The 113039-nt window shown below is 63.0% G+C and carries 108 protein-coding genes and 1 pseudogene (2 of these 109 cut by a window edge); 63 read left to right on the forward strand and 46 right to left on the reverse strand.

Annotated features, from left to right (window positions below; translation table 11 throughout):
* From NJ69_RS18475 to NJ69_RS18495, 5 genes are all read left to right on the forward strand, one after another.
* Window positions 1–734, forward strand: the 3' portion of a protein-coding gene (locus tag NJ69_RS18475; RefSeq protein WP_039582013.1) for a DUF5924 family protein. The gene continues 289 nt to the left of window position 1, outside the view; only the last 734 of its 1023 coding nucleotides appear in the window; its start codon lies beyond the left edge, outside the window; it ends in the stop codon at window positions 732–734.
* Window positions 735–875: 141 nt separating this feature from the next.
* Window positions 876–1997, forward strand: coding sequence for an ABC transporter permease (locus NJ69_RS18480; protein WP_039582014.1), 1122 nt, complete (start codon window positions 876–878; stop codon window positions 1995–1997).
* On the forward strand, window positions 1994–2788 hold the full coding sequence (locus tag NJ69_RS18485) for an ABC transporter ATP-binding protein (RefSeq protein ID WP_209435517.1): 795 nt from the start codon (window positions 1994–1996) through the stop codon (window positions 2786–2788). The genes NJ69_RS18480 and NJ69_RS18485 overlap by 4 nt, the downstream gene beginning before the upstream one ends.
* 3 nt (window positions 2789–2791) lie before the next feature.
* Window positions 2792–3730 (forward strand): MlaD family protein, encoded by a 939-nt coding sequence (locus tag NJ69_RS18490; protein WP_039582017.1) that lies wholly within the window; start codon window positions 2792–2794, stop codon window positions 3728–3730.
* A complete protein-coding gene (locus NJ69_RS18495) occupies window positions 3727–4350 on the forward strand; it encodes an ABC-type transport auxiliary lipoprotein family protein (protein WP_039582020.1) in 624 nt (207 codons plus the stop codon). The genes NJ69_RS18490 and NJ69_RS18495 overlap by 4 nt, the downstream gene beginning before the upstream one ends.
* Here NJ69_RS18495 and NJ69_RS18500 read toward each other — a convergent pair.
* The 6 genes from NJ69_RS18500 to NJ69_RS18525 form a co-directional block, all read right to left on the reverse strand.
* Window positions 4332–5561: a nucleoside recognition domain-containing protein gene (locus NJ69_RS18500; RefSeq protein WP_039582022.1), complete on the reverse strand. Its 1230-nt coding sequence runs from the start codon at window positions 5559–5561 to the stop codon at window positions 4332–4334. The two genes, NJ69_RS18495 and NJ69_RS18500, sit on opposite strands and share 19 nt — an antisense overlap.
* A gap of 115 nt (window positions 5562–5676) precedes the next feature.
* Entirely contained in the window at window positions 5677–7011 is a 1335-nt protein-coding gene (gene gltP, locus NJ69_RS18505; protein ID WP_029613190.1) for a glutamate/aspartate:proton symporter GltP, read from the reverse strand.
* A 731-nt stretch (window positions 7012–7742) separates the two neighbouring features.
* Window positions 7743–8213 (reverse strand): inhibitor of vertebrate lysozyme family protein, encoded by a 471-nt coding sequence (locus NJ69_RS18510; RefSeq protein ID WP_039582025.1) that lies wholly within the window; start codon window positions 8211–8213, stop codon window positions 7743–7745.
* Window positions 8210–8371: a DUF1328 domain-containing protein gene (locus tag NJ69_RS22500; RefSeq protein WP_023532363.1), complete on the reverse strand. Its 162-nt coding sequence runs from the start codon at window positions 8369–8371 to the stop codon at window positions 8210–8212. Before NJ69_RS22500 ends, NJ69_RS18510 begins: the two co-directional genes overlap by 4 nt.
* A 52-nt stretch (window positions 8372–8423) precedes the next feature.
* On the reverse strand, window positions 8424–8708 hold the full coding sequence (locus NJ69_RS18520; protein ID WP_039582031.1) for a hypothetical protein: 285 nt from the start codon (window positions 8706–8708) through the stop codon (window positions 8424–8426).
* 175 nt (window positions 8709–8883) lie between these two features.
* A complete protein-coding gene (locus tag NJ69_RS18525; RefSeq protein WP_039582034.1) occupies window positions 8884–9705 on the reverse strand; it encodes a BON domain-containing protein in 822 nt (273 codons plus the stop codon).
* 212 nt (window positions 9706–9917) lie between these two features.
* Here NJ69_RS18525 and algB point away from each other — a divergent pair, with 212 nt between their 5' ends.
* Both algB and NJ69_RS18535 read left to right on the forward strand, forming a co-directional pair.
* Window positions 9918–11264: a sigma-54-dependent response regulator transcription factor AlgB gene (algB, locus tag NJ69_RS18530; protein WP_039582036.1), complete on the forward strand. Its 1347-nt coding sequence runs from the start codon at window positions 9918–9920 to the stop codon at window positions 11262–11264.
* Window positions 11261–13039 carry a KinB sensor domain-containing domain gene (locus NJ69_RS18535; RefSeq protein WP_039582039.1) on the forward strand — a complete coding sequence of 593 codons (1779 nt, stop codon included), beginning with the start codon at window positions 11261–11263 and terminating at the stop codon, window positions 13037–13039. The genes algB and NJ69_RS18535 overlap by 4 nt, the downstream gene beginning before the upstream one ends.
* Window positions 13040–13060: 21 nt before the next feature.
* Here NJ69_RS18535 and NJ69_RS18540 read toward each other — a convergent pair whose 3' ends face one another.
* The 7 genes and pseudogenes from NJ69_RS18540 to NJ69_RS22960 all read right to left on the reverse strand — a co-directional run bounded on the left by NJ69_RS18540 (window position 13061) and on the right by NJ69_RS22960 (window position 20390).
* Window positions 13061–14680, reverse strand: coding sequence for an EAL domain-containing protein (locus NJ69_RS18540; RefSeq protein WP_039582042.1), 1620 nt, complete (start codon window positions 14678–14680; stop codon window positions 13061–13063).
* A gap of 75 nt (window positions 14681–14755) precedes the next feature.
* Window positions 14756–15532 carry an N-acetylmuramoyl-L-alanine amidase gene (locus NJ69_RS18545; protein WP_029615141.1) on the reverse strand — a complete coding sequence of 259 codons (777 nt, stop codon included), beginning with the start codon at window positions 15530–15532 and terminating at the stop codon, window positions 14756–14758.
* Window positions 15533–15619: 87 nt separating this feature from the next.
* Window positions 15620–17674 (reverse strand): GGDEF domain-containing protein, encoded by a 2055-nt coding sequence (locus NJ69_RS18550; protein ID WP_039582044.1) that lies wholly within the window; start codon window positions 17672–17674, stop codon window positions 15620–15622.
* A 78-nt stretch (window positions 17675–17752) separates the two neighbouring features.
* Complete coding sequence (locus tag NJ69_RS18555; protein ID WP_029612508.1) at window positions 17753–18607, reverse strand: endonuclease/exonuclease/phosphatase family protein; 855 nt, start codon at window positions 18605–18607, stop codon at window positions 17753–17755.
* 11 nt (window positions 18608–18618) lie between these two features.
* Window positions 18619–19251, reverse strand: a complete 633-nt coding sequence (gene dsbA, locus NJ69_RS18560; RefSeq protein ID WP_029612507.1) for a thiol:disulfide interchange protein DsbA — start codon at window positions 19249–19251, stop codon at window positions 18619–18621.
* Window positions 19252–19443: 192 nt separating this feature from the next.
* On the reverse strand, window positions 19444–20061 hold the full coding sequence (locus tag NJ69_RS18565; RefSeq protein ID WP_039582047.1) for a c-type cytochrome: 618 nt from the start codon (window positions 20059–20061) through the stop codon (window positions 19444–19446).
* 31 nt (window positions 20062–20092) lie between these two features.
* A pseudogene (locus NJ69_RS22960) lies at window positions 20093–20390 on the reverse strand (c-type cytochrome).
* A gap of 181 nt (window positions 20391–20571) precedes the next feature.
* Here NJ69_RS22960 and yihA point away from each other — a divergent pair.
* Complete coding sequence (gene yihA / locus NJ69_RS18570) at window positions 20572–21204, forward strand: ribosome biogenesis GTP-binding protein YihA/YsxC (RefSeq protein WP_039582049.1); 633 nt, start codon at window positions 20572–20574, stop codon at window positions 21202–21204.
* 298 nt (window positions 21205–21502) lie between these two features.
* Here the strand turns inward: yihA and polA are convergent, their stop codons facing one another.
* Window positions 21503–24250, reverse strand: coding sequence for a DNA polymerase I (gene polA / locus NJ69_RS18575; RefSeq protein ID WP_039582051.1), 2748 nt, complete (start codon window positions 24248–24250; stop codon window positions 21503–21505).
* A gap of 75 nt (window positions 24251–24325) precedes the next feature.
* Between polA and NJ69_RS18580 the strand changes: the two genes are divergently transcribed.
* Together NJ69_RS18580 and NJ69_RS18585 are read left to right on the forward strand one after the other, a co-directional pair.
* Complete coding sequence (locus NJ69_RS18580; RefSeq protein WP_029612500.1) at window positions 24326–24613, forward strand: DUF2782 domain-containing protein; 288 nt, start codon at window positions 24326–24328, stop codon at window positions 24611–24613.
* A 73-nt stretch (window positions 24614–24686) separates the two neighbouring features.
* A complete protein-coding gene (locus tag NJ69_RS18585) occupies window positions 24687–25637 on the forward strand; it encodes a homoserine kinase (RefSeq protein ID WP_039582053.1) in 951 nt (316 codons plus the stop codon).
* A gap of 64 nt (window positions 25638–25701) precedes the next feature.
* Here the strand turns inward: NJ69_RS18585 and NJ69_RS18590 are convergent, their stop codons facing one another.
* Window positions 25702–26607, reverse strand: a complete 906-nt coding sequence (locus NJ69_RS18590) for a zinc ABC transporter substrate-binding protein (protein WP_052192151.1) — start codon at window positions 26605–26607, stop codon at window positions 25702–25704.
* A 66-nt stretch (window positions 26608–26673) separates the two neighbouring features.
* Here NJ69_RS18590 and zur point away from each other — a divergent pair, with 66 nt between their 5' ends.
* The 4 genes from zur to NJ69_RS18610 all read left to right on the forward strand — a co-directional run bounded on the left by zur (window position 26674) and on the right by NJ69_RS18610 (window position 29531).
* Complete coding sequence (gene zur / locus NJ69_RS18595) at window positions 26674–27159, forward strand: zinc uptake transcriptional repressor Zur (RefSeq protein WP_039582055.1); 486 nt, start codon at window positions 26674–26676, stop codon at window positions 27157–27159.
* On the forward strand, window positions 27156–27929 hold the full coding sequence (znuC, locus tag NJ69_RS18600; RefSeq protein WP_039582057.1) for a zinc ABC transporter ATP-binding protein ZnuC: 774 nt from the start codon (window positions 27156–27158) through the stop codon (window positions 27927–27929). Before zur ends, znuC begins: the two co-directional genes overlap by 4 nt.
* Window positions 27922–28704, forward strand: a complete 783-nt coding sequence (gene znuB, locus NJ69_RS18605) for a zinc ABC transporter permease subunit ZnuB (protein WP_039582060.1) — start codon at window positions 27922–27924, stop codon at window positions 28702–28704. The genes znuC and znuB overlap by 8 nt, the downstream gene beginning before the upstream one ends.
* Window positions 28705–28823: 119 nt before the next feature.
* Window positions 28824–29531 carry a PA5502 family lipoprotein gene (locus NJ69_RS18610; RefSeq protein WP_039582061.1) on the forward strand — a complete coding sequence of 236 codons (708 nt, stop codon included), beginning with the start codon at window positions 28824–28826 and terminating at the stop codon, window positions 29529–29531.
* Between the two features lie 53 nt (window positions 29532–29584).
* Here NJ69_RS18610 and katE read toward each other — a convergent pair whose 3' ends face one another.
* A complete protein-coding gene (gene katE, locus NJ69_RS18615) occupies window positions 29585–31729 on the reverse strand; it encodes a catalase HPII (protein WP_039582064.1) in 2145 nt (714 codons plus the stop codon).
* A 225-nt stretch (window positions 31730–31954) separates the two neighbouring features.
* Between katE and NJ69_RS18620 the strand changes: the two genes are divergently transcribed.
* The 3 genes from NJ69_RS18620 to NJ69_RS18630 all read left to right on the forward strand — a co-directional run bounded on the left by NJ69_RS18620 (window position 31955) and on the right by NJ69_RS18630 (window position 34473).
* Entirely contained in the window at window positions 31955–32962 is a 1008-nt protein-coding gene (locus NJ69_RS18620) for a methionine ABC transporter ATP-binding protein (protein ID WP_039582065.1), read from the forward strand.
* Window positions 32962–33633 carry a methionine ABC transporter permease gene (locus NJ69_RS18625; RefSeq protein WP_039582067.1) on the forward strand — a complete coding sequence of 224 codons (672 nt, stop codon included), beginning with the start codon at window positions 32962–32964 and terminating at the stop codon, window positions 33631–33633. Before NJ69_RS18620 ends, NJ69_RS18625 begins: the two co-directional genes overlap by 1 nt.
* 66 nt (window positions 33634–33699) lie before the next feature.
* On the forward strand, window positions 33700–34473 hold the full coding sequence (locus NJ69_RS18630; RefSeq protein WP_029612494.1) for a MetQ/NlpA family ABC transporter substrate-binding protein: 774 nt from the start codon (window positions 33700–33702) through the stop codon (window positions 34471–34473).
* Between the two features lie 79 nt (window positions 34474–34552).
* Here NJ69_RS18630 and NJ69_RS18635 read toward each other — a convergent pair whose 3' ends face one another.
* Entirely contained in the window at window positions 34553–35185 is a 633-nt protein-coding gene (locus NJ69_RS18635) for an SCO family protein (RefSeq protein ID WP_039582069.1), read from the reverse strand.
* A 229-nt stretch (window positions 35186–35414) separates the two neighbouring features.
* Between NJ69_RS18635 and NJ69_RS18640 the strand changes: the two genes are divergently transcribed.
* Entirely contained in the window at window positions 35415–36065 is a 651-nt protein-coding gene (locus tag NJ69_RS18640; protein WP_039582071.1) for a hypothetical protein, read from the forward strand.
* A 103-nt stretch (window positions 36066–36168) separates the two neighbouring features.
* On the opposite strand, the gene NJ69_RS18645 is transcribed toward NJ69_RS18640, so the two are convergent.
* The 5 genes from NJ69_RS18645 to prlC form a co-directional block, all read right to left on the reverse strand.
* Window positions 36169–37698: a SulP family inorganic anion transporter gene (locus NJ69_RS18645; RefSeq protein WP_369811410.1), complete on the reverse strand. Its 1530-nt coding sequence runs from the start codon at window positions 37696–37698 to the stop codon at window positions 36169–36171.
* 187 nt (window positions 37699–37885) lie between these two features.
* On the reverse strand, window positions 37886–38605 hold the full coding sequence (locus tag NJ69_RS18650) for a carbonic anhydrase (RefSeq protein ID WP_029612492.1): 720 nt from the start codon (window positions 38603–38605) through the stop codon (window positions 37886–37888).
* 288 nt (window positions 38606–38893) lie between these two features.
* Window positions 38894–39949, reverse strand: a complete 1056-nt coding sequence (locus NJ69_RS18655; protein WP_167335975.1) for a PA0069 family radical SAM protein — start codon at window positions 39947–39949, stop codon at window positions 38894–38896.
* 83 nt (window positions 39950–40032) lie between these two features.
* A complete protein-coding gene (locus NJ69_RS18660) occupies window positions 40033–40311 on the reverse strand; it encodes a YheV family putative zinc ribbon protein (protein ID WP_039582076.1) in 279 nt (92 codons plus the stop codon).
* Window positions 40308–42359, reverse strand: a complete 2052-nt coding sequence (gene prlC / locus NJ69_RS18665) for an oligopeptidase A (RefSeq protein WP_039582078.1) — start codon at window positions 42357–42359, stop codon at window positions 40308–40310. Before prlC ends, NJ69_RS18660 begins: the two co-directional genes overlap by 4 nt.
* A gap of 102 nt (window positions 42360–42461) precedes the next feature.
* Between prlC and NJ69_RS18670 the strand changes: the two genes are divergently transcribed.
* The gene (locus NJ69_RS18670; RefSeq protein WP_039582081.1) at window positions 42462–43016 is read left to right on the forward strand and encodes a gamma carbonic anhydrase family protein; all 555 of its coding nucleotides are present in this window, start codon (window positions 42462–42464) and stop codon (window positions 43014–43016) included.
* A 3-nt stretch (window positions 43017–43019) separates the two neighbouring features.
* The gene (locus tag NJ69_RS18675; RefSeq protein ID WP_039582084.1) at window positions 43020–43670 is read left to right on the forward strand and encodes an HAD family hydrolase; all 651 of its coding nucleotides are present in this window, start codon (window positions 43020–43022) and stop codon (window positions 43668–43670) included.
* A 32-nt stretch (window positions 43671–43702) separates the two neighbouring features.
* Here the strand turns inward: NJ69_RS18675 and NJ69_RS18680 are convergent, their stop codons facing one another.
* Window positions 43703–44794: an aminopeptidase gene (locus NJ69_RS18680; RefSeq protein ID WP_039582085.1), complete on the reverse strand. Its 1092-nt coding sequence runs from the start codon at window positions 44792–44794 to the stop codon at window positions 43703–43705.
* A 66-nt stretch (window positions 44795–44860) separates the two neighbouring features.
* Between NJ69_RS18680 and NJ69_RS18685 the strand changes: the two genes are divergently transcribed.
* Window positions 44861–45274 carry a hypothetical protein gene (locus tag NJ69_RS18685; RefSeq protein WP_039582094.1) on the forward strand — a complete coding sequence of 138 codons (414 nt, stop codon included), beginning with the start codon at window positions 44861–44863 and terminating at the stop codon, window positions 45272–45274.
* Between the two features lie 45 nt (window positions 45275–45319).
* Window positions 45320–45733, forward strand: coding sequence for a hypothetical protein (locus NJ69_RS18690; protein WP_039582097.1), 414 nt, complete (start codon window positions 45320–45322; stop codon window positions 45731–45733).
* 33 nt (window positions 45734–45766) lie between these two features.
* Here the strand turns inward: NJ69_RS18690 and NJ69_RS18695 are convergent, their stop codons facing one another.
* A complete protein-coding gene (locus NJ69_RS18695; RefSeq protein ID WP_029612486.1) occupies window positions 45767–46000 on the reverse strand; it encodes a DUF1161 domain-containing protein in 234 nt (77 codons plus the stop codon).
* 61 nt (window positions 46001–46061) lie between these two features.
* Window positions 46062–46487 carry an OsmC family protein gene (locus NJ69_RS18700; protein ID WP_039582099.1) on the reverse strand — a complete coding sequence of 142 codons (426 nt, stop codon included), beginning with the start codon at window positions 46485–46487 and terminating at the stop codon, window positions 46062–46064.
* Window positions 46488–46645: 158 nt separating this feature from the next.
* Between NJ69_RS18700 and NJ69_RS18705 the strand changes: the two genes are divergently transcribed.
* On the forward strand, window positions 46646–47647 hold the full coding sequence (locus NJ69_RS18705; RefSeq protein ID WP_039582102.1) for an LLM class flavin-dependent oxidoreductase: 1002 nt from the start codon (window positions 46646–46648) through the stop codon (window positions 47645–47647).
* A gap of 96 nt (window positions 47648–47743) precedes the next feature.
* On the opposite strand, the gene NJ69_RS18710 is transcribed toward NJ69_RS18705, so the two are convergent.
* Both NJ69_RS18710 and NJ69_RS18715 read right to left on the reverse strand, forming a co-directional pair.
* Window positions 47744–47965 carry a DUF1161 domain-containing protein gene (locus NJ69_RS18710; RefSeq protein ID WP_039582104.1) on the reverse strand — a complete coding sequence of 74 codons (222 nt, stop codon included), beginning with the start codon at window positions 47963–47965 and terminating at the stop codon, window positions 47744–47746.
* A gap of 111 nt (window positions 47966–48076) precedes the next feature.
* Window positions 48077–48292, reverse strand: a complete 216-nt coding sequence (locus tag NJ69_RS18715; RefSeq protein WP_029614865.1) for a dodecin — start codon at window positions 48290–48292, stop codon at window positions 48077–48079.
* A gap of 152 nt (window positions 48293–48444) precedes the next feature.
* Between NJ69_RS18715 and NJ69_RS18720 the strand changes: the two genes are divergently transcribed.
* Window positions 48445–48768 (forward strand): DUF883 family protein, encoded by a 324-nt coding sequence (locus NJ69_RS18720; RefSeq protein WP_029614866.1) that lies wholly within the window; start codon window positions 48445–48447, stop codon window positions 48766–48768.
* Window positions 48769–48789: 21 nt separating this feature from the next.
* On the opposite strand, the gene NJ69_RS18725 is transcribed toward NJ69_RS18720, so the two are convergent.
* The gene (locus tag NJ69_RS18725) at window positions 48790–49686 is read right to left on the reverse strand and encodes a LysR family transcriptional regulator (protein ID WP_039582109.1); all 897 of its coding nucleotides are present in this window, start codon (window positions 49684–49686) and stop codon (window positions 48790–48792) included.
* 133 nt (window positions 49687–49819) lie between these two features.
* Between NJ69_RS18725 and trpB the strand changes: the two genes are divergently transcribed.
* Together trpB and trpA are read left to right on the forward strand one after the other, a co-directional pair.
* On the forward strand, window positions 49820–51037 hold the full coding sequence (gene trpB, locus NJ69_RS18730) for a tryptophan synthase subunit beta (protein ID WP_039582111.1): 1218 nt from the start codon (window positions 49820–49822) through the stop codon (window positions 51035–51037).
* On the forward strand, window positions 51034–51843 hold the full coding sequence (gene trpA, locus NJ69_RS18735; RefSeq protein WP_039582114.1) for a tryptophan synthase subunit alpha: 810 nt from the start codon (window positions 51034–51036) through the stop codon (window positions 51841–51843). Before trpB ends, trpA begins: the two co-directional genes overlap by 4 nt.
* A 63-nt stretch (window positions 51844–51906) precedes the next feature.
* Here trpA and NJ69_RS18740 read toward each other — a convergent pair whose 3' ends face one another.
* Window positions 51907–52809: a choline sulfate utilization transcriptional regulator gene (locus tag NJ69_RS18740; RefSeq protein ID WP_039582116.1), complete on the reverse strand. Its 903-nt coding sequence runs from the start codon at window positions 52807–52809 to the stop codon at window positions 51907–51909.
* Window positions 52810–52918: 109 nt separating this feature from the next.
* Between NJ69_RS18740 and betC the strand changes: the two genes are divergently transcribed.
* The 3 genes from betC to NJ69_RS18755 are packed head-to-tail and all read left to right on the forward strand — an operon-like array spanning window position 52919 to window position 56997.
* Complete coding sequence (gene betC, locus NJ69_RS18745; RefSeq protein WP_039582118.1) at window positions 52919–54436, forward strand: choline-sulfatase; 1518 nt, start codon at window positions 52919–52921, stop codon at window positions 54434–54436.
* 14 nt (window positions 54437–54450) lie between these two features.
* Complete coding sequence (gene choX, locus NJ69_RS18750) at window positions 54451–55383, forward strand: choline ABC transporter substrate-binding protein (protein ID WP_039582119.1); 933 nt, start codon at window positions 54451–54453, stop codon at window positions 55381–55383.
* 48 nt (window positions 55384–55431) lie between these two features.
* Window positions 55432–56997, forward strand: a complete 1566-nt coding sequence (locus NJ69_RS18755) for a SulP family inorganic anion transporter (RefSeq protein WP_039582122.1) — start codon at window positions 55432–55434, stop codon at window positions 56995–56997.
* Window positions 56998–57012: 15 nt separating this feature from the next.
* Here the strand turns inward: NJ69_RS18755 and aroE are convergent, their stop codons facing one another.
* Window positions 57013–57837, reverse strand: coding sequence for a shikimate dehydrogenase (gene aroE, locus NJ69_RS18760; protein ID WP_039582124.1), 825 nt, complete (start codon window positions 57835–57837; stop codon window positions 57013–57015).
* 13 nt (window positions 57838–57850) lie between these two features.
* The gene (gene hemF / locus NJ69_RS18765; protein ID WP_039582125.1) at window positions 57851–58774 is read right to left on the reverse strand and encodes an oxygen-dependent coproporphyrinogen oxidase; all 924 of its coding nucleotides are present in this window, start codon (window positions 58772–58774) and stop codon (window positions 57851–57853) included.
* 134 nt (window positions 58775–58908) lie between these two features.
* Between hemF and NJ69_RS18770 the strand changes: the two genes are divergently transcribed.
* On the forward strand, window positions 58909–59886 hold the full coding sequence (locus NJ69_RS18770) for an NADPH:quinone reductase (RefSeq protein ID WP_039582128.1): 978 nt from the start codon (window positions 58909–58911) through the stop codon (window positions 59884–59886).
* A gap of 276 nt (window positions 59887–60162) precedes the next feature.
* Here the strand turns inward: NJ69_RS18770 and NJ69_RS18780 are convergent, their stop codons facing one another.
* The 3 genes from NJ69_RS18780 to dprA all read right to left on the reverse strand — a co-directional run bounded on the left by NJ69_RS18780 (window position 60163) and on the right by dprA (window position 62504).
* Complete coding sequence (locus NJ69_RS18780) at window positions 60163–60468, reverse strand: DUF3077 domain-containing protein (RefSeq protein ID WP_039582132.1); 306 nt, start codon at window positions 60466–60468, stop codon at window positions 60163–60165.
* A gap of 342 nt (window positions 60469–60810) precedes the next feature.
* On the reverse strand, window positions 60811–61368 hold the full coding sequence (locus NJ69_RS18785; RefSeq protein ID WP_039582134.1) for an L-threonylcarbamoyladenylate synthase: 558 nt from the start codon (window positions 61366–61368) through the stop codon (window positions 60811–60813).
* A 38-nt stretch (window positions 61369–61406) separates the two neighbouring features.
* A complete protein-coding gene (gene dprA, locus NJ69_RS18790) occupies window positions 61407–62504 on the reverse strand; it encodes a DNA-processing protein DprA (protein ID WP_039582137.1) in 1098 nt (365 codons plus the stop codon).
* A 243-nt stretch (window positions 62505–62747) separates the two neighbouring features.
* On the opposite strand from dprA, the gene def reads away from it, so the two are divergent.
* Genes def through NJ69_RS18815 form a run of 5 tightly spaced genes read left to right on the forward strand, consistent with a single transcriptional unit; the run spans window position 62748 to window position 67274 of the window.
* Window positions 62748–63254 carry a peptide deformylase gene (gene def / locus NJ69_RS18795; RefSeq protein ID WP_039582140.1) on the forward strand — a complete coding sequence of 169 codons (507 nt, stop codon included), beginning with the start codon at window positions 62748–62750 and terminating at the stop codon, window positions 63252–63254.
* A 60-nt stretch (window positions 63255–63314) separates the two neighbouring features.
* Window positions 63315–64247 (forward strand): methionyl-tRNA formyltransferase, encoded by a 933-nt coding sequence (gene fmt, locus NJ69_RS18800; protein WP_039582142.1) that lies wholly within the window; start codon window positions 63315–63317, stop codon window positions 64245–64247.
* Window positions 64244–65554 (forward strand): 16S rRNA (cytosine(967)-C(5))-methyltransferase RsmB, encoded by a 1311-nt coding sequence (gene rsmB, locus NJ69_RS18805; protein ID WP_039582145.1) that lies wholly within the window; start codon window positions 64244–64246, stop codon window positions 65552–65554. The genes fmt and rsmB overlap by 4 nt, the downstream gene beginning before the upstream one ends.
* A gap of 23 nt (window positions 65555–65577) precedes the next feature.
* Window positions 65578–66951, forward strand: coding sequence for a Trk system potassium transporter TrkA (gene trkA / locus NJ69_RS18810; protein ID WP_039582147.1), 1374 nt, complete (start codon window positions 65578–65580; stop codon window positions 66949–66951).
* Window positions 66952–66965: 14 nt separating this feature from the next.
* Window positions 66966–67274, forward strand: a complete 309-nt coding sequence (locus NJ69_RS18815; protein ID WP_039582151.1) for a tetratricopeptide repeat protein — start codon at window positions 66966–66968, stop codon at window positions 67272–67274.
* 31 nt (window positions 67275–67305) lie between these two features.
* Here NJ69_RS18815 and NJ69_RS18820 read toward each other — a convergent pair whose 3' ends face one another.
* Together NJ69_RS18820 and NJ69_RS18825 are read right to left on the reverse strand one after the other, a co-directional pair.
* Window positions 67306–68193 (reverse strand): lysophospholipid acyltransferase, encoded by an 888-nt coding sequence (locus NJ69_RS18820; protein WP_039582152.1) that lies wholly within the window; start codon window positions 68191–68193, stop codon window positions 67306–67308.
* A 40-nt stretch (window positions 68194–68233) separates the two neighbouring features.
* Complete coding sequence (locus NJ69_RS18825; RefSeq protein WP_029615042.1) at window positions 68234–68785, reverse strand: DNA-3-methyladenine glycosylase I; 552 nt, start codon at window positions 68783–68785, stop codon at window positions 68234–68236.
* 84 nt (window positions 68786–68869) lie between these two features.
* Here NJ69_RS18825 and glyQ point away from each other — a divergent pair, with 84 nt between their 5' ends.
* Genes glyQ through NJ69_RS18845 form a run of 4 tightly spaced genes read left to right on the forward strand, consistent with a single transcriptional unit; the run spans window position 68870 to window position 73230 of the window.
* The gene (gene glyQ, locus NJ69_RS18830) at window positions 68870–69817 is read left to right on the forward strand and encodes a glycine--tRNA ligase subunit alpha (RefSeq protein WP_029615043.1); all 948 of its coding nucleotides are present in this window, start codon (window positions 68870–68872) and stop codon (window positions 69815–69817) included.
* Window positions 69814–71868, forward strand: a complete 2055-nt coding sequence (gene glyS / locus NJ69_RS18835; RefSeq protein WP_039582155.1) for a glycine--tRNA ligase subunit beta — start codon at window positions 69814–69816, stop codon at window positions 71866–71868. The genes glyQ and glyS overlap by 4 nt, the downstream gene beginning before the upstream one ends.
* Before the next feature lie 3 nt (window positions 71869–71871).
* Window positions 71872–72399 (forward strand): D-glycero-beta-D-manno-heptose 1,7-bisphosphate 7-phosphatase, encoded by a 528-nt coding sequence (gene gmhB, locus NJ69_RS18840; protein WP_039582156.1) that lies wholly within the window; start codon window positions 71872–71874, stop codon window positions 72397–72399.
* A gap of 60 nt (window positions 72400–72459) precedes the next feature.
* Complete coding sequence (locus tag NJ69_RS18845; RefSeq protein ID WP_039582158.1) at window positions 72460–73230, forward strand: lysophospholipid acyltransferase family protein; 771 nt, start codon at window positions 72460–72462, stop codon at window positions 73228–73230.
* A 176-nt stretch (window positions 73231–73406) separates the two neighbouring features.
* On the opposite strand, the gene NJ69_RS18850 is transcribed toward NJ69_RS18845, so the two are convergent.
* Entirely contained in the window at window positions 73407–75023 is a 1617-nt protein-coding gene (locus tag NJ69_RS18850) for an MFS transporter (RefSeq protein WP_039582160.1), read from the reverse strand.
* A 99-nt stretch (window positions 75024–75122) separates the two neighbouring features.
* Window positions 75123–76772 (reverse strand): GMC family oxidoreductase, encoded by a 1650-nt coding sequence (locus NJ69_RS18855; protein ID WP_039582162.1) that lies wholly within the window; start codon window positions 76770–76772, stop codon window positions 75123–75125.
* A 183-nt stretch (window positions 76773–76955) separates the two neighbouring features.
* On the opposite strand from NJ69_RS18855, the gene NJ69_RS18860 reads away from it, so the two are divergent.
* On the forward strand, window positions 76956–77843 hold the full coding sequence (locus NJ69_RS18860; RefSeq protein ID WP_029614309.1) for a LysR family transcriptional regulator: 888 nt from the start codon (window positions 76956–76958) through the stop codon (window positions 77841–77843).
* Here NJ69_RS18860 and NJ69_RS18865 read toward each other — a convergent pair.
* Genes NJ69_RS18865 through NJ69_RS18875 form a run of 3 tightly spaced genes read right to left on the reverse strand, consistent with a single transcriptional unit; the run spans window position 77832 to window position 80844 of the window.
* Window positions 77832–78650, reverse strand: a complete 819-nt coding sequence (locus NJ69_RS18865; RefSeq protein WP_039582168.1) for a sulfite exporter TauE/SafE family protein — start codon at window positions 78648–78650, stop codon at window positions 77832–77834. The two genes, NJ69_RS18860 and NJ69_RS18865, sit on opposite strands and share 12 nt — an antisense overlap.
* The gene (locus NJ69_RS18870; protein WP_039582170.1) at window positions 78647–79921 is read right to left on the reverse strand and encodes an NAD(P)/FAD-dependent oxidoreductase; all 1275 of its coding nucleotides are present in this window, start codon (window positions 79919–79921) and stop codon (window positions 78647–78649) included. Before NJ69_RS18870 ends, NJ69_RS18865 begins: the two co-directional genes overlap by 4 nt.
* 38 nt (window positions 79922–79959) lie before the next feature.
* Complete coding sequence (locus tag NJ69_RS18875) at window positions 79960–80844, reverse strand: MBL fold metallo-hydrolase (RefSeq protein ID WP_039582172.1); 885 nt, start codon at window positions 80842–80844, stop codon at window positions 79960–79962.
* Window positions 80845–81067: 223 nt separating this feature from the next.
* On the opposite strand from NJ69_RS18875, the gene NJ69_RS18880 reads away from it, so the two are divergent.
* Window positions 81068–82372 carry a sigma-54 interaction domain-containing protein gene (locus tag NJ69_RS18880; protein WP_039582174.1) on the forward strand — a complete coding sequence of 435 codons (1305 nt, stop codon included), beginning with the start codon at window positions 81068–81070 and terminating at the stop codon, window positions 82370–82372.
* A gap of 103 nt (window positions 82373–82475) precedes the next feature.
* Here NJ69_RS18880 and gyrB read toward each other — a convergent pair whose 3' ends face one another.
* Genes gyrB through dnaA form a run of 4 tightly spaced genes read right to left on the reverse strand, consistent with a single transcriptional unit; the run spans window position 82476 to window position 88698 of the window.
* Window positions 82476–84896, reverse strand: a complete 2421-nt coding sequence (gene gyrB / locus NJ69_RS18885) for a DNA topoisomerase (ATP-hydrolyzing) subunit B (protein ID WP_039582175.1) — start codon at window positions 84894–84896, stop codon at window positions 82476–82478.
* 4 nt (window positions 84897–84900) lie between these two features.
* Window positions 84901–86004: a DNA replication/repair protein RecF gene (recF, locus tag NJ69_RS18890; protein ID WP_039582178.1), complete on the reverse strand. Its 1104-nt coding sequence runs from the start codon at window positions 86002–86004 to the stop codon at window positions 84901–84903.
* 14 nt (window positions 86005–86018) lie between these two features.
* Entirely contained in the window at window positions 86019–87122 is a 1104-nt protein-coding gene (gene dnaN / locus NJ69_RS18895) for a DNA polymerase III subunit beta (protein ID WP_029614323.1), read from the reverse strand.
* Window positions 87123–87162: 40 nt separating this feature from the next.
* Window positions 87163–88698 (reverse strand): chromosomal replication initiator protein DnaA, encoded by a 1536-nt coding sequence (gene dnaA / locus NJ69_RS18900; protein ID WP_039582181.1) that lies wholly within the window; start codon window positions 88696–88698, stop codon window positions 87163–87165.
* Window positions 88699–89284: 586 nt separating this feature from the next.
* Between dnaA and rpmH the strand changes: the two genes are divergently transcribed.
* From rpmH to NJ69_RS19005, 22 genes are all read left to right on the forward strand, one after another.
* Window positions 89285–89419, forward strand: coding sequence for a 50S ribosomal protein L34 (rpmH, locus tag NJ69_RS18905; RefSeq protein ID WP_003253163.1), 135 nt, complete (start codon window positions 89285–89287; stop codon window positions 89417–89419).
* 13 nt (window positions 89420–89432) lie between these two features.
* A complete protein-coding gene (gene rnpA, locus NJ69_RS18910; protein ID WP_037028324.1) occupies window positions 89433–89837 on the forward strand; it encodes a ribonuclease P protein component in 405 nt (134 codons plus the stop codon).
* On the forward strand, window positions 89830–90075 hold the full coding sequence (yidD, locus tag NJ69_RS22510) for a membrane protein insertion efficiency factor YidD (protein WP_011536514.1): 246 nt from the start codon (window positions 89830–89832) through the stop codon (window positions 90073–90075). The genes rnpA and yidD overlap by 8 nt, the downstream gene beginning before the upstream one ends.
* Before the next feature lie 2 nt (window positions 90076–90077).
* Entirely contained in the window at window positions 90078–91760 is a 1683-nt protein-coding gene (yidC, locus tag NJ69_RS18915; protein ID WP_029614325.1) for a membrane protein insertase YidC, read from the forward strand.
* An 86-nt stretch (window positions 91761–91846) separates the two neighbouring features.
* A complete protein-coding gene (gene mnmE, locus NJ69_RS18920; RefSeq protein WP_039582201.1) occupies window positions 91847–93217 on the forward strand; it encodes a tRNA uridine-5-carboxymethylaminomethyl(34) synthesis GTPase MnmE in 1371 nt (456 codons plus the stop codon).
* 496 nt (window positions 93218–93713) lie between these two features.
* Window positions 93714–95606 carry a tRNA uridine-5-carboxymethylaminomethyl(34) synthesis enzyme MnmG gene (gene mnmG / locus NJ69_RS18925; protein WP_039582204.1) on the forward strand — a complete coding sequence of 631 codons (1893 nt, stop codon included), beginning with the start codon at window positions 93714–93716 and terminating at the stop codon, window positions 95604–95606.
* Window positions 95603–96253 (forward strand): 16S rRNA (guanine(527)-N(7))-methyltransferase RsmG, encoded by a 651-nt coding sequence (gene rsmG, locus NJ69_RS18930; RefSeq protein WP_039582206.1) that lies wholly within the window; start codon window positions 95603–95605, stop codon window positions 96251–96253. The genes mnmG and rsmG overlap by 4 nt, the downstream gene beginning before the upstream one ends.
* Before the next feature lie 18 nt (window positions 96254–96271).
* On the forward strand, window positions 96272–97063 hold the full coding sequence (locus tag NJ69_RS18935; protein ID WP_039582208.1) for a ParA family protein: 792 nt from the start codon (window positions 96272–96274) through the stop codon (window positions 97061–97063).
* Window positions 97064–97072: 9 nt separating this feature from the next.
* A complete protein-coding gene (locus NJ69_RS18940) occupies window positions 97073–97945 on the forward strand; it encodes a ParB/RepB/Spo0J family partition protein (RefSeq protein WP_039582210.1) in 873 nt (290 codons plus the stop codon).
* A 149-nt stretch (window positions 97946–98094) separates the two neighbouring features.
* Complete coding sequence (locus NJ69_RS18945) at window positions 98095–98502, forward strand: F0F1 ATP synthase subunit I (protein ID WP_029612170.1); 408 nt, start codon at window positions 98095–98097, stop codon at window positions 98500–98502.
* A 16-nt stretch (window positions 98503–98518) separates the two neighbouring features.
* On the forward strand, window positions 98519–99388 hold the full coding sequence (gene atpB, locus NJ69_RS18950; RefSeq protein WP_029612171.1) for a F0F1 ATP synthase subunit A: 870 nt from the start codon (window positions 98519–98521) through the stop codon (window positions 99386–99388).
* A gap of 142 nt (window positions 99389–99530) precedes the next feature.
* On the forward strand, window positions 99531–99788 hold the full coding sequence (atpE, locus tag NJ69_RS18955; protein WP_003097235.1) for a F0F1 ATP synthase subunit C: 258 nt from the start codon (window positions 99531–99533) through the stop codon (window positions 99786–99788).
* A gap of 57 nt (window positions 99789–99845) precedes the next feature.
* On the forward strand, window positions 99846–100316 hold the full coding sequence (locus tag NJ69_RS18960) for a F0F1 ATP synthase subunit B (RefSeq protein WP_029612173.1): 471 nt from the start codon (window positions 99846–99848) through the stop codon (window positions 100314–100316).
* A gap of 12 nt (window positions 100317–100328) precedes the next feature.
* Window positions 100329–100865, forward strand: coding sequence for a F0F1 ATP synthase subunit delta (locus tag NJ69_RS18965; protein ID WP_029612174.1), 537 nt, complete (start codon window positions 100329–100331; stop codon window positions 100863–100865).
* Between the two features lie 21 nt (window positions 100866–100886).
* The gene (gene atpA / locus NJ69_RS18970) at window positions 100887–102431 is read left to right on the forward strand and encodes a F0F1 ATP synthase subunit alpha (RefSeq protein ID WP_029612176.1); all 1545 of its coding nucleotides are present in this window, start codon (window positions 100887–100889) and stop codon (window positions 102429–102431) included.
* 49 nt (window positions 102432–102480) lie between these two features.
* On the forward strand, window positions 102481–103341 hold the full coding sequence (atpG, locus tag NJ69_RS18975) for a F0F1 ATP synthase subunit gamma (RefSeq protein ID WP_029612178.1): 861 nt from the start codon (window positions 102481–102483) through the stop codon (window positions 103339–103341).
* A gap of 27 nt (window positions 103342–103368) precedes the next feature.
* Complete coding sequence (gene atpD, locus NJ69_RS18980; protein ID WP_039582300.1) at window positions 103369–104745, forward strand: F0F1 ATP synthase subunit beta; 1377 nt, start codon at window positions 103369–103371, stop codon at window positions 104743–104745.
* Window positions 104746–104789: 44 nt separating this feature from the next.
* On the forward strand, window positions 104790–105209 hold the full coding sequence (locus tag NJ69_RS18985) for a F0F1 ATP synthase subunit epsilon (protein ID WP_023532701.1): 420 nt from the start codon (window positions 104790–104792) through the stop codon (window positions 105207–105209).
* A gap of 122 nt (window positions 105210–105331) precedes the next feature.
* On the forward strand, window positions 105332–106699 hold the full coding sequence (gene glmU, locus NJ69_RS18990) for a bifunctional UDP-N-acetylglucosamine diphosphorylase/glucosamine-1-phosphate N-acetyltransferase GlmU (RefSeq protein WP_039582304.1): 1368 nt from the start codon (window positions 105332–105334) through the stop codon (window positions 106697–106699).
* 161 nt (window positions 106700–106860) lie between these two features.
* The gene (locus NJ69_RS18995; protein WP_039582305.1) at window positions 106861–107637 is read left to right on the forward strand and encodes a DeoR/GlpR family DNA-binding transcription regulator; all 777 of its coding nucleotides are present in this window, start codon (window positions 106861–106863) and stop codon (window positions 107635–107637) included.
* A 2-nt stretch (window positions 107638–107639) separates the two neighbouring features.
* Window positions 107640–109475, forward strand: coding sequence for a glutamine--fructose-6-phosphate transaminase (isomerizing) (glmS, locus tag NJ69_RS19000; RefSeq protein WP_039582306.1), 1836 nt, complete (start codon window positions 107640–107642; stop codon window positions 109473–109475).
* Between the two features lie 159 nt (window positions 109476–109634).
* Window positions 109635–110780 (forward strand): TniQ family protein, encoded by a 1146-nt coding sequence (locus NJ69_RS19005; RefSeq protein ID WP_039582307.1) that lies wholly within the window; start codon window positions 109635–109637, stop codon window positions 110778–110780.
* Between the two features lie 50 nt (window positions 110781–110830).
* On the opposite strand, the gene iteS is transcribed toward NJ69_RS19005, so the two are convergent.
* Window positions 110831–113039, reverse strand: partial view of a S8 family anti-phage peptidase IteS gene (gene iteS / locus NJ69_RS19010; protein ID WP_039582308.1) — the 3' portion only. The gene runs 71 nt beyond the window's last position; 2209 of the gene's 2280 nt are visible here — the last part of the coding sequence; the start codon falls outside the window, past its right edge; the stop codon is at window positions 110831–110833.

Here is a 113039-nt window from a genome sequence, read left to right on the forward strand (position 1 = left end):
TGCCGTTCTTCTTCATCACTACCACCTGGAACAGCGGGCAACTGGTGTTCACCGGTCTGCTCGGCGCAGCGGGGCTGATTTCCATCGTCGACCCACTGTACTACCGCTGGCTCGCCCCGCGCCGCTGGCTGTTCCTGGCCCTGCACACGCTCACCCTGTTCGCCGCGTTGCTCACCGCACTGCCGATCATCCTGCACCTGACCACCGCGCAGAGCTTCAAGCTGGCGCTGATCGCCGCCATGGTGCTGTCGTTCCCGAGCCTGGCCAGCAGCTTCCCGATCAACACCTGGCGACGCGGCGTGATGCTGGTGGTGCTGACCCTGGCGATCGGCGGCGGCGGCTGGTTGCTGCGCTCCTGGGTGCCGCCGGCGACCCTGTGGATGACCGAAGTGGCGGTGACCACGCAGATGCAGGACCGAGAGCCGGGCGAGTCGCTGGAGCAGATCGACGCCAGCCGCATCCGCAGCGCCGGGCTGTACGCCTACACCTCGATCAACGCCCCACGCGGCCTGAACGAGCGGATCTTCCACGTGTGGCAGCAGGACGGCAAGGAAGTGGACCGCATTGCCCTGGACATCCATGGCGGGCGCAAAGAGGGCTATCGGGCCTGGACCCACAAGCAGAATTTCCCGCCCAACCCGGTGGGCAAGTGGCAAGTGCGGGTGCTGACCGAGGACGGTCAGGTCATCGGCGTGCTGCGCTTCAAGGTGGTCGAGGATGGGACGGCGGGGTGAGGTTCGATCACTGCATTGTCTTCATCGCGGGACGAGCCCGCTCCCACAGGGAGTTGTGGAAGTGGGCTTGTCCGGCGATGCAGCCACCACCGCTGCAACAGGCTATGATCTGCCCCACCGCCGTCGTGCAGAGCCAAAGACATGGAGCCCAGCGTCACCCTCGACACGCGCCAGCACCCTACGCGACTCGCCATCACCGGTGACTGGACCCTGGAGCATTACGCTCGCCTGCGGCGCGACAGCGAGCGCCTGCGCGACCAGTACGGCGCCGAGGCTCAGGTCGATCTCACCCAGCTTGGCCGCCTCGACACGGCGGGCGCCTCGCTGCTGGCCGAGCTGCTGGGCGCCGAACGCCTGGCGCACTGCACCCACGAGCTGCCCGCCGCCAGCCGCGCCTTGCTGCAGACGGTCTATCGCTCGCTGCAGGACTACTGCATCCCGCTCAAGGAACCCGAGCAGCCCGTGCTGCTGCAACTGCTCGCGCGCATTGGCTGCGCTGTCGACACACTGTGGCAGGACACCCGGCAACTGCTGGGCTTCGTCGGCCTGATCCTGGCCACGCTCGCCACCCGCCTGTTCCAGCCTCACCGCTGGCGCCTCACCCCGGTGGTGGCACACATCGAGCAGACCGGCCTGGACGCTGCCCCCATCGTCGCCCTGCTGACCTTCCTGGTCGGCGCCGTGGTCGCCTTCCTAGGGGCCACCGTGCTGGCCGACTTCGGCGCCACGGTGTTCACCGTCGACCTGGTGGCGTTCTCCTTCCTGCGCGAATTCGCCGTGCTGCTCACCGCCATCCTCATGGCCGGGCGCACCGCCAGCGCCTTCACCGCGCAGATCGGCTCGATGAAAGCCAACGAGGAAATCGACGCCATCCGCACCCTGGGCCTGAACCCGATCGAGCTGCTGGTGGTGCCTCGGGTGCTGGCGTTGCTGATCGCCCTGCCGCTGCTGACCTTCGTCGCCATGCTCTGCGGCATGGTCGGCGGTGCGGTGGTCTGCGCGCTGTCGCTGGACATCCCGCCGGCGATGTTCCTGTCGCTGCTGCAGAGCGATATCGGTGTGCAGCATTTCCTGGTCGGCCTGCTCAAGGCGCCGTTCTTCGCCTTCCTGATCGCCGCCATCGGCTGCCTGGAGGGGTTCAAGGTCAGTGGCAGCGCCGAGTCGGTCGGCGCCCACACCACCTCGGCGGTGGTGCAGTCGATCTTCGTGGTGATCGTACTGGACGCCGTCGCGGCGTTGTTTTTCATGGAGATGGGCTGGTGATCGGCAAGGGCGAACCGGTGATCCAGGCGCGCGGCCTGTGCAACCGCTTTGGCAGTCAGGTGGTGCACCAAGGGCTGGACCTGGACCTGTATCGCGGCGAAATCCTCGCCGTGGTCGGCGGGTCGGGTAGCGGTAAATCGGTGCTGCTGCGCAGCCTCGTCGGCCTGCGTCGACCCAACGAGGGCCAGGTGACGGTATTTGGCCAGGACCTCGACGCACTGAATGACGACCAGCGCTCGAGCCTGGAACGGCGTTTTGGCGTGCTGTTCCAGAAGGGCGCGCTGTTCTCCTCGCTGACCATTACCGAAAACGTCGCACTGCCCTTGATCGAGCACGCCGGCCTGTCGCGCGCCGACGCCGAGCACCTGGCCGGGGTCAAGCTGGCGCTGGCCGGGCTGCCCATCAGCGCGGCGGACAAATACCCGGCTGCGCTGTCCGGCGGCATGATCAAGCGCGCCGCCCTGGCCCGCGCCCTGGCGCTGGACCCCGACATCCTGTTTCTCGACGAACCCACGGCCGGGCTGGACCCGATCGGTGCGGCGGCCTTCGATCAGCTGATTCTGACGCTGCGTGACGCCTTGGGCCTGTCGGTGTTGCTCATCACCCACGACCTCGACACCCTGTACACCATCACTGACCGCGTCGCCGTGCTGGCGCAGAAGAAGGTGCTGGTGGCCGGCCCCCTGGCCGACGTCGAACAGGCTGACGATCCCTGGATTCACCATTACTTTCACGGCCCGCGCGGGCGGGCGGCGGCACAGGCCGCTGCCGGCGCGGCACAGGAGCACTGAAGCATGGAAACCCGCGCGCATCACGTTCTCATCGGGCTGGTCGCCGTGCTGGTGGTGGCCGGTGCCATGCTGTTCGGCCTGTGGCTGGCCAAGTCCAGCGTCGACGACGCGTTCAAGGACTACGAAGTGGTCTTCAGCGAGGCGGTGTCGGGCCTGTCGCGTGGCAGCCCGGTGCAGTACAACGGCATCAAGGTCGGCGACGTCAGCAGCTTGCGCCTGGACCCGCAGGACCCGCGCCGCGTGCTGGCCCGGATCCGCCTGAGCGCCGACACGCCGGTCAAGCAGGACACCCAGGCCAAGCTGACCCTGGCCGGCGTGACCGGCAACACCTTCATCCAGCTCAGCGGCGGCACGCCACAGAGTCCGGCGCTCAAAGGCAAGGACGGCCAGCTGCCCGTGATCGTCGCCTCGCCCTCGCCGATTTCGCGCTTGCTCGACGACAGCAGCGACCTGGTGACCAACGTTAACCTGCTGCTGCACAACGCCAACCAGATGTTCTCTGACACCAACATCGAGCGCCTGAGCAACACCCTGGCCAACCTCGAACAGACCACCGGGGCCTTCGCCAGCCAGAAGGGCGGTATCGCCCAGGCCATCGAGCAATTGGCCCAGGTGGGCAAGCAGGCCAATGCCACGCTGGCCGAGACCCAAGCCTTGATGCGCAGCGCCAACGGCCTGCTTGGCAGCGAGGGCAAGCAGGCCATCGGCAGCGCCGAGCAGGCCATGCAGTCGTTGGCGCAGAGCACCGCGACCATCAACGAACTGCTCTCGCACAACCGCGAAGCCTTGGACGACGGTGCCCAAGGCTTGAACCAACTGGCGCCCGCCATCCGCGAGCTGCGTGAGACGCTCAACGCCCTCAAGGGCATTTCGCGGCGCCTGGAAGCCGACCCCAGCGGCTACCTGCTGGGCCGCGAGCCGAACAAGGAGTTCCAGCCGTGAAATCGCCTCTACACCTGCTCGTCGTGGCCGGCCTGCTGAACCTGGCCGCCTGCTCGATCCTGCCGCAAGGCGAGCCGAGCGATGTCTATCGCCTGCCGGTGCATCAGGCCAGCCACACCGCCACGCCCGTGAACTGGTCGCTGCGCCTGAACAAGCCATTGGCCAGTGAAGCGCTGTCGGGGTCGCGCATCGCGGTGATTCCCGCAGGCGACGTGATCAGCAGCTACAAGGGCGCGCGCTGGAGCGATCCGGTGCCATTGCTGGTGCGCAACCGGCTGCTCGATGCCTTCCAGCGCGATGGCCGGGTGCAGCGCCTGAGCGCCGATGACAGCAACCTGCAGGCCGACTACGAACTGGTCGGCGAACTGCAGGCATTTCAGAGCGAGTACGGCTCGCCCGGGGTAGACGTGGTGATCCGCTATGACGCCCGACTGGTGCAGGGACGAAGCCAGCGCATTCTCGCCAGCCAGCGCTTCGAAGTGCGCCAGCCGCTGAGCGAGAAGCAGGTGCCGGCGGTGGTCAGTGGCTTCGGCGCCGCGGGCGACACCCTGGCGCGCCAGGTGGTGGACTGGACCGTGACCCAGGCTTCAGGGTTTCAGGCTCAGGCGAAGAACCAGTAGCACACGCAGATCGCCGCGATCACCCCGGACAGCTCGGCCAGCAGCGCGCAGCCCACGGCGTGGCGCACACGCTGGATGCCGACCGCGCCGAAGTACACCGCCAGCACGTAGAAGGTGGTTTCGGTACTGCCCTGGATCGTGGCTGCCACCAGCGCCGGGAAGCTGTCGACGCCTTGGGTCTGCATGGTCTCGATCAGCATCGCCCGCGCGGCGCTGCCGGAGAACGGCTTGACCAGCGCCGTGGGCAAGCCTTCGACGAAACGACTGTCCATCCCCAGCCATTCGACGCCGTGGCGAATGCCATCGAGCGCCAACTCCAGCGCCCCGGAGGCGCGCAGCACACCCACCGCCACCAGCATCGCCACCAGGTACGGCAGCAGGCTCTTGGCGACGTCGAAGCCCTCTTTGGCGCCCTCGACGAACGCCTCGTAGACCTTCACCCGGCGTAGCGCGCCGATCACCACGAACAGCATGATCACGCCGAACAGCGTGAGGTTGCCGAGTATCGACGACAGGCTGGCCAGTGCCGCCGCCGACAGCGTGCCGAGAAACGCCATGAAACCGCCCAGCAGCAGCGCGCCGGGAATGAAGTAGGCCAGCACCACCGGATCCCACAGGCGCAGGCGCTGCATCACCGCCACCGACAGCAGACCGACCAGCGTCGAGACGCTGGTGGCCAGCAGGATCGGCAGGAACACCAGGGTCGGGTCGGTGGCGCCCTGCTGGGCGCGGTACATGAAGATGGTCACCGGCAGCAGGGTCAGGGATGAGGCATTGAGCACCAGGAACAGGATCTGCGCATTGCTCGCCGTGGTGCTGCTGGGATTGAGCTCCTGCAAGGCACGCATGGCCTTCAGGCCGATGGGTGTGGCGGCGTTGTCCAGGCCCAGGCCGTTGGCGGCGAAGTTCATGGTAATCAGGCCCAGGGCAGGGTGGCCAGGCGGCACCTCGGGCATCAGGCGGGCGAACAGCGGGCCGAGTACCTTGGCCAGCCATTCGACGATGCCGGCCTTCTCGGCGATCTTGAGAAAACCCAGCCACAGGGTGAGGGTGCCGAACAGCAGCACCATGACCTCGACCGACAGCTTGGCCATGGCAAAGATGCTCTCGACCATGGCAGCGAAGATCCCGGCGTTGCCGCCCACCAGCCACTGGGCCAGGGCGGAGATGGCCGCTACCACGAAGAAGCCGAGCCAAAGGCCGTTGAGCATGCGCCTGTTCCCCTGTGAAAAATGCCGGAATGATAGCGCAAACGGGGGCGACCCGACCCCTCCGCACCATGCAAAAAGCCCCGACAGGTCGGGGCTCTTGGGTGCAACGCCAGGTTTACTGGTTGACGGTCTTGCCCGTCGCCACGGCGTGTGGCTTGGCGCCGGCCTGGAACAGCGAGTTGTAGTACGCCTCGCCCTTGGCGCTGTCGTACATCCCCTGCCACTTGGCGATCACCACCGCGGCCAGGGCGTTGCCCACCACGTTCAGGGCGGTACGGGCCATGTCCATGATGCGGTCGACACCAGCGATGAACGCCAGGCCTTCCAGCGGAATACCCACGCTGCCCAAGGTCGCCAGCAACACCACGAAGGACACGCCCGGCACACCGGCGATGCCTTTGGAGGTGACCATCAGGGTCAGCACCAGCATCAGTTGCTGGCCGATGGACAGGTCGATGCCATACAGCTGGGCGATGAAGATTGCCGCGATGCTCTGGTACAGGGTCGAGCCGTCGAGGTTGAACGAGTAGCCGGTGGGCACCACGAACGAGCAGATCGACTTCGGCGCGCCGTACTTCTCCATCTTCTCGATCACCCGTGGCAGCACGGTCTCGGAGCTGGACGTGGAGTAGGCGAGGATCAGCTCGTCTTTCATGATGCGCATGATCTTGATGATCGAGAAGCCGAACACCCGCGCCACCAGACCCAGCACCATGAAGGCGAAGAAGGCGATGGCGAAGTATACCAGCAGCACCAGCTTGGCCAGCGGCAGCAGCGAGGCGAAGCCGAAGTTGGCGACCGTGGCGGCGATCAGGGCGAACACACCGATCGGCGCGTAGTTCATGATCATGTGGGTGACCTTGAACATGGTCTCCGACACGCCCTGGAAGGTCCGCACCAGCGGCTCGCGCAGCTCGGCATTGAGCGACGACAGCCCCATGCCGAACATCACCGAGAAGAAGATGATCGGCAGCATTTCACCACGCATCAGCGCGGCGAAGATGTTCGACGGGATCAGGTTGAGCAGGGTTTCGATGAACGCATGCTCATGCTGCACCTCGGCCGCCGTGGCCTGGTATTTGGAAATATCGACGGTACCGAGGGTGCTCATGTCGATGCCGGCACCCGGATGGAACACGTTGGCCATGACCAGGCCCACCACGATTGCGATCGTGGTCACCACTTCGAAGTAGAGGATGGTCTTCAGGCCGATGCTGCCCAGTTTCTTCGCATCGCCAACCCCGGCGATACCCACGATCAGCGACGAGATCACGATCGGGACGACGATCATCTTGATCAGGCGAATGAAGATGTCGCCGGCGGGCTGAAGGACGTTGCTGATCCACCATGCCTTTTCTGCACTGAAATGATTCAGTAGCGCGCCGACTGCAACGCCCAGTACCAGACCGATCACGATCTGCCAGGCGAGGCTCAGTTTTGCCTTCTTCATGTCATTACCTTTGTTGTAGTGGTCTTGGGTTGCCCGACTATAAAGCGCGTCCCAGAGCCTTCGGCAATGAAACGGCCAGCGATGGGCTTCCGTCCGGCGACCCGCTTGGAAGGCCGCCGCCAGCGAGCGAAAGAACGCTCGGGCTTGCGAAAAAGGCGCAACTATTGCGACGAGGGCCGGGCCAGTCTAATGCCGTAAACGACTACCCCATGCCGAATCGGCATAACAGAAGCGGCTATTTCGGCCAATACAGCCACTGAAAAATCCCCGTATTCGGTTTTCCGAACACGACCGACGTGCCATTTCACGGCCGAAATGACCAGAGGCGCAGAGCGCTAAAAGGAGGGTGTTCGACAATCCGAATGGGCACTTTCACGGTCCACTGGCAGAACCGAAGCGCAGGTTTTTTTTCGACATACGGTTGAGACAAAATGTGTCTCGGCGGGAAATTGCGTAAAGCAGCGTTTCAAACGATCAGTGGACGCTCCGGAAGCCAGGTCAGCGTTGCGGGTCTGCATGTGCCCGCACTGACCTGGATCTTCCGATGCTGTCGCTCCTGACCCGGCCCTCATCGGGGGTACTCCCTGTACCCCTAGGCCACTCCGACCCTGAATCGATCAAAGCGGCCCGGCCCCCTGGTCATGTGCAGCCCCTCATCGGCGCCGCGCATCATGGAAGCCGCAAGCTTGAAGGCTGCAAGCTTCCATCTGATTACAAACGACGACCGCTGGTCAGTACCAGTTCGGGTCACTCTTGAGCTGCTCCTTGAGCAACTGCTGCATGCCTTCGTTCGGTTTACCCAGCCAGCGGTAATCAGCATGCCGCGTTGGCGACTTGTCCGAAGGCAGGCCTTCGGGCACTTCGACCAACATTGCGTAGGCATCGTCCTTGTCCCAGCTGAACGCCACGATCAAACGCTTGTACTTGCAGTTGGTCTCGGACTCGCAGAGCGGCCCGACCATGTACTTGTCACCGTCCTCGGTGACGGCGGACATCTGCTCATTCGAGCTGCCGCTGAGGTTGATCACCCATTCGGGCAACCGCTCCTCTCCTTTGATCGCCTTCTGCCAAGCCTGCCGATACTGCTCGTCAGACCCTAGCAGCTGGCCCACTCGCATCTGACCGTCATTACCTGCCAGCGCCCCGGTCGCACCGCCCAGCAGCAGGGCGGTGGCCAGAACATTGCGGAGCATCTGTTTCATCGACGTCCGCGTCCGAAGAAGAAGGAAGCGACGAACAGCACCAGGAACACGATGAACAGGATCTTGGCGATACCGGTCGCGGCGCCGGCGATACCACCGAAGCCCAGCACTGCGGCGACGATAGCGATGATCAGGAATGTGATAGCCCAGCTCAGCATGGTGTTTCTCCTTTCTTTTCGGGATTCTTTCCAGGGTTGAATCGGTGTGCCGTCAGAACACCCAGCGCTCTTGTGGAACGATGCGCTCGACCGTGGCCGGCGAGGCATTGGTCGCCGGCAGCGGTTGAGCGGCTCGAACCAAGGTGTTGGCGTGGGTGGTGCGAAGTTGCGCCAGCAGCGCTGTTTGCGCAGCCACCTGATCGGCCAGACGTGCGGTCTGCACGCTGTGGTAGAACAGGCCGGCAGCCAGGGTCAGTACCAGAGCCACAACCAGATACACCATCGGGTGTACGGACAACGCGGCGACCTGCGAACGATTGACGGATTGGCGATTCATGCCGGCGACTCCTGCAAATGTTGTTATCCAACTCTTGCAGTAGGTATTGCAGCCTGCATGCCAGGTTTTTAATCAAATAAAAAACCTTATTAATCAATGACTTAACAAATAAATCAAAACCACTGGGGAACGTATCCTGCACGATGACGTCGTGCAGCCCGTGCGTTTTGCACGATCACCCCTCGACCTTGCTGGCGACCTTCAAGAGATCGGCGTCGACCCCACGAACGCCCAGGATCTGCCCGGCGATCTGCACCGCGATGGACTTCTGTTCATTACTCACCACTTCACCGGACAAGCGCACCATGCCGTCCTGGCTCGCCACCTTTATATTCGGGCCGTCCAGGTTGCGACTGAAGCGCAAGCTGCTTTGCACCTTGTCGATGATCCAGGCATCGCTGGGCTGCGGCCCGCTCGGCGCGGTCACTGGCTTGTCGCGGGCCAGCGCCATCGCGGCCGAGTCCAGGCTGATCAGGTTATTGACCAGATACACACCCTCGGTCGTTCGGGCGATCACCCCGGCCTGTTCCTTGGCCTCGACGTTGTCCACTCGCCCACGCATGGTCACCACGCCCTCGCGGCTCTCGACCTCGATCGACGCCTTCTCGGTTACCCGGCTCCACAACAGCCGAGCGCGAATGACGGAGGTGAGGGTGGCGTCTTCCAGGCGCTGGGCATAGGCCCGCAATTCCAGCGGTCGCTCGGCCAGTTGCGGATTGACCTGTAGCTGGTTGTCCACCCGCTCGATACCCCGGGTAGCCAGGGCCACGCGCTCTGCCAGATCACGCTCGACCGGGTTTTCCACTTCGCCACTAAGGCGGGCCTGGGCGCCCTCGACCTGGACTTCGATGCGGAACGGGTTGAGCAGTTTGTTAAGGGACACCGCTGTCTGCACCGCGCCCTCCAGGCGAGCGTCCTGTACGGAATCGGCAAAGGCGGGGACCGCTGCCAACAACAGGCTGGCGGCCAGGACGGTATGACGCGAGAACAAAGACATTGGGCTACTCCTTTATTCGTGACAAATCCCACGCTCATCGCAACCTGCATGCCAGGCTGAAAAAGCGTAAAAAACCTAACTATTTCAATTGGTTAACCAATAACCTAGGCAACAGCTAGCATGCATAGGGCGTAATCCTTCAGAATCGACCATGCAACTTGCCCGATTTTTCCGACACTAACCCAGATCATTCCCACAGGAGCGCAGGAAAAATGGAATCAGCCCAGGATAACCAAGGCCGCATTCTGCTGGTGGACGACGAGTCCGCGATCCTGCGTACCTTCCGTTACTGCCTCGAAGACGAGGGCTACAACGTCGCCACGGCCAACAGTGCTGCCCAGGCAGAGACACTGCTGCAGCGCCAGGTGTTCGATCTGTGCTTCCTCGACCTGCGCCTGGGTGAAGACAATGGCCTGGATGTGCTGGCGCAAATGCGTATCCAGGCGCCATGGATGCGGGTCGTCATCGTCACCGCACACTCGGCGATCGACACCGCGGTGGACGCCATCCAGGCTGGCGCCGCCGATTACCTGGTCAAGCCCTGCAGCCCCGATCAACTGCGCTTGGCCACCGCCAAGCAGTTGGAGGTGCGGCAGTTGTCGGCTCGACTGGAAGCGCTCGAAGGCGAAGTGCGCAAACCCAAGGACGGCCTGGATTCGCACAGTCCACAAATGATGGCGGTGCTGGAAACCGCACGGCAGGTGGCCACCACTGATGCCAACATTCTTATCCTCGGCGAGTCGGGTACCGGCAAGGGCGAGTTGGCCCGCGCCATCCACGGCTGGAGCAAACGCGCACGCAAGGCCTGCGTCACCATCAACTGCCCGTCGCTCAACGCCGAGCTGATGGAGAGCGAACTGTTCGGTCACACCCGCGGGGCCTTTACCGGCGCCAGCGAGAGCACCCTTGGACGGGTCAACCAGGCCGATGGCGGCACCTTGTTCCTGGACGAGATCGGCGACTTCCCGCTGACCCTGCAACCCAAGCTGCTGCGCTTCATTCAGGACAAGGAATACGAGCGGGTGGGCGATCCGGTCACCCGTCGCGCCGATGTGCGCATCCTGGCGGCAACCAACCTCAACCTCGAGGAAATGGTGCGCGAGAGTCGCTTCCGCGAAGACCTGCTGTACCGCCTCAACGTCATCACGTTGCACCTGCCGCCCCTGCGCGAGCGCAGCGAAGACATCCTCACCCTGGCCGACCGTTTCCTGGCGCGCTTCGTCAAGGAATACTCGCGTCCGGCCCGCGGCTTCAGCGACGAAGCCCGCTCGGCACTGCTCAATTACCGCTGGCCCGGCAACATCCGCGAACTGCGCAACGTGATCGAACGCGCCAGCATCATCTGCCCGCAGGAGCGCGTGGAAATCACCCACCTGGGCATGGGCGAGCAACCCACCGGCAACGCCCCACGGGTCGGCGCAGCCCTGAGCCTGGACGAGCTGGAACGCGCGCACATCGGTGCAGTGCTGGCCGCCAGCGACACCCTCGACCAAGCCGCCAAGACGCTCGGCATCGACGCCTCGACGCTGTACCGCAAACGCAAGCAGTACAACCTGTGAAGTGGCACATGAAGCTGCGCACGCGGCTGTTCCTCAGCCTTTCGGCGCTGGTGACCGTCGCGCTGCTGGGCCTGGCACTGGGGCTGATCAGCGTGCTGCAGATGGCCTCGGTGCAGCAGCAGATGGTGCGCGAGACCAATCACACCCTGGAAATCGGCCTGAAGCTGCGGCAGAACCTGGGTGAGCAGCTAACGCTGATCCTTGACCCGCAGACCGATCCGAAAAGCCTGACCCACCTGCAGGACAGCTTCAGCACGCTGTTGGCGAACGGTCTGGAGCAGGGCGGCGAGCGCACGGGCTTTGGCAAGGCGCAGAGCCACTACCCAAGCTTTCTCCGGGCCTACCGCGACAGCCCAGAGCCGTGGCGCAGCATGGGCCTGGATAACCCACTGGGCGCCGCCTTCAACCAGGTGCGCAACGACCTGATCGACTCGCATCGCCAGGCACTGGAGCAGATCGCCCGCAGTGAAGAGCACACCCGCGAGCGCGCATTGCTGGTCAGCGGAGTGCTCGGCCTGATGGGGCTGACGGTGGTGGTGCTGGGCTTCGTCACCGCGCACAACCTGGCGCGTCGCTTCGGCCAGCCGATCGAGGCGCTGGCCAAGGCCGCCGACCAGGTCGGCCAGGGCAACTTCGAGGTGACCCTGCCGATCACTCAAGCCAATGAGCTCAGCCTGCTGACACGCCGCTTCGGCCTGATGGCCGACGCCCTGCGCAAGCACCAGGCCACTAATGTCGACGAACTGCTGGCCGGGCAGCAGCGCTTGCAGGCAGTGCTCGACAGCATCGACGACGGCCTGCTGATCATCGATCGCCAGGGCCGTCTGGAGCACCTCAACCCGGTCGCTCAGCGCCAGTTGGGCTGGGACGCTTCGCGGGTCGGCAGCAGCCTGGCCGAAGCACTCAATCGACCTGAGCTGGAGCAGCAGATACGCCAGGTCCTGCGCGGCGGCAGCCTGGACCGTGCGCCGGAAGACCTGAGCATCGAGATCGACGAAGAAACCCGGCTGCTGACCTTCAGCCTGACCCCGGTCAGCCACCCTCAAGGACCGATCCTGGGCGCAGTGATGGTGCTGCACGACGTCACCGAGCAGCGCGCCTTCGAGCGCGTGCGCAGCGAGTTCGTCCTGCGCGCCTCACATGAGTTGCGCACACCGGTTACCGGCATGCACATGGCCTTCGGCCTGTTGCGCGAGCGGGTCAAGTTCCCACCCGAGGCCCGCGAGCACGACCTGCTCGACACCATCGGCGAAGAAATGCAGCGCCTGACCCAACTGATCAACGACCTGCTCAACTTCTCCCGCTACCAGAACGGCTTGCAGAAGCTGGAGCTGGCGCCCTGCGCCATCGACGAACTGCTCGAGCGGGCGCAGGCGCGCTTCGCCGAATCGGCCGCGGACAAACAGATCGAGCTGGTCAGCGAGCTCGAGCAACCCTTGCCGCGCATCCAGGCCGACGCCGCGCAACTGGACCGGGTGCTGGACAACCTATTGCACAACGCCATCCGCCACACCGCCAGCGGCGGTCACATCCGCCTGCATGCACGGCGACATGCCGAGCGCGTCATCGTCAGTGTCGAGGACGATGGCGAGGGCATCGCCTACGGCCAACAGGGACGGATTTTCGAACCGTTCGTGCAGGTCGGGCGCAAGAAAGGTGGCGCCGGCCTGGGCCTGGCGCTGTGCAAAGAGATCGTGCAACTGCATGGCGGGCGCATGGGCGTGTTCTCACGGCCAGGGCAGGGCACGCAGTTCTACATGGCGCTGCCGGTCTGAGGACGAGCGCAGGCTGGCCGTTCAGGGCTTGGCCTTGCGCCAGCGCGGCTGCACTCGACGCCCGAGGCCGATCGAGTCGATCAGCTCCCGGGCGCTCAGCGGATGGGCGAACAACCATCCTTGTCCATGCTTGACCCCCTCCAGGGCCAGCAACGCCGCCTGCGCTTCCGACTCGATCCCTTCGGCGATCACCCGCAAGTGCAGGTCATGGGCCATGCGGATGATGTGCGGAGCGATGGCACCACTGCTCGTGTCCTGGCCGAGCCCCTCGATGAAGGCCTTGTCGATCTTCAGGCCATCCACCGGCAGGGTCTGCAAGTACGACAGGCTGCAATAGCCGGTGCCGAAGTCGTCGATCAGGATCTGGTGACCCGCTGCGCGCAGGGCCTGCAAGGTATCGCGCGCAGCGACCACATCGACCAGGCTGCGCTCGGTGACTTCGAACGCGAGTTGCTGCGCGGGTACACGGTGCTGGGCCAGTAGCCGCGCGGCGACATGACCGATGCGCGGCAGCATGACGTCGCAGGCGGCGAGGTTGATCGAAATGTACAAATGACGATGAGCCCGCAGCAGCGGGCTCAGTTGCTCCAGCACACGCTGCAGCACGAAGTCGGTGATCTGCTGGATCTGCCCGGTGTCCTCGGCCAGCGGAATGAACAGCTCGGGGCTGGTCAGGCTGCCGTCCGCACGCCGCCAGCGCACCAGCGCTTCGGCGCCCACACAGCGGCGGCTGTCGAGCTCGAAGATCGGCTGGTACAGCACTTGTAACTCACCGCGCCGCAAGGCCTTGCGCAGCTTCGCGCCCAATGAGCGGCGGCGACGAATCAGGCGCAGCGTCAGCCATCCCAGCAGGCTGGCCAACAGCAGGCTGGCGCCGATCATCAGCCACAGCAACGTGTCGCCCGGCAGGGGCAGGCTCTGCCGGGGCACGATGAGCACGAGTTGATAGTCGGGAAACTGGGTGGGCATGCGGTAAATCAGGCGATCACTCAGTTCGAGCAGGGCCTTGGGCGAGGGCGGTGGCCAGTCGGGCGTCGGGGGCCAGGGCTGCGGCGGGCCCAGGACCGGGATGGCGCGCCGGCCGCCATCGAGCACCACCAGCAGGCTGCCGCCCTGCGGCAGGTCCACCGCGTCAGCCAGGTGTCCGCGCGAGGTCGAGACCAGAAACGAACCTCGCCCCAGTACCAGCGCGGCGAGGTTGTCGTTGGGTTCGGCGGAGGTATTGAGCCAGTAACTGTAGGTGGGGCCATGGATATCCGGAGCGCGATCAGGTCGGATGACCTGGCCGCCACCTCGGCTCGAGCACGCGACGGCTCCGTCGAGATAGACCGCCTCGTAGACGAAGCGATAGTTCAACCCCACCTCACGCAGGGCCTGGCGCATGGGCGCATCGCATTGGCGGCTGGCGACCGCCTGCAAATGATCGACGCCCTCGCGCAACTGCCCGAAGATTTGCTCGAGGCGCTCCAGGAAGCGCTCGCCGCGCGCGTTCATCTGCGCGCTTTCATGCTGCCTGGCTTGTTGCACCGACACGCCGACGCTGGCCGCCAGCAGCACGCTGGCGCTGGCCAGCGCCACCAGTACCGCCTGCAACCAGGGACTGCAGATAATTTGACGCACGGTGGCGATGAACAAGGGCATGCGCGGCATCCAGTTGAATAACCAAGGTATAGCAACTGGATGGTGAGTTGGCTCGTGACGATTTAGCCTGCCGGCTCAACGCTGGGTATTGAGCACCTGCAGCATCGCGGCTGTCTGCGCATCGGGCGTGCCGTCGAACAACTGCGGGCGGAAACGCATCTGGAAGGCGCCGATCACGTGGCGGGTGGCGACATCCAGCTCGCCGGTCTGCTCGATGGCGTAGCCAAACCGTGCCAACTGCTGCTGATACCACAGCGCACTGGGCGGGTTGGCTTCGAAATACACTTGCTGACGTGCCACCGCATTGGCATTCGGCCAGATGCCGAGCCCGGCATCGGCCAGGCGCTTCCAAGGGAACATCGGCCCTGGATCGAGCTTGCGCAGCGGCGCGATGTCGCTGTGACCGATGATGTTGCGCGGTGCGATGCCATTGCGCTGAACGATGTCCTTGACCAGGGCGATCACGGCCTGGATCTGCGCTTCGCTGTACGGGTGCCAGACACGCCCGGTCGGCGTGTCGGTGTAGCCAGGGTTGACGATCTCGATGCCGATGGAGCTGGAGTTGAGCCAAGTGCGGCCCTGCCACTGGCTTTCGCCGGCATGCCAGGCGCGGCGGTTTTCATCCACCAACTGATAGACCGTGGCATTGCCATCGCCAACCAGGTAATGACTGCTGACCTCACCGTGGGTGAGCAGCGCCAGAGAGCGCTCCAGCGAAGCATTGGTGTAATGCAGGACGACGAACTGGATGCGGCTGTCCTGGTTGGCCGAGGGGTGGCTGCGGTCGATGCGCAGGCCACTGGAGCAGCCGGTGAGGAGCACGAGGAACAGGGTGGTGATCAGGGTTTTCATTGGCGGGGCACGTCATGAGGGCAGTCAGCGATACAGTATAACGAGCTGCTGGCGATTACCCAGTCAGGAAAACCTTGGATCTGACGGTCAGCCCAGCTCGATCCGATTGCGGCCCTGGCTCTTGGCCCGGTACAGCGCCTCGTCCGCACGCTTGAGTGCCTGCTCGCCGCGTTCGCCCGAGCGCAGCGCAGTAAGGCCGATGGAGGTGGTGACCACAACGCGCTCGCCCTTGAAATGGAACGGGCAGGCCGCGACCGCCGCACGCAAGCCCTCGACCACCTGCAACGCCGCCTCCGGCGCGCTCTGCGGCAGCAGCAGAACGAACTCCTCGCCGCCGAAGCGGGCGATGAAGTCACGCCCGCGCAGGCGTTTGCGCAGTTGATCGGCGACGATCTTCAGTACCTTGTCGCCTGCCAAGTGGCCGTAGCCATCGTTGATGCGCTTGAAGTGGTCGAGATCGAGGATGGCCATGGCCAGGTGCCCGCCCTCGGACTGCCAGTGGCCGACTTCGCGCTCGACCTGTTCGGCCCAGGCGGCGCGGTTGGGCAATCCGGTGAGCGGATCGAGCAGGGCCTTCTGCCGCTGCTCTTCGAGGTGCTCGCGATAGCCGAGCGCCTCCTGCTCCATGCTGCTGACGCGCTCGGCCAAGCCCTGCAAGCGCACGGCCAGGGCCTGCTCGCGGCGGTCGCGTTCGTGCTGGTGCTGATCGAGGGTGACCAGCAGGCCCTCCAGGCGGCTGTCCAGCAACTGCTTGAGGCTGTCCATGTCGACTGCACCCTGCACGCTGCTTTGCAGGCCGTCGACCTGCTCGCGCAGTTGGTCGTCCAGTTGGCGCGCGGCGCTGCTGTTGTCGGCGTGCCCTGCGCTAGCCTCCTGCAAATGGCTCTGGAAGCTTTCCAGGCGCTCGTTGATCTGTTGCAGATAGCGCTCGAACTCGTGCTGGCCGCTGTCGTTGATCGCCAGCATCAGCACCGCCAGATCGTCCAGCACGGGAATCAGCTCGTACCAGTTCAGCCCGCGGGCAACCCGCTCGCGCATCTCCAGGGCTTGGGCCTGATGCCGCTCCGGCAGGCTGAGGTCGTCGAGCAGGCCAAGCAGGGTGTGCTCGATATGCTCGGCAACCTGGCTGTAGGGCGGCTCCGCGGCATCGGGCAGGGCGTAGGTGGCGTCTTCATCGAGCGCACCTTCGGCCAGCGGGGTGGTGGCGGACGTATCCTCCTCAAGCGGCGTCTCAGGGGTCGCCAGTGTCTCGACAGGCGCCCAGGGCGCAACGACCTCGACGGATTCGGGTTCGCCCTGAGGCTCGGCACTGACAACAGGCTCGGCCGCTGCGACCGACGGCGGCAAAGGCTGATCGGGGTGGAGCACGGCAGGCGCTTGCGCAGGCGATTCGACACGCGCTTCGGCCAAGGACTCAGGCTCGGCACGGGCGGGCTTGGCCTCGACAACAGGCGGCATCGGCTGCGGCGGGACGGGCGCCTCAGGCTCAAGGATGGGTTCGGCAACGGGCTGGCTGGCGGGCTCGGGCTCAGGGTCCGAGCGGGACGCGATCACCGCTTCGGCAGGCGGTCGCAGCGTTTGCGCCTGCGGCTCTACGGGCTCGGCTGCAGCGCTCTCGTCCCGGCCACCGAACAGGCGTTGGAACAGGCCAGGGCGGCTGTCCTCGCCGGCCTTGCGCAGTGACGACAGCGCCTGGGCCTGCAAGCCGCTGAGCTCGCCGAGCAGCGGCGGCAATTCACGCGACTGGCTGACGCCGCCATCGAGCTTCTTGGCCAGCTTTTTCAGCGGCCGGGACACATCGCCGGGGAGTTCCAAGCCCTGCAACTGGGTGACCAGCGAGGTCAGCGCATCGCTGACCTGGTTCATGCGGGTTTCGCGCCGCTGTTCGGACTCCAGTACCGCCGTTTCCAGGCGCGGGATCAGGCCGGCCAGTCCGGCGTCCATGCTGTCGCCGCGGATCACCTCGCGCATTTCCTTCATGCACTGGTCGACCACCTTGTCGCTGCCCTCGGCAGCCAGGGTGCTGCGTACCAGGCCACGGCGCAGCAGGTCGAGGCGGGCTTCCCAGCGCCGCTCCAGCTTCTCCTGCTGCTCGAGGCTCTTGAGGTACTTTTCTTTCCAGCGCTCGGCTTCGTCGGTCATGCCTGGGTCCGCAACGGTGATGGCATCGGGGAAGGGTAACTACTGGATGTCGGCGAGAAGCGCCAAGTCTTGAGCGCTTCAGCGCACCGCCGGCAGGGTATCGGGCGTCAGGGCAGCGGGCAAACGGATCTCCACGGCCACGGGCAGGTGATCGGAGATGGGCTGGGACAGCACCTCGACCCGTTCCAGGGTCAGGCTCGGACTGAGCAGGATGTGGTCCAGGCAGCGTTGCGGGCGCCAGCTGGGGAAGGTGGCCTCGACCTGCGGCGCGATCAGGCCAAGGTCGCGCAGTGGCGAGCGCTCGAGCAGGTCGTTGGCATGGGTGTTCATGTCGCCCATGAGAATCTGGTGGCGATAGCCGCCGATCAGCTCGCGGATGTAGGCCAGTTGCAACGCACGGGTCTTGGCGCCCAGCGCCAGGTGCATCATCACCACGATCAGCGCGTCCTCACCCTCGCCGAAGCGCACCAGAATGGCACCACGACCGGCCGGGCCGGGCAGGGGATGGTCTTCCAGATGCTGGGGGCGCAGGCGGCTGAGTACGCCGTTGCTGTGCTGGGCGAAACGCCCGAGGTTGCGGTTGAGCTGCTGATACCAATAGGGGAATGCCCCGAGCTGGGCCAGGTGCTCGACCTGGTTGATATAGCCCGAGCGCAGGCTGCCACCGTCCGCTTCCTGCAGGGCCACCAGGTCGAAATCGCCGAGCAGCTCGCCGATTTTCTGCAGATTGCCGGCCCGACCGTTGTGCGGCAGCAGGTGCTGCCAACTGCGGGTCAGGTAATGACGGTAGCGCTCGGTGCTGATGCCGACCTGGATGTTGAAGCTCAGCAGCCGCAGGCGACCATCTTCCGGCAGGCCGGGGGCCTGCAGGTGATGCTCGTTGACCCGCGGCTGGTGCAGGCCGACGCTTCGCGTTTGACGCAAACGGGCCATGGTGACGCCGCCTACTTGGCGGCGCGCTCCTTGGCGATCAGCTGGTCAGCAACGTTCAGCACGCCTTCCGGCCCGCCGGCGGTGCCCAGGTCGAAGCGGTACTTGCCATCGACGACCATGCTCGGTACGCCGGTGATTTCGTACTTCTTCGCCAGTTCCTTGGCCTGGTTGACCTGGCCCTTGATGGCGAAGGAGTTGAAGGTGGCGAGGAACTTGTCCTTGTCCACGCCCTGGGTGGCGAGGAAATCGGCCATGTCCTTCGGATCGGTCAGGCGCTTGCGTTGGTTCTGGATGGCGTCGAAGACGGCAGCGTGAACCTTCTGCTCGACGCCCATGGCTTCGAGGGTCAGGAACATCTGGCCGTGGGCGTCCCAAGGGCCGCCGAACATGGCCGGAACACGCTTGAAGTGGACGTCCTTGGGCAGCTTCTCGACCCAGGGATTGAGGGTCGGCTCGAAGTGGTAGCAGTGCGGGCAGCCGTACCAGAACAGCTCGACGACTTCGATCTTGCCAGGCTCGGACACCGGCACCGGTTGGCTCAGCTCGATATATTCCTTGCCTGCCACCGGCTCGGCGGCCTGGACGGCGGTCATACCGAAGACGCTGGCGGCGACCAGCGCAGTGCTGAGAATCAGTTTACGCATGCTTTACTCCTGGGCGATCTGTGGTCGCCTCGACGCGACCTGTGCTCAGACAGGCCACGACGGGCTCGAGTTCTGTAGTGTAACGGCTGAGCGCGCAAAAAAGGCAGCCAGCACTCAGCCTGGCCATCGGTCGGATGTCCGCGCCGACCGATATTCCACGACACCGCATTAACCGAGCGTTAACGCCGTGCCTCAGTGCAGCCCTTGAATGTAGCTGGCCAGCGCCTCGATGTCCTTGTTGCTCAGCTTGCCGGCGATGGTGCGCATGGTCATGGCATCACCGTCGTTGCTGCGGTTGCCTTCGCGGAAGTCGGTGAGCTGCTTGGACACGTACTGGGCATGCTGGCCACTCAGGTGCGGGAAGCCGGCCAGGGCGATGCCTTGGCCATTGGGCGAGTGACAACCGGTGCAGGCTGGCATGCCCTTGTCCAGGTCGCCGCCATTGAACAGCGCGCGGCCGCGCTCGACCAGCTTCGGATCGGCGGCGCCGACGCTGCCTTTCTGGCTGGCGAAATAGGCGGCGATGTCGGCCAGGTCCTGATCGTTCAGGCCGGCGAGCATGCCGGTCATCTCCAGCACCTGGCGTTTACCGGACTGGATATCGTGCAATTGCTTTTCGAGATAGCGCTGGCCCTGGCCGGCCAGTTTCGGGAAGTTCGGCGCCAGGCTGTTGCCGTCGGGGTTGTGGCAGGCACCGCAGACCGCAGTCTTGGCCTGGCCGGCGGCGGCATCGCCCTTGATGGGCTCGGCGGCAACGGCCGCCGCTGCGACGCCCATGGTCAACAGCAGACTCACGACTAGTTTGTTCATCAGCTCATCCAACACGGCTAAGGGTGAAATGTTATGTATCGGGACTGCCGCTCATCCAAAGGATGACCGACCGGTAGTCCTCGGTACTGCAGTCCATGCACAATCCACGCGACGGCATAGCCTTGAAACCCTGAGCAACGTGCGTCAACGGCCCGCTCACAACCTGCGCCAGGCCAGGCTCCCTCGACGCTGTCTGCCCTGCAGAGGGCCGATGACGGCGATGCCGCGTGACCCTGCGCATCGCTGCGGTTGGTCACGCCTCGGGATCCTGTGTAGCCTGTGCGCTGAAAACGGTGGAACCTACCGCTCGCCAGCAGCCGTTTCGCCATGCGCAACGACCTGACAGGGTTGGGGGCCGCGCTGCGTTCTGATGCGCAAGCTGGTGTTCGGCACCCCATGCCCGCTCTCCTACGTTGGGAGAATGAGCACACAAAAACTGGGGCATTATATACGTGCTCCCCGTAAACGGAAATGTGGCCTGGATCAGGCAACACGCACTTCGGATAACCCATGCAACTCAAAAACCCCATCCTCGGCCTCTGCCAGAAGGCCAAATTCGCCCTTAGCGCCGCCAAGGTCGAACAATGCCCGCAAGACCTGGGCTACGAGGTGGCGTTCGCCGGGCGCTCCAACGCCGGCAAGTCCAGCGCCCTCAACACCCTGACCCACGCCAGTCTGGCGCGCACCTCCAAGACGCCAGGGCGCACCCAACTGCTCAACTTCTTCAGCCTCGACGACGAGCGCCGCCTGGTCGACCTGCCGGGCTATGGCTACGCCAAGGTGCCGATTCCGCTCAAGCAGCACTGGCAGCGGCACCTGGAGGCGTATCTGGGCGGGCGCGAGTGCCTGCGTGGGGTGATCCTGTTGATGGATGTGCGCCATCCGATGACCGACTTCGACAAGATGATGCTCGACTGGGCCAAGGCCAGCGGCATGCCCATGCACATCCTGCTGACCAAAGCCGACAAGCTCACCCACGGTGCGGCCAAGAACACCTTGCTCAAGGTCCAGGCGGAGATTCGCAAGGGCTGGGGCGATGCGGCCTCCATCCAGCTGTTTTCGGCGCCCAAGCGCCAGGGCCTGGAAGAGGCATACCGGGTGCTGGCGGACTGGATGGAGCTGGAAGACAAGCCGGCGGCGTGAGGTGCCTGTTTGCCCGCAGTGATCGACGCCGAATGGCAAATTGCGGGCAAAAAAAACCCCGGACTTCATATGGGGAGGGGGAAGTTCGGGGTTCAAGTCCGGACCGCTAGGGCGGGATCCAGATATCTGCCAACACTTAACACAACATAGGAGCATCGAACGGCTTCACCAGCCATTCAGGTACTCTGAGTTGCACTTCACGGGTTTAGTTCCTGAGCCCGGAAAACTAATTGCACAGGTTTCATCTTTCGCACTGTAGCGGCCTGCGCGCTCACGCCGCAGACCGCCAGCGCTCGCCTCAGTGGGCTTCGTCCCAGTTGGCGCCGACACCGACCTCGACCAGCAACGGCACGTCCAGTTGAGCCGCGTTGCTCATGTGCGGACGAATCTCGTTGCGCACCTGCTCCACCAGATCCTCGCGCACCTCCAGCACCAGTTCGTCGTGCACCTGCAGGATCACCCGCGCATCCAGGCCGCTGTCGGCCAGCCAATGATCGACGTTGACCATGGCCCGCTTGATGATGTCGGCGGCGGTCCCTTGCATCGGCGCGTTGATCGCCGTGCGCTCGGCACCACGGCGCAGGGCCGGGTTCTTGGCGTTGATGTCCGGCAGGTACAGACGGCGGCCGAAGAAGGTCTCGACGAACCCCTGCTCGGCCGCCTGGGCGCGGGTGCGCTCCATGTAGGCCAGCACGCCGGGGTACTGGGCGAAATAGCGGTCGATATAGTCTTGCGCCTGCTTGCGATCCACGCCGATCTGCTTGGCCAGACCGAACGCGCTCATGCCGTAGATCAGCCCGAAGTTGATGGCCTTGGCGCTGCGTCGTTGATCGTGAGTGACCGCCTCCAGTGCCACGCCGAACACTTCGGCGGCGGTAGCCCGGTGCACGTCCAGGTCATTGCGGAAGGCGTGCAGCAGACCTTCGTCCTTGGCCAGGTGGGCCATGATACGCAGTTCGATCTGCGAGTAGTCCGCCGCCAGCAGCTTGTAGCCCGGACTGGCGACGAAGGCCTGGCGGATGCGCCGGCCCTCGAGTGTGCGCACCGGGATGTTCTGCAGGTTCGGGTCGCTGGAGGACAGTCGCCCGGTGGCGGCCACGGCCTGCTGGTACGAGGTATGGATGCGTCCGGTGCGCGGGTTGATCTGTTCGGGCAGCTTGTCGGTGTAGGTGCTCTTGAGCTTGCTCAGGGAGCGGTACTCCATCAGCACGGTCGGCAGTGGATAACCTTCGGCGGCCAGGTCGGCGAGCACCGCCTCGGCGGTGGAGGCCTGACCCTTGGCGGTCTTGCTCAGCACCGGCATGCCCAGCTTGTCGTAGAGAATCACCCCCAGTTGCTTGGGCGAGCCGAGGTTGAACGGCTCGCCCGCCAACTCGTAGGCCTGGCGCTCGAGCTCGGCCATCTTCACCCCCAGCTCGCCGCTTTGCACCTTGAGCAAGGCGGCGTCGACCAGCGCGCCTTGGCGCTCGATCTTGGCCAGCACCGGCACCAGCGGCATCTCGATGTCCATGAGTACCGGCTGCAGGCTCGGCGTACGCGCCAGGCGGGCTTGCAGCGCCAGGTGCAGCCGCAGGGTGATGTCAGCGTCCTCGGCCGCGTAGGGGCCTGCCTTGTCCAGGTGGATCTGGTTGAAGGTCAACTGCTTGGCGCCGCGTCCGGCGATGTCCTCGAATGCGATGGTACGGTGGTCGAGGTACTTCTGGGCCAGGCTGTCCATGTCATGGCGAGTGGCGGTGGAGTCCAGCACGTAGGACTCGAGCATGGTGTCGTAGGCCACACCACGCACCTCGATCGGCTGGCTGCAATTGGCCAGGATGTTGATGTCGTACTTGGCGTTCTGCCCGACCTTGGCCTTGGCCGGGTCTTCCAGCAGCGGCTTGAGCGCCAGCAGCACCGCATCACGGTCCAACTGCTGCGGCGCGCCCTCGTAGTCGTGGGCCAGCGGCACATAGGCAGCCTCATGGGGCTCGACCGCGAACGACACGCCGACCAGCTCGGCCCGCTGCGCGTCCAGCCCGGTGGTCTCGGTGTCGAAGGCGAACAGCGGTGCCTGACGCAGCTTGTCGAGCCAGACGTCGAAGCGCGCCTGGTCGAGGACGGTTTCGTACCTGGCCTCGACCTTGGCTGCCGGCGCCTCCACCGGCTCGATCGAAGCGCCTTCGCGGGCGGCGTCGCGCTGCACGTCGGCGATCCAGCTCTTGAACTCCATTTCCGTGTACAGCGCCAGCAAGGCCTCGCGGTCAGGCTCGCCGCAGACCAGCGCGTCCACGGCGATGTCCAGCTCGACATCGATCTTGATGGTGGCCAGTTCGTAAGAGAGGAAGGCCGCATCACGGTGCTCTTCGAGCTTGGCCGGCAAGCTCTTGGCGCCGCGAATGGCCAGGCTCGGCACCTTGTCGAGGTTCTCGTACAGCTCGCGCAGGCCACCACCGATGCCGGTCAGCAAGCCCACCGCGGTTTTTTCGCCAACGCCGGGGACACCGGGGATGTTGTCGACCTTGTCGCCCATCAGGGCGAGGAAGTCGATGATGTGTTCAGGCCCCACGCCGAATTTTTCGTGCACGCCGGCGACATCCAGCACGCTGCCGGTCATGGTGTTGACCAGCGTGATGTGGCCGTCCACCAGTTGCGCCATGTCCTTGTCGCCGGTGGAGATGATCACCGGGCGCCCGGCCGCCGCGCTGCTGCGCGCCAGGGTGCCGATCACGTCGTCGGCCTCGACGCCCTCTACGCACAGCAGTGGGTATCCAAGCGCCCGCACGCTGGCGTGCAGCGGCTCGACCTGCACCCGCAGGTCGTCGGGCATGCTCGGGCGGTTGGCCTTGTATTCGGCGAACATGGCGTCACGGAAGGTGCCGCCCTTGGCGTCGAAGACCACCGCGAACAGCGCGTCGGGGTACTGCCGGCGCAGGCTCTTGAGCATGTTCAGCACGCCCTTGACCGCGCCGGTCGGCATGCCCTTGGAGGTGGTCAGCGGCGGCAGGGCGTGGAAGGCGCGGTAGAGGTAGGACGAACCGTCCACCAGGACGAGGGGCGCTTGGCTCATGAGAGGAATCAACCTTTTCGACGGGTCCGGCGCTAGAATAGCCGGATCAGTGACGACAAAAGGACTTAGGTTATCATGCGCACACCCATTCGCCTGTTACTGCTCAGCCTGCTGGCCATCACCCCGGTCCTGGCACTGGCGGCGGACGAGGCCCCATCGGCCGATCCCGATGTAACCATTCGCACGGAAGGCGATCGCACCATTCAGGAGTACCGTCAAAACGGATTCCTTTATGCGATCAAGGTCACGCCGAAACACGGCAAGCCATATTTCCTGGTACGCGCCGATGGCTCCGACGGCAACTTCATTCGATCCGACCAGCCGGACATGCTGATTCCGTCCTGGAAAATCTTCGAATGGTGAGGTAGTCACCCGTACCGTTCTCATCAACCCGGCACTTCCCAGTTGGAAGTGCCTGCATGGGCAGCTTTTCAACATGTCAGTCTTCACCCCCGTGTCCCGGCCCGAGCTGGAAACCTTTCTGGCGCCGTATGAGCTGGGCCGCCTGCTGGACTTCCAGGGCATCGCCGCCGGAACCGAAAACAGCAACTTCTTCGTCAGCCTGGAAAAGGGGGAGTTCGTCCTGACGCTCATCGAGCGCGGGCCGGCCGAGGACCTGCCGTTCTTCATCGATTTGCTCGATGTGCTGCACGACGCCGACATGCCGGTGCCCTACGCCGTGCGCGACCGCGAGGGCCACGGTCTGCGCCAGTTGTGCGGCAAGCCGGCGCTGCTGCAACCGCGACTGTCGGGCAAGCATGTGAAAGCCCCGAACAACCAACACTGCGCGCAAGTGGGCGAACTGCTAGCGCACATTCACCTGGCCACCCGCGAGCGCATCATCGAACGCCGCACCGACCGGGGGCTGGACTGGATGCTCAGCGCCGGCGCCGAGCTGCTGCCGGGCCTGGACGCCGAGCAGAGTGGGTTGCTGCGTAGCGCCTTGCAGGAAATCGAAGCGCATAAGGCGCAGATTCTCGCACTGCCCAAGGCCAACCTGCACGCCGACCTGTTCCGCGACAACGTGATGTTCGAAGGCACTCACTTGAGCGGCCTGATCGACTTCTACAACGCCTGCTCCGGGCCGATGCTCTATGACATCGCCATTACCCTGAACGACTGGTGCCTGGACGCCAACGGCGGTATCGACCTGCCGCATGCCCAGGCGCTGCTCGGCGCCTACGCTGGGCTACGGCCCTTCACGGCGGCAGAAGCCGAGTTGTGGCCGGTGATGCTGCGCGTGGGCTGCGTGCGGTTCTGGCTGTCGCGGCTGATCGCCGCCCGTGATTTCGCCGGCATGGACGTGACCATCCATGACCCCCGCGAGTTCGAGGTCCGCCTGGCCCAGCGTCAGCATGTGGCCTTGAAGCTGCCCATCGCCTTGTGACAGGCAAGCACCTCGTCGCGGCGATGACCCGCCGCGATGAGGCCGCCCCTTTGGGATCAGAGCGTCAGAGGCTCTCCAAACACCCCGCCAAATCCCCTCCGAGCTTCTCCAGCAAGCGCTCATAGCCCGTGCCGTCCACCGGGTCGGTCCCGCCCAAGGCGTCGAGCTCGGCCAACTTCACCGGCAATCCAGCCACCAAGGTTTCGGCCAGACGCGGACGAATGGGCGGCTCGCTGAACACACAAGTCGGCCCCACCGCCTGCAAACGCGTGCGCATGGCCGCCACATGCTGCGCCCCCGGCTGCACCTCGGCGGCGACGCTGAACACGCCCGTGTGGCGCAGGCCGTACTCGGCCTCGAAATAGTCGAAGGCTTCGTGGAACACGAAGTAAGGCTTGCCCGCGATACCCGCGACCCGCGTCTTGATCCGCTGGTCCAGCGCTTCCAGCCGCTCGGCGAAGGCTTTCTGGTTGGCCTGGTAGCGCGCAGCGTTGGCCGGGTCGGCCGCCGCCAGGTCGCTGGCCATCTTCGCCGCGATCACCCGCGCGTTGATCGACGACAGCCACAGGTGCGCGTCGAGCGAGCCGGGGCGGTGGTCATGGTCGTGATCGTCTTGGTCTTGCTCGTGGGAATGGCTGTCCTCGCCGAAGTGGCGCAGCTTCATGCCCGGCAGCGACTGCACCGCCACGGTAGGCTTGCTGCGGTTCTTCAACACCCGGGGCAGGAAGCTCTCCATGTCCGGTCCGATCCAGTACAGCAGGTCGGCATCGCCGACCTTGCGCACATCGGAGGGGCGCAGCGCGTAGTTGTGCGGCGACGCCCCAGGCGGCAGCAGTACGTCAGGGCGGCCAACGCCATCCTGAACCGCTGCAGCGATCTGCTGCAGGGGTTTGATACTGGTGAGCACCCGCACGTCTGCGTGGGCGGAAAAAGCGATGAAAGCGACAAAAAGGGTAAGGAATCGGGACACGGTGAATACTCGACTCGTCAGAAACAGGTAACATAATAACGTCTCCGCCGATAATCGTCGCCGCCCATGTCTATCACCCCGCTGGCCAACCGTCCCCACGATCATTCCCGTTGCGTGCACAGCGCCTTGAGCGAAGCCGACACGCTGTGCGCGCGCCAGGGGCTGCGCCTCACCGCGCTGCGCCGGCGCGTGCTCGAACTGGTGTGGCAAAGCCACAAGCCGCTGGGTGCCTACGATATCCTCGCCGTGCTCAGCGAGCAGGACGGCCGCCGCGCTGCGCCGCCGACGGTCTACCGCGCGCTGGACTTTCTCCTGGAAAATGGCCTGGTGCACCGCATCGCTTCGCTCAACGCCTTCATCGGCTGCAGCCATCCCGAACACAAGCATCAGGGTCAATTCCTGATCTGCCGCGCCTGCCACGTGGCCATCGAGCTGGAGCAGGACAGCATCAGCGATGCCATCGTCGCCAGCGCCAAGGCGGTGAATTTCACCGTCGAGACGCAGACCGTCGAAGTGGTCGGGCTGTGCGCCAACTGCCGGAGCGCCGCATGAGCGACGCGCTGATCCGCCTGGAGCAGGTCGGCGTGAGCTTTGCCGGCGAAGCGGTGCTCGACAGCATCGACCTGGCGGTCGCACCCGGCCAGATCGTCACCCTGATCGGCCCCAACGGCGCCGGCAAGACCACCCTGGTGCGTGCCGTGCTCGGCCTGCTCAAGCCGCACCGTGGCACGGTCTGGCGCAAGCCGCGCCTGCGTATCGGCTACATGCCGCAGAAAATCCAGGTCGATGCCACGCTGCCGCTGTCAGTGCTGCGCTTCCTGCGCCTGGTACCCGGCGTGGACCGCGCCCGGGCGCTGGCGGCGTTGCGCGAGGTGGGCGCTGAACAGGTCATCGACAGCCCGATCCAGACCGTCTCCGGCGGCGAGATGCAGCGCGTGCTGCTGGCCCGCGCACTGCTGCGCGAGCCCGAGCTGCTGGTGCTCGACGAACCGGTGCAGGGCGTCGATGTGGTCGGCCAGGGCGAGCTGTACAACCTCATCACCCGCCTGCGCGACCGCTACGGCTGCGGTGTGCTGATGGTCTCCCACGACTTGCACCTGGTGATGAGCACCACCGACCAGGTGGTCTGCCTGAATCGCCATGTGTGCTGCTCGGGCCACCCAGAGCAGGTCAGCGGCGACCCGGCGTTCGTCGAGCTGTTCGGCCAGACGGCGCCGAGCCTGGCGGTCTATCACCATCATCACGATCACAGCCACGACCTGCATGGCGCCGTGATCGCCCCCGGCGCCCATGTCCACGGAGAGCACTGCAAGCATGGCTGATTTTCTTCTCTACGCCTTGCTTGCCGGATTGTCCCTGGCGCTGGTCGCCGGCCCGCTGGGCTCCTTCGTGGTCTGGCGGCGCATGGCCTATTTCGGCGACACCCTGTCCCATGCGGCGTTGCTGGGCGTGGCCCTGGGCCTGGCCCTGGACGTCAGCCCGACCCTGGCGGTGACCATCGGCTGCCTGCTGCTGGCGATCCTGCTGGTAACCCTGCAGCAGCGCCAGCCGCTGGCGTCGGACACCCTGCTTGGCATTCTCGCCCCCAGCACCTTGTCGCTGGGTTTGGTGGTCTTGAGCTTCATGCACGATGTGCGCATCGACCTGATGGCCTATCTGTTCGGCGACCTGCTGGCCATCAGCAGCACCGACCTGGCCTGGATCCTCGGCGGCAGTGTGTTGGTGCTGGCCTTGCTGGCCGCGCTCTGGCGCCCCCTGCTGGCGGTCACCGTGCACGAGGAACTGGCGCGGGTCGAAGGCTTGCCAGTGGCGGGGCTGCGCCTGACGCTGATGCTGCTGATCGCGGTGGTGATCGCGGTGGCGATGAAAATCGTCGGTGTACTGCTGATTACCTCGCTGCTGATCATTCCCGCCGCCGCGGCACAACGTCACGCCCGCTCGCCCGAACAGATGGCGTTGGGCGCCAGCCTGCTGGGCGTGGCCGCGGTCTGTGGCGGCCTGGCGATGTCCTGGTTCAAGGACACCCCGGCCGGTCCGTCGATCGTGGTCTGCGCGGCGGTGCTATTCTTGCTGAGCCTGGCACTGCCCAAGCGCTGACACCTGAAGGTCGCACCGTGCAACCTTTACTTGGGTAAAGGGTCAGTAAGACGTGTTTTCGAGCGTGCACACCTGGGTGTAGACTTGCTCGCTTTTTGCGCAAATAGAGAGTCGCAGGAATGAAGCCGTTCGCCTCCCGTTATCTGCTTGTTGCCGTCTTTTCGCTGTTCCTTGCCGCCTGCTCCTCGGCGCCGGTCGAACCGCCCGCTGCCCCGGAACAGCCCGACGCCTGGCAGCAGTTGCAACAGAACATCGCCAGCAACGAGCTGGCCACCGCCGAAGATCAACTCGCCACGCTGCAAGCGCAGTCGCCAGACGACGCCCGCGTCGAGCAGTATCATCGCCAGTTGGCCGAAGCCTACCTGCAACGCAGCCAGATCGTGTTGCAGAAGGGCGACGTCAACGCCGCTGCCACCGCGCTGGCCCGAGCGCGTGCCTTGATGCCACAGGCGCCGGCTCTGACCGGCGGCGAAGCCGTGGCACAGGCCCGCCAGGCCGAGCTGGACAAGGCCGAGGCCGCACTCAAGGCTGCCGAGTCCAAACCCCAGGCTCGGGTCATCGATCCGGCAGCACCGAGCACGGTAATTGCGTTGAAAACCACGGACATCGCGGCCATGCGCCGGCAACTGGACGACATTGCCGCCGACGTGGTGAATTATCACTGCGAAGTGGTTTTCCAAGTGCCGCGCATCCAGGACGCGCCTTGGCTGAAGACGTTGCTGCAAAAGCGCGTCAGCAAGCTCGATGCCAGCTTCCCGCTGAAACAGAAGCATGAAATCCAGCGCGCCTTGCCGGCCCAAGTGGTGCTGGTTCCGCATCAAAACTGAACAAACGAAAAGGGCCGCAATGCGGCCCTTTCGCTACAGCGCGGCGTTAACTGTCAGGCTGGAATGGCCTCGGCCGCCGCTTCTCGCTCCCACACCCGATGAGCCTCGACCGCCTTGACGAAGGCCTCCACGGTCTTCTGGTCGTCGCCCAGCAGCAGCCCCTTGTCGGTCTTCAGACCCAGCGCATCGAGCAGCGCCTTGCCCTGCGGCGCCACGCCGATGGCCTTCAAGTGCTTGTAGCCTTCGAGCAGGAAGTGCTTGGCGACGCCACTGGCGCCCAGGGCATCGAGCGAGGCCTTGCCGTCCGGCACCAGAATGCCGTCGAACATCACCGACGGCATGCCCTCCATCGACGCATCCACCGGCAGCGCCTTGCCGTCGGCGGTTTTCACCGGCGCCGAAGTCGGCCCCAGCAGCATCGGCCGCGCGCTGTGCGCCTCGAGCGCCTTGACCAGCGTGTCGACGCTGGCACCGTCCACACCGTTGGCGATCAGCAGGGCGATCTTGCGGCCCTTGATGCCGACCGTGCCGGGATGGTTCATCTGGCTCAGGGCAGGGGAGGTCTTGAGCTTGGACTGAGGCGCCTTGACGGTGCCCGCCTTGGGCGCCGGCAAGCCCAGGTTCTCGGCCACCGCCGTCGCCAGGTCGAGATCGATGTTGGCCAGAATCTCATTCACCTGCCGCTCGCGGATGTACTCGCGCTCGACCTTGCCCAGCTCGAAGCTATAGGCCTTGATGATGTGCTGCTGTTCGTTCGGGCTCATGCTCTTGAAGAACAGGCGGGCCTGGGAGAAGTGATCGCTGAACGACTCGCTGCGCTCGCGGATCTTGTGCGCGTCGACGCGTTCTTGATAGCTCTCGAAACCGCCATCCTGAGGCCCGGCGGGCGTCTCTTTCGGCCAGCCGCCGTCGATCGAGTTCGGCTCGTAGGACGCGCGCCCTTTGTGGATGGTCTGGCGGTGCATGGCATCGCGCTGATTGTTGTGGTTCGGCGCCACGGGGCGGTTGATCGGGATCTCATGGAAGTTCGGCCCGCCCAGGCGGCTGATCTGGGTATCGGTATACGAGAACAGGCGCCCCTGCAGCAGCGGGTCATTGGTGAAGTCGATGCCCGGCACGATATGCCCTGGGCAGAACGCCACTTGCTCGATCTCGGCGAAATAGTTGTCCGGGTTGCGGTTGAGCACCATCTTGCCCAGCGGCGTCACCGGCACCAGTTCTTCGGGGATGAGCTTGGTCGGATCGAGCAGGTCGAAGTCGAACGTGTGTTCATCGGCCTCCGGCACGATCTGCACGCCCAGTTCCCACTCGGGGTAGTCGCCGGTCTCGATGGCTTCGGACAGGTCGCGGCGGTGGTAATCGGTGTCCTTGCCAGCCAGTTTCTGCGCCTCGTCCCACAATACCGAGTGAACACCCTGACGCGGCTTCCAGTGGAATTTGACGAAGCTGGCCACGCCTTCGGCGTTGATCAGGCGGAAGGTGTGCACACCGAAGCCTTCCATCATCCGCAAGCTGCGCGGAATGGCACGGTCGGACATAGCCCAGATGACCATGTGCGCCGACTCCGGCACCAACGAAACAAAGTCCCAGAAGGTGTCATGGGCCGAGCCACCGGTTGGAATCTCGTTGTGCGGCTCGGGTTTGACCGCATGCACGAAGTCGGGAAACTTGATCGCATCCTGGATGAAGAACACCGGCATGTTGTTGCCGACCAGGTCGAAGTTGCCTTCATCGGTGTAGAACTTCACGGCGAAACCGCGCACATCGCGCACCGTGTCCCCCGAGCCGCGCGGGCCTTGCACGGTGGAGAAGCGCACGAACACCGGGGTGACTTTCTCCGGGTCTTGCAGGAAACCGGCCTTGGTCAGTGCGCTGTGGTTGCCGTAGCTCTGGAAGTAACCGTGGGCGCCGGTGCCGCGGGCGTGCACGATGCGCTCGGGGATGCGCTCATGGTCGAAGTGGGTAATCTTCTCGCGCATGATGAAGTCTTCAAGCAGCGAAGGCCCGCGCGCACCTGCCTTGAGCGTGTTCTGGTTGTCGGCGATGCGTACGCCCTGGTTGGTCCGCAGCGCCTGGCCGGTGGCATCGCTGCGCGCCTGCTCGAGGTTCTGCAGCTTGGTGTTGGTGTTGGCGCGGTCAGGGGTCTGGGTGCCAGCCAGTTCGCTCTGCTTGGGCGCGTCGGTCCTGTTGCTCGACATCTTGGCTCTCCTCATCAGTCTTCAGGCTGCCCATCGGGGGCTTGTTCAGGTAGTGACTGGAGGGGTTGACCATGCGTTCCATCGGGTTTACCGACCGTCGCGTTATGCCCAGGCGATTGGTCGAAGACGAAATAAATGCTAAGAACCGCCAGGGGAAAAGGCTAAAATGCGCGACCCCAGCTCACCGCTGACCCTAAATTCCATGCGCCCCACAAGGTTCGCTACGTGATCGAGTTCCAACATGTGCACAAGACCTACCGCGTCGCCGGTAGGGACATCCCCGCCCTCAACCCGACCAGCCTGAGCATCGAAGATGGCCAGGTGTTCGGCCTTATTGGCCATTCCGGTGCCGGCAAAAGTACCCTGCTGCGCCTGATCAACCGCCTGGAGGCGCCGTCCGGCGGCAAGATCATCGTCGACGGAGAAGACGTCACCGCCTTCGACGCCAACCAACTTCGGCGTTTCCGCCAGCAGGTCGGCATGATCTTCCAGCACTTCAACCTGCTGGCCTCCAAGACCGTCGCCGATAACGTCGCCCTGCCGCTGGTGCTGGCTGGCGAGCTGTCGCGTGCGGCGATCGACCAACGTGTCAGCCAGTTGCTGGCCCGCGTCGGCCTGTCGGACCACGCGAAGAAGTATCCGGCGCAGCTGTCGGGTGGCCAGAAGCAGCGCGTCGGCATCGCCCGGGCGTTGTCGACCAACCCGAAGATCCTGCTGTGCGACGAAGCCACCAGTGCCCTCGACCCGCAGACCACCGCCTCGGTGCTGCAACTGCTGGCCGAGATCAACCGCGAGCTAAAGCTGACCATCGTGTTGATCACCCACGAAATGGACGTGATCCGTCGGGTCTGCGACCGCGTGGCGGTAATGGATGCCGGGGTCATCGTCGAGCAGGGTTCGGTGGCCGACGTGTTCCTGCATCCGCAGCACGCCACCACCAAGCGCTTCGTCCAGGAAGACGAGCAGGTGGACGAGCACGAGCAACGCGACGACTTTGCCCACGTGCCGGGCCGCATCGTGCGCCTGACCTTCCAGGGCGAAGCCACCTATGCGCCGCTGCTGGGCACCGTCGCCCGCGAAACCGGAGTGGACTACAGCATCCTGGCCGGACGCATCGACCGCATCAAGGACGTGCCCTACGGCCAACTCACCCTCGCCGTCACCGGCGGCAACATCGACGCTGCGTTCGCGCGCTTCCAGGCCGCCGACGTCCACATGGAGGTCCTGCGCTGATGGACGCCCTGAATTTCTTCGCCAACGTCGACTGGTCCGAGATCTGGTTGGCCACCGGCGACACCCTGATCATGCTGTTCGGCTCGCTGCTGTTCACCGTGCTGCTCGGCCTGCCGCTGGGCGTGCTGCTGTTCCTCTGCGGCCCGCGGCAGATGTTCGAGCAGAAGGGCGTGTATGCGCTGCTGTCGCTGGTGGTGAACATCCTGCGTTCGCTGCCCTTCATCATCCTGCTGATCGTGATGATTCCGGTCACCGTACTGATCACCGGCACCTCGCTGGGCGTGGCTGGCGCCATCCCGCCCTTGGTGGTCGGTGCCACGCCGTTCTTCGCCCGCCTGGTGGAAACTGCGCTGCGCGAAGTGGACCGCGGCATCATCGAGGCCACTCAGTCGATGGGCGCCACCACCCGGCAGATCATCACCAATGCCCTGCTGCCCGAAGCGCGTCCAGGTATTTTTGCGGCCATTACGGTCACCGCGATCACCTTGGTGTCCTATACCGCGATGGCCGGTGTGGTCGGCGCCGGCGGCCTGGGCGACCTGGCCATCCGCTTCGGCTACCAGCGCTTCCAGACCGACGTGATGATCGTCACCGTGGTGCTGCTGTTGGTGCTGGTGCAGATCCTGCAGAGCGTCGGCGACCGGCTGGTCGTGCATTTTTCCCGTAAGTAACAACCCCAATGGGGTCGGCGTGCCGACCCGTTCGGGGGCCGTCGCGGCCCTCACAAGGAGTGATCGATGAAGAAACTGCTTGCTGTCGTCGCCGCCGTCGCGGCCTTCTCCGCCCAGGCGGCGGAAACCTTGAGCGTGGCCGCCTCCCCGGTGCCGCACGCCGAGATCCTCAACTTCGTCAAGCCGACGCTGGCCAAGGAAGGGGTGGATTTGAAGGTCAAGGAGTTCACTGACTACATCCAGCCCAACGTGCAAGTGGCCGAGAAGCGCCTGGACGCCAACTTCTTCCAGCACCAGCCGTACCTGGACGAATTCAACAAGGCCAAGGGCACCCATCTGGTCAGCGTTGCCGGCGTGCATATCGAACCGCTGGGCATCTATTCGAGCAAGTACAAGACACTCGACGAGCTGCCGTCCGGTGCCACCGTGGTCATCCCCAACGACGCCACCAACGGCGGCCGAGCCTTGCTGCTGCTGGACAAGGCCGGTGTGATCAAGCTCAAGGACAACAGCAACATCCTCGCCACCGTGAAGGACGTCGCCGAGAATCCCAAGAACGTGAAGTTCCGTGAGCTGGAAGCGGCCACCATTCCACGGGTGCTGACCCAGGTGGATGCCGCGCTGATCAACACCAACTACGCCTTGGAAGCCAAGCTCAATCCGGAAAAGGATGCCCTGGCCATCGAAGGTAAGGACTCGCCCTACGTGAACATCCTGGTCACCCGCGAGGACAACAAGGACAGCGACGCGGTCAAGAAGCTGGTTCAGGCCCTGCACTCGCCTGAGGTGAAGCAGTTCATCACCGAGAAGTACAAGGGCGCAGTGGTTCCGGCGTTCTGATTGCGCACGTCCACTTGCCCTGAGCGCCCGATTCGTAGAAACGGCTCCAGCCGTAATCGGGCGCGCGACAGCGCTTGAATCAGTCGCGCTTCACCAGCTTGGGCAACTGCGCCACCAGCTTTTGAGTGTCGAACGGCGCACGGATGAAACCGCGCTGCCGACCATCCGGCCCGACGATTGCCAAGTTGCCACTGTGATCCACGGTGTAGCCAGGCTTGCGCGTGTCCGCCGGGATGAACGGGATGCTCAAGGCATGGGCCAGTGTCTGGGTGTCTTCGATGGAGCCGGCCAGCCCGACGAAATCCTTGTCGAAATACGCCAGATACTGCTTGAGCTGTTGGGGGGTATCGCGGGCCGGATCGACGCTCACCAGTACCACCTGCAAGTGATCGAGCGTCCCTTTGGACAGCTCGCTCTTGACCTGCCGCAACTGGGCCAGCGTGGTCGGGCAGATGTCAGGGCAGTAGGTATAGCCGAAGAACAGCAACGACCACTTGCCCTTGAGCTGGTCCAGTTGCACCGGCTGACCGTTCTGGTCGGTCATGCTCACCGCCGGCACGCTGCGACTCTGTGCCAGCAGAATGATCCCGGCCTCGGTGAGCCCGGCCGAATCGGCTTCGCCCCGGCCGTTGAGCGCTTTGGTAACGGTCAAACCCAGGATCAATGCGGTCAGGGCGAACAGGATCAGGATGGTTTTCTGGGTTCGGGTCATGGCTTGGGCATTCGATTCAGAGGGGCGAAATGGGAATGAAGGATCTCGTCGTAGGCGGCTAGATTACAGTCCTTGACCGGTTAGGGCTAACAGAGCGGCAAAATGATGGCACATTGATATAACCGCATGGAGCAAGTGTCTCGCTGATATAACAAATGCGTCTTAGGCCTATGCGCAACCGAGCTACCTTAGTGTCTTCCGTTTGTAACGCCTTGTCCCTGGAGTTGTCATGAACACCGCAGCTGTACGCGAGCAGATCCATCAAGCCCAACTGTACGAGAGTCGCACTGGCCAATTGCAACAGCGCCTCGAGCAGCAGCTGCCGCACCTGCACCCGCTGATCCAACTACCCGTGCAGGATGCCAAGGGTACCCTGGCACGCTTCGTCAGCGCCTACATCGACCAAGTGCCCGAACTGCTCGAAGCCGCCCATGCAGTGGCCCGCGAGGCGGGTATCGAGTCGCAGATCAAGCCCGTGCTGAAAATCGCCGAGGCTTATTTCCTGCAGCCGCCCAGCGTGGTGGGCTCGCACACCGGGCTGGACTGCCTGCTGGACGAAGCCTACCTGGCGCATCGGCTGGTCGAAGAGGTCAACGACCTGTACATCCGCCACTTCCAGCAGCCACTGATCCCGGTGGACACCACCGTGGCCAACCTCATCGCTCACCAACTGATCGGCGAAACCTTCGCCAATCAACTGGACGAAGTGGTGCATCACTCGGTGGACGAAATGCTCGACGACGAGAGCTTCGCCGTCGAATCGGTGGAGGCCTACCGCGAAACCCTGCGCAGCCCGCAAACCGGCGAAGCGTGGAAGCGCTGGCCATGCCTGTCGCGCCAGTTGAGTGTGGAACTGGACCTGCACCAGACCAGCCACTGAGCCCGAGGGCCGTGGCGGGAGTTGCCCCCAATGACGGCGCAGTGGGGCGGACGCCGTTGCAAGCATGGCTGACGTAGACCAGGCCGAACCGTCCGGACGCGCGTCAGGCCTGGGCCAGGCGCCGTAGCCGGCCCTCCACGCGGCGTTTGAGTCCATGCTGTTCGATACGCAAGTGCGAACCGGCGGCCAGGCTCGAACGCCCCCAGTCCTCCAGCAGCTCCAGCACCGAATGGTCGATGTAGCTCAGGTTGCCCAACGGTACGTGTAGCGTGGTGCCGGGCGGCACGCTTTCCAGCGTCTGGGTCAGTGCTGGCACCTTGAGGAAGGTCGCCGCACCGCTCAAGCGCAGTTCCAGGTGTCCGGGCTCGTCGAGCGGCACCAGGTTGATCTTCAGCCGCGCGGCCTTGAACGCCAGCTTCAGCAAGGTCAGGGCGAAGCCCACCAGCACACCGGTCAGCAAATCGGTGAAGACGATGGCCAAGGCAGTCGCGGCGTAGGTGAACATCGGCATGCGGCCATACCGGCCCAGGTCACGGAACGCTTTGACGTTCACCAGCTTGATGCCGGTGTAGACCAGCACGCCCGCCAGGCTCGCCACTGGAATCTGCTGCAGCACGCTGCCCAGCACCACCACGAAGCCCAGCAGCCACACCCCATGCAGGATCGCCGATGCGCGGGTCTGGGCGCCGGCTTGGACGTTGGCCGAACTGCGCACGATCACCCCGGTCATCGGCAAGGCGCCGAGCAGACCACAGAGCATGTTGCCGATACCCTGGGCTGACAGTTCACGGTCGAAATCCGAACGCTGGCCATTGTGCATGCGGTCTACCGCCGCCGCCGACAGCAGGGTTTCGGCGCTGGCGATGAAGGCCAGGGCGAAAGCCGCCACCAGCAAGCTCGGATCGGCCAGTTGCAGGAGGTCATCAGGACGCAGCCAGTCGATGGCTTCGGAGAGGTCCGCCGGCACCTGCACGCGGTTGACCGGCAGCGCCAGCCACAGGCTGAGCGCAGTCATCGCCGCCACGCCCAGCAACGCACCGGGCATGAAGCGCAGCCGCTGCGGGCGCCAGCGATCCCACCCCCACATCAGGGCGATGGTGCCCAGGCCCAGGGCGCCGGCCTGCCACCCACTGCCGGCGCTCTCCAACGGCAGCGCAGCGGCGAGGGTGGCGGGGAAGCCCAGCAGGTTGTCGACGCCAGAGGGCTGCGGCGCCGCATCGAACATCACATGCACCTGGGACAGCACGATCAGCACGCCGATGCCCGCCAGCATGCCGTACACCACGGCCGGGGCAGTGACGCGGAACCAGCAACCCAGGCGCAGGCGCCCGGCCAGCAATTGCAGCAATCCAGCCAGCAGCAGGATCGGCCCGAGCATGGCTACGCCATGCTGTCGCACCAGCTCGAACACCAGCACGGCCAGGCCCGCCGCCGGGCCGCTGACCTGCAGCGGCGAGCCGGCGAGAAAGCCGACCACGACGCCGCCGATGATGCCGGTGATCAGGCCTTTGGCCGGCGGCATGCCCGAGGCAATCGCGATGCCCATGCACAGCGGCAGGGCCACCAGGAACACCACGACCGAAGCCAGCAATTCGCGCGGCAGTGCCGCTTTAATCTGTGTCATGTTCACCATGTCGCTCCTTTTCTGATTCACGGCCAATCCACTGGCCGATAGCACGCGGATCCCTGAATCGCGCGCAGGCGCAGGCCGCCAGCAGGATTGCCGGCAAGGCGTTCAGGGAAATTCAAGGCAGCCGAAAGCCCTGCCGCGCCAACGGGGCGCAGCCGGCTATCAGGGTTTCTTCAGGTGGTGGGGCGGCTTAGTAGCGGCCTCTCGGAGTCGCGCAGGGCACCGGCTCACCGGCACTGAGCGGAAGGAAGGCGTCGCTGGCCGCGTCGTAGGCTTCGATGCGGCTGGTCTCGATGTCGTAGACCCAACCATGGATGTACAACTGGCCAGCCGCCAGACGCGAAGCCACCGAAGGGTGGGTGCGCAGGTGATGCAATTGGGCGATGACGTTTTCCTTGGTCAACACCTGCATGTTCTCGTGCTCGGTGTCGCAGGTGCAGTTGTTCTCGACCACGGTGCGCGCCACTTCGGCGTGGCGCAGCCAGGCCGAGACGGTGGGCATCTTGGCCAGCGACTGCGGGTTGAGCACGGCACGCATGGCGCCGCAGTCGGAGTGGCCGCAGACGATGATGTGGTGAACGCCCAACGCCATAACCGCGTACTCGATGGCGCTGGAAACACCACCGTTCATCTGCCCATAAGGCGGCACCACGTTACCCACGTTACGGGTTACGAACAGGTCGCCCGGCGAGCTCTGGGTGATCAGTTCGGGAACGATGCGCGAGTCGGCGCAGGTGATGAACATGGCGCGGGGTTTCTGCGCGGTGGCGAGCTTCTTGAACAGCTCCTGCTGCTCGGGGAACACGTCATGGTGAAATTTCAAGAAGCCGTCGACGATGTGCTTCAGGGCGGCATCGGCGTTCTCGGCAGGGGCAGCCGGAACGGGCTTGGATGGGTCCTTGATCGGCATGATTCATCCTCTAGACGGTTTTTCGGTAAGCACGAGTTTACCGGGGAAAGATTCTGGCTATGCGAGGAATTAGATGACGCGCACAGGTAATAAATCACAGCCACCTTTGGCTGAGTCCTTACGCTAGCGGAGAAAACTTAACTGAAACTGAATTCAGAGGCTCTAGAACGGGCGTTCCAGGTTCTGGCGGGGAGTTCTCGATAATAGCAAAAAAGCATCAATCGCCAATACCCTCCAGCGAAATTAATGGCAGGCATGAGTGAGATTGTGGGGTAGCCGGGCATGTGTTCAAAACAACGCCATCTGCGCCCCTGGCACGCAAAACGCCGAGCAGTCCAACGCCAACGCCTCGCGTCCGGCAAAGCCCATCTGCCGAGCGGCCTTGGCAAAGCGCTGGGCCAACAGCTCGGCGAACACGCCTTCGCCACGCATGCGCGTTCCGAAACGACTGTCATACAACTCGCCACCCCGGCTCTGACGCATCAGGCTCAGCACATGCGCCGCCCGTTGCGGGTAATGATCCTGCAGCCATTGCTCGAACAGCGGCGCCACCTCCAGCGGCAGGCGCAGCATCATGTAGGCGGCGCTCTGCGCGCCAGCGTCACGCGCCGCTTCGAGCAGGTGCTCCAGTTCGCAATCGTTGATCATCGGAATGATCGGCGAGCACAGCACCCCCACCGGCACGCCTGCTTCGCGCAACACGCGAATGGCCCGCAACCGAGCCTTCGGCGCCGCTGCACGCGGCTCCAGCGTGCGCTTGAGCTCATCGTCCAGCGTGGTGAGGCTGATCATCACCCGCACCAGGCGCAGGCTGGCCAATTCGCTCAGCAGGTCGAGGTCGCGCAGGATCAGCGAGCCTTTGGTCACGATGGTCACCGGGTGGCGATAGCGCAACAGCACCTCGAGCAGACGGCGACTGAGCTGGTGGTCGCGCTCGATCGGCTGGTAGGGATCGGTGTTGGCACCCAGGTTGATCGGCGCACAGACGTAACCCGGCTTGCTCAACTGCTGTTCGAGCACCTCGGCGGCATTGGTCTTGGCGATCAGCTTGGTTTCGAAATCCAGGCCAGGGGACAGGTCCCAGTAGGCATGGCTCGGCCGGGCATAGCAGTAGATACAGCCATGCTCGCAGCCGCGGTAGGGATTGATCGAACGGTCGAAGGGCAAGTCGGGGGAGGTGTTGCGGGCGATGATGGTCTTGGCGGTCTCGATCCGCACCTCGGTGCCCTGGGTGACCGGCACTTCCTGATGCCAGCCGTCATCTTCCACCACCGAGATGCTCGGGGCGAAGCGGTTGTGAGGATTGCTGGCCGTGCCACGGCCGCGGACGGGAGCTGACTTCATGATGAAAAAACCCGCATTGCTGTATGCGCATACAGTAATGCGGGTTAGTCATTGCCGCCAGCGGCGTCAGCCGGACGGTGCGATCAGTCGGTCTTCTTCAACTTCGGGTTGGGGAAGAACTGCACGGTCTGCACCTGTACCGGCTGCGCCTTGACCGCCTGCTGGTTGACCCGGGTGCCAAGCTCCTTGGGCACCGACAGGCCTTGCTCGTTGAGCGTGTCGGTGAAACCGCAGGCCACGCATTCGCGGTGCGGCACGCCGTCTTCGCTCCACATCATCAGCTTGTCCGGCTCACTGCACGCCGGGCAGACCGCCCCGGCGATGAAGCGTTTCTTGGTCGTGCTGACAGCGCCCTCGCTCATGCCGCGGCCTCTTCGGTCAGGCCACTGTGGCGCAACAGGGCATCGATGGAGGGCTCGCGACCGCGGAAGTCGACGAACAGCACCATCGGTGCCCGCGAGCCGCCACGGGCCAGGATCGCCTCGCGGAACGCACGGCCGGTTTCGGCGTTGAGCACGCCTTCTTCCTCGAAGCGCGAGAAGGCGTCGGCCGACAGCACTTCGGCCCACTTGTAGCTGTAGTAGCCGGCCGCATAACCGCCGGCAAAGATGTGCGCGAAGCTGTTGGGGAACCGGTTGTAGGCCGGCGGACGCATCACCGTGACCTCGTCGCGCACGCCCTCGAGCACCTGCAGCACGCTGCGGCCATCGCCATGGGTGGCGTGCAGTTCGAAGTCGAACAGGGAGAACTCCAACTGGCGCACCATCATCATGCCGGACTGGAAGTTCTTCGCCGCCAGCATCTTGTCCAGCAGGTCCTGGGGCAGCGCTTCGCCGGTTTCATAGTGACCGGAGATCAGCGCCAGGCCTTCCGGCTCCCAGCACCAGTTCTCCATGAACTGGCTCGGCAACTCGACCGCATCCCAGGCCACGCCGTTGATGCCTGAAACACCGGCATGCTCGATGCGGGTGAGCAGGTGATGCAAGCCATGGCCGAACTCGTGGAACAGCGTGGTGACTTCGTCGTGGGTGAGCAACGCCGGCTTGCCGGGCGCTGCCGGGGTGAAGTTACACACCAGGTTGGCCACCGGGCTCTGCAACGCGCCTGCGGCGGTGCGGCGACGGTCGCGGGCGCCGTCCATCCAGGCGCCGCCGCGCTTGTTGGCGCGGGCATAGAGGTCGAAGAAGAAGCGCCCCACGTGCTGGCCGTTTTCCTTGATCTCGAACAGGCGTACGTCCGGGTGCCAGGCGTCGAAGCCCTTGAGCTCAGCGATTTCGATGCCGTACAGGCGCTGGACGATGCTGAACAGACCGCCCAGCACCTTGTCGATCGGGAAGTAGGCGCGCAGGGCTTCCTGGGACACGCTATAGCGCTGCTCGCGCAGTTTTTCCCCATAGTAGCCGGCGTCCCAGCTCGACAGCTCGGCGCAGCCCTGCTCGGCGGCATAGGCCTTGAGCTGCTCGAGGTCCTGGGCGGCGAACGGCTTGGAGCGCTTGGCCAAGTCGCGCAGGAAGCTCAGCACCTGATCGCTGGACTCGGCCATCTTGGTGGCCAGGCTCAGTTCGGCGTAGTTGGCGTAGCCGAGCAACGTGGCCAGTTCCTGGCGCAGATCGAGAATCTCGGCCATGACCGGACCGTTGTCGAACTGACCGGCATTAGGCCCCTGATCGGACGCGCGGGTGCAGTAGGCGGCGTACAGTTCTTCACGCAAGGCGCGGTCGTTGGCGTAGGTCATCACCGCGTAGTAGCTGGGGAACTCCAGGGTGATCAGCCAACCGTCCAGCCCTTTGGCCTGGGCGGCGGCGGCCATCTGCGCCTTGGCCGACTCGGTCAGGCCGTCCAGCGCGGCTTCGTCGGTGACGTGCTTGGTCCAGGCCTGGGTGGCGTCGAGCAGTTGGTTGGAGAAGCGGCTGCCCAGTTCGCTGAGGGTGCTCTGCACATGGGCGTAGCGCTGCTGTTTGTCGGGCGACAGATCGATGCCCGACAGACGGAAGTCGCGCAGGGCGTGTTCCAGAATGGTTTTCTGCGCCACGTCGAAACCGGCGGCTTCCGGGCTGTTGGCCAGGGCCTGGTAGGCGTCGAACAGCGCGCGGTTCTGCCCCAGCTCGGTGGCGTAGGCGCTCAGCGCCGGCAGGCACGATTCGTAGGCCTCGCGCAGCGCCTGGCTGTTGCACACCGCATTGAGATGGCTGACCGGGCTCCAGGCCGCGCCCAGGCGGTCATTGAGTTCATCCATCGCCAGCACCAGGCCAGCCCAGGAGGGGTTCTTGCCCTGCTGCTCGAGGATATCGGCGATGGCCTTGCGGTTGTCGGCCAGGATCTGCTCGATCGCCGGCAGCACGTGTTCGGCACGGATCGCGGAGAAGGGCGGCAGGTCATGGGACTGCAGAAGCGGGTTGTTCGCACTCACGGTTCGGATACCTTGGCAGGAGAAACACTGCACCATCTTAATTACAATCGACGCCGACCGCAGCAGGCAGCCTGCCTATCGGCACTGTAGAGGAATACGATCATGGCCATCCGCACCTTTCGCGACCACACGCCAAGCCTCGGCCCACGTGCCTTCGTCGACCGTTCGGCGGTGGTGATCGGCGACGTGCAGCTCGGCGAGGACAGTTCGGTCTGGCCATTGACGGTGATTCGTGGCGACATGCACCGCATCCGCATCGGTGCGCGCACCAGCGTGCAGGATGGCAGTGTGCTGCACATCACCCATGCCGGGCCGTTCAATCCCGACGGCTTCGCGCTGATCATCGGCGACGAGGTGACCATCGGCCACAAGGTCATGCTGCACGGCTGCACCTTGGGCAACAGGATCCTGGTCGGCATGGGCAGCACGGTGATGGACGGCGCCATCGTCGAGGACGAGGTGATCATCGGCGCCGGCAGTCTGGTACCGCCCGGCAAGCGCCTGGTCAGCGGCTACCTGTATGTCGGCAGTCCGGTGAAGCAGGCCCGACCACTGAGCGAAAACGAACGCGCGTTCTTCGCCTACAGCGCCAACAACTATGTGAAGCTCAAGGACCAGCACCTGGCCGAAGGCTACGATCAACCGGAGCAACCCTGATCCATGCACCAGCAAACCGTTCTTTTCGACCTCGACGGCACCCTCACCGATCCACGCCTGGGCATTACCCGCTCGATCCAGTACGCGCTGGCCAAGCTGGGCATCGACGAGCCGGACCTGACCCGCCTGGAGCACTTCATCGGCCCACCGTTGCTCCAGGCGTTCATGCAGTTCTATGGCTTCGACGAGGCCAAGGCCTGGCAGGCGGTGAATTTCTACCGGGAGCGCTTCAAGGTCACCGGGCTGTACGAGAACCACGTGTTCGAAGGCGTGCCTGCGCTGCTGCAAGCCCTCACCGAGCAGGGCCGCACGCTGTATGTCGCCACCTCCAAGCCCTGGGAGTTCGCCCGCGAGATCGCCCGACACTTCGCCTTCGACCGGCACTTCAAAGTGATCTACGGCAGCGAGCTGGATGGCACGCGCACCAACAAGGTCGAGCTGATTCGCCATCTGCTGGATGAAGAGCGGCTGGATCCGGCGCAGACGCTGATGATCGGTGACCGCAAGCACGACCTGATCGGCGCCCACAGCAACGGCCTGCAGGCGGTCGCCGTGGGGTATGGCTTCGGCAGCCGCGAAGAGCTGGCCGCCGAGACCCCGGCCTTCCATTTCGAGACGGTGGCCGACCTGCACCGGGCCTTCCTGGCCGCTTGACCGCCACAAGGGCCGCCTGGCGGCCCCGAGCGCTACCGGCTTGCGCCCAACCGCTGCAACGCCGCCTGGCGCTCATCGACCGGCAGTCGTCCTACGTCCTCGACCCGCCGATAGAACTTCGTCCAATCCCCGCCGACCTCGCGGTACAGCGCGGCGAAGGCCGGCACCCACTGGTCATACAGCCCGAACGGCAACAGCTTGGCGTTGCTCATCGGTCCATAGACCCAGGCGTCGTAGCGGGTATCACCGCCCCAGTCGCGGTCGCGTATCTGTCGGTAGTCCCGGCGCAGGCGCTGGAACTCGGCTTGCTTGGCCACGCGCTTTTCGCCATCGCTCGATGGCTGCGCGTAGATCGCCTGCAGTCGATCGCGGCTGGCCAGCACCAGGCGCACGAACTGCTCACGCTGGCCCGCGCCATCCCCATGTTCAGCCGGTAGCCCCCGCGCCCGGCGCCATTGGCGGGTGCCCTCCTGCTCGACGAAGGTGGCGAAAGACTCGTTGAATGCGGTGTCGTCCTTCACGTAGAAGCGCTGATGCGCCAACTCGTGGAAGATCAAGGTGGCCAGCCGCTCATCGTCCCAGCGCAGCATCGACGAGAGAAGCGGATCGTCGAACCAGCCCAGTGTGGAATAGGCCTCCACGCCCCCTACATAGACATCCAGCCCTTCCTGGCGCATCACCGCCGCCGCGCCACGCGCCGCGCCCTGATGGTAATAGCCCCGGTAGGCTACGCACCCGGCGATGGGAAAACAGTGGGTGATGGGCTGTAGAGACAGCTCCGGCGTGGCGAAGACGTTCCACACCACATAGGGGCGGCCGAGGTCGGCGTAGACGCGATAGCTGCGGTTATCCGGCAGTTTCAGCCGCTCGCTGGCAAAGACGCGCGCCTGCTCGGCCTGGGTCAGGCGCTGGCGCAGCCGTGGGTCGGTCGCCGGATTGGCCACCACCTGCTCGACCGGCTGGCGCGCCCGAAGCAGTTGCCATTGCCCTTGGGCCAGTTGCCCGTAATAACCCACGGTGGCGCAGCCGCTGATCAGCAGCGCCGCCGCCAGCGGAACAAACACCGTGAAAACGCGGTCCAGAGCCCGGCGGCCTGAGCGCTGTCGTGCAAAACGTCGAACCATAGGGGCTGTTCATCCCGCTCAAGGCCAGTGCGTGCCAAGACTATCTTGCCAAGGGACCTTTTCGCCATGCGTACACTGTTTGCCATCGGCACCTTCGGGCTGCTGGGCGCCTGCTCCACCTTGCCCGACCCGGACCCCAACCAAGCCTGGGTCGATCTCGCCCCGGGCGATGACACCTCGCTGCACGCCGTGCAGGTCGATGAACGCGACTGGAGCGACAACCGCTATTTCGAAGTCCCGCCCGGTCGCCATGAGCTGACCGTGCGCTACCAGTTCCCAGTGTCGCCGAGCAACATCGGCCCGGTCGCAGAACCGCTGTGGCGCGACTGCCAACTCAACCTCACCTTCAAGGACTTCAACGCCGGGCAGCGTTATCGCCTGCAAGCGGGCAGTATCGGTTTGCGGCCTTGGGTGAAGCTTTATGACGGGCAGCAGAAACTCATGGGACAAGGCGAGCCAGCGGGATGCCAGCATGGCTGATCGACGCTATGCTTGTGCCTTGTGACCCGCAAGCGGAGTTTCACCATGCGCCAGCCCATGATGCTGTTCGCCCTCAGTGCACTGGGGGCTTGCGCCAGCCCCTTGCCCCCGAAAGATCCGGCCCAGGCGTGGATCGACCTCTACACCGTCACGCCGGGTCGCGTGATCATGGCCGACAAGCTCGACGGCAAGCGCCTCGATGACGGCCGATACTTCCAGGTCGCCCCCGGCCGTCACGAGCTGGTGGTGCGCTTCGACTACGAACTTACAGCGGGCCTGTTCACCACCAGCCCAACCGAGCGCACGTGTTACCTGACTGTGCGCTTCGACGACTTCAAAGCTGGTGAGCATTACCGCCTGGAGGCGCGGGCACCGGCGATGCAGCCGCAGCTATACCTCTACGATGCCGATCGCCAGGTGCTGGTGGACGAGCCTGCCGAGGTGTTCTGTATTCCTTGAAAGCAGCGGGGCCACTCGGCGTGGCCCCAGGGCTTATTCATCATTCTTCTGGTAGATGATCTTGCGGGTACCGTTATCGCAACTGCCCACGACCATGTTCTGGTCGCTGACTTCGCTGTTGGAGACGATTTCCAGCGTGTAGGAGGGCACTCCAGCGGCCTGGATCTTGGCTTCGATCTCAGCCTTGAGTTCCTCGCAAGGCTTGGGTGCGGCCAATACCGAAGTGGCCACCAGCGAGCCCAGAACGACGGATGCTACGCGGATCATGGAACGGCTCCTGAAGGGGCAGGCAATCTGCCGACCCCTGCAGAGTACAACAAAGCCCGGCTTACGAAAGCAGGGTGGCGTCGAGGGTGATCTTCGCGTTGAGCAGCTTGGACACCGGGCAACCGGCCTTGGCCTTGTTGGCAATGTCATGGAACTGCTGATCGCTGGCGCCCGGCACCTTGGCCTTGAGAATCAGGTGCACGGCCGTGATAGCGAACCCGTCATCCTGCTTTTCGAGGGTGACTTCGGCGGTGGTATCGATACGCTCGGGCGTGAGTTTTTCTTCGCCCAGCATCATCGACAAGGCCATGGAGAAGCAGCCGGCATGCGCCGCACCAATCAGCTCCTCCGGGTTGGTCCCCGGCAACCCCTCGAAACGGGTGTTGAAACCGTAGGGGTTCTGCTTCAGCGAGCCGCTCTCGGTGGACAGCCGGCCCTTGCCATCCTTGAGCCCACCTTCCCAGATCGCCGATGCTGTCTTTTTCATGTTGCCTCCTGGACATACGGTTAAGGTCTACAAGGTTCTGAGGCTCCACCCCACAGCAAGTTCAGACCAATCCACGGTCTGCCATTGAATCGTTCAAGCAGCGCCCATACAGAGAACTGTAAGGCCCATTGGCCAACCCACTGCCTGCGGAGGTTGCGATGACGCAGCTGCATGACCTGAAGATCTCCACCCTCGACCTGGTACCGGTGCGCGCCGACAGCGGCCCGGCCCAGTCCCTGCACAACGCTCTGGACCTGGCCCGGCATGTCGAACGCCTGGGCTACCACCGCTTCTGGGTGGCCGAGCATCACAATATGGATGGCATCGCCAGCTCGGCGACCTCGGTGCTGATCGGCTATCTGGCTGGCGGCACCTCGCGCATCCGCATCGGCTCGGGCGGCGTGATGCTGCCCAACCATGCACCGTTGGTGATCGCCGAGCAGTTCGGCACCCTGGCCAGCCTTTATCCCGGTCGCATCGACCTGGGCCTGGGCCGTGCGCCGGGTTCCGACCAGATGACGGCCCGCGCCCTGCGCCGCGAGCGCTCGGGCAGTGCCGACGATTTCCCCGATGATGTCGAGGAGCTGTCACGCTACCTCGGCCCGCGCACCGACGACCAGAAGGTCATCGCCGTGCCCGGCCACGACACCGAGGTGCCGATGTGGCTGCTCGGTTCGAGTCTGTTCAGCGCCCAGTTGGCCGGTATGCGCGGCATGCCTTACGCCTTCGCTTCGCACTTCGCACCGCGCTACATGCATGAGGCGATTCGCATCTACCGCGATCACTTCAAACCCTCGACCACGCTGGACAAACCCTACGTCATGCTGGGCATTCCGATGGTGGTGGCGGAAACGGACGAGCAGGCCGAGTACCTGGCTACGTCGGTGTACCAGCGCATCCTCGCGCTGATTCGCGGGCAGAGCCTGATGCAGCGCCCGCCGGTGAAGAGCATGGACGGCCTGTGGCTGCCGCACGAACGCGACGCGGTGGGGAGTTTCCTCGGCCTGGCGATGATCGGCAGCCCGGAGAAAGTCAGGGCTAAAGTTGAAGTGCTGCTGGAGCAGACCGGCGCGGATGAGCTGATCTTCACCTGCGACCTTTACGAGCATGCCGATCGCTTGCGCTCCTACGAGTTGCTGGCGCAGGCCTTGAAGGCTTGAGGCATCAGGAACGACAAAGCCGCTACCTTGCAGTAGCGGCTTTGTCATGAAACGTGATCGATTCGCGAGGCGCGATGAGTGGGCGCCCGCATCGCCTCAACCGCGCTTGTAGCTGATTTCCTTGGTATCGCCTTCGCAAGTGCCTACGACCTTGTCCTTGGCGGTACCTTTGTCGACGATATCCAGCGTGTAGCTTTGCACACCCTTGGCATCGAGCTTGCTCGCAATCTCAGCCTTGAGTTCTTCACACGGCTTGCCGGCCGCCATTGCGCTGCCTGCAAGCACCATCAAACCTGCTGCGAGAAACACTTTCTTCATCGTTGTCGTTCCTTGTGCGGATCAAAAAAGCAGAGTAGGGCAGCGGCCCATCCCGGTGCCCCTGGAAACTCATACCCTATAACGCCGATACAGGCCAGCGCGGCGCTGTTTTCAGCTGTTGGCGATACGGAAACCGACCTTCAGCGTGACCTGATAATGGGCCACCTTGGCATTCTCGATATGGCCACGGGTTTCGACCACTTCGAACCACTGCATGTGCTGGATGCTCTGGGAGGCCTCCGACAGCGCATTGTTGATGGCGTCTTCGATGCTGGTGGTCGAGGAACCGACGATTTCGACCTTCTTGTAGGTGTGATGCTCGGACATGGATGCGCTCCTTGGATCAAGTGTCTGACAGGGCCGGACAGCCCAGGCCTGGTTTACCTGCGAGCCTGGAATCGCCTGGAAAGTTCGATCGCACTTTCGCGCCGCAGCGCAGTCGCACCTATATCACCCCTACTCAGCGAAGGAGAGTCCACATGGCCCGTAACGCACTGCGCAAGACCTCACTGGAAAGCATGGAAGCCGAGATCGAAAGCCTGCTCAAGACCCTGGAAGAGCTCAAGGGCGACGCTTCGGAAGAAACCCAGAAAACCATGAAGGCCCTGCGCGGCAACGCTCAGAACGCCCTGAAGCATTCGCGCAACCTGCTGACGGACGCTTACGAGGAAGTGAAGACCCGCACCAAGGAAACCGGCATAGCCACCCGCGACTACGCTCAAGAGCACCCTTGGACCACCGCTGGCGTTGCCGTTGGCGCCCTGGGCCTGCTGGCTGCCTTCCTGCTGTGCCGTCGTAACTAAGCCTTTACCGCTAAGCCGGCCCTACTCAGCCGGCCCTTGCAACTCCTGGCGCAGCCACTGCGCCAGTTGCTCGGCGCGCCCATCTGCGGCGCGTCGAGGCACCCACAACGCCAGCGCCGCCGGTGTCGGGGAGAAGCCCCAAGGTGCTGCCAGGCGTCCAGCCCGCAAATCGTCCGCCACCAATGGTTGCGGGGCGATCGCCACCCCCAGTCCTGCCATTGCCGCTTCCAACAGATAGTACAAATGCTCGAACGCCTGACCGTAGGTCAGCGCGTCAGGGTCGAGCCCGTGGTGTGTGGCCCATGTCGGCCAAGCCTGGGGCCGAGAGGTGGTATGCAATAGCGCTTCGCCTAGCAATGCCGGCGCGGGTGCGTCGCACAACTGGGCGAATCTCGGAAAATGGGGACTGACCACCGGCCCGATACGCTCTTGCGCCAGCACATGCACCTGCATGTCGCTCGGCCACGGTGGTTCGGCGTACACCAGCAACGCGTCGAGTCCCGGACGCCGTGGATCGAGGTCGCCTTCCCCAGCCGACAGGTGCAGTCGCAGGTGCGGTAGGTCGGCCTGCAAACGCCCCAGACGCGGAATGAACCAACGTGCCAGTAGACTGCCAGAACAGCCCAGCACGAAGGGCGCCTGGCTAGGATCGCGACTCAACTCGCTGCAGACGCCACGCAGCCGGTCGAATGCCTCCGCGCTGGCATCACGCAGGCGGATGCCGGCATCTGTGAGTTTGACGCCACGGCCGTCCTTGACGAACAAGGCCACCCCCAAATGCGCTTCGAGCCCCTTGATCTGGCGGCTCACCGCACCATGGGTGACATGCAGCTGTTCTGCCGCTTGGCTGACGCTATTCAGCCGAGCGGTGACCTCAAAGGCCCGCAGGGCATTGAGCGGTGGGAGATCTTGACCCATGACGTGTGAGTTTTCCTGACGTGTTGCTGCAATCTTATCGGTTTTCAGCGCGACCAGGGCTGGGTAGAGTAAAGCCCATCGACCGATGGCATGCCGCACGGTCCTCTCTTTTCGAATCCAGATGGAGCGCCCCATGACCCAGCCCAAATACCGTCCCGGCCCCGACGCCAACGGCCTGTTCGGTTCGTTCGGCGGCCGCTACGTGGCCGAAACCCTGATGCCCCTGGTGCTGGACCTGGCCCGCGAATACGAAGCGGCCAAAGCGGACCCTGAATTCCTCGAGCAACTGGCGTATTTCCAGCGCGACTACATCGGTCGGCCCAACCCGCTGTACTTCGCCGAACGCCTGACCGAACACTGCGGCGGCGCGAAGATCTTCCTCAAGCGCGAAGAGCTCAACCACACGGGCGCGCACAAGGTGAACAACTGCATCGGCCAGGTCCTGCTGGCCAAGCGCATGGGCAAGAAGCGCCTGATCGCCGAGACCGGCGCCGGCATGCACGGCGTGGCCACCGCCACCGTCGCTGCGCGCTTCGGCCTGCCCTGCGTGATCTACATGGGCGCCACCGACATCGAGCGTCAGCAGGCCAACGTGTTCCGCATGAAGCTGCTGGGCGCCGAGATCGTTCCGGTCACTGCCGGCACCGGCACCCTCAAGGACGCCATGAACGAGGCGCTGCGCGACTGGGTCACCAACGTCGATGACACGTTCTACCTGATCGGCACCGTCGCCGGCCCTCACCCGTATCCGGCGATGGTGCGTGACTTCCAGTCGATCATCGGCAAGGAAACCCGCGCCCAGTTGCAAGAGAAGGAAGGTCGCCTGCCCGACAGCCTGGTCGCCTGCGTCGGCGGTGGTTCCAACGCCATGGGCCTGTTCCACGATTTCCTCGAAGATGACAGCGTGCAGATCATCGGCGTCGAAGCCGGCGGACATGGTGTGCACACCGACAAGCACGCAGCCAGCCTCAACGGCGGGGTACCGGGCGTGCTGCACGGCAACCGCACTTACCTGCTGCAGGATGCCGACGGCCAGATCACCGATGCCCACTCCATTTCCGCCGGCCTGGACTATCCCGGCATCGGCCCGGAGCACGCCTACCTGCACGAAGTGAAGCGCGTCGAGTACGTCAGCATCACCGACGACGAGGCCCTGGATGCCTTCCACGCCACCTGCCGCCTGGAAGGCATCATCCCGGCCCTGGAAAGCGCTCACGCCCTGGCCGAAGCGCTCAAGCGCGCGCCGAGCCTGCCCAAGGATCACTTGATGGTCGTGTGCCTGTCCGGCCGCGGCGACAAAGACATGCACACCGTGATGAATCACATGGCAGCCCAGGAGAAACAGGCATGAGCCGTCTTCAACAACGCTTCGCCGAGCTGAAGGCCGAAGGCCGCTCGGCACTGGTCACCTTCGTCACTGCAGGCGATCCGGGCTACGAAGCTTCGCTGGAAATCCTCAAGGGTTTGCCCGATGCCGGTGCCGACGTGATCGAACTGGGCATGCCGTTCACCGACCCCATGGCCGATGGCGTGGCCATCCAGCTCGCCACCCTGCGTGCGCTGGAAGCCGGCCAGACCCTGGCGAAAACCCTGCAGATGGTTCGTGAATTCCGCGTTGGCAACCAGACCACGCCGATCGTGCTGATGGGCTACTACAACCCCATCCATCGCTATGGCGTGCAAGCCTTCGTCGCCCAGGCCCAGGAAGCCGGGGTCGATGGCCTGATCATCGTCGACCTGCCGCCGGAGCACGACGCCGAACTGGCCACCCCGGCCCAGGCTGCCGGCATCGACTTCATTCGCCTGACCACGCCGACTACCGACGATGCACGCCTGCCGCGTGTGCTGGAGCGCAGCTCCGGCTTCGTCTACTACGTGTCGGTGGCAGGTGTGACCGGTGCCGGCTCAGCCACCACCGAACACGTACAGGACGCCATCGCCCGCCTGCGTCGCCACACGGACCTGCCGATCAGCGTCGGCTTCGGCATCCGCACGCCGGAGCAGGCGGCGGCTATCGCCAGACTCTCCGATGGCGTAGTGGTGGGTTCGGCACTGGTCGACAAGATCGCCCAGGCAAAAACGCCCGGCCAGGCGGTCACCGATGTGCTGAGCCTGTGCTCGGCGCTGGCTGAGGGCGTACGCGGCGCTCGTCGCTGATCTAGCGTTACGCTGATCGTGGGTGAATCCGCTCTGCCAGGAGCGGATTCACCCACGATGAGGTCACAAACCGCCACGCTCCTGCTCCAGCCACTCCACGAACCGCCCGATCAATGCCCCGCGTCGCTTGCGCGGCGGCAGCACCACGTAATAGCCACGCGCCGAGCGCAAGCTGCCGTGCAGTGGCCGGCACAACAAGCCTTGCTCGACCAGCCCATCCACCAGATGACGCCAACCGATGGCCACGCCCTGTCCGGCGATTGCTGCCTGGATCAACAAGGTGTAGTTGTCGAAACGCAGCTGCCCCGGCGGCGGCGGGCTGACCAGGCCAAGCCCGCGAAACACGCCGTTCCAGTCGAACCAGCGGCTCGTTTGCTCGCCGCGCAAGTGCAGCAGCGGTAGTCGTTGCAGGGCCTCGGCTGCCAGCGGCCGGTCTGGGGCCAGGGCAGGGCTGCACACCGGGAACACTTCCTCGTCGAACAACCAGCGGCTCTCGCCATGCTGAAAGCGGCCATCGCCGAACAGCACCGCGACGTCGATGTCCGGCCTGAGCATGGCCTGGCTGCGTTCACCGGTCACCAGGCTCACGTCCACCTGTGGATAAGCCTCACGAAAGCGTTGCAAGCGTGGCATCAGCCAGAACGCAGCGAAGGCGAAATCGGTGGCCACCTGCAGCACCTCGTGCTGAGTGCGCCCCGTGGCGTCAGCCACCCCCGCGTCCATCGCCTGCAATGCCCCGTGAACCTGCTCGAACAATGTCTGGCCCGCCTGGGTCAGCTCGATGCCGCGGTAAATGCGGTCGAACAAGCGCGTGGCCAGTTGCAGTTCCAGGCGCTTGATCTGCTGGCTCACTGCCGGCTGGGTAGTACCCAACTCCAGTGCTGCCGGTGTGAAGCCGCGTAGGCGCGCAGCGGCTTCGAAGACGCGCAAGCTCTCCAGCGACAGTCCCGCCAGGTGATCGAACATAAGCTCAGCTAATCCCAGTCATTGCCCGGCCTGGGCTTTACCCACTCTTCCATGGATCCCACTCTTGAACGCAGAGATTACACATAACGTTCAACGATGGAAGGCCCCCATGAAACGACCAAACATCCTCTTCATCATGGCCGATCAGATGGCCGCGCCGCTGCTGCCGATTCATGGCCCGTCCCCCATCAAAATGCCCCACTTGGCGCGCCTGGCCGAGCAGGCGGTGGTCTTCGATTCGGCCTACTGCAACAGCCCGCTGTGCGCGCCATCGCGTTTCACCCTGGTCAGCGGCCAGTTGCCCAGCCGCATCGGCGCCTACGACAACGCCGCCAATTTCCCCGCCGACGTGCCCACCTACGCCCACTACCTGCGCTCGCTGGGTTACCGCACGGCGCTGTCGGGCAAGATGCATTTCTGCGGTCCGGATCAACTGCATGGCTACGAAGAACGCCTGACCAGCGACATTTATCCGGCCGACTACGGCTGGGCGGTGAACTGGGATGCCCCCGACGAGCGCCCGAGCTGGTACCACAACATGTCCTCGGTGCTTCAGGCCGGACCTTGCGTGCGCACCAACCAGCTGGATTTCGACGAAGAAGTGGTGTTCAAGGCGCGGCAGTATCTCTACGACCACGTGCGCGAGGACGCCGACCGTCCCTTCTGCCTGACCGTGTCGCTGACCCACCCGCACGATCCTTACACCATCCCCAAGGCGTACTGGGATCGCTACGAGGCTGTGGATATCCCGCTGCCCCGCGACAGCTACGCCCAGCACGAGCAGGATCCACACGCCCAACGGCTGCTCAAGGTCTATGACTTGTGGGACAAGCCGCTGCCTGTGGACAAGATCCGCGACGCGCGCCGCGCCTACTTCGGCGCCTGCAGCTATGTCGACGACAACATCGGCAAGCTGTTGCATACCTTGGAAGAGTGCGGTCTGGCCGATGACACGATCATCGTGTTCTCCGGCGATCACGGCGACATGCTCGGCGAACGGGGCCTCTGGTACAAAATGCATTGGTTCGAAATGGCTGCGCGAGTGCCGCTGCTGGTGCACGCGCCTCAGCGCTTCGCCGCCGCACGGGTGAGCGCCAGCGTGTCCACCTGCGATCTGCTGCCAACGCTGGTGGAATTGGCCGGCGGCGCTGTGGATAACCAACTGCACCTCGATGGCCGTTCGCTGCTCGGCCATCTGCAAGGGCAGGGCGGGCATGACGAGGTGATTGGCGAATACATGGCCGAAGGCACGGTCGGGCCGCTGATGATGATCCGTCGTGGCGCCTACAAGTTCGTGTACAGCGAAGACGACCCGTGTCTACTCTATGACCTGAGTCACGACCCGTACGAGCGGGAGAACCTCACCGGCAGCCCGGATCATCAGGCGCTGCTGCAGGCATTTGTCGATGAAGCCCATCAGCGCTGGGATATTCCCACCCTGCGCCAGCAGGTGCTGGCCAGTCAGCGCCGCCGCCGCCTGGTGGGCGAAGCACTGGCCATCGGCAAGCTGAACAGCTGGGACCACCAACCGGTGGTGGATGCCAGCCAACAGTACATGCGCAACCACATCGATCTCGACGACCTCGAGCGCAAGGCACGTTATCCACAGCCCGCCCCCCTGGATTGAGAAAAGAGGCCGCCATGCAGATGTTCTCCACCGCCGTACTCGCCATGACCTTGAGCCTGAGCGCCTTGAGCGCCCAGGCCGCCGACGACGACAAGCAGTGCAGCACCGTGAAACTCGCCGACCCCGGCTGGAGCGATATCGCCTCCACCAACGCCATCGCCCGGCTGCTGTTCGAACCGCTGGGTTACCAGGTGAAGATCGAGACGCTCGCGGTGCCGATCATCTACGGCGGCCTGAAGGACGGCAGCGTCGATGCATTTCTCGGCAACTGGATGCCGGCGCAACAGGGTTTCCATGACAAATTCGTCGCCAGCGGCCAAGTGAAACAATGGTCGCGCAACCTGCAAGGCACCGAGTTCACCCTGGCCGTTCCGGATTACGTGTGGAATGCCGGCATCAAGGACTTCGCCGACCTCAACACGCACGCCGAGGCGTTCGGCAAGAAACTCTACGGCATTGGTGCAGGGGCCCCGGCCAACCTGTCGCTCAAGGACATCATCGAGCAGAACGCCTTCGACCTCGGGCAATGGAAGCTGGTGGAGTCCAGTGAACAGGGCATGCTGTCGCAGGTCGATCGGGCGGTGAAGAACGACAAGTACATCGTGTTCCTGGGCTGGACGCCGCACCCGATGAACGTGAAGCTGAAGATGCGTTACCTCACCGGTGGCGAGAAATGGTTCGGTAGCACAGGCGAGGTATTCACCTTGGTGCGCAACGGTTATCCCCAAGCCTGCCCGAATGCAGCCAAGCTGTTGAGCAACCTGACCTTCACCCTCGACATGGAAAACGCGATCATGGCCGAGGTTGTGGATAAAAAGATCAGCTTCGATCAGGCTGCTCAGCAGTGGGTCAAAGCGCACCCTGAGGTGCTCGACGCATGGTTGGCCGGCGTCAGCGGCAAGGATGGCGGTACGGCGCTGGAGGCGGTGAAGGCCGCAATGCGCTAGGGTCTGTTTCGTGTAAGGCCACTGAACCTTCGGAATTGTCGATATGCCATGCGTCGCTTGAACCCCCTGCTGCCCTTTCTGGCCTGGCTGCCCCGCCTGAGCGGGCGTAGCCTGCGCCAGGATCTGCTGGTAGGGCTGAGCGGGGCGATTCTCGCCCTGCCGCAATCCATCGCCTACGCCCTGATCGCCGGGTTGCCCGCTGAATACGGGCTGTATGCGGCCATCGTGCCGGTGCTGGTCGCCTGCCTGTGGGGCTCCTCGTGGCATTTGATCTGTGGCCCCACCGCCGCGATCTCCATTGTGCTGTACGCCAGCGTCAGTCCACTGGCCATCGCCGGCAGCAGCGACTACGTCACCTTGATCCTGCTGCTGACGTTCCTCGGCGGCGTGTTCCAGCTCGTGCTGGGGCTGCTGCGGTTCGGCACGCTGGTGAACTTCGTCTCCCATTCCGTGGTGCTGGGTTTCACCCTCGGCGCCGCGGTGGTCATCGCGCTCGGCCAATTGCCCAACCTGCTGGGCATGCACCTGCCCAGCCAGGCTACCGCGCTGAAAACCGCGCAAGACCTGTTCGAGCACCTGCGCGAGGTGGACCTGCCCTCGCTGGCGCTGGGCCTGGCCACGCTGGCCATCGGGATCGCCCTCAAACTCTGGCGTCCGCGCTGGCCGGCGCTGTTGCTCAGCCTGGTGCTGGTCAGCCTGGTGGCCTGGACACTGCCCGGCTACTTCGGCCATGTGCCCCGCGTGCCGGCCTTCATCGGCCAACTACCGCCGCTCAGCCCGCTGCCGCTGCTGGACCTGGAGCTGATCCTGCGCCTGCTGCCCAGCGCCGTGGCGATCGGCATGCTCGGCCTGGTGACCAGCTTGTCCATTGCCCGCTCGCTGTCGGCGCGTTCGGAACAGTTGATCGATGCCGACCAGGAAATCCGCGCGCAAGGCTTGTCCAACATGGTCGGCGCGTTCTTTTCGGGGTACCTGTCGTCCGGCTCCTTCACCCGCTCGGGACTGAGCTTCGAGGCCGGCGCCCGCTCGCCGATGGCCGGGGTGTTCTCGGCCTTGTGGGTGGCGCTGTTCGCGGTGGTCGGCGCCGGGCTGATCGCCCATCTGCCCATTCCGGCGATGGCCGGCAGCATTCTGCTGATCTGCTGGGGACTGGTGGATCGCCGCGCCATCGCGGCGCTGTTCCGGGTCAGCCGGGCGGAATTCGCGGTCATGGCGCTGACCGCTGCGGCCACGCTGCTGCTGGAGTTGCAGACCGCAATCTATGCCGGGGTGCTGGCCTCGCTGTTCTTCTACCTCAAGCGCACCTCACGCCCGCGCATCCAGCACAGCCGCGAAGAGCAGACGGACGTGCTGCGGGTCGGCGGCTCGATCTTCTTCGGTGCGGCGCACTACCTGCAGGTGCGCTTGCAAGCCTGCCAGGGCCCGCAGGTGGTGATTGACGCGCGGCAGATCAACTTCATCGACTATTCCGGGGTGGACATGCTGCACCGTGAAGCACGGCGGCTGCAGCGCAGCGGCGGCAGCCTGACCTTGCGCGGCGCCAGGCCTCAGGTGGAGGAAGAGTTGCAGAAGCTGGAGGGGGTGCAGGGGTGCCCCATTCTTTTCCAGGAATGAACCACCCCTGACAGGCTAGCCGCGCGCCAACTGTCGGCGCAGTTCGTCCAGCACCGGCCCGGTCTCGGGCCGAACGCCACGCCACACAAAGAACGCCTCGGCGGCCTGCTCGGCGAGCATCCCCAGCCCGTCCAGCACCTGCGCGGCGCCCAGGCGAGTGGCCCACTGGCAGAAGGGCGTAGGCTCCTTGCCATACATCATGTCGTAGCACACCGTGCGCCCGGCCTCGACCAAGGTGTCGGCGATCGGCGGCAACTCACCGGCGAGGCTGGCCGAGGTGGCATTGATGATCACATCGACCGGCTCGTGCAACCAGGCGAAGCCGCTGGCCACCACCGGCCCCAACTCGTCGAATTCGTGGGCCAGTCGCTCGGCCTTTTCCACCGTGCGGTTGGCGATCACCAGTGATTGCGGTCGGTGGGCGAGGATCGGCTCCAGCACACCGCGCACCGCGCCCCCGGCACCGAGCACGAGCACGCGCTTGCCCGCGAGGCTGACGCCAGCATTGACCGTCAGATCGCGTACCAGGCCGGCACCGTCGGTGTTATCGCCCTGCAGGCTGCCGTCAGCCAGCTTGGTCAGGGTGTTCACGGCACCGGCGCGCTGCGCACGTGGGGTGAGGCTGTCGCACAGGCGATAGGCCTCTTCCTTGAAAGGGACGGTGACGTTGGCGCCACTGCCCTGCTTGAAGAAGCCGCGAGCGCAGTCGCTGAAGTCGTCCAATGGCGCCAGCAGCGTGCGGTATTCCAGATCCTGGCCGGTCTGGTCGGCGAACAGCCGGTGGATCAGCGGCGACTTGCTGTGGCCGATGGGGTTGCCGAAAACGACGTACTGGTCCATGCACTCTCCTCGCTTATCCACAGGTGGACTGGCCCAGCCAGTCGCGGTCCTGCAGGAAGTAATCGGTCAGGCGCGCTTCCTCGCTGCCGGGCGCCGGTTTCCAGTCATAGCCCCAGCGCACCTGCGGCGGCAACGACATGAGAATCGACTCGGTGCGCCCGCCGGACTGCAGGCCGAACAGCGTGCCACGGTCGTAGACCAGGTTGAATTCCACGTAGCGACCACGGCGAAACTCCTGGAATTCGCGCTGCTCAGCCGTCCAGGGCATGGCCTTGCGCCGCTGCACGATGGGCAGGTAGGCGTCGATGTAGGCGTCGCCGATGGCGCGGATGAAGGCGAAGCAGGTGTCGAAGTCCCACTCGTTCAGGTCATCGAAGAACAGCCCGCCGATGCCGCGTGGCTCGCCGCGGTGCTTGAGGTGGAAGTAGCGGTCGCACCAGGCCTTGTAGCGCGGATACACCTCGGCGCCGAAGGGCGCGCAGGCCTGTTCGGCCACCCGGTGCCAGTGAATGCAGTCTTCCTCGTTGCCGTAATAGGGCGTCAGGTCGAAACCGCCGCCGAACCACCACACCGGTTCCTCGCCCTCCTTCTCGGCGCTGAAGAAGCGCACGTTGGCGTGGGAGGTGGGCACGTGCGGGTTGTGCGGGTGGATCACCAGCGACACGCCAAGCGCCTCGAAGCCTCGCCCGGCCAGCTCCGGGCGGTGCGCACTGGCCGACGGTGGCAGGCCAGCGCCGAACACGTGGGAGAAGTTCACGCCGCCTTTCTCGATCACCTGGCCCTCGCCGATCACCCGCGTGCGCCCCCCGCCACCGGCTTCGCGCACCCAGGCGTCCTCGACGAAGCGGGCGCCACCGTCCTCGGCTTCGAGGGCGGCGCAGATGCGGTCTTGCAGGTCGAGCAGGTAGGCCTTCACGGCCTCGGTACGGCGGGTCATCGGATCACCTGGGAGGGACAGGGTGGAATGGGCGGCGTAGCATACCATCGGCCAAGGCTACGTCGCAGTTGACGGCCGTCAAGCAAAGGCGTCCGATGGAAGGCCTTTTGCGACGATGACGACAGGAGAGTGCGATGGCCAAGCGAATCGAGTTCAGCCAGCATGGCGGCCCGGAAGTCCTGCGGTGGGTCGAGTTCGACCCCGCCCCACCGGGACCGCAGCAGGTGCGCGTACGCAACCAGGCGGTCGGCCTGAACTTCATCGACACCTATTTCCGTGGCGGGCTGTACGCGCCGCCGTCCCTGCCGTCCGGGCTGGGCACCGAAGGCGCCGGGGTGGTCGAGGCAGTGGGCGAGGGGGTCAGCCGGCTGCAGGCCGGCGACCGGGTGGCCTATGCGGGCGGTCCGCTGGGCGCCTACAGCGAAGTGCACACCCTGCCGGAAGCGAACCTGGTCAAGCTGCCGGAGAGCATCAGCTTCGAACAGGCCGCCGCGGTCATGCTCAAGGGCCTGACCACCCAGTACCTGCTCAAGCAGACTTACGCGGTGCAGCCGGGCGACATCATCCTGTTCCATGCCGCCGCCGGTGGGGTCGGTTCGCTGGCCTGCCAGTGGGCCAAGGCGCTGGGCGCCAAACTGATCGGCACTGTCGGCTCGGCCGAGAAAGCCGAGCGGGCCAAAGCCTTGGGCGCCTGGGCGACCATCGACTACAGCCACGAAGACGTGGCCCAGCGTGTGCTCGAACTGACCGACGGCAAGAAGTGCCCGGTGGTGTACGACGGTGTGGGTGCCGACACCTGGCTGACGTCCCTCGACTGCCTGCGCCCGCGCGGCCTGATGGTCAGTTTCGGCAACGCCTCTGGCGCCGTCACCGGCGTCAACCTGGGCATCCTGTCGCAGAAGGGCTCGCTGTACGTCACCCGCCCGACACTGGCCACCTACGCCAACACGGCCGAAAACACCCAGGCCATGGCCGACGACCTGTTCGCGATGATCGCCAGCGGCAAGCTGGTGGTGGACATTCAGCAACGCTATCCGTTGAGCGAAGCGGCCAAGGCGCAGGAGGCGTTGTCGGGGAGGCGCACGGTGGGGTCGACGGTGTTGGTGCCGTGAGGCGCATATGCCCCCAACTCAAATAGCTTTGAGGCTAGCGCCTCAAAGCATACTCATCTGATTCAATCTCGGATCTTGGGCATCGCTCTGATGAAGACGTTGACAGTGAGCTTCTCACATACTGTGAACGCCTTCTGTGAGACCCATACAGCGCTTATCGTGCGTAGTCGGATCTGCTCCACGGAAGCTCTCAGCCGGTCAGCATTGCATTCACTGGCAAGCAGATATTGAGTTTCATCGTAATCGGTGGCTGCGTTATCAGAGTGCCGCTTCATTTCAAGGTCCGTCGCGCAATACTGCCGATGATTCGATAGCGTCCAGCATCGCTTCCACCAGTCCTTCGGCCATTTCCAGTGAGTGCAGGCTCGCCCAGAACAGGCCTCGACCGTCGTCGCGCAGATGGTCGAGGGCCTTGATACCGGCGTCGTAGGCGCAACGCAGGTACAGCGCGACGTGGACGAGTGCGTCGTGGGGGGCGATGTCGGGGTTTACGCTGAAGAGCGGAGGGTGGCCGGCGTCGCAGCGGCCGAAGGGGTGGGGAGCCGTTGAAGGTAGCGGCGGGTCAGGTACGATTTTCTTCATGAGGCGCTCCTGAACGTGGAGCTGTCACCTGTCCGTTACCACACGGGTTGGGTGGCAGCTGTACGCGGGGTGGTAAACCGGGCAGGAGGCTTATTCCCGGCAGGCACAAGGCCTCCCGCGCACAGCCGCCATGGCTGTGAACCACCTGAAACATCCGGGTTACCACACCCGATCGCCAACATGTTCGGCGACGATCAGGAGCCTAGAGAGGGACGTTTCCACTGTGAAGGTAATGGCGGCCGACACGCTGCGTAGGATATTTCCCTAAATCAACAATGTCTGACCTGACCATCAGAATCAGAAAGATCGCACCGCTGCGACCTGACCCAACATCGCGCTCAGTCAGCCCGCCCGCACCACCTCGCCCGTCACCAGATCGCGAATCACACTGGGGTTCTTGCGCCCACCCAGCGCGCCACCGAGCACCAGGTCCAGCTCGTTGTGGAAATACTGCTCCACCCGCAACCGGCTCTTGGCCGCCGGGCGACCGGCCGGGTTGGCGGAGGTGGAAATCAGCGGGCCGACCAACGCGCACAGTTCGCCGACCTGAGGATGATCGCTGACCCGCAGCGCCACGGTGTCATGTTGCCCGGTAACCCATTCGGGCAACAGGTCCTGGTGCGGCACCAGCCAGGTGTTCGGCCCCGGCCAGGTCGCGGCCATGCGGTCGATCCAGTCTTCGGGGAAATCCTCGAACAGAAAGTCGAACTGGCGAATGTTGTCGGCAACCAGGATCAGGCCTTTATCCACAGGCCGCGACTTGAGCGCGAGCAGCCGATACACCGCGTCTTCGTTCCACGGGTCGCAGCCCAGGCCCCAGACCGCTTCCGTCGGGTAGGCGATCACCGCCCCCGCGCGAATCTCACGTGCGGCTTGTTGCACACGCCAACTGCTCACCATTGCTGTCTCTCCGCTTCGATCCCGATGCGGCAGTGTACTTAGCCGCAGCGGGCAAACCAACGTCCGGCTTCGTTGCTGACCCGCCCGATCAGCTCCAGCTCGGTCAGGCGGGCCAGCACCTGGGCCAACGCCAGGCCACTGCTCAGGGCCAATGCCTCGCTGGTCTGCGGGGCGGCGATCAGCAGCGCGAGCAGCGGATCGACAGGTTCGTCCACAGGCGCCGGCGGCAGGTTCTGCCATCCGCGCAGGCTGTCGACGATCTGCTCGACACTCTCCACCAGCAGCGCGCCGTCGCGGATCAGCTGATGACAGCCCTTGGCGCCGGGATGATGGATGGACCCTGGGATGGCATACACCTCGCGTCCTTGCTCGGCCGCCAGGCGCGCGGTGATGAGTGACCCGCTGGCCAGGCTCGCCTCGACCACCAGCACCCCCAGGGACAGGCCGCTGATGATGCGATTGCGCCGGGGAAAGTTGCCCGGCTGTGGAACCGCGTCCAGCGCGAACTCCGAAACCAGCGCGCCACCGCGCTCCAGGATGTCTCGGGCGAGTACCGCGTGGCGCTGTGGATAAAGTTTTTGCAGGCCCGAACCCAGCACCGCGATGGTGCTCCCCTGCGCGTCCAGCGCGCCGCGATGAGCGGCGCCGTCGATGCCCAACGCCAGGCCGCTGGTGATGGTGAATCCGCCGCGCGCCAGGTGCCGGGAAAAGGCCCTTGCCGTGTCCAACGCCGGTGGTGTGGCACGGCGGCTACCGATCACCGCCAGTTGCGCACGCTCCAGCAGGGCAGGGTCGCCCGCGACGTACAACAGCGGTGGCGCGTCGTCGGTTTCCTTCAACAGCGCCGGGTAGCCAGGGTCGTCCCACATCAGCAAATGCTGGCCCGGACGCTCTAGCCAGGCCATCGTAGCGCTGACGGCGGTGCGCACCTCAGGGCTGCGACGGGCGTCGGCGCAGGCCTGTGCAACGCCCAGCGCCACCCAGGCACGCGCCGGCGCGCTGAGCGCCGAACAGGCACTGCCGAAGGCCTGGATGAGGGTACGAAAGCGCCGCGAGCCGATGTCGGGAAGCAGGTGCAGGCGCAGCCGTGCTTCCAGTTCGGCAGGGGAACAGGGTGCAGCAAACAGGGTATTCATGGCAGATCGTCCTTGATCGGCAGACCGTCATCCACGCCATACAACCTGTGGATAACTGTGTTGATAATAGTTTGAAAAGCTGTCTATCGATTGCCGCCGATACCCCTCCGAGCTGGAGCGGCGCAGACCCCTGCAGACACTGCCTAAAACCCTAGCCGAGCTTTGCCAGGTGCCGAACGCGCCAATACCCTTTATTATGTGTGCTCAGTTTTCAACCAAACGCACAGTGACTGCCTGACCCCTATGGCCATCTTGAACATCCTCGAATTCCCGGACCCGCGCCTGCGCACCCTCGCCAAACCGGTGACGGCGTTCGACGACGCCCTGAGCCAGCTGATCGACGACATGTTTGAAACCATGTACGAAGCGCCCGGCATCGGGCTGGCCGCTACCCAGGTCAATGTGCACCAGCAGGTCGTGGTCATGGACCTGTCCGAAGACCGCAGCGAACCGCGGATCTTCATCAACCCCAGCGTCGAAGAACTCACCGACGACATGGGGCAGTACCAGGAAGGCTGCCTGTCGGTACCGGGCTTCTACGAGAACGTCGACCGGCCGCTGCGCGTGCGGGTCAAGGCCCAGGGCCGCGACGGCACGCCCTTCGAGCTCGAAGCCGAGGGCCTGCTGGCGGTGTGCATCCAGCACGAGTTCGATCACCTCAACGGCAAGCTGTTCGTCGACTACCTGTCCCAGCTCAAACGCGACCGGATCAAGAAGAAGCTGGAAAAGCAGCACCGCCAGCAAGCCTGATCCTCACCTTGCAGAAGGCTTGCTCCGGCAAGCCTTCTTCTTTTCTGAAGCGAGAACTCCATGCGCATCGTCTTCGCAGGCACCCCAGAGTTTGCCGCCGAACACCTCAAGGCCCTGCTCGACAGCCCGTACCAGATCGTGGCCGTCTACACCCAGCCTGATCGCCCCGCCGGTCGCGGCCAGAAGCTCATGCCCAGCCCGGTCAAACAATTGGCCGCGGCCCACGACATTCCGGTGCTGCAACCGCCAACCCTGCGCAACGCCGAGGCCCAGGCCGAACTGGCGGCACTGGCGCCGGACCTGATGGTGGTGGTGGCCTACGGCCTGATCCTGCCCCAGGTGGTGCTCGACATCCCGCGCCTGGGCTGCATCAACAGCCATGCCTCGCTGCTCCCGCGCTGGCGCGGTGCGGCGCCGATCCAGCGCGCCGTCGAGGCCGGTGATGCCGAGAGCGGCGTAACCGTGATGCGCATGGAAGCCGGCCTGGACACCGGCCCGATGCTGCTCAAGGTCACCACGCCGATCAGCGCCGACGACACTGGCGGCAGCCTGCACGATCGCCTCGCCCAGATGGGCCCTGGCGCCGTGGTGCATGCCATCGCCGGCCTGGCCGACGGTAGCCTGCACGGCGACGTGCAGGATGACGCCCTGGCCACCTATGCCCACAAGCTGAACAAAGACGAAGCGCGCCTCGACTGGAACCGTCCTGCCCAGGAACTGGAGCGCCTGATCCGGGCGTTCAACCCCTGGCCGGTGTGCCACAGCACCCTGGACGGCGAAACCGTCAAGGTGCTGGGCGCAACGTTATCCACAGGGCAGGGCGCACCCGGCGAAATACTCTCGGCCAGCAAGGACGGCCTGGTCGTCGCCTGCGCCGATGGCGCCTTGAGCCTGTCTCGCCTGCAACTGCCTGGCGGCAAGGCCCTGGCCTTCAGCGACCTGTTCAACAGCCGCCGCGAGAAGTTCGCCAGCGGCAAGGTGCTGGGCCAATGAATCCACGCCTGGCCGCCGCCCGTGCCCTGGCCGCCGTGCTCAGCGGCAAGGCCTCGCTGAACAGCTCGCTGCCGGCGCAACTGGACAAGGTCGAGGACCGCGACCGCGGCCTCACCCAGGACCTGGCCTTTGGCACCGCTCGCTGGCAGCCGCGCTTGGACCTGCTGGCCGCGCAGTTGCTGCAAAAGCCGTTCAAGGCCGCTGACGCCGACGTCCAGGCGCTGCTGCTGGTGGGCCTGTATCAACTGTTCTACACACGCATTCCGGCCCACGCCGCCATCGGCGAAACGGTCGGCTGCGCCGACAAGCTGAAGAAGCCGTGGGCCAAAGGGTTGCTCAACGCCGTGCTGCGCCGCGCCCAGCGCGAGGGCGAAGCGCTGCTGGCCGATCTGGAGCGCGATCCGGTGGTGCGCACTGCCCATCCGCGCTGGCTGCAGAAGGCGCTCAAGGCCTTCTGGCCGCAGCAGTGGGAAGCCATCTGCGCCGCCAACAACGCCCACCCGCCGATGATCCTGCGGGTCAACCGTCGTCATCACAGCCGTGATGCCTACCTAGCCTTGCTCGAGGCCGCCGGTATCGGCGCCAGCGCTTGCCGCTACAGCCGCGACGGCATCGTGCTCGACGCCGCCTGCGACGTGCGCGACTTGCCTGGATTCGCCGAGGGCTGGGTGAGCGTGCAGGACGAAGCCGCGCAACTGTCGGCCGACCTGCTGGAACTGGCGCCCGGTCAGCGGGTGCTCGACGCCTGCTGCGCCCCCGGTGGCAAGACCTGCCACCTGCTGGAGGCCGAACCCGGTCTGGCGCAGATGGTTGCCATCGACCTGGAAGCCAAGCGCCTGGCACGGGTGCGCGACAACCTCGAGCGCCTGCAACTGGACGCCGAGCTGATCGCCTGCGATGCCCGCGACACGGCCAGTTGGTGGGACGGCCAGCCGTTCCAGCGCATCCTGCTCGATGCCCCCTGCTCGGCCACCGGCGTGATCCGCCGCCACCCAGACATCAAGCTGACCCGCCAGGCCGACGACATCGCCGCCCTGGCCGCGCTGCAAGGCGAACTGCTCGATGCCCTGTGGCCCACGCTCGAGGTCGGCGGCATGCTGCTCTACGCCACCTGCTCGAGCCTGCCGACCGAGAATACCGACGTGATCGACGCCTTCCTCGCCCGCACCCCGGGTGCCCGCGAGCTGGACCTGGCGACCGAAGCCGGTGTGCGCCAGCCCCACGGCCGCCAGTTGCTGGCCCAGGAAGGCGGTCACGATGGTTTCTACTATGCCAAGCTGATCAAGATCGCCGCTTCGCGCGGATAAGCACCTGAGGTAGGGAGTAGCCGATGAAGATCATCATCCTCGGCGCAGGGCAGGTGGGCGGCACGCTGGCCGAGCACCTGGCCAGCGAAGCCAACGACATCACCGTGGTCGATACCGACGGCGAGCGCCTGCGCGACCTGGGCGATCGCCTGGACATCCGCACCGTACAGGGCCGCGCCTCGCTGCCCACGGTGCTGCGCCAGGCCGGCGCCGACGACGCCGACCTGCTGGTGGCGGTGACCAACAGCGACGAGACCAACATGGTCGCGTGCCAGGTCGCCTATTCGCTGTTCCACACGCCGACCAAGATCGCCCGAGTCCGCGAATCGTCCTACCTCTCGCGGGAAGAACTGTTCGATAACGACCACATCCCCGTCGACGTGCTGATCAGCCCCGAACAGGTGGTGACCAACTACATCAAGCGCCTGATCGAGCATCCCGGCGCCTTGCAGGTCATCGACTTCGCCGACGGCAAGGCGCAACTGGTCGCGGTCAAGGCCTACTACGGCGGGCCGTTGGTGGGCCAGCAACTGCGCCAGATCCGCGCCCACATGCCCAATGTCGATACCCGGGTGGCAGCGATCTTCCGCCGCGACCGCCCCATCAAGCCCCATGGCGACACCGTGATCGAGGCCGACGACGAAGTGTTCTTCATCGCCGCGAAGAAAGACATCCGCGCGGTGATGGGCGAGCTGCGGCGCATCGACGAGACCAACAAGCGCGTGGTCATCGCCGGCGGTGGACAGATCGGCGAGCGCCTGGCCGAGGCCATCGAAAGCCGCTACCAGGTGAAGATCATCGAGATGAATCCGGCACGTTGCCGGTATCTGTCCGACACCCTGGAAAGCAGCGTGGTGTTGCAGGGTAGCGCCTCGGACAAAGACCTCATGCTCGAGGAGAACATCGCTGAAGCCGACATCTTCCTGGCGCTGACCAACGATGACGAGGCCAACATCATGTCGTCGCTGCTGGCCAAGCGCCTGGGCGCACGCAAGGTCATGACCCTGATCAACAACCCCGCCTACGTCGATCTGGTGCAGGGCGGCGACATCGACATCGCCATCAGCCCGCAACTGGCGACCATCGGCACGCTGCTGGCACACGTGCGCCGTGGCGACATCGTCAGCGTGCATTCCCTGCGCCGAGGCGCTGCCGAAGCCATCGAGGCGGTGGCCCACGGTGACGCCAAGTCGAGCAAGGTGGTCGGCAGGACCATCGCTGACATCAACCTGCCGCCAGGCACCACCATCGGTGCGATCATCCGTTTCGACCAGGTGCTGATCGCCCATGATGATCGGGTGATCGAGTCAGGCGACCATGTGATCCTGTTCGTTGTGGATAAAAAACACATCCGCGACGTGGAGAAGCTGTTCCACGTCGGCCTGAGTTTCTTCTAGCCGGAGGCCCACACATGCGCGAATCATTGGAAAAGATGCTGGCCAAGGGTGTGGATAACCCGCTGCTGCGGTTCGGCCTGGGCAAAGCGTGGCTGGACGAGGGCAACGGCGCCGAAGCCGCCTTGCACCTGGCCCAGTGCGTGGCGCAGGACCCGAAGTACTCGGCGGCGTGGAAGCTGCTGGGCAAGGCTCATCAACGCGAGGGCAACCTGACAGCGGCGCGCCAGGCCTGGGAGGAGGGCATCGCCGCGGCGCAGATCCACGGCGACAAGCAGGCCGAGAAGGAAATGACGGTGTTTCTGAGAAAGCTCGACAAGGCGTGATCTAGCGGGGGGCCTGTACGGGCCCCCTGGATCAATACCAACGCGCCTCGCCGGCCGGGCGCTTCTTGAAGCGCTTCATGCTCCACATGTACTGGCTGGGGTACTCACGCACATAACGCTCCACCACCTGGCTCATCGCCGCCGCCGCCACGTTCACATCGGCGCTGTACATGTCGTCTGGCGCCGCCTCCAGGAACACCTTGAACCCGGAACCATCGGGCAGGCGCAGCGCATGCAGGAACACCCCCACGGCCTTGCCTCCGGCCAGCATGTTCGGCACGAACTTGCTGGTCAGCGCCTGGGTGCCCAGGAAAGGCACGAATACCCCGGCCGACTCGGCCGGCTCAGGGTCGGCGGGAATGCCCACCTGGCCGCCGCGACGCACTTCCTTGATCACGCTGAGGATGCCTTCCTTGGTGGACGGCGCCACGCGGTTGCCCATCTGCACCCGCTGTTCGCGCAGCAGGTCGTCCACCGCCTTGAGCTTGGGCGGACGGTAAAAGATGATCGGTTTGCACTGGTTGCAATAGAAGTGGTTCAGCACTTCCCAGTTGCCCAGGTGGCTGGTGATGCCGACCACGCCCTTGCCGGTGGCCAGCGCCTGCTCCAGCACCTCCAGGCCGTGCACTTCCTTGACCAGCGCCAGCGATTGCTGCGGCGGGCGAATCCACGCCCAGGCGCTCTCGACGAACGACTTGCCGATGTCCTTCAGGGCCAGGCCGACCAGTTGCTCACGCTCGACTTCCGGCATGCTCGGGAAACACTTGGCCAGGTTGATGCGCACCACGTTGCGCGAGCCGTTGGGGACCTTCCACATCAGCCAGCCGATACCGGCGCCCACGCGCTGCACGGCGCTCCAGGGCAATTTGGCGAACAGGCGCAGCACCCCGACCATCAGGGCGCCCTTGAACTTTTCCACAGGCGATTCCTTATTTCTGCAAGGCGGGCATTGTAACGCCTCAGTGCGCCAGCGCGGGGTAGCGATCGCAGTCGGTGGTGTGGTCCATGACCATGCCGGTGGCCTGCATGAAGGCGTAGCAGATGGTCGGTCCGACGAAGGTGAAGCCCTTTTTCTGCAGGGCCTTGCTCATGGCCTTGGCCTCGTCGGTGACGCTGGGGATATCGCCGCGGCCCTGGGGATGGTTGATCTTCGGCTCGCCGCCGACGAACGACCACAGCCACTGGCCGGGGTCTTCCAGCGCCAGCCAGGCGCGGGCATTGCGGCGCACCGCATTGAGCTTGAGGCGGTTGCGGATGATGCCCGGGTCGAGCATCAGTTCCTCGATGCGCGCATCGCTCATCTCGGCCAACCGATGGGGGTCAAAGCCCTCCAGCACCTGTCGATAGCGCTCGCGTTTCTTCAGCACCGTGATCCACGAAAGGCCCGCCTGGAACCCTTCGAGCAAAAGCATCTCGAAGAGCAACGCCGGGTCGCGCTGCGGGGTTCCCCATTCCTGGTCGTGGTAGGCCTGGTACAGGGGATCGTCGGTACACCAGAAGCAGCGTGGCATAAGGCTCCAATTACGTAGAGGGCGAGGCGAATCGGGTTATACTCCCGCTCTTTACATCCGCATCCCCAGATACAGGTGAATTTCGTGAGCCAGCCTACGCCAGCCGTGCGTACCTTCCAAGACCTGATCCTCGCCCTGCAGAACTACTGGGCCGAGCAAGGTTGTGTGGTACTTCAGCCCTACGATATGGAAGTAGGCGCCGGCACTTTCCACACCGCCACCTTCCTGCGCGCCGTGGGCCCGGAGACCTGGAACGCCGCCTACGTGCAACCCAGCCGTCGCCCTGCCGACGGACGGTACGGCGAGAACCCCAACCGCCTGCAGCACTACTACCAGTTCCAGGTCGTCCTCAAGCCGAACCCGGCCAATTTCCAGGAACTGTACCTGGGCTCGCTCAAGGCCATCGGTCTGGATCCGCTGGTCCACGACATCCGCTTCGTCGAAGACAACTGGGAATCGCCGACCCTCGGCGCCTGGGGTCTGGGCTGGGAAATCTGGCTCAACGGCATGGAAGTCACCCAGTTCACCTACTTCCAGCAGGTCGGCGGTATCGAGTGCTATCCGGTCACCGGCGAAATCACCTATGGCCTGGAACGCCTGGCCATGTACATCCAGGGCGTCGACTCGGTGTATGACCTGGTCTGGGCCGACGGTCCGTTCGGCAAGGTCAGCTATGGCGACGTGTTCCACCAGAACGAAGTGGAACAGTCGACCTACAACTTCGAGCACGCCAACGTCGAGAAGCTGTTCGAGCTGTTCGACTTCTACGAAAGCGAAGCCAACCGCCTGATCAAGCTGGAGCTGCCGCTGCCGACCTACGAAATGGTCCTGAAGGCGTCGCACACCTTCAACCTGCTCGACGCCCGCCGCGCCATCTCGGTGACCGAGCGCCAGCGCTACATCCTGCGCGTGCGCACCCTGGCCCGCGACGTGGCGCAAAGCTATCTGCAAGCCCGCGCACGCCTGGGCTTCCCGATGGCCACCCCCGAACTGCGTGATGAAGTACTGGCCAAGCTGGAGGCTGCACAATGAGTGCGCAAGATTTCCTGGTTGAACTGGGCACCGAAGAGCTGCCACCCAAAGCCCTTGCCACCCTCGGCGACGCCTTCCTGGCCGGCATCGAGAAAGGCCTGCAGGCCGCCGGCCTGAACTACACCGGCAAGTCGGTGTACGCCGCGCCCCGTCGCCTGGCCGTGCTGATCCGCCAGCTCGACGTGCAGCAGCCCGACCGCAGCATCAACATCGACGGCCCGCCCCGCCAGGCCGCATTCGACGCCGACGGCAACCCCACCCAGGCCGCCCTGGGTTTCGCCAAGAAATGTGGCGTGGAGCTCGCGGAAATCGACCAGAGCGGCCCCAAGCTGCGCTTCTCCCAGCACATTCCGGGCAAGGCCACCGCCAGCCTGCTGCCGACCATCGTCGAGGACTCGCTCAACGACCTGCCAATTCCCAAGCGCATGCGCTGGGCCGCCAGCCGCGAAGAGTTCGTGCGTCCGACCCAATGGCTGGTAATGCTGCTGGGCGACCAGGTCGTCGATTGCACCCTGCTGTCGCAGAAAGCCGGCCGCGATTCGCGCGGTCACCGCTTCCACCACCCTGAAAACGTGACCATCAGCGCCCCGGCCAACTACGTCGAGGACCTGCGCAAGGCCTATGTGCTGGCTGATTTCTCCGAGCGCCGCGCGCTGATCGCCAAGCGCACCGAAGAACTGGCCCGTCAGCAGGAAGGCACGGCCATCGTGCCGCCCGCCCTGCTGGATGAAGTGACCGCGCTGGTGGAATGGCCGGTGCCGCTGGTGTGCTCGTTCGAGGAACGCTTCCTCGACGTGCCCCAGGAAGCGCTGATCACCACCATGCAGGACAACCAGAAGTACTTCTGCCTGCTCGACAGCGAAGGCAAGCTGCTGCCGCGCTTCATCACCGTGGCCAACGTCGAGAGCCGCGACCCGCAGCAGATCGTGCACGGCAACGAGAAGGTGGTACGTCCACGCCTGACCGACGCCGAGTTCTTCTTCAAGCAAGACAAGAAGCAAAAGCTGGAAACCTTCAACGAACGCCTGAAGAACGTCGTGTTCCAGGCGCAGTTGGGCACCGTCTTCGACAAAGCCGAGCGAGTGTCCAAGCTGGCGGCCTATATCGCGCCGTTCATCGGTGGCAGTGCCATCAATGCCGGGCGCGCGGGCCTGCTGTCCAAGTGCGACCTGGCCACCGAAATGGTCGGTGAATTCCCTGAAATGCAAGGCATCGCCGGCTACTACTACGCCGTCAACGATGGCGAAGCGCAGGACGTCGCCCTGGCCTTGAACGAGCAGTACATGCCGCGCGGTGCCGGCGCCGAGTTGCCCGAGACCCTCACCGGGGCCGCCGTGGCCATCGCCGACAAGCTCGACACCCTGGTCGGCATCTTCGGCATCGGCATGCTGCCCACCGGCAGCAAAGACCCCTACGCCCTGCGGCGTGCCGCGCTGGGTGTGCTGCGCATCCTGATCGAGAAGCAGCTCGACCTGGACCTGACCGCAGCGGTCGAGTTCGCAGTGAAGCAGTACGGCGCCAAGGTCAAGGCTGCGGGCCTGGCCGAACAGGTGCTCGAATTCATCTTCGATCGCCTGCGTGCGCGCTACGAAGACGAAGGCGTGGACGTGGCCACCTACCTCTCGGTGCGCGCCCTGAAACCGTCGTCGGCCCTGGACTTCGACCAGCGCGTGCAAGCCGTGCAGGCCTTCCGCAAGCTGCCCGAGGCCGATGCCCTGGCCGCCGTGAACAAGCGCGTGTCGAACCTGCTGAGCAAGGCCGAAGGCGCCATCGCCGAGCAGGTGGAGCCGAAGTACTTCGACAACGCCAACGAGTTCTCGCTGTACTCGGCGATCCAGCAAGCCGACCAGGCCGTTCAGCCCATGGCTGCAGCCCGTCAGTACCGCGAGTCGCTGGCGCGCCTGGCCGCGCTGCGCGACCCGGTCGATGCCTTCTTCGAGGCAGTGATGGTCAATGCCGAGGACGCCAAGGTGCGCGCCAACCGCTATGCCTTGCTCAGCCGCCTGCGCGGTCTGTTCCTGGGCGTCGCCGACATCTCGCTGCTGGGGTAAGCCTTGAAACTGCTGATACTCGATCGCGACGGTGTGATCAACCATGACTCCGACGCCTACATCAAGTCGCTGGACGAGTGGATCCCCATTCCCGGTGCGATCGAAGCCATCGCGCAGTTGAGTCAGGCGGGCTGGACGGTGGCCGTGGCCACCAACCAGTCCGGCATTGCCCGCGGTTACTACTCGCTCGAGACGCTCGAAGCCATGCACGCGCGGCTGCGCGCGCTGGTCGCCGAGCAGGGTGGCGAGCTGGGGCAGATCGTCTATTGCCCGCATGGTCCGGACGAAGGCTGCGATTGCCGCAAGCCCAAGCCGGGCATGCTGCGGGCAATCGCCGAGCATTATCAAGCGCCGTTGGCCGGTGTATGGTTCGTCGGCGACAGTGCGGGTGACCTGCAAGCGGCCGTGGCCGTCGCAGCACAACCGGTGCTGGTGAAAACCGGCAAGGGTCTGCGGACCCTGGACAAGGGTGTCCCATCCGGCACCTTGATTTACGACGATCTGGCAGCCATTGCCAGAGCACTCATTTAAAGCACGCGCCGGTTGGCGCGCTTTCTCAGGCGGGCATGTCCCGCAACGGTACATGCCACTATGTCGATCCTGCAGGCGATCAGAATCTTTCTTTTTTACCTGCTGCTGGGCACCAGTTCGCTGCTGTGGTGCTCACTGAGCTTCTTCATCGCGCCGTTCCTGTCGTTCCCACGGCGCTACCGTTTCATCAATGTCTATTGGTGCCGCTGCGCCTTGTTCCTGACGCGCACGATCCTCGGTATCGACTACAAGATCACCGGCGCCGAGCACGTACCGCAGCAGCCATGCGTGATTCTGGCCAACCACCAGAGCACGTGGGAGACGTTCTTCCTGTCGGCCTACTTCTCGCCGCTGAGCCAAGTGCTCAAGCGTGAGCTGCTGTATGTGCCTTTCTTCGGCTGGGCGATGGCCATGCTGCGGCCCATCGCCATCGACCGCAACAATCCCAAGGAAGCCCTGCGTCATGTGGCCAGCAAGGGCGACGAACTGCTCAAGCAGGGCGTGTGGGTACTGATCTTCCCGGAAGGCACGCGCGTGCCGTTCGGCCAGGTGGGTAAATTCTCCCGTGGCGGCACGGCGCTGGCCGTGAACGCCGGCCTGCCGGTACTGCCCATCGCCCACAACGCCGGCAAATTCTGGCCCAAGACCGGCTGGGGCAAACGCTCGGGCACCATCGAGGTCATCATCGGTGAGCCAATGTACGCCACCGGTACCGGACCGCGCGCCATCGCCGAGCTCAACGACCGCGCCCAGGCCTGGAACGAAGCCCGCCAACGGGAAATGGGCTCGCTGCCTGCAACGCAGGAAAGCGACGCAACGCCGGTCGCTTGAGAACTGTGGATAAGTTGTTAGCAATTTGGCGATGAGTCGTCAGGGATTAGATATAAGTGTTTGAATTAAAAGCTTATTTCCCTGTATGACGATTTCTTGAAAATCGTGCATAAGTTTTTTGCGGCATAAAAAAACCGGCTCTTACAGCCGGTTTTTTCATGGCTTCCAGTCAGTTTTCAGACCTTGTCGATATCCACATCCCGGGTCTCTTTCAGGCAGAAGATCCCCACCACCAGGCTGACACCGGTGATCAACACCGGATACCACAGCCCATAGAAGATATCACCCGTGTACACCACCAGCGCGAACGACACGGTGGGCAGGAACCCGCCGAACCAGCCATTGCCGATGTGATAGGGCAATGACATCGAGGTGTAGCGAATACGCGTGGGGAACAGCTCCACCATCACCGCCGCCAGCGGGCCGTAGGTCATGGTTGCGATGAGGATCATCGCCACGATCAGCACCACCACCATCACCTGGTTGACCTGGGCGGGATCGGCCTTGGCAGGATAGCCGGCCTGCTCGACGGCTGCCCGCATCGCCGCCTCATCGAAACCGTTGATGGTCTTGTCACCGATGCTCACCGACACCTCGCTGCCGGTCGCGGCCACTGAGCTGTACGGCAGGCCCTGCTTGACCAGGAACGTCTTGACCTTGTCGCAGGGGCTGTCGAAACGGGCCTTGCCCACGGGATCGAACTGGAAGGTACAGCCCTGCGGATCGGCACTGACCACGATCGGCGACTGACGGCTGGCCGCGTCGATCTGCGGGTTGGCGTAGTGGCTGAGGGCTTTGAACATAGGGAAATAACACAGCGTGGCCAGCAGCAGACCGATCATCAGGATCGGCTTGCGGCCCACGCGGTCCGACAGCCAGCCGAAGAAGACGAAGAACGGCGCACCGATCACCACGCTGATGATCAGCAGGGTGTTGGCCTGGGCGGGGTCCATCTTGAGCATCTGGGTGAGGAAGAACAGCACGTAGAACTGCGCCGTGTAGAAGGTCACGGCCTGCCCAGCGTTGATGCTGAACAGCGCGGTGAGCACCACCTTCAGGTTCGGCCAGGAGGTGAACGACTCGCGAATCGGCGATTTGCTGACCTTGCCCTGCGCCTTCATTTTCACGAAGGCCGGGGACTCATGCATGCTCATCCGTATCCAGGTGGAAATGCCCAGCAGCACGATGGACAGCAGGAAGGGCAGGCGCCAGCCCCAGGTTTCGAACTGATCGCCACTGATGTAGCGGCTGCCCAGCACCACCACCAGCGACAGCAGCAGCCCCAAGGTGGCGGTGGACTGAATGAAACCGGTGTGGAAACCGCGCTTGCCCGGTGGCGCATGTTCGGCGACGTAAGTGGCCGCACCGCCGTATTCACCCCCCAGGGCCAAGCCCTGAAGCATGCGCAGGATCACCAGGATGATCGGCGCGGCAATGCCGATGCTGGCATAGGTGGGCAGCAGGCCCACTGCGAAGGTCGACAGGCCCATGAGTACGATGGTGATCAGGAAAGTGTACTTGCGTCCGATCATGTCGCCCAGACGCCCGAACACCAGGGCGCCGAAGGGCCTCACCAGGAAGCCTGCGGCGAAGGCCATCAGGGCGAAGATGAACGCCGTGGTGTCGTTGACCCCCGCGAAGAACTGCTTGCTGATCACCGCCGCCAGCGCGCCATAAAGGAAGAAGTCATACCACTCGAACACCGTGCCCAGGGATGAAGCGAAAATGATCTTGCGTTCCTCGCGGCGGCTGCTGGAAGCGGCGGCGCCCTGTTGCTGGATGTAGTCCGACATCGTTGCTGTCCTCGGCCCGCAGGCCACAGTGATTATTGTTCTTGTTCCACTGTCGGCAGCCCTCGACTCCAAGGCTGCCGGTGTGTTGCACGCGCCCGGTCAGGGCGTCGGTATCGCGTTGCTGTCGCTGAGCATGAGGTGGCTGGGGGTGCCCTTGAGAATCAGCTGCGCCGCCTTCTCGGCAATCATCAAGGTGGGGGAGCAGGTATTGCCGGAAACGATCTGCGGCATGATCGAGGCATCGGCCACCCGCAGGCCGGGGATGCCGTGAACGCGTAACTGGTTATCCACAACGTCCAGCGTGCCGCTGCCCATGCGGCAGGTCCCGACCGGATGGAAGATGGTGGTGCCGATCTTGCCGGCCGCCTCGTACAGCTGTTCTTCGGTGTCCAAGGCGGCGCCCGGCAAATACTCCTTGGGATCGAAGATCGCCAGGGCAGGGGCCTGGACGATGCGCCGGGTGAGGCGAATGCTGTCGGCGGCGACTTTCAGGTCCTGGGCATCGCTGAGGTAGTTGGGGTCGATCAGCGGCGCCGCGTTCATGTCGGCCGAGCGGATGTCGATCCGTCCCCGGCTGGCCGGACGCAGGTTGCACACCGAGGCGGTGAACGCCGGGAAACGGTGCAGGGGTTCGCCGAAGCGCTCGAGCGACAGCGGCTGCACGTGATACTGCACATTGGCCGACGCCTGCTCAGGCCCCGAACGCACGAACGCACCCAACTGACTCGGCGCCATGGCCAGCGGACCGCTGCGGTCATAGAGGTAGCGCAGGCCCATGCCCAACTTGCCCCACAGGCTGTTGGCCATCTGGTTGAGGGTATGGGTGTTGCGAATCTGATAGATCAGGCGCAGTTGCAGGTGATCCTGCAGGTTGCCGCCGACACCTGGCAGTTCGTGGCGAACGGTGATCCCCAAGTCATTGAGCAAGGCACGTGGGCCGATGCCAGAGCGTTGCAGGATGCCCGGCGAGCCAACCGAGCCTGCGCACAGGATGATCTCCCGGCGCGCGCCGAATTCATGCCAGGCGCCTTGCCAGCGCGCCTTCACGGCCGTGGCGCGGCTCTGGCTGAGCAGCACGTGATCCACCTGAACGTCGGTCAGAACGGTGAGATTGGGCCGTGCCGCGATCGGCCGCAGGAATGCCTTGGCGGCGTTCCAGCGCACACCGCTGCGCTGGTTGACCTGAAAGTATCCACAGCCTTCGTTGTCGCCGGTGTTGAAGTCGGCCACCTTGGCCACACCGCTCTGCTCGGCGGCGTCGCGGAAGGCATCGAGGATGGGCCAACTGTAGCGTTGCTGCTCGACCCGCCATTCACCCGCAGCGCCATGACTCTCACTGGCGCCGGCGAAGTGGTTTTCGCTGGCCTTGAACAGCGGCAGCACGTCCTTCCAGGCCCAACCGGCATTGCCCAGTTCGGCCCAGCGATCATAGTCGGCCGCCTGACCGCGCATGTAGATCATGCCGTTGATGGACGAGCAGCCACCCAGTACCTTGCCGCGCGGGTAACCCAGGCTGCGACCGTCCAGCCCAGGCTGGGCTTCGGTCTTGAAGCACCAGTCGGTGCGTGGATTACCGATGCAGTAGAGGTAACCGACAGGGACGTGAATCCAGGGGTAGTTGTCGCGGCCGCCCGCTTCGAGCAGCAGTACGCGACAGGCAGGATCGGCGGACAATCGATTGGCCAGTAGACATCCGGCGGGACCGGCGCCTACCACGACGTAATCGTAGAGAGAATCGGCTGATGGCATGGGGCAACCTCGGGCCTGATTTTTTATTCTTGTCCCGATTCATCTTAGTGAGTAATTTCGCGGATGAAACACGAGTTTTCGCGCAGCCGTTGTGCGTTTTAGCACAGCGTTATCTTCTTAGGCGTCCGCATCCTCCGTTGTGACGGCGGTGTGCCGGCCCATGGAACCGAGACAGTGATCGGCATGTTCGACTGGAACGACCTGCGATTTTTCCTGGAGCTGCAGCGCAGTGGTCGCCTGCTCACCGCAGCCAAGCGCCTTAACACCACCCACAGCACCGTGGCCCGGCATATCGAGAACATCGAGCAGAGCCTGGGCACCGCGCTGTTCGTCCAGCACGCCCAGGGCTACGAACTGACACCCTCCGGCCAGGCCTTGCTCAAGCACGCCGAGGCCATGGAAAACGTGGCCTTGCTGGCGCAGGAGGAAATCACCCAGGCAATCACCCCGCTGGGCAAGATCCGTCTGGGCGTGACCGAAGGCATCGGTATCATGTTCTTCACCCCACGGCTGGGCGTGTTGTTCGAGCGCTATCCGGGGCTGGAGGTGGAACTGGTGGCGGTGCCACGTTTCGTCAGCATCCTCAATCGCGAGGCGGAAATCAGCATCCACTTGGAACGGCCCAATGCCGATCTGTTGATCACCCGCAAACTCACCGACTACCGCCTGGCGCTCTACGCCAGCCAAGCCTACCTGGACCGTGCCGCGCCGCTGCAAAGCCGCGAGGACCTGGCCCGTCACAGCTGGATCGGCTACGTCGACGACCTGATCTTCAGCCAGGAACTGCTGTTCCTCAACAGCTTCTGCAGAGCCCCGAGCGTGGTCTTTCGCAGCACCAGCGTGATCGCCCAGCAGCAGGCGGCCCGCGCGGGCCTGGGCATTGCAGTGCTGCCCAACTACATGGCACGACATGACCCCGGGCTGGTCCGCGTGCTGCCCAGCGAGACCATCCAGCGCAGCTACTGGATCTGTACCCGGCGCGAACTGCACAAATCCGTGCGCCTGCGCGTGGTCTGGGATTACCTGCTCACGCTGTGCGCCGAGCAGCAGCACGAACTGCTAGCCGAATAGTACCTTGGCCGCCAGCGACACTGCGGCGGCGATACCCACCAAGGCAAACAGTTGCTGGAGGCGCGGGCCGGCCAGCTTTGCAGCAAGCGGGCGAGCGGCCAACAGGCCGAGGACCGCGCCTGCGGCGAATGGCGCACCGACCTGCCAATGCATCACGCCACCTAGGCTGGCGCTGACCACGCTGCCGGCGGACACCAGCGCGATCACCGCCAGCGAGGTGGCGACAATGCTCTTCATGTCCAGGTTGGTGTAACGGTTCAAAGCGGGAATGATGACGAATCCGCCGCCCACGCCCAGCAGCCCCGACAGCACGCCGGACACCGCGCCGGTCAGTGCCAAGGCGCGGGCGCAGGGCAAGGTCCAGCGCAGACGACCCTGCAATGGGTTGAGCACACAGGGCATGATCTGCCGCTCGGCGCAGGCCGACTCACCCGCCAGTTCGCGCTTGGCCTTGCGCCAGATCCGCAGGCAGGCATACACCAGCACGACCGAGAACACCAACGCCAGCGGCCCGTTCGGCAACCGATGAGCGAGCACCAGCCCCAGTGGCGCACAGACGATACCGATGACGGCGATGAGCAGCGCCGCACGGTAGCGCACTCGGCCCTGACGCAGTCCAAGCACAGCCCCTACGGCCGCCGCTAGCCCCACGGCCAGCAGGCCGATGGGCGCCGCTTCGACCATCGACAACCCCAGCCCGAAGACCAGCAAGGGCACGGCCAGAATGCCGCCACCAGCACCGGTCAATGCCAGGACCGCACCGATGACGGCGCCTAGCCCGGCGCCGAGCACTTGATGTTCGATCACTTGGACGTCTCGGTTACCAGGGGTTGTGGCCGCGCCAACCACTCGTGGCCCTTGAGCATGGCCTTCCAGTACAGCGGCGGTAGCACTCGGGCTTTGAGCAGCCAGGCCAACCGCGTGGGCTTGCGGCCATCGAGCAGCCAGCGCGGGAAACTGGGCGCGAGCTTGCCGCCGTAGGTGAACTCGGCCAAGACGATCTTGCCGCGCTCCACGGTGAGTGGGCATGAGCCATAGCCGTCATAGGCGGCCAGCTTGGACAGACGCCCCAGTGCGACCAGCACATTGTTGGCCACCACCGGTGCCTGCTTGCGCGCGGCAGCGGCAGTCTTGGCGTTGCTGGTGTTGATGACGTCTCCCAGTGCATGGATGTCGGCGAACTGGCGATGCCGCAGGCTGTGCGGATCGACATCCACCCAACCGGCTGCATCGGCGAGGGGGCTCTGGCGAATGAAGTCCGGGGCCACTTGTGGCGGCACCACGTGCAGGAAGTCGAAGGGCTCGGTGCGCGTCTCGCTGCTGCCATCGGCCAAGGTGCGCACGAAGGTGGCGCGCTGAGCGGGACCGTCCACTGCCACCAGACGCTGGCTGTAGTTGAGGTCGACCCCGTACTTGTCGATATAGCTCATCAGCGCCGGAACATAGTCGGCCACGCCGAACAGCACGGCGCCGGCGTTGAAGAAGGCCGGCTTGATGGCGCCTAGGCGACCTGCGCGCAACCAGTGATCGCAGGACAGGTACAGCGCTTTCTGCGGCGCGCCGGCGCACTTGATCGGCATCGGCGGCTGAGTGAACAGCGCCCGTCCTTGTTGCAGCGACTGCACCAGCTTCCAGGTGTAGGGGGCGAGGTCGTAACGGTAGTTGGAGGTCACCCCGTTGCGGCCAAGCGTTTCGTCCAGGCCCTCAATGGCGCCCCAGTCCAGCGTGAGCCCAGGACAGACCACCAACTGCTGGTAGCTCAACGTGCGGCCATCCTCCAGCCTCACCTGGCGCTGCTCGGGGGTGAAGCCGGTCACCCGCGACTGAATCCAGCGCACGCCGGCAGGCAGTAGATCGGCGGTGTTGCGGGCGGTGGAGGGGGCCTCGAATACACCCGCGCCCACCATGGTCCAGCCCGGCTGGTAGTAGTGGATGGCGGAGGGGTCGATGAGGGTGATCTCGAGCGACGGATCGCGCTTGATCAAACTGGAAGCCGTGGCGATACCGGCGGCACCGGCACCGACGATCAGCACCTGATGGTGGTCAGCAGCGGCGGGAGAAGCATGCAGGGCAGGCATGGGAGTTCCTTTGAATTCTGGTTATGGGAGCCGCAGGCTCAGAGCAGGTTGAGCGGGATCTTCAGGTAGCGCACGCCGTTGTCTTCGGGCTCGGGCAACTGGCCGCTGCGCATGTTGATCTGCACGGAGGGCAGGATCAGAACCGGCATTTCCAACGTGGCGTCACGAGCCTCACGCATGGACACGAAACTGTCCTCGCTGACGCCTTCGTGGATGTGCACGTTGTGGGCACGCTGTTCGGCCACCGTGGTGACGTACTGCATCTCGCGACCACCTGGCAGGTAGTCGTGACACATGAACAGGCGAGTCTGCTCCGGGAGTGCCAGCAAGCGACGGATCGATCGGTACAAGGTACGGGCGCTGGCGCCGGGGAAGTCGCAGCGGGCCGTTCCGTAGTCAGGCATGAACAGCGTGTCGCCGACGAACACGACTCTCTCACCGGCATCCTCGACTTGATAGCTCATACAGGCCGGCGTATGACCTGGCGTGTGCAGCGCCCGAGCCTGCAGGTTGCCGATGCGAAAACGGTCGTTATCACTAAACAGCACGTCGAACTGACTGCCGTCGCGGGCGAATCCTGAGTCGGCGTTGAACAGCGAACCGAAGGTTTTCTGCACCTGGATGATCTGCGCGCCGATGCCGATCTGGCCGCCGAGACGCTGCTTGAGATAGGCCGCTGCAGACAGGTGATCGGCATGGACATGCGTCTCCAGAATCCACTGCACCTTGGCGCCCAGGGCCTCGACGCGGGCAATGAGTTGGTCGGCAGAGTGCTGATCGGTGCGTCCGGACTTCGGGTCGTAATCCAGCACACTGTCGATCAGGGCGCAGTACCGGGTTTCCCGGTCCATCACCAAGTAGCTGATGGTGGAGGTTGCCGGGTCGTACAAGGCTTCCACATGAAGGTTGTTGCCAATGATCATCACAGTCTCCAAAACGCTGCCTCGCCTGAACAGAAGCGTCGGCAGGGATTGAGCATTGTTCAAGATGCATGCCAGGCCATTTCCGACAGGGATTTCCCATAATCACGGGGGTATTCCTACTGCTTAGGGGCTCGCTGCCAGCGGGGATGGCAGTCATCTGACAGCGACTGGCAGTGATTGGCAGTCCTTGCTAACCTCGCTGGCAGTTTCCTCCGGTGCCCTTATGTCCGAGCTCGCGGCTGCACACCATCCTGCCATCCTAGCGCTGGTTTCCTACTTGGAACACGATGCGCTGCCCAGCATCGTGCTCGATACCGACTACAACATCCTGGCCGCCAATGCGGCTTATCGGCGCCAGTTCGCCATAGAGGATCGTGCGCCCCTGGGCGAGAAATGCCATCGGGTGTCCCACCACTATGCGGTGCCCTGCGATCAAGCCGGCGAGCACTGTCCGATGCGCAAGGCGTGGGACAGCAAGGTGCCGGAGCGGGTCTTGCACATTCATCACACCCCGCGTGGACCGGAACATGTCGACGTGGAACTGCGGCCCATCCTGGACGAACAGGGCAGGGTGGTCGCGTTCGTCGAACGCCTGACCAGCATCACCCTCGCTGCTGCCCAGCCCCAGCAGCAGGGCCTGGTCGGACAGTCCAGCGCATTCAAGGCCGCGCTGGCCAGTCTGCAACGTGCTGCACCCGCGCAGATTCCTGTGCTGCTTCAGGGTGAATCGGGCACCGGTAAGGAGTTGTTCGCCCGTGCATTGCACTTGGGTAGCCCGCGGGCCAATGGTCCGCTGGTGGTGGTCGATTGCACCGGGCTGACCGAGTCGCTGTTCGAGAGCGAGCTGTTCGGCTACGAGAAGGGTGCCTTTACCGGAGCGACCCAACGCAAAATCGGCCTAGCCGAGGCCGCCCATGGGGGCACGCTGTTCCTCGATGAAATCGGCGAAGTGCCGTTGGCCATGCAGGTCAAGTTGCTGAGGCTGATCGAGACCGGGAGCTTCAGACCGGTAGGCAGTCTGCGCACCGTGCACTCGGATTTCCGTCTGGTCTCGGCCACCCACAAACCACTCAAGGCCATGGTGGCCGACGGCAGCTTTCGCGAAGACCTTTACTACCGCATCAGCGGCTTCCCCATTCGCCTACCCGCGCTGCGCGAGCGGGTCGAAGATCTGCCGCTGTTGATCGACAGTCTGCTGCAACGCATTGCTGGCAAAGGCAAAGCTCAGGTGGACACGGATGCGTTGGAGCGGCTTAGCCTGCATCCGTTTCCCGGAAACATTCGTGAACTGCGCAACCTGTTGGAGCGTGCCTGGCTGTTCGCCGACGACGGTGTGATTCGCGCAACCCATCTGCTGGATGAGGGCGGTGCGCAGGCCCCTTTGGGCACGAACAAACGTGAATTGCATGAACTGAAGGCACTGGCTCAAGCGCTGGATAGTTTCAACGGCTCTCGACGTGAGCTTGCTAAACAGCTTGGAATGAGTGAGCGGACGCTTTATCGACGGCTTAGAGATCTCGAGTCGTGAGCAACTTTTTTGAGTGTTTCACGTGGAACACTCTTCAGTGGAAACAAAAAAGCCAAGGCGGGTGAGGCCTTGGCTTTTTTGATGCGCTGACGGTGGAGGACGATTAGAAGTCCAGGTTGGACACCGACAGGGCATTGCTTTCGATGAAGTCGCGGCGCGGCTCGACAGCGTCGCCCATCAGGGTGTTGAACAGCTGGTCGGCTGCGATGGCATCCTCAATGGTGACCTTGAGCATACGGCGCACAGTTGGATCCATAGTGGTTTCCCACAACTGATCCGGGTTCATCTCACCCAGTCCTTTGTATCGCTGGATCGTGTGGCGCTTGGTGCTTTCGTTCATCAACCAGTCCAGCGCTTCCTTGAACTCGGTCACCGCCTTGCGACGCTCACCGCGCTGAACATAAGCGCCTTCACCGAGCAGCGTCGCCAGCTTGTTACCCAGACCCACGACCGAGCGGTAGTCGTTGCTGCCGAAGAAGTCTCGGTTGAAGGTCACGTAGCTGGCCTGGCCGTGGGAAGTGACTTCCACTTCCGGCAGCCACAGGCTGCGCTCCTTGTCCTCGCGCAGGCTGACCTTGTAGCTCAAGCCAGACTTCTGACAGCTATTCAGTCGCTCCTGGAGTTTGGGCAGCCAGGCTTGCATGGTGGCGTGCTCGCCCAGGTGAGCTTGAGTGATTTCTGGCAGGTAGATGAAGTGCTCGGTCAGCTCTTCCGGGTACAGGCGAGACAGGCGCTTGAGCGTCTTCATTACCGTACGGAAGTCGTTGACCAAGGACTCGAGCTGGACACCGGACACGGCGGGCGCAGACTCGTCCAAGTGCAGGCTGGCATCTTCGAGGGCCGACTGGGTCATGTATTCCTCCATGGCCTCGTCGTCCTTGATGTACTGCTCCTGCTTACCACGCTTGACCTTGTACAGCGGCGGCTGAGCGATGTAGATGTAGCCACGCTCGACCAACTCGGGCAACTGGCGGAAGAAGAAGGTCAGCAGCAGCGTACGGATGTGCGAACCGTCGACGTCAGCATCGGTCATGATGATGATGTTGTGGTAGCGCAGTTTCTCGATGTTGTACTCGTCGCGACCGATGCCACAGCCCAGCGCAGTGATCAGCGTGCCGACCTCCTGGGAGGAGATCATCTTGTCGAAGCGCGCTTTTTCGACGTTCAGGATCTTACCCTTCAGAGGCAGGATCGCTTGAGTGCGCCGGTTACGACCTTGCTTGGCTGAGCCACCTGCAGAGTCACCCTCCACCAGGTACAGTTCGGAAAGGGCAGGATCCTTTTCCTGGCAGTCGGCCAGTTTCCCCGGCAGACCGGCGATATCCAGCGCACCTTTACGGCGAGTCATCTCCCGTGCTTTACGCGCTGCTTCTCGAGCACGCGCGGCGTCGATCATCTTGCCGACCACTGCCTTGGCTTCGTTGGGGTTCTCCAACAGGAAGTCGGCGAAGTACTTGTTCATCTCCTGTTCCACGGCGGTCTTCACCTCCGAGGAGACCAGCTTGTCCTTGGTCTGCGAGCTGAACTTGGGATCCGGCACTTTGACCGAAATGATCGCAGTCAGGCCTTCCCGCGCATCGTCACCCGTGGTCGCAACCTTATTCTTCTTGGCCAGACCTTCTTGCTCGATGTAGTTGTTCAAGCTGCGCGTCAGCGAAGAGCGGAAGCCCACCAGGTGAGTACCGCCATCGCGCTGAGGAATGTTGTTGGTGAAGCACAGCAGGTTTTCGTTGAAGCTGTCGTTCCACTGCAACGCGACTTCAACGCCCACACCATCGTCTCGTTGGACGTTGAAGTGGAACACCTGAGAGTTGACCGGCGTCTTGTTGGTGTTCAGGAAATCGACGAAGGCGCGCAGACCGCCCTCATACTTGAAGAACTCTTCCTTGCCCGACCGCTCATCCTTCAGCAGGATGCCGACACCCGAGTTGAGGAAAGAGAGCTCACGAATCCGCTTCGCCAGGATGTCCCAGCTGAAGTGAATGTTCTTGAAGGTTTCGGCCGAGGGCTTGAAGTGGATGTGGGTACCGGTGGTTTCGCTTTCACCGACAACCGCCATCGGCGCCTGTGGTACGCCATGAACGTAGGTCTGCTCCCAGATCTTGCCGCTGCGACGCACGGTCAACACCAGTTTTTCCGACAGCGCGTTCACTACGGAGACGCCTACACCGTGCAGGCCGCCGGATACCTTGTAGGAGTTGTCATCGAACTTACCGCCTGCGTGCAGGACGGTCATGATGACCTCAGCGGCGGAAACCCCTTCTTCCTTGTGTACGTCGACCGGAATACCGCGACCGTTGTCGCGCACGCTGATCGATTCGTCAGGGTGAATGATGACGGTGATGTCATCGCAATGACCGGCGAGCGCCTCGTCGATCGAGTTGTCGACCACTTCGAAGACCATGTGGTGCAGGCCGCTACCATCATCGGTGTCGCCAATGTACATGCCGGGACGCTTGCGCACGGCATCCAGCCCTTTCAGCACCTTGATGCTGGAGGAATCGTACGTTTGATTTTCGCTCATGCCTTCACTCCCGGTGGTCGTGGGTCTGGGTGATACGGCCTTGTTCCACGTGGAACAAAGCAACTGGCGTATCCGTCTGCCAGCCTTCCCTCAGTAATTCGTGATCTACACAGGTGATGAACACCTGGCAGCGTAATTCTTCAAGCAAGCGGCATAGCGCACGGCGGTGCTGCTCGTCCAGCTCGGACGGCAAGTCATCCACCAGATAAATACACTGACCGCGGCGAGCCTGGCTAACCAAGTGTCCCTGAGCAATACGCAGGGCACAAACCACCAGTTTTTGCTGACCCCGTGAGAGGATGTCGGCCGCGTTGTTGGCGCCCAATCTCAGACGTAGATCTGCACGCTGAGGACCGGCCTGGGTGTGGCCCATCTGCTGGTCTCTAAGCAGCGCAGTGGACAGGACATCGCTAAGATCCCGATCCTTATCCCAGCCTCGATAGTAGCTAAGGCTCAATCCGTCCAGCTCGACCAGTTCACTCAGGGTTCGCTCGAAGACGGGCTTCAAGGCCTTGATGTAGTTGCGACGGTATTCATCTATTTCCGCGCTGGCGAGACACAATTCCCGGTCCCAGGCGGCTTGCGAAGCGGCGTCAAGTGTACCATGTCGCAGCCACGAGTTCCGCTGCCGCAGGGCCTTCTGCAGGCGCTGCCAGGTAGCCATGAATCGAGGTTCCACGTGGAACACGCCCCAATCCAAAAACTGTCGGCGTACCTTGGGGGCGCCTTCCAATAGCCGGAAGCTGTCGGGGTTGATCAGTTGTAGGGGGAGCATCTCAGCCAATTGAGCCGCGCTGCGCGCGTTCTGGCCATCTATGCGAATCGTGAAATCGCCCTGCCGCTCACGCGAAACACCCAGGTTACTGGTCGCCCCGTCTGACACCTCGACCTGACCGAAAACCGTACAGGTCGGCTGCTCGTATTGAATGACAGGATTCAGGCGAGTGCTGCGAAACGAGCGCGCTAGCCCAAGCAGATGAACGGCTTCGAGCACACTGGTCTTGCCGCTGCCATTAGCGCCGTAGAGGATGTTGATGCGGGGGGAGGGAGACAGGGTCACCGGGTGCAGGTTTCGCACCGCGGTGACCGACAGACGTCGAAGGGACATTGGGCCTGCTACGGTTACAGGCGCATCGGCATGACGACGTAGGACGAGTCGTCATTGCCGGCTTCCTGCAACAGCGCACTGCTGTTGGAGTCGGCCAGGATCAAACGAACTTGCTCAGTGGTCATCACTCCCAAAACGTCCAGCAGGTAGCTGACGTTGAAGCCGATCTCCAACGAGCCGCCTTCGTAGTCCACGCTGATCTCTTCCTCGGCTTCTTCCTGCTCCGGGTTGTTGGCCTGAATCTTGAGCTGACCCGAAGCCAATTGCAGACGGATGCCACGGTACTTTTCGTTGGAGAGAATCGCGGTACGGCTGAACGCTTCACGCAGGGCCTGGCGATCACCCACGACCAACTTGTCGCCGCCCTTAGGCAGTACACGCTCGTAATCAGGGAATTTGCCATCGACCAGTTTCGAGGTGAAGGTGAACTCACCCGTGGTCGCGCGAATGTGGTGCTGGCCCAGCACGATGCTGACCATACCTTCCGGGTCAGTCAGCAGTCGGGCCAGTTCAAGAATACCTTTGCGCGGCACGATGACCTGATGGCGTTCGGCCTGACCAATCTGCGCGTGCATTGCGCACAGCGCAAGACGATGGCCGTCGGTGGCAACGGCGCGCAGTGTGTCGGTCGAGACTTCCAACAACATACCGTTGAGGTAGTAGCGCACATCCTGCTGAGCCATTGCGAAGCTGGTGCGCTCGATCAAGCGACGCAGCTTGCTCTGCTCCAGATTGCAGGTCAGCGATCCCGGACCTTCCTCTACAGTGGGGAAATCATTGGCGGGCAGCGTGGACAGGGTGAAGCGGCTGCGCCCGGCCTTGACCAACAACTTCTGCTCGTCGAGCTTGATATCGATCAGCGCGTCACTGGGCAGACTCTTGCAGATGTCCATCAGCTTACGTGCCGGAACGGTGATTTCGCCGGGCTCGGCCGACTCTTCCAATTGCACGCGGCCAACCAGTTCGACTTCCAGGTCGGTACCGGTCAACGACAGTTGCTGGCCTTGTACCACCAGCAGGACGTTGGACAGGACCGGCAAGGTCTGGCGGCGCTCGACGACGCCTGCGACCAGTTGCAGGGGTTTCAACAGGGCTTCGCGTTGAATGGTGAAATGCATGGTCTAGTCCCTTGCCTTCAATAAGCTGCGCCGTCACCCATCAGGTGGTCAGCGTGCGCAGCAGGTTCTTGTAGTCCTCGCGGATGTCCGCGTCGGATTCCTTCAATTCGTTGATCTTGCGGCAGGCGTGCAGCACCGTGGTGTGATCCCGGCCGCCGAACATGTCGCCGATCTCCGGCAAGCTGTGGTTGGTCAGCTCCTTGGACAGGGCCATGGCCACCTGACGCGGGCGAGCCACAGAGCGCGAACGGCGCTTGGACAACAGATCGGAGATCTTGATCTTGTAGTACTCGGCCACGGTGCGCTGGATGTTATCCACACTGACCAGCTTGTCTTGCAGCGCCAACAGATCCTTGAGCGACTCGCGGATCAATTCGATGGTGATATCACGCCCCATGAAGTGCGAATGGGCGATCACCCGCTTGAGCGCCCCTTCCAGTTCGCGAACGTTGGAGCGAATGCGCTGGGCGATGAAGAACGCCGCATCGTGGGGCAGTTCCACCTTGGCCTGGTCGGCCTTCTTCATCAGGATCGCAACGCGAGTCTCCAGTTCAGGTGGCTCGACGGCAACCGTCAGGCCCCAACCGAACCGCGACTTGAGGCGTTCTTCCAGGCCTTCGATTTCCTTGGGATAGCGGTCGCTGGTGAGAATGACCTGCTGACCCCCCTCGAGCAACGCGTTGAAGGTGTGGAAAAACTCTTCCTGGGAACGCTCTTTGCGCGCGAAGAACTGGATGTCGTCGATCAACAGCGCGTCCACCGAGCGGTAGAACCGTTTGAATTCGTTGATCGCATTGAGCTGCAGGGCTTTGACCATGTCGGCGACGAAACGCTCGGAATGCAGGTAGACGACCTTGGCATTCGGGTTCTTCTTCAACAGGTGGTTACCCACAGCATGCATCAAGTGGGTCTTACCCAAACCGACGCCACCATAAAGGAAGAGTGGGTTGTAGCCATGCTTGGGATTGTCGGCCACCTGCCAGGCGGCAGCGCGTGCCAACTGGTTGGACTTGCCCTCGACGAAGGTTTCGAAGGTGAAGGTACGGTTCAAGTAACTGGTGTGCTTGAGCGCGCCCTCGACCTGCACAGTGCGTTGCTCGCTACGCGTGGCGGCAACTGGAGCTGGGGTCGGCTCGTCTGTGGTGTCGTAGACATTGTTGGCGGGCGATTCGGCTTCGCTGACCGACGCAGGCTCGACAGGAGCCACTGCGGCGGCGGCTACAGTTGGCGCAGCGGCCGGCTGCACTACCTGCTTGGCCTGAGTCTGAGCCAAAGATGCCGCCATCGCTGCACTCACCGGTGCGTTCGGCGCGGCCCTTGGCGCAGAACTACGACGACTGCCGATCAACAGCGAAAGCGCCGGCGCCAAGCCGCTGCCTTGCTCACCCAGCAGTTCGAGCAGGCGGCCGAGATACTTTTCATTGACCCAATCGAGGACAAAACGGTTAGGCGCATAGACGCGCAACTCGTCGCCTTCGGCTTCGACCTGTAGCGGACGGATCCAGGTGTTGAATTGCTGGGCAGGCAGTTCATCGCGCAGAAGCTCCACGCACTGCTGCCAAAGTTCCACTGACACGGATATCCCCTGAGTTGAAAGCCGGATGAGGCAAAAGCAAACCGCCATTGTACCGGGCGAGCGGCCACTTATCCACACGAGACCGAGGATTGGGACGTGCCATATCTGCCATTTAACGACCAGTACAACGCAGGGGATCGCTCATAAGCACTGTGGATAACCCAGCATGAGGGCTATGCACAACCCTATGCTCAACGCTGTGGATAAATCATCTGTGGATAAGGCCCTATTCAATCCACAGGTTATTTGTCTGATGAGCACAGCCGCAGCACCTGTTACCGACATACTTATGATTCTCTGTACAACCTATGGAATAAGGCCTTCAGCTGGTTATCCACAGATACTTGTCCACATAAGATTTATAAGTTCTTCAGAAAAGCTTTAAATATGTCCTTTCTATTTTTCATGTTAAGCGACTGAACGTGCTCGATGGGCCGACGGCGTTCCAGGCACCCGATCACCTGGAAGGCGCACCTTCAAGGAATGTTGGTTGGAAATTGACCTATTGCCTTGCTTTCTCTAGAATCGCCGGTCTCTTAAAAAGGGGGCCATCCCGGCCCGTTGTCGACAACCCAGGTAACACGCCATGAAACGTACTTTCCAACCAAGCACCATCAAGCGCGCGCGCACCCACGGTTTCCGTGCTCGTATGGCCACCAAGAACGGCCGCGCCGTTCTGTCGCGTCGTCGTGCCAAAGGCCGTAAGCGTCTGGCCATTTGATTTTTCGGTACAGGTGGTGAGTCAGGACTTCAGTCGGGACAAGCGACTGCTTACACCCCGGCATTTCAAAGCGGTCTTTGACTCCCCAACCGGCAAGGTTCCAGGGAAAAACCTGCTTATCCTTGCTCGCGAGAACGGGTTGGATCATCCACGCCTCGGCTTGGTGATCGGCAAGAAGAGCGTCAAGCTCGCCGTTCAGCGCAATCGCCTCAAACGCTTGATGCGCGACTCGTTCCGTCTGCACCAGCACAGTCTGGCCGGGCTGGATATCGTGATCGTCGCGCGCAAGGGGTTGGGCGAGGTGGAAAACCCAGAATTGCACCAACACTTTGGCAAACTCTGGAAGCGTCTGGCCCGCGGTCGGCCCGCTCCAGCGGTACCTGCCGATTCCGCACGGGTAGACAGTCACGATGCGTAAACTGGCCCTCGTTCCGATCCAGTTCTACCGTTACGCCATTAGTCCTCTGATGGCCAGTCACTGTCGTTTCTATCCCAGTTGCTCCTGTTACGCGTACGAAGCCATTGAAAACCATGGCCTCCTGCGTGGCGGGTGGCTTGCCGTTCGTCGCCTGGGTCGTTGTCATCCGTGGAACGACGGCGGTTTCGATCCCGTCCCGCCAGCTCCTTCTTCCCGAACTTCTTCGATAGCCGAGTAATCATGGATATTAAACGCACGATCCTGATCGTCGCCCTGGCAATCGTGTCCTATGTGCTGGTCCTCAAGTGGAACCAGGACTATGGCCAGGCAGCCCTGCCGACTCAGCACACGGCGGCCAACAACGCTGCACCGGCCCTGCCGGATACCGTTGCGGCCAGCAACACTGGCGCCAGCGCCGACGTGCCGAGCGCCAACGCCGAGGCCAGCCCTGCTGAAATCGCGCCAGTCGCTGTCAGCAAGGACCTGATCCGGGTCAAGACCGACGTCCTGGACCTGGCTATCGACCCGGTCGGCGGCGACATCGTCCAGTTGACCCTGCCCAAGTACCCACGTCGTCAGGATCATCCGGACATCGCCTTCCAGCTGTTCGATAACGGTGGCGAGCGCGTCTACCTGGCCCAGAGCGGTCTGACCGGCACCGACGGTCCAGACGCCCGTTCCACCGGCCGTCCGCTGTATGCCGCCGAGCAGAAGAGCTACCAACTGGCCAACGGTCAGGACCAACTGGTGGTCGACCTCAAGTTCAGCGACAACGGTGTCAACTACATCAAGCGCTTCAGCTTCAAGCGCGGTGAGTACGACCTGAATGTCAGCTACCTGATCGACAACCAGAGCGCCGCGCCCTGGACCGGCAACATGTTTGCCCAGCTCAAGCGCGACGCCAGTTCCGATCCGTCGTCGAGCACCGCTACCGGCACTGCCACCTACTTGGGCGCCGCCCTGTGGACAAGTTCGGAGCCGTACAAGAAGGTGTCGATGAAGGACATCGACAAAGGCAGTTTGAAAGAAAATGTGTCGGGCGGCTGGGTCGCCTGGCTGCAGCACTACTTCGTCACCGCGTGGATTCCGGCCAAGTCTGACAACAACGTCGTGCAGACTCGCAAGGACAGCCAAGGCAACTACATCATCGGCTACACCGGTCCGGCGCTTAACGTACCTGCCGGTGGCAAGGCTGAGACCAGCGCCATGCTGTATGCCGGTCCGAAGATCCAGTCCAAGCTCAAAGAGTTGTCCCCAGGCCTGGAACTCACCGTCGACTACGGTTTCCTGTGGTTCATCGCTCAGCCGATCTTCTGGCTGCTGCAACATATCCACAGCTTGCTGGGTAACTGGGGCTGGTCGATCATCGTCCTGACCATGCTCATCAAAGGCCTGTTCTTCCCGCTCTCGGCCGCTAGCTATCGCTCGATGGCGCGCATGCGCGCCGTGGCGCCGAAGCTGGCCCAGCTCAAGGAACGCTTCGGTGACGATCGCCAGAAGATGTCCCAGGCGATGATGGAGCTGTACAAGAAAGAGAAGATCAACCCGCTGGGCGGCTGCCTGCCGATCCTGGTGCAGATGCCGGTGTTCCTGGCCCTGTACTGGGTACTGCTGGAAAGCGTCGAGATGCGCCAAGCGCCGTGGATGCTGTGGATAACCGACCTGTCGATCAAGGATCCGTTCTTCATCCTGCCGATCATCATGGGCGCGACCATGTTCATCCAGCAGCGTTTGAACCCGACACCGCCGGATCCGATGCAAGCGAAGGTCATGAAAATGATGCCGATCATCTTCACCTTCTTCTTCCTGTGGTTCCCAGCCGGTCTGGTGCTGTACTGGGTTGTGAACAACTGCTTGTCCATCACTCAGCAGTGGTACATCACCCGCCGCATCGAGGCAGCGACCAAAAAAGCTGCCGCTTGACGGGCAGCCCGGTTTGCCTGTGAATAAAAACGCCCCCTAGTGGGGCGTTTTTGCTATCTGACGAATTCCTAACAAAGGCCTAGAGCATGAATTCAGTGCGTGAAACCATTGCTGCCATCGCCACCGCACAGGGCCGCGGTGGTGTGGGTATCGTCCGTCTGTCAGGACCGCTGGCCAGCGAAGCGGGGCGGACCATCACCGGTCGCACGCTGACGCCGCGTCACGCTCATTACGGCCCTTTCCGTGCACAAGACGGTCTGGTGCTGGACGAGGGCATCGCCCTGTACTTCCCCGGGCCTAATTCCTTTACCGGAGAGGACGTGCTCGAGCTGCAGGGCCATGGCGGTCCTGTGGTGATGGATATGCTGCTGCAGCGCTGTGTGGAGCTGGGTTGCCGTCTGGCACGTCCTGGCGAATTCAGCGAGCGCGCCTTTCTCAACGACAAGCTCGACCTGGCCCAGGCCGAAGCCATCGCCGACCTCATCGAGGCCAGTTCCGCCCAGGCGGCGCGCAACGCCTTGCGCTCGCTTCAAGGCGCCTTCTCCAAGCGCGTGCATGCGCTCACCGAGTCGTTGATTGCCTTGCGGATCTATGTCGAGGCCGCCATCGACTTCCCTGAGGAAGAGATCGATTTCCTCGCCGACGGTCATGTGCTAGGGATGCTCGACGCGGTACGCGAAGCGTTATCCACAGTCCAGCGTGAAGCGGGGCAGGGCGCGTTACTGCGCGATGGCATGACAGTGGTGATCGCAGGTCGGCCCAATGCCGGCAAGTCCAGTCTGCTGAATCAGTTGGCGGGGCGCGAGGCAGCGATCGTGACCGACATCGCCGGCACGACGCGGGACATCCTGCGCGAACATATCCACATCGACGGAATGCCGCTGCACGTGGTGGACACCGCAGGTCTGCGCGATACCGAAGACCATGTGGAAAAGATTGGTGTCGAGCGCGCACTCAAGGCCATCGCCGAAGCCGATCGAGTGTTGCTGGTGGTGGATTCCACCGCGCCGGAAGCCAACGATCCGTTCGCACTGTGGCCTGAGTTTCTCGATCAACGCCCGAATCCAGCCAAGGTCACGCTGATCCGCAACAAAGCCGATCTGAGTGGTGAGGCCGTAGGTCTCGTGCAGAGCGAGGATGGACACGTGACCCTTACTCTCAGCGCCAAGGGCGAGTCCAGCGGACTGGATTTGCTGCGCGATCATCTCAAGGCCTGCATGGGCTATGAACAGACCGCCGAGAGCAGCTTCAGTGCGCGTCGCCGTCACTTGGATGCGCTGCGTCACGCCAGCGAGCACTTGGAGCATGGTCGTGCGCAACTGACACTCGCTGGCGCAGGGGAGTTGCTGGCTGAAGACCTGCGCCAGGCCCAACAGGCGCTGGGCGAAATCACTGGAGCATTCAGCTCGGACGATTTGCTGGGACGGATCTTCTCGAGTTTCTGCATCGGTAAATGACGTAGCGCACCGTCTCACCCAAGCCGCTCTGACCCGAGCGGCTTTTTTTCGTCTGTCAAAAGAGGGGACCGTGACCTGCATCGTGGCTGTCCACAGACTGCATGCCGTGCACCTGAGCCCTGTGGAAAACCATCCTTCAGCTCCGTTGATAACCGGGCTTTTTTTCTGAGGATAAGGCTGCCTGTGCGTAAGTATTCATTTAATCCACAGGTTAAACGGCCTTATCCAAAGCCTTCAGGTGGGGTTCGGCACAGGGTTTTGGATCCCTGTAAGGCTTGTTAATAAAGGCCTGGAGAGGTTTATCCACAGACAACAGGCTGCATAAGAATAAACATAAAAACAAAGCTTCTTTAACTTTTTCCTCTTTGATTTCTGTTGTCTGCCATTCATCCACAGCCTGATCAAATTTTGCTCAACCGGTTTCAATGGAGCGGGTGAACCCCCTATACTTGTCGGCTTACCTTCTCTATTCGCAAAAACAGGCACGAGGTGCGTGGTGGATTTCCCTTCCCGTTTTGAAGTGATCGTCATCGGCGGCGGCCATGCCGGTACCGAGGCTGCGCTTGCGTCTGCACGCATGGGTGTAAAAACCCTGCTGCTGACCCACAACGTGGAAACCCTCGGCCACATGAGCTGCAATCCGGCCATCGGCGGTATCGGCAAGAGCCACCTGGTCAAGGAAATCGATGCGCTCGGCGGCGCCATGGCGCTGGCCACCGACAAGAGCGGGATCCAGTTCCGCGTCCTGAACAACCGTAAGGGTCCGGCCGTGCGCGCTACTCGCGCCCAGGCCGACCGGGCCCTCTACAAGGCGGTGGTGCGCGAAATTCTGGAAAATCAGCCCAACCTGTGGATATTCCAGCAGTCGTGCGACGACTTGATCGTCGAGCAGGACCAGGTCAGAGGCGTGGTCACGCAGATGGGTGTGCGTTTCTTCGCCGATGCCGTCGTGCTGACCACCGGTACCTTCCTCGGTGGACTTATCCACATCGGTTTGCAGAATCACTCCGGCGGGCGTGCCGGCGATCCACCGTCGATCGCCCTGGCCCACCGCATGCGCGAACTGCCGCTGCGCGTCGGTCGCCTGAAGACCGGTACGCCGCCGCGCATCGATGGACGTTCCGTGGACTTTTCGGTCATGACCGAGCAACCGGGTGACACGCCGATCCCGGTCATGTCGTTCATGGGCAACGCCGCCATGCACCCGCGTCAAGTGAGCTGCTGGATCACCCATACCAACGCCCGCACCCACGAAATCATTGCCTCGAACCTCGACCGTTCACCGATGTACTCCGGCGTGATCGAAGGGGTCGGCCCGCGTTATTGCCCGTCGATCGAAGACAAGATCCACCGCTTCGCCGACAAGGAAAGCCACCAGGTGTTCATCGAGCCTGAGGGCCTGACCACCCATGAGCTGTACCCCAACGGTATCTCCACCTCGCTGCCGTTCGACGTCCAGCTCGAGCTGGTGCGCTCGATCCGTGGCATGGAGAACGCGCACATCGTGCGTCCGGGTTATGCCATCGAGTACGACTACTTCGATCCGCGCGATCTGAAATACAGCCTGGAAACCAAGGTCATCGGCGGCTTGTTCTTCGCAGGTCAGATCAACGGCACCACCGGTTACGAAGAGGCTGGCGCGCAGGGCTTGCTGGCCGGCACCAATGCGGCGTTGCGCGCACAAGGTCGCGAGGCGTGGTGCCCGCGCCGCGACGAGGCGTACATCGGCGTACTGGTCGACGACCTGATCACCCTGGGTACCCAGGAGCCTTACCGCATGTTCACCTCGCGCGCCGAGTACCGGCTGATTCTGCGCGAGGACAACGCTGATCTGCGCCTGACCGAGAAGGGTCGTGAGCTGGGCTTGATCGATGATGCGCGCTGGGCGGCGTTCAGCGCCAAGCGCGAAGGCATCGAGCGCGAAGAACAGCGCCTGAAGAGCACCTGGATTCGTCCGGGTACCCCACAAGGCCAAGCGGTTGTGGATAAGTTCGGCACACCACTGGCCCACGAGTACAGCCTGCTCAACCTGCTGGCACGGCCTGAGATCGACTATGCCGGTCTGGTCGAGGCCACCGGCGGTGACGTCATCGATCCACAGGTGGCCGAACAGGTCGAGATCAAGACCAAATACGCGGGCTACATCGACCGCCAGCAGGACGAGATCGCCAGACTGCGGGCCAGCGAAGACACCCGGCTCCCTGTGGATATCGACTACACCGGTATTTCCGGACTGTCCAAGGAAATCCAGGGCAAACTCGGCCAGACCCGTCCCGAGACGCTGGGCCAGGCTTCGCGGATTCCTGGCGTCACCCCGGCCGCTATTTCCCTGTTGCTGATTCACCTGAAGAAACGCGGCGCCGGCCGCGAATTGGAGCAAAGCGCTTGAGTGTCTTGGTCACCCCGCAACACGCCGAAGAGTTGTCCACAGGTGCGCGGCAGCTTGGTGTCGAACTGAACCAGCAGCAGCACGCCCAGTTGTTGGCCTACCTGGCCCTGTTGATCAAATGGAACAAGGCCTACAACCTGACGGCCGTGCGCGACCCGGATGAGATGGTGTCGCGCCACTTGCTCGACAGCCTCAGCGTCATGCCGTTTATCCACAGCGACACTCAGCGTTGGCTCGACGTCGGCAGTGGCGGCGGCATGCCCGGTATCCCGCTGGCCATCCTGCATCCGCAAAAGCACATCACCGTGCTCGACAGCAATGGCAAGAAGACTCGCTTCCTCACCCAGGTGAAGATGGAGCTCAAACTCGACAACCTCAACGTTATCCACAGCCGGGTGGAAGAGGTGCAGCCTGAGCAGCCGTTCTGCGGAATCATCTCCCGGGCATTCAGCAGCATGGAGAACTTCACGAACTGGACTCGCCACCTCGGCGATGCCAAGACGCAATGGCTTGCAATGAAAGGGCTGCATCCTGCCGATGAACTGGTAGCATTGCCTGCAGACTTCACAGTGGAAAGCGAGCAGGCCCTGACCGTTCCAGGTTGCCAGGGCCAGCGCCATCTGCTGATACTGCGCCGCAAGGCTTGACTGGGAACACACGCAACAATGGCTAAGGTATTCGCAATCGCGAACCAGAAGGGTGGGGTCGGCAAGACCACCACCTGCATCAATCTCGCCGCATCGCTGGCCGCGACCAAGCGCCGCGTGCTGCTGATCGACCTCGATCCACAGGGCAACGCCACCATGGGCAGCGGTGTGGATAAGCACGAGCTCGAGCAATCGGTGTACGACCTGCTGATCGGGGAATGCGACCTGGCCCAGGCCATGCAGTACTCCGAGCACGGCGGTTTCCAACTGCTGCCAGCCAACCGCGACCTGACTGCCGCCGAGGTAGTGCTGCTGGAAATGCAGATGAAGGAGAGCCGTCTGCGCAACGCGCTGGCGCCGATCCGCGACAACTACGACTTCATTCTCATCGACTGCCCGCCCTCGTTGTCGATGCTCACGCTCAACGCGTTGGTCGCGTCCGATGGCGTGATCATTCCCATGCAGTGCGAGTACTACGCACTGGAAGGGCTGAGCGACCTTGTGGATAACATCAAGCGCATCGCTGCCCGGTTGAACCCGGAGCTGAAGATTGAGGGCCTGCTGCGCACCATGTACGACCCGCGCCTGAGCCTGAACAATGATGTCTCGGCGCAGCTCAAGGAACACTTCGGCGATCAGCTCTACGACACGGTGATCCCGCGCAACATCCGCCTGGCCGAGGCGCCGAGCTTCGGCATGCCGGCGCTGGCCTACGACAAGCAGTCACGCGGAGCGCTCGCCTACCTGGCCTTGGCCGGTGAGTTGGTGCGCCGCCAGCGTCGTCAAACCCGCACTGCACAGACAACTTAAGGAATCCGCATGGCCATCAAGAAACGCGGTCTCGGACGTGGGTTGGATGCACTGCTCAGCGGTCCATCCGTCAGCGCGCTCGAAGAGCAGGCGGTCAAGGTCGATCAGAAGGAGCTGCAGCGCCTGCCGGTCGAGCTGATTCAGCGCGGCAAGTATCAGCCGCGCCGCGACATGGACCCAGAAGCGCTGGAAGAGCTGGCGCACTCGATCCGCAATCATGGCGTGATGCAGCCCATCGTGGTGCGCCCGATCGGTGAAGGCCGCTACGAGATCATCGCCGGTGAGCGTCGCTGGCGCGCCACCCAGCAGGCCGGTCTGGACAGCATTCCGGCCATGGTCCGCGAAGTACCGGACGAAGCCGCCATCGCCATGGCGCTGATCGAGAACATCCAGCGCGAAGACCTCAACCCGCTGGAAGAAGCCATGGCATTGCAGCGTCTGCAGCAGGAGTTCGAGCTGACCCAGCAGCAGGTGGCCGATGCGGTCGGTAAGTCGCGGGTGACCGTCGCCAACCTGTTGCGCCTGATCACCCTGCCCGAAGCGATCAAGACCATGCTCGCCCATGGCGACTTGGAAATGGGTCATGCCCGTGCGCTGCTCGGCCTGGAGGAGAATCGTCAGGAGGAGGGGGCGCGACATGTTGTCGCACGCGGCCTTACCGTGCGCCAAACCGAGGCACTGGTTCGTCAGTGGTTGAACGGTAAACCTGAGCCGGTGCAATCGGATAAATCTGATCCGGACATAGCCCGCCTGGAACAGCGTCTGGCCGAGCGCCTGGGCTCTTCGGTGCAGATTCGCCATGGAAACAAGGGCAAAGGCCAGTTGGTCATCCGCTACAACTCGCTCGACGAGCTTCAGGGCGTACTTGCCCACATCCGCTGAAACAATTCCCGTTGTAGCGCGCAGTCGGAAATCACTACCCGATAGTTGAATAGGGGGGCATCCACCCCTATACTCTGCGCGCATTTTGTCGGCACAAATTATGCCAAGTCATCGCTGACGAGGCGGTCGACTTTCGAGGAGCAGTAGCGATGGAAATACGCACGCCAAACCGCCTGCCTTTCCATCGTTGGGCAGTTTTCCCGGTGCTGCTGGCTCAATTTGGGGTGTTATTGCTGGCAACGTTGGTGTTGTGGCAATGGCAGGGCAAGGTCAGCGGTTATTCAGGCCTGTGTGGTGGTTTGATCGGCTGGCTGCCCAACGTGTATTTCGCCTGGAAGGCTTTTCGCTTCAGCGGAGCCCGGGCGGCGCCGGCCATCGTCAAGTCGTTTTACGCAGGCGAGGCAGGCAAATTGATTTTGACGGCAGTGCTGTTCGCACTGACCTTTGCAGGAGTGAAGCCACTGGCGCCGTTAGCAGTATTCGGCGTCTTCCTGCTGACCTTGATGGTCAGCTGGTTCGCGCCACTGCTGATGAATACAAGACTTTCGAGACCTTAGGGCGTTTGAGGCAACCATGGCAGCAGAAACCGCTTCGGGCTATATCCAGCACCACTTGCAGAACCTGACCTACGGTCAACTACCAGACGGCAGCTGGGGCTTCGCCCATTCGGCTGCAGAAGCCAAGGCAATGGGCTTCTGGGCGTTCCACCTGGATACGCTGGGTTGGTCCGTCGCGCTGGGTCTGATCTTCCTGTTCATCTTCCGCATGGCGGCCAAGAAGGCCACTTCCGGTCAGCCGGGCGCCCTGCAGAACTTCGTCGAAGTGCTGGTCGACTTCGTTCACGGCAGCGTGAAGGACTCGTTCCACGGTCGCAGCGCGGTCATCGCACCGCTGGCGCTGACCATCTTCGTCTGGGTCTTCCTGATGAACGCCATCGACCTGGTTCCGGTCGACTGGATTCCGCAGCTGGCTATCCTGATTTCCGGTGATCCGCACATTCCGTTCCGTGCCGTGTCCACCACCGACCCGAATGCCACGCTGGCCATGGCCTTCAGCGTGTTCGCCTTGATCATCTTCTACAGCATCAAGATCAAAGGCTTCGGCGGCTTCATCGGCGAGCTCACCCTGCACCCGTTCGGCAGCAAGAACCTCTTCGTGCAGATCCTGCTGATCCCGGTGAACTTCCTGCTGGAATTCGTCACCCTGATCGCCAAGCCGATCTCCCTGGCACTGCGTCTGTTCGGCAACATGTACGCCGGCGAGCTGGTGTTCATCCTCATCGCCGTGATGTTCGGCGCCGGCATCCTCTGGCTCAGCGGCCTGGGTGTGGTACTGCAGTGGGCGTGGGCGGTGTTCCACATCCTGATCATCACGCTGCAAGCTTTCATCTTCATGATGCTCACCATCGTCTATCTGTCGATGGCTCACGAAGATAACCATTAAGACCGCCTGGCGTGTCTGATAGCCTTGTCCGCCGGTTCGGGGGCAGGGCTGAAAAAGTCCGCAAGGGCCGTTGTTTCAACGATTTGTTTTACCGCTTCAAACTAAAAACCTAACCAATACGACGTAAAAGTCGGGAGGAAAGATGGAAACTGTAGTTGGTCTGACCGCTATCGCTGTTGCTCTGCTGATCGGCCTGGGTGCTCTGGGTACCGCCATTGGTTTCGGCCTGCTGGGCGGCAAGTTCCTGGAAGGCGCTGCTCGTCAGCCTGAGATGGTTCCGATGCTGCAGGTCAAGATGTTCATCGTTGCCGGTCTGCTCGACGCCGTCACCATGATCGGTGTTGGTATCGCTCTGTTCTTCACCTTCGCGAACCCCTTCGTTGGTCAGATCGCCGGCTAATCACTCGTTCCTACGAGTTGATTGGTGTGATGGACAAAGACCGAGCGAGGTGTTGGCGTGAACATTAATGCAACCCTGATTGGCCAATCCGTTGCTTTTCTGATTTTTGTGCTGTTCTGCATGAAGTACGTATGGCCTCCGGTCATCACTGCTCTGCACGAGCGCCAGAAGAAGATTGCAGACGGCTTGGACGCTGCCAACCGCGCAGCTCGCGACCTGGAGCTGGCCCAAGAGAAAGCGGGTCAGCAACTGCGTGAAGCGAAAGCACAGGCAGCCGAAATCATTGAGCAAAGCAAGAAACGCGCTGCTCAGCTTGTCGAGGAAGCCCGTGATCAGGCCCGCGTCGAAGCTGACCGTGTGAAGGCTCAGGCTCAGGCCGAGATCGAACAGGAACTGAACAGCGTCAAAGACGCCCTGCGTGCCCAAGTGGGTGCCCTGGCCGTTGGCGGTGCTGAAAAGATCCTTGGCGCCACAATCGATCAAAACGCGCATGCGGAGCTGGTTAACAAACTGGCCGCTGAAATTTAAGCGAGGGCGATCATGGCAGAACTGACCACGTTGGCCCGACCTTACGCTAAGGCTGCCTTCGAGCATGCCCAGGCCCATCAGCAACTGGCCAATTGGTCAGCCATGCTCGGCCTGGCTGCTGCGGTGTCGCAAGACGACACCATGCAGCGCCTGCTCAAGGCCCCGCAACTGACTAGCGCAGACAAGGCCGCCGCATTCATTGAAGTGTGCGGTGACAAGTTCGATGCACAGGCACAGAATTTCATTCATGTTGCCGCGGAAAACGACCGTCTCCTGCTTCTGCCGGAGATTGCCGCCCTGTTCGACCTGTACAAGGCCGAGCAGGAGAAATCCGTGGACGTGGAAGTCACCAGTGCTTTTGCGTTGAACCAAGAACAGCAAGACAAACTCGCCAAGGTTCTCAGTGCACGGCTCAGCCGGGAAGTGCGCCTGCACGCGTCGGAGGATGCCAGCCTGATCGGCGGCGTCGTCATCCGCGCCGGCGACCTGGTAATCGATGGCTCTGTTCGCGGCAAAATCGCGAAACTGGCCGAAGCATTGAAATCTTGAGTTTGAAGGGGCAGCAGAGCAATGCAGCAACTCAATCCTTCCGAAATTAGTGAAATCATCAAGGGTCGCATCGAGAAACTCGATGTCGGCTCCCAAGCCCGCAACGAAGGTACCGTCGTCAGCGTTTCCGACGGTATCGTTCGCATTCACGGTCTGGCCGACGTCATGTACGGCGAAATGATCGAGTTCCCGGGCGGCGTCTACGGTATGGCACTGAACCTGGAGCAAGACTCCGTGGGTGCGGTGGTACTGGGCGCTTACACCTCCCTCGCCGAAGGCATGTCCGCCAAGTGCACCGGCCGCATCCTGGAAGTTCCTGTTGGTAAGGAACTGCTGGGTCGCGTGGTCGATGCCCTGGGCAACCCGATCGACGGCAAAGGTCCGCTGAACAACACCGAGACCGACGCGGTCGAGAAAGTGGCTCCAGGCGTGATCTGGCGTAAGTCGGTCGACCAGCCTGTGCAGACTGGCTACAAGTCGGTCGACGCCATGATCCCGGTTGGCCGTGGCCAGCGCGAGCTGATCATCGGTGACCGTCAGATCGGTAAGACCGCCATGGCGGTCGACGCGATCATCAACCAGAAAGACAGCGGCATCTTCTGCGTCTACGTGGCCGTCGGCCAGAAGCAGTCGACCATCGCCAACGTCGTGCGCAAGCTGGAAGAAGCCGGCGCCCTGGCCAACACCATCGTGGTTGCCGCCAGCGCCTCGGAATCCGCCGCACTGCAGTTCCTGGCACCTTACGCCGGCTGCACCATGGGCGAGTTCTTCCGTGACCGCGGCGAAGACGCTCTGATCGTCTACGATGACCTGTCCAAGCAGGCCGTTGCCTACCGTCAGATCTCCCTGCTGCTGCGCCGTCCGCCAGGACGTGAAGCGTACCCAGGCGACGTGTTCTATCTCCACTCCCGTCTGCTGGAGCGTGCTTCGCGCGTTTCGGAAGAGTACGTCGAGAAGTTCACCAATGGCGCAGTCACCGGCAAGACCGGCTCGCTGACCGCCCTGCCGATCATCGAAACCCAGGCTGGCGACGTTTCCGCGTTCGTTCCGACCAACGTGATTTCCATCACCGACGGTCAGATCTTCCTGGAATCGGCCATGTTCAACTCGGGCATCCGCCCTGCAGTGAACGCCGGTGTTTCGGTATCGCGCGTCGGTGGTGCCGCTCAGACCAAGATCATCAAGAAGCTGTCCGGCGGTATCCGTACCGCGCTGGCTCAGTACCGTGAACTGGCGGCCTTCGCCCAGTTCGCGTCCGATCTGGACGAAGCGACCCGCAAGCAGCTGGAACACGGTCAGCGCGTCACCGAGCTGATGAAGCAGAAGCAGTATGCGCCGATGTCGATCGCCGACATGGCTCTGTCGCTGTATGCCGCCGAGCGTGGTTTCCTGACCGACGTAGAAGTCTCCAAGGTCGGCAGCTTCGAGCAAGCGCTGATCGCCTACTTCCACCGCGATCACGCCGAGCTGTTGGCCAAGATCAACGTGAAAGGTGACTTCAACGACGAAATCGACGCTGGCATGAAAGCCGGTATCGAGAAGTTCAAGGCCACCCAGACCTGGTAAGCCGCAGCGGGGGCTTCTGGCCCCCGCTTGCTAACCTGATAGGTGATACATGGCAGGCGCAAAAGAGATTCGCAGTAAGATTGCGAGCATCAAAAGCACGCAAAAAATTACCAGCGCCATGGAGAAAGTGGCGGTCAGCAAAATGCGCAAGGCACAACTGCGCATGGCTGCTAGCCGTCCTTACGCGGAGCGTATCCGCCAGGTGATCGGTCATCTGGCCAACGCCAACCCGGAATACCGTCACCCGTTCATGATCGAGCGCCCTGTAAAGCGCGTCGGTTATATCGTGGTGAGCAGTGACCGTGGTCTGTGCGGTGGCTTGAACACCAACCTGTTCAAGGCCCTGGTCAAGGACATGAACGAAAACCGCGAACAGGGCGTGGAAATCGACCTGTGCGTGATCGGCAGCAAAGGTGCGACTTTCTTCCGCATCTTTGGCGGCAACGTCGTAGCCGCGATCAGCCACTTGGGCGAAGAGCCATCGATCAACGATCTGATCGGCTCCGTCAAAGTGATGCTGGACGCCTACCTCGACGGCCGTATCGATCGCCTCTCGGTGGTTTCGAACAAGTTCATCAACACCATGACCCAAAAACCGACGGTCGAGCAGTTGGTACCGTTGGTGGCAACCCCGGATCAGGAACTCAAGCACCACTGGGACTACCTGTACGAACCCGACGCAAAAGAGCTGCTGGACGGCTTGATGGTGCGTTACGTGGAGTCGCAGGTGTACCAGGCGGTGGTCGAGAACAACGCTGCTGAACAAGCGGCCCGGATGATCGCCATGAAGAACGCCACAGACAACGCCGGTGACCTGATCAGCGAACTCCAGCTGATCTACAACAAGGCGCGTCAGGCTGCGATCACCCAGGAGATCTCGGAAATCGTCGGCGGCGCTGCCGCGGTTTAACGGTTCACATATTCAGAGGATCCAGCTATGAGTAGCGGACGTATCGTTCAAATCATCGGCGCCGTCATCGACGTGGAATTCCCACGTGACGTCGTGCCGAGTGTTTACAACGCGCTGAAAGTTCAAGGCGCGCAAACCACCCTGGAAGTCCAGCAGCAGTTGGGCGACGGCGTGGTTCGTACCATCGCGATGGGCTCGACCGAAGGTCTGAAGCGCGGTCTGGACGTCGTCGATACTGGCGCGGCCATTTCCGTTCCGGTGGGTAAGGCCACGCTGGGCCGTATCATGGACGTCCTCGGCAACCCGATCGACGAAGCCGGTCCGATCGGCGAAGAAGAGCGTCGCGGTATCCACCAGCCAGCGCCTTCGTTCGCTGACCAGGCAGGCGGCAACGACCTGCTGGAAACCGGCATCAAGGTTATCGACCTGGTTTGCCCGTTCGCCAAGGGTGGTAAGGTCGGTCTGTTCGGTGGTGCCGGTGTCGGCAAGACCGTCAACATGATGGAATTGATCCGTAACATCGCCATCGAGCACAGCGGTTATTCCGTGTTCGCCGGTGTGGGCGAGCGTACTCGTGAGGGTAACGACTTCTACCACGAGATGAAGGACTCCAACGTTCTCGACAAAGTAGCGCTGGTCTACGGTCAGATGAACGAGCCACCAGGAAACCGTCTGCGCGTCGCGCTGACCGGCCTGACCATGGCCGAGAAGTTCCGTGACGAAGGTAACGACGTTCTGCTGTTCGTCGACAACATCTATCGTTACACCCTGGCCGGTACCGAAGTATCCGCTCTGCTGGGCCGTATGCCTTCCGCAGTAGGCTACCAGCCGACCCTGGCCGAAGAAATGGGCGTTCTGCAAGAGCGCATCACTTCGACCAAGGAAGGTTCGATCACCTCGATCCAGGCCGTCTACGTGCCTGCGGACGACTTGACCGACCCGTCGCCAGCGACCACCTTCGCCCACTTGGACGCCACCGTCGTTCTGTCCCGTGACATCGCCTCGCTGGGTATCTACCCGGCCGTCGACCCACTGGACTCGACTTCGCGTCAGCTGGACCCGAACGTGATCGGCACCGAGCACTACGAAACTGCCCGTCAGGTCCAGTACGTTCTGCAGCGTTACAAAGAGCTGAAGGACATCATCGCGATCTTGGGCATGGACGAACTGTCGGAGACCGACAAGCAACTGGTTGCTCGCGCTCGTAAGATCCAGCGCTTCCTGTCGCAGCCGTTCTTCGTGGCCGAAGTCTTCACCGGCGCGCCAGGCAAGTACGTTTCGCTCAAGGACACCATCGCTGGCTTCAGCGGTATCCTCAAAGGTGACTACGACCACCTGCCAGAACAAGCGTTCTACATGGTCGGCAGCATCGACGAAGCGATCGAGAAAGCCAAGAAACTGTAATCCCGGCGCCCCGCAAGGGGCGCTAATCAGGTTGAGGCAAGCAGATGGCTATGACAGTCCATTGCGATATCGTCAGCGCGGAAGGGGAGATCTTCTCCGGTCTGGTCGAGATGGTAGTAGCGCACGGTAACTTGGGCGATCTGGGTATCGCGCCAGGCCATGCGCCGCTGATCACCAATCTCAAGCCGGGTCCGATTACGCTGACCAAGCAGGGTGGCACTCAAGAGGTGTACTACATCTCCGGTGGCTTCCTCGAAGTGCAGCCGAACATGGTCAAGGTTCTCGCCGACACCGTGCAACGCGCTGCCGACCTGGACGAAGCTCAGGCTCAGGAAGCCCTCAAGGCTGCCGAGAACGCGCTGAACACCAAAGGCTCGGACTTCGACTACGGCGCTGCCGCCGCACGTCTGGCCGAGGCTGCGGCTCAGCTGCGCACTGTCCAGCAAATGCGCAGAGGCAAGTGATCCGGTCCTGCCGGTGATCTGCGTTGCGATTGAGTTAAAGGGTAGCCTCGGCTACCCTTTTTCTTTTCCCGAATTTCCCCCCTCGGTCACATCCCTGACCGCCCAGGATTGGTAGCCAGTCAATGTCACTCGATATCGTTATTCTCGCCGCAGGCCAAGGCACTCGCATGCGCTCGGCGCTGCCCAAGGTGCTGCACCCGGTCGCTGGCAATTCCATGCTTGGCCACGTTATCCACAGCGCCCGTCAACTGCAGCCCAATGGCATCCATGTGGTCATCGGCCATGGCGCCGAACGCGTGCGCGAATCCCTGGCGGCCGACGACCTGAATTTCGTCATGCAGGACAAGCAACTGGGTACGGGTCATGCGGTCGCCCAGGCGTTGCCGGCGATCACGGCCGACACCGTGCTGGTGCTCTACGGCGACGTGCCGCTGATCGAGGTGCAAACGCTGCAGCGTCTGCTGGCGAAGGTCGACGACCGCCAACTCGGCCTGCTGACCGTGAACCTCGAGGATCCGACCGGCTACGGCCGTATCGTGCGCGACGAGCAGGGCCAGGTGACAGCCATCGTCGAACACAAGGACGCCAGCGATGCGCAGAAGGCGATCAAGGAAGGCAACACCGGCATTCTCGCGATGCCCGCCGCGCGCCTGGCCGACTGGATGGGCCGCTTGTCCAACAACAATGCCCAAGGCGAGTACTACCTCACCGACGTGATCGCCATGGCTGTGTCCGACGGCCTGGTGGTGGCCACCGAGCAGCCGCACGATCCGATGGAAGTGCAGGGCGCCAATGACCGCCGCCAACTGGCTGAACTCGAGCGACACTATCAGTTGCGTGAAGGCCGTCGTCTGATGGCCCTGGGCGTGACCCTGCGTGATCCGGCGCGTTTCGATGTGCGCGGTGAGGTGACGGTTGGGCGCGACGTGCTGATCGATATCAACGTCATTCTCGAAGGTCAGGTGGTCATTGAGGACGATGTTCAGATCGGCCCGAACTGCGTGATCAAGAACAGCACACTGCGCAAGGGTGTGGTGGTCAAGGCCAACAGCCATATCGAAGGCGCGGTGATGGGTGAGTGCAGCGACGCCGGTCCGTTCGCCCGGCTGCGTCCAGGGAGCGTGCTGGAGGCCAAGGCCCATGTGGGTAACTTCGTCGAACTGAAGAACGCTCATCTGGGCGAAGGCGCGAAAGCCGGCCACTTGACGTACCTGGGCGATGCGCAGATCGGTGCCCGCACCAACATCGGTGCCGGAACCATCACCTGCAACTACGACGGCGCCAACAAGTTCATGACCGTGCTGGGCGAGGACGTCTTCATCGGCTCGAACAACTCGTTGGTAGCGCCTGTGGAAATCAAGGATGGCGCCACCACTGCGGCTGGCTCGACCATCAATCAGGCGGTCGAACCTGGTCAGCTGGCGGTCGCCCGCGCACGTCAGCGCAACATCGACGGCTGGAAGAGGCCGGTGAAGATCAAGAAAGACTGAGTTATCAACAGCTCTGTTATCCACAAGCCGACTTATGTGAATAAGTCGGCTTTTGTTTGCGCGGGTTTTCTGGGTGAAAGCTGTTGATGGGCAGCTTGACGAAATGCCGATCTTAGGTTTTGATTGCACCCATTATCTTTCGAATCGAAACTTAAAAGCAGATGTCGAAACGAAACACCCCCCAGCGCCGCCATAACATCCTCGCCTTGCTCGCAGAACAGGGCGAGGTGAGCGTCGACGCCTTGGCCAAGCATTTCGAAACGTCTGAAGTGACCATTCGCAAGGACCTCGCTGCGCTCGAAACCAACGGACTGCTGCTACGCCGTTACGGCGGCGCCGTGCCGGTACCGCAAGAAATGTTCGGCGGGGTCGCCCAGCCCATTTCCAGCTACAAGAAAGCCATCGCCCGCGCTGCCGTTGCCGGTATTCGCGAGCATGCGCGCATCATCATCGACAGCGGCAGCACCACGGCCGCGATGATCCCTGAACTGGGCCGCCAGCCTGGCCTGGTGGTGATGACCAATTCGCTCAACGTGGCCCGTGCCATCAGCGAACTGGAGCATGAGCCTGTGTTGCTGATGACTGGCGGCACCTGGGATCCGCATTCGGAGTCGTTCCAGGGCCAGGTCGCTGAGCAAGTGCTGCGCTCCTACGATTTCGATCAGCTGTTCATCGGTGCCGATGGCATCGACCTGAACCGCGGCACCACTACTTTCAACGAGCTGCTTGGCCTGAGCCGGGTGATGGCCGAGGTGGCCCGTGAAGTGATCGTGATGGTCGAGTCGGACAAGGTCGGGCGCAAGATTCCCAACCTTGAGCTGCCTTGGGGCAGCGTTACCACCCTTATTACAGATGATCGCCTGCCGAGTTCGGCACGCGACCAGATTCAAGCCCGCGGCATCAACCTGATCTGCGCCGCGATCAGCCAGGAGCAATGACCATGTGTGGAATCGTCGGTGCAGTCGCCGAGCGTAACATCACCTCCATCCTCATCGAAGGCCTCAAGCGTCTCGAGTACCGCGGCTATGACAGTGCCGGCCTGGCGGTAATCACCGCCGAAGGCCAGTTGGACCGCCGCCGCCGCATCGGCAAAGTGGCCGAGCTGGAAGCCGCCGTGACTGCCGAACCGCTCAATGGTCACCTGGGCATCGCGCATACCCGCTGGGCCACCCACGGCGCGCCGACCGAGCACAATGCCCACCCGCACTTCTCCGGTCAGGAAGTGGCCGTTGTTCACAACGGCATCATCGAAAACCACGAAGAGCTGCGTGAAGAGCTCAAAGGTCTGGGCTACGTGTTCGCGTCGCAGACTGACACCGAAGTGATCGTCCACCTGATCCACCATACCCTCAAGCAGATCCCCGACCTCACCGAGGCGTTCAAGACCGTGGTCAAGCGCTTGCATGGCGCCTATGGCCTGTCGGTGATCAGTGCCAAACAGCCGGACCGTCTGGTCGCCGCGCGCAGCGGCAGCCCGCTGGTGATTGGCCTGGGCCACGGCGAGAACTTCCTCGCGTCCGACCAACTGGCGCTGCGCCAGGTCACTGACCGTTTCATGTACCTGGAAGAAGGCGACATCGCCGAGATCCGCCGCGATCACGTGAGCATCTGGGACCAATCCGGTGCTGCGGTGCAGCGCGAGACCGTGCAGTACCACGAAGGCGCCGAGGCGGCGGACAAAGGCCACTACCGCCACTTCATGCTCAAGGAAATCCATGAGCAGCCGTCGGTGGTTCAGCGCACCCTGGAAGGGCGCCTGGGCAAGGACCATGTCATGGTCCAGGCGTTCGGCCCGCAGGCCGCCGAGCTGTTCGCCAAGGTGCGCAACGTGCAGATCGTCGCCTGTGGCACCAGCTACCACGCCGGCATGGTCGCCCGCTACTGGCTGGAAAGCCTGGCCGGCATCCCGTGCCAAGTCGAAGTCGCCAGCGAATTCCGCTACCGCAAGGTGGTCGTCCAGCCGGACACCCTGTTCGTGTCGATCTCCCAGTCCGGCGAAACCGCCGATACGCTGGCGGCGCTGCGCAACGCCAAGGAACTGGGCTTCCTCGGCAGCCTGGCGATCTGCAACGTCGGCATCAGCTCGCTGGTGCGCGAGTCGGATCTGACCCTGCTCACCCTGGCTGGCCCGGAAATTGGTGTCGCCTCCACCAAGGCGTTCACCACCCAGCTGGTATCGTTGATGCTGCTGACCCTGGCCCTGGGCCAAGTGCGCGGTACGCTGGAAGCGGGCGTCGAAGCCGAACTGATCGAAGAACTGCGTCGCCTGCCGGCGCGCCTGGGCGAAGCCCTGGCCATGGACACCGTGGTCGAGAAGACTGCCGAGCTGTTCGCCGACAAGCACCACACCCTGTTCCTCGGCCGCGGTGCGCAGTACCCGGTGGCGATGGAAGGCGCGCTCAAGCTCAAGGAAATTTCCTATATCCACGCCGAGTCGTACCCGGCCGGTGAACTCAAGCACGGCCCGCTGGCGCTGGTCGATGCCGATATGCCAGTGGTCACGGTTGCGCCGAACAATGAGCTGCTGGAAAAGCTGAAGTCGAACCTGCAGGAAGTCCGCGCCCGTGGCGGCGAGCTGGTGGTGTTCGCCGACGAGAACGCCGGCATGAGCAACGGCGAAGGCACCCACGTGATCAAGGTGCCGCACATCATCGACGCCCTCGCACCGATCCTCTACACCATCCCGCTGCAATTGCTGTCGTACTACGTGGCCGTGTTGAAAGGGACCGATGTCGACCAGCCGCGTAACCTGGCCAAGTCGGTGACGGTGGAGTGAGGGTTGCTGGGTCGGATGTAGGGTGATTTTGTGGAATTAAAGCTGTCGCCCAACAATTAAAACTGTCGCCGGTAGAGGGGAAGCGCTCGCTCCCCTCCATCGGGCGGTTACACCAGCCTCCCCGCGTGACCCCTCCCTTCCTTGTACTGGCGTTTTCACATGCCCCTCTCGATTCTGCCTGATGAAACTCTTCCGTCATACGTGAGAAGGAACCTGCTGCTCTATTGGGCCGAGCCCAAGGCAGAGATCTTCGAAGCCCTGCGTACCCGTCATGTGATAAAGACGGCCGAAGTGAGAAGGCTCGCAGCAGCCATCGGCTGGCCTGGGTGCTATGGTTTCAATCGACTTGTTCACAATCACACGCTGAATGCAGCGTTCCACGTCATCAAGAGTGACTGGGATTTTGCCTACTCAGGCACTCAGTACCTTTCTGAGGGGGAGCACTTCAGTGAATGGGATGCTTCCTTCTGCCCTGAATGCGTTCGGGAAGACCTCAAGATCCACGGGTTTTCATACTGGAGGCGCTATGGCGCGTCAAACGTGTCGGTGTGCCCCAAGCACAACGCTGTCTTGCTTAGGGATTGTCCTTTTTGCGGTAAGTTGTTCACTCGCATAGATCATGACCTTGATGTGATGTGGCGCACTTGCGGCGGCCGGCATCTCGCCGAAGCTGAAGTTGTTGCTAACCACGACCCATTGGCGCTCAAGCGTGCTGAGGTCTACCAGCGATTGTGCAGGTCGCCCCATATCATCTCTGGTTTGCATGCCGCCAAGGTGCTGCTGGATAAGGCTACCGCTTTGAGCCCGCAGCTCAGTGGCGAGGAAAGGTCAAAAATGCAGGCGATAGCCTCGACCATGAGCGATCTTGTACAGAGGTTCGCCGATGTGCCATCACCGAGCCTTGAAAGTCGAGCTGGGACCATCACAGCATTATTCATTCATGCTGTCGTGGCGCTCTATGACAGCTATGACGATTTCGAACGTGAATTAATGTCCCTAGCGGGGAGCGCTCGATGCACTGATTCGCTTTGGAGCAGCTATCGGATAGAGGACACAAAGTATGTCCACTTCGTAGAAGAAGACTATGTGCAGGGTTTGGGGGTTTGGTTCACCCCGCGCATTGTGTTGGATGACGTGGTAGTCCAGGTAGGTTGGCCTTGGCCTACATCCAAGCACTATCCCTGCTGCAACACCCCGCTGTCCATTCATGAAGGACCATCGCAGCGGAATACCACCGTCGCTGCTTCGCCCAGCATTCCCAAGATCGGTTTAGCAAAAGCGCGAGCTGTCGGGATCATAAAATAGACGCCGCAAGCCTTCACCCGCTGCGACGCCTAGTCCAGGCAGCCAATGTTCTACACTCGAATCGGTACGCGAACAGGTAGAGGAGTATGGACCCAGTTGCACTGGCTCAGCGCTTTGAGTCCTGCCGCGCGTACCTTTGGATCTCTATCCAGTGATCGCAAAGTTACGATTATGTTGACCGGCAACGCCTCTGTTAGCTCGGGTTCGTATGCACGTAGTCGAGCCTTTGCCTGTAATCCCCATTGCAGGACCGCTGTGCCGTTGGGGAATTTTGCCCTATGCACCTTCACTGGCGACCACTTACCTCCAGCGGAAATTTGAGCGATCTCATATCCGCTCTGGCCTTCATCGCTGTCCATTGGAACCATGCCTTGGATGGTATCTCCCGTTATCGCACCGAAGCTCAACTCAACGTTAGCGCGCACATATTCGCTGCCCGAGTTGGGGTCCAGTGGGGGGGCATATGCCGCCGTGATGATCACCTCGCCCCGAAATTTTCCGTCCTCAATCAAAACATCTGGGATCGGATAAGGCGTTTTCCGCCAGCGCATGTTGCCCGGTACCAGATTCGCCTGGAAAACGAGGGTGAAACTGTCGTCTGAATCGTAAAGGGCTTTAAGTACGTCTTCAGGGCGGCCTGCACCTAGATATCGGCGATGGTAAGAATCGTAATCAGGCGAAGAGAGCTGCGCTGCATGGATCATTAATGCCTTGACCAACGAAGGCGACGGATTTAGCGATGGACGCCCAGCCACAGCTTGCCATGCGTGGGCTGCCATGCACGATGCGAGGGGAGCCGCGTAACTCGTACCAAAACCCAAGCGCAGCTGATTGTCGGGCCACAAGACTTTGAGGCTAGCCGAGCCGGCGTTCCACGGAGCATGTACTCCTCCGCCCACATGCGTGATGTCTGGTTTCGGAGTGAAGACAGGGCCAGGACCACAACGCGAGTAAGGTGCCGGGTGGCCAATAGCGCTGAGCGCGCCCGCAGCATCAATGTGGGAGATCGAACCCACAGTTAATGCACGAACCGACTCCCCTGGACTCGAAATACGGTCAGCGAGCGTCGAAAACTTTTGCCATTCACGCCGAGGGAGGTCGTTGTAGTTACCGGCAGCTACTACGAAGAGAACCTGGTACTTATCGCTGAGTTGGTCCAACGCCATGGCAATGTCACTGAAGTGGCTGTCGTCGCAAGCGTCACCACCAATCGATATGTTCCATACCTTCACATCCGGGCGCTTTTTCACGGCCGACTGAAGCCGCAGCTCCAGATCGGACATGTAAGAGCCAGAAACTTCCAACGCACAGACGTCATGTACGTAAGCTGGCGTTGTTGGGATCCAAGCGTGCTTATCGTTGAAGAATGCCCCTCCGGCGACCAGAGAGGCTACCGCTGTTCCATGCTCATAATTGGTGTCTGGAGGTAGGACGTAGGGATCCCTCGATTTGACGAAGTGCTCAATCAGCTTCGCATCCGAGCTCACACCGGAGTCGAAGACGGCCACCGTGGGCAGCGTGACGGGTTGTGGAGTTGGCTGAGCTTGGGTGGCTACCGCGCCGCTCATAGGCATTTGGACAGTTGTAACGGGAAGGAAAAGCTTTTCCGCGTAAATTGTTCGAATGCCAGGGAAATCCAGTATCTGTTCAAGAGCATCGTCTTGGATCTTGTCCAGGTCTCGAATGCCAAATACCGGCAGGCCACGTCCTTGGTCGATTTGGACGAACGGCAGCGATAGTGACTTCAAAATCCGCACTAAGGTCTCGTAATTGAACGCGTTGAAGCTGCCCTGTTGGTACTGGAAGAGTCGCAAAACGGCACGACCATTTTCCAGGAGCCGGTGGCTTCCTTCCGGGTTTCGTCGTTGGCGATCCCAAGGCTCAATGGATTCGATCACACTCAGTTGGGATCGAATTTTCTTGGTGTCGCGGTGCAGGATCACACGATCAAACACGTCCAGACTGTTGGCAGAGGCCCCAACGAGCATCTCATCAATCTGACCATGGCCAGCCGGCTGTAGCTTCGCTTCCTCTGCGACCAAGATGGGGCGGTGGGTTTTTGCGATTCCCTTTTCCCGCAGCTTGAGTACCAGGTGCGTCAAAGCCTGGGGATGAAGCATCTGCTCGCGGGAGAGCGCCGATGAAGCACCTGCGAGTGTTCTTGAAAGTGCCTGACGGTAAGCGGCGTTGACCTCTACGAGCTCTTTGCCACCACCGCCACCGCCACCCTCAATTGACGAGAGATCCCCAGGCTGAAAC

Origin of the sequence: Pseudomonas parafulva, assembly GCF_000800255.1 — a bacterium.
GTDB classification, from domain to species: domain Bacteria; phylum Pseudomonadota; class Gammaproteobacteria; order Pseudomonadales; family Pseudomonadaceae; genus Aquipseudomonas; species Aquipseudomonas boreofloridensis.

What these genes read in the sequence shown, in the direction of transcription:
- NJ69_RS18860 (WP_029614309.1), top strand. Translation starts at nt 76,956, where the DNA reads ATGTTCGACTGGAACGACCTGCGATTTTTCCTGGAGCTGCAGCGCAGT.
- NJ69_RS18740 (WP_039582116.1), bottom strand. Translation starts at nt 52,809, where the DNA reads ATGTTCGATCACCTGGCGGGACTGTCGCTGGAGAGCTTGCGCGTCTTC.
- polA (WP_039582051.1), bottom strand. Translation starts at nt 24,250, where the DNA reads ATGAGCCAAGCGCCCCTCGTCCTGGTGGACGGTTCGTCCTACCTCTAC.
- NJ69_RS18720 (WP_029614866.1), top strand. Translation starts at nt 48,445, where the DNA reads ATGGCCCGTAACGCACTGCGCAAGACCTCACTGGAAAGCATGGAAGCC.
- def (WP_039582140.1), top strand. Translation starts at nt 62,748, where the DNA reads ATGGCCATCTTGAACATCCTCGAATTCCCGGACCCGCGCCTGCGCACC.
- NJ69_RS18935 (WP_039582208.1), top strand. Translation starts at nt 96,272, where the DNA reads ATGGCTAAGGTATTCGCAATCGCGAACCAGAAGGGTGGGGTCGGCAAG.
- NJ69_RS18875 (WP_039582172.1), bottom strand. Translation starts at nt 80,844, where the DNA reads ATGATCATTGGCAACAACCTTCATGTGGAAGCCTTGTACGACCCGGCA.
- NJ69_RS18755 (WP_039582122.1), top strand. Translation starts at nt 55,432, where the DNA reads ATGCGTCGCTTGAACCCCCTGCTGCCCTTTCTGGCCTGGCTGCCCCGC.
- trpA (WP_039582114.1), top strand. Translation starts at nt 51,034, where the DNA reads ATGAGCCGTCTTCAACAACGCTTCGCCGAGCTGAAGGCCGAAGGCCGC.
- atpA (WP_029612176.1), top strand. Translation starts at nt 100,887, where the DNA reads ATGCAGCAACTCAATCCTTCCGAAATTAGTGAAATCATCAAGGGTCGC.
- NJ69_RS19005 (WP_039582307.1), top strand. Translation starts at nt 109,635, where the DNA reads ATGCCCCTCTCGATTCTGCCTGATGAAACTCTTCCGTCATACGTGAGA.
- NJ69_RS18715 (WP_029614865.1), bottom strand. Translation starts at nt 48,292, where the DNA reads ATGTCCGAGCATCACACCTACAAGAAGGTCGAAATCGTCGGTTCCTCG.
- dprA (WP_039582137.1), bottom strand. Translation starts at nt 62,504, where the DNA reads ATGAATACCCTGTTTGCTGCACCCTGTTCCCCTGCCGAACTGGAAGCA.
- atpD (WP_039582300.1), top strand. Translation starts at nt 103,369, where the DNA reads ATGAGTAGCGGACGTATCGTTCAAATCATCGGCGCCGTCATCGACGTG.
- atpB (WP_029612171.1), top strand. Translation starts at nt 98,519, where the DNA reads ATGGCAGCAGAAACCGCTTCGGGCTATATCCAGCACCACTTGCAGAAC.
- NJ69_RS18625 (WP_039582067.1), top strand. Translation starts at nt 32,962, where the DNA reads ATGGACGCCCTGAATTTCTTCGCCAACGTCGACTGGTCCGAGATCTGG.
- NJ69_RS18520 (WP_039582031.1), bottom strand. Translation starts at nt 8,708, where the DNA reads ATGAATCGCCAATCCGTCAATCGTTCGCAGGTCGCCGCGTTGTCCGTA.
- choX (WP_039582119.1), top strand. Translation starts at nt 54,451, where the DNA reads ATGCAGATGTTCTCCACCGCCGTACTCGCCATGACCTTGAGCCTGAGC.
- glyS (WP_039582155.1), top strand. Translation starts at nt 69,814, where the DNA reads ATGAGTGCGCAAGATTTCCTGGTTGAACTGGGCACCGAAGAGCTGCCA.
- NJ69_RS22500 (WP_023532363.1), bottom strand. Translation starts at nt 8,371, where the DNA reads ATGCTGAGCTGGGCTATCACATTCCTGATCATCGCTATCGTCGCCGCA.
- NJ69_RS18555 (WP_029612508.1), bottom strand. Translation starts at nt 18,607, where the DNA reads ATGGCCCGTTTGCGTCAAACGCGAAGCGTCGGCCTGCACCAGCCGCGG.
- NJ69_RS18550 (WP_039582044.1), bottom strand. Translation starts at nt 17,674, where the DNA reads ATGACCGACGAAGCCGAGCGCTGGAAAGAAAAGTACCTCAAGAGCCTC.
- NJ69_RS18685 (WP_039582094.1), top strand. Translation starts at nt 44,861, where the DNA reads ATGCGTACACTGTTTGCCATCGGCACCTTCGGGCTGCTGGGCGCCTGC.
- NJ69_RS18780 (WP_039582132.1), bottom strand. Translation starts at nt 60,468, where the DNA reads ATGAAGAAAATCGTACCTGACCCGCCGCTACCTTCAACGGCTCCCCAC.
- NJ69_RS18825 (WP_029615042.1), bottom strand. Translation starts at nt 68,785, where the DNA reads ATGCCACGCTGCTTCTGGTGTACCGACGATCCCCTGTACCAGGCCTAC.
- glmS (WP_039582306.1), top strand. Translation starts at nt 107,640, where the DNA reads ATGTGTGGAATCGTCGGTGCAGTCGCCGAGCGTAACATCACCTCCATC.
- NJ69_RS18880 (WP_039582174.1), top strand. Translation starts at nt 81,068, where the DNA reads ATGTCCGAGCTCGCGGCTGCACACCATCCTGCCATCCTAGCGCTGGTT.
- rpmH (WP_003253163.1), top strand. Translation starts at nt 89,285, where the DNA reads ATGAAACGTACTTTCCAACCAAGCACCATCAAGCGCGCGCGCACCCAC.
- NJ69_RS18710 (WP_039582104.1), bottom strand. Translation starts at nt 47,965, where the DNA reads ATGAAGAAAGTGTTTCTCGCAGCAGGTTTGATGGTGCTTGCAGGCAGC.
- katE (WP_039582064.1), bottom strand. Translation starts at nt 31,729, where the DNA reads ATGTCGAGCAACAGGACCGACGCGCCCAAGCAGAGCGAACTGGCTGGC.
- NJ69_RS18650 (WP_029612492.1), bottom strand. Translation starts at nt 38,605, where the DNA reads ATGCCGATCAAGGACCCATCCAAGCCCGTTCCGGCTGCCCCTGCCGAG.
- NJ69_RS18580 (WP_029612500.1), top strand. Translation starts at nt 24,326, where the DNA reads ATGCGCACACCCATTCGCCTGTTACTGCTCAGCCTGCTGGCCATCACC.
- algB (WP_039582036.1), top strand. Translation starts at nt 9,918, where the DNA reads ATGGAATCAGCCCAGGATAACCAAGGCCGCATTCTGCTGGTGGACGAC.
- yihA (WP_039582049.1), top strand. Translation starts at nt 20,572, where the DNA reads ATGCAACTCAAAAACCCCATCCTCGGCCTCTGCCAGAAGGCCAAATTC.
- zur (WP_039582055.1), top strand. Translation starts at nt 26,674, where the DNA reads ATGTCTATCACCCCGCTGGCCAACCGTCCCCACGATCATTCCCGTTGC.
- NJ69_RS18940 (WP_039582210.1), top strand. Translation starts at nt 97,073, where the DNA reads ATGGCCATCAAGAAACGCGGTCTCGGACGTGGGTTGGATGCACTGCTC.
- trkA (WP_039582147.1), top strand. Translation starts at nt 65,578, where the DNA reads ATGAAGATCATCATCCTCGGCGCAGGGCAGGTGGGCGGCACGCTGGCC.
- NJ69_RS18670 (WP_039582081.1), top strand. Translation starts at nt 42,462, where the DNA reads ATGGCCATCCGCACCTTTCGCGACCACACGCCAAGCCTCGGCCCACGT.
- betC (WP_039582118.1), top strand. Translation starts at nt 52,919, where the DNA reads ATGAAACGACCAAACATCCTCTTCATCATGGCCGATCAGATGGCCGCG.
- NJ69_RS18785 (WP_039582134.1), bottom strand. Translation starts at nt 61,368, where the DNA reads ATGGTGAGCAGTTGGCGTGTGCAACAAGCCGCACGTGAGATTCGCGCG.
- recF (WP_039582178.1), bottom strand. Translation starts at nt 86,004, where the DNA reads ATGTCCCTTCGACGTCTGTCGGTCACCGCGGTGCGAAACCTGCACCCG.
- NJ69_RS18540 (WP_039582042.1), bottom strand. Translation starts at nt 14,680, where the DNA reads ATGCCCTTGTTCATCGCCACCGTGCGTCAAATTATCTGCAGTCCCTGG.
- NJ69_RS18815 (WP_039582151.1), top strand. Translation starts at nt 66,966, where the DNA reads ATGCGCGAATCATTGGAAAAGATGCTGGCCAAGGGTGTGGATAACCCG.
- gyrB (WP_039582175.1), bottom strand. Translation starts at nt 84,896, where the DNA reads ATGAGCGAAAATCAAACGTACGATTCCTCCAGCATCAAGGTGCTGAAA.
- dsbA (WP_029612507.1), bottom strand. Translation starts at nt 19,251, where the DNA reads ATGCGTAAACTGATTCTCAGCACTGCGCTGGTCGCCGCCAGCGTCTTC.
- NJ69_RS18705 (WP_039582102.1), top strand. Translation starts at nt 46,646, where the DNA reads ATGACGCAGCTGCATGACCTGAAGATCTCCACCCTCGACCTGGTACCG.
- atpE (WP_003097235.1), top strand. Translation starts at nt 99,531, where the DNA reads ATGGAAACTGTAGTTGGTCTGACCGCTATCGCTGTTGCTCTGCTGATC.
- NJ69_RS18700 (WP_039582099.1), bottom strand. Translation starts at nt 46,487, where the DNA reads ATGAAAAAGACAGCATCGGCGATCTGGGAAGGTGGGCTCAAGGATGGC.
- mnmE (WP_039582201.1), top strand. Translation starts at nt 91,847, where the DNA reads ATGAATTCAGTGCGTGAAACCATTGCTGCCATCGCCACCGCACAGGGC.
- NJ69_RS18500 (WP_039582022.1), bottom strand. Translation starts at nt 5,561, where the DNA reads ATGCTCAACGGCCTTTGGCTCGGCTTCTTCGTGGTAGCGGCCATCTCC.
- NJ69_RS18640 (WP_039582071.1), top strand. Translation starts at nt 35,415, where the DNA reads ATGAACACCGCAGCTGTACGCGAGCAGATCCATCAAGCCCAACTGTAC.
- NJ69_RS18845 (WP_039582158.1), top strand. Translation starts at nt 72,460, where the DNA reads ATGTCGATCCTGCAGGCGATCAGAATCTTTCTTTTTTACCTGCTGCTG.
- NJ69_RS18985 (WP_023532701.1), top strand. Translation starts at nt 104,790, where the DNA reads ATGGCTATGACAGTCCATTGCGATATCGTCAGCGCGGAAGGGGAGATC.
- NJ69_RS18490 (WP_039582017.1), top strand. Translation starts at nt 2,792, where the DNA reads ATGGAAACCCGCGCGCATCACGTTCTCATCGGGCTGGTCGCCGTGCTG.
- NJ69_RS18610 (WP_039582061.1), top strand. Translation starts at nt 28,824, where the DNA reads ATGAAGCCGTTCGCCTCCCGTTATCTGCTTGTTGCCGTCTTTTCGCTG.
- NJ69_RS18770 (WP_039582128.1), top strand. Translation starts at nt 58,909, where the DNA reads ATGGCCAAGCGAATCGAGTTCAGCCAGCATGGCGGCCCGGAAGTCCTG.
- NJ69_RS18585 (WP_039582053.1), top strand. Translation starts at nt 24,687, where the DNA reads ATGTCAGTCTTCACCCCCGTGTCCCGGCCCGAGCTGGAAACCTTTCTG.
- NJ69_RS18690 (WP_039582097.1), top strand. Translation starts at nt 45,320, where the DNA reads ATGCGCCAGCCCATGATGCTGTTCGCCCTCAGTGCACTGGGGGCTTGC.
- NJ69_RS18945 (WP_029612170.1), top strand. Translation starts at nt 98,095, where the DNA reads ATGGAAATACGCACGCCAAACCGCCTGCCTTTCCATCGTTGGGCAGTT.
- NJ69_RS18545 (WP_029615141.1), bottom strand. Translation starts at nt 15,532, where the DNA reads ATGAAAACCCTGATCACCACCCTGTTCCTCGTGCTCCTCACCGGCTGC.
- trpB (WP_039582111.1), top strand. Translation starts at nt 49,820, where the DNA reads ATGACCCAGCCCAAATACCGTCCCGGCCCCGACGCCAACGGCCTGTTC.
- NJ69_RS18680 (WP_039582085.1), bottom strand. Translation starts at nt 44,794, where the DNA reads ATGGTTCGACGTTTTGCACGACAGCGCTCAGGCCGCCGGGCTCTGGAC.
- NJ69_RS18525 (WP_039582034.1), bottom strand. Translation starts at nt 9,705, where the DNA reads ATGTCTTTGTTCTCGCGTCATACCGTCCTGGCCGCCAGCCTGTTGTTG.
- NJ69_RS18645 (WP_369811410.1), bottom strand. Translation starts at nt 37,698, where the DNA reads ATGGTGAACATGACACAGATTAAAGCGGCACTGCCGCGCGAATTGCTG.
- NJ69_RS18660 (WP_039582076.1), bottom strand. Translation starts at nt 40,311, where the DNA reads ATGAGCGAGGGCGCTGTCAGCACGACCAAGAAACGCTTCATCGCCGGG.
- yidC (WP_029614325.1), top strand. Translation starts at nt 90,078, where the DNA reads ATGGATATTAAACGCACGATCCTGATCGTCGCCCTGGCAATCGTGTCC.
- NJ69_RS18635 (WP_039582069.1), bottom strand. Translation starts at nt 35,185, where the DNA reads ATGACCCGAACCCAGAAAACCATCCTGATCCTGTTCGCCCTGACCGCA.
- NJ69_RS18855 (WP_039582162.1), bottom strand. Translation starts at nt 76,772, where the DNA reads ATGCCATCAGCCGATTCTCTCTACGATTACGTCGTGGTAGGCGCCGGT.
- NJ69_RS18480 (WP_039582014.1), top strand. Translation starts at nt 876, where the DNA reads ATGGAGCCCAGCGTCACCCTCGACACGCGCCAGCACCCTACGCGACTC.
- NJ69_RS18725 (WP_039582109.1), bottom strand. Translation starts at nt 49,686, where the DNA reads ATGGGTCAAGATCTCCCACCGCTCAATGCCCTGCGGGCCTTTGAGGTC.
- NJ69_RS18565 (WP_039582047.1), bottom strand. Translation starts at nt 20,061, where the DNA reads ATGAACAAACTAGTCGTGAGTCTGCTGTTGACCATGGGCGTCGCAGCG.
- glmU (WP_039582304.1), top strand. Translation starts at nt 105,332, where the DNA reads ATGTCACTCGATATCGTTATTCTCGCCGCAGGCCAAGGCACTCGCATG.
- gltP (WP_029613190.1), bottom strand. Translation starts at nt 7,011, where the DNA reads ATGAAGAAGGCAAAACTGAGCCTCGCCTGGCAGATCGTGATCGGTCTG.
- hemF (WP_039582125.1), bottom strand. Translation starts at nt 58,774, where the DNA reads ATGACCCGCCGTACCGAGGCCGTGAAGGCCTACCTGCTCGACCTGCAA.
- NJ69_RS18510 (WP_039582025.1), bottom strand. Translation starts at nt 8,213, where the DNA reads ATGAAACAGATGCTCCGCAATGTTCTGGCCACCGCCCTGCTGCTGGGC.
- znuB (WP_039582060.1), top strand. Translation starts at nt 27,922, where the DNA reads ATGGCTGATTTTCTTCTCTACGCCTTGCTTGCCGGATTGTCCCTGGCG.
- aroE (WP_039582124.1), bottom strand. Translation starts at nt 57,837, where the DNA reads ATGGACCAGTACGTCGTTTTCGGCAACCCCATCGGCCACAGCAAGTCG.
- NJ69_RS18870 (WP_039582170.1), bottom strand. Translation starts at nt 79,921, where the DNA reads ATGCCTGCCCTGCATGCTTCTCCCGCCGCTGCTGACCACCATCAGGTG.
- dnaN (WP_029614323.1), bottom strand. Translation starts at nt 87,122, where the DNA reads ATGCATTTCACCATTCAACGCGAAGCCCTGTTGAAACCCCTGCAACTG.
- atpG (WP_029612178.1), top strand. Translation starts at nt 102,481, where the DNA reads ATGGCAGGCGCAAAAGAGATTCGCAGTAAGATTGCGAGCATCAAAAGC.
- rsmB (WP_039582145.1), top strand. Translation starts at nt 64,244, where the DNA reads ATGAATCCACGCCTGGCCGCCGCCCGTGCCCTGGCCGCCGTGCTCAGC.
- NJ69_RS18655 (WP_167335975.1), bottom strand. Translation starts at nt 39,949, where the DNA reads ATGAAGTCAGCTCCCGTCCGCGGCCGTGGCACGGCCAGCAATCCTCAC.
- NJ69_RS18695 (WP_029612486.1), bottom strand. Translation starts at nt 46,000, where the DNA reads ATGATCCGCGTAGCATCCGTCGTTCTGGGCTCGCTGGTGGCCACTTCG.
- yidD (WP_011536514.1), top strand. Translation starts at nt 89,830, where the DNA reads ATGCGTAAACTGGCCCTCGTTCCGATCCAGTTCTACCGTTACGCCATT.
- znuC (WP_039582057.1), top strand. Translation starts at nt 27,156, where the DNA reads ATGAGCGACGCGCTGATCCGCCTGGAGCAGGTCGGCGTGAGCTTTGCC.
- NJ69_RS18630 (WP_029612494.1), top strand. Translation starts at nt 33,700, where the DNA reads ATGAAGAAACTGCTTGCTGTCGTCGCCGCCGTCGCGGCCTTCTCCGCC.
- NJ69_RS18965 (WP_029612174.1), top strand. Translation starts at nt 100,329, where the DNA reads ATGGCAGAACTGACCACGTTGGCCCGACCTTACGCTAAGGCTGCCTTC.
- NJ69_RS18995 (WP_039582305.1), top strand. Translation starts at nt 106,861, where the DNA reads ATGTCGAAACGAAACACCCCCCAGCGCCGCCATAACATCCTCGCCTTG.
- NJ69_RS18675 (WP_039582084.1), top strand. Translation starts at nt 43,020, where the DNA reads ATGCACCAGCAAACCGTTCTTTTCGACCTCGACGGCACCCTCACCGAT.
- fmt (WP_039582142.1), top strand. Translation starts at nt 63,315, where the DNA reads ATGCGCATCGTCTTCGCAGGCACCCCAGAGTTTGCCGCCGAACACCTC.
- NJ69_RS18850 (WP_039582160.1), bottom strand. Translation starts at nt 75,023, where the DNA reads ATGTCGGACTACATCCAGCAACAGGGCGCCGCCGCTTCCAGCAGCCGC.